Source organism: Micromonospora sp. WMMB235 (genome assembly GCF_001855515.1).
Lineage (GTDB): Bacteria > Actinomycetota > Actinomycetes > Mycobacteriales > Micromonosporaceae > Micromonospora > Micromonospora aurantiaca.
Map to the genome: position 1 here is coordinate 3,627,646 of NZ_MDRX01000001.1, position 113,171 is coordinate 3,740,816.

General features: G+C 72.8%; 112 protein-coding genes, 2 tRNA genes and 1 pseudogene (2 of these 115 only partly in view). 42 read left to right on the forward strand and 73 right to left on the reverse strand.

From position 1 onward, the window contains the following. From BFV98_RS15385 to BFV98_RS15405, 5 genes are all read left to right on the forward strand, one after another. A protein-coding gene (locus tag BFV98_RS15385) for a cytochrome ubiquinol oxidase subunit I (RefSeq protein ID WP_071096840.1) crosses the window boundary here: on the forward strand, nt 1–1,221 show its 3' portion. It extends 27 nt beyond the left edge of the window; only the last 1,221 of its 1,248 coding nucleotides appear in the window; the start codon falls outside the window, past its left edge; it ends in the stop codon at nt 1,219–1,221. A gap of 11 nt (nt 1,222–1,232) precedes the next feature. Continuing rightward, nucleotides 1,233–2,240 carry a cytochrome d ubiquinol oxidase subunit II gene (locus BFV98_RS15390; RefSeq protein WP_071096842.1) on the forward strand — a complete coding sequence of 336 codons (1,008 nt, stop codon included), beginning with the start codon at nt 1,233–1,235 and terminating at the stop codon, nt 2,238–2,240. Continuing rightward, nucleotides 2,237–3,916 carry a thiol reductant ABC exporter subunit CydD gene (gene cydD, locus BFV98_RS15395; protein ID WP_030270541.1) on the forward strand — a complete coding sequence of 560 codons (1,680 nt, stop codon included), beginning with the start codon at nt 2,237–2,239 and terminating at the stop codon, nt 3,914–3,916. Before BFV98_RS15390 ends, cydD begins: the two co-directional genes overlap by 4 nt. A gap of 34 nt (nt 3,917–3,950) precedes the next feature. After that, nucleotides 3,951–5,789 carry a thiol reductant ABC exporter subunit CydC gene (gene cydC, locus BFV98_RS15400; protein ID WP_071096844.1) on the forward strand — a complete coding sequence of 613 codons (1,839 nt, stop codon included), beginning with the start codon at nt 3,951–3,953 and terminating at the stop codon, nt 5,787–5,789. 63 nt (nt 5,790–5,852) lie between these two features. Continuing rightward, on the forward strand, nt 5,853–6,536 hold the full coding sequence (locus BFV98_RS15405) for a permease prefix domain 1-containing protein (protein WP_071096846.1): 684 nt from the start codon (nt 5,853–5,855) through the stop codon (nt 6,534–6,536). A 69-nt stretch (nt 6,537–6,605) separates the two neighbouring features. Here the strand turns inward: BFV98_RS15405 and BFV98_RS15410 are convergent, their stop codons facing one another. After that, nucleotides 6,606–6,947 carry a PadR family transcriptional regulator gene (locus tag BFV98_RS15410; protein ID WP_013473973.1) on the reverse strand — a complete coding sequence of 114 codons (342 nt, stop codon included), beginning with the start codon at nt 6,945–6,947 and terminating at the stop codon, nt 6,606–6,608. Between the two features lie 145 nt (nt 6,948–7,092). Between BFV98_RS15410 and BFV98_RS15415 the strand changes: the two genes are divergently transcribed. The 3 genes from BFV98_RS15415 (at nt 7,093) to BFV98_RS15425 (ending at nt 11,837) form a co-directional block, all read left to right on the forward strand. Continuing rightward, nucleotides 7,093–8,043 carry a DNA primase gene (locus tag BFV98_RS15415; RefSeq protein ID WP_071096848.1) on the forward strand — a complete coding sequence of 317 codons (951 nt, stop codon included), beginning with the start codon at nt 7,093–7,095 and terminating at the stop codon, nt 8,041–8,043. 40 nt (nt 8,044–8,083) lie between these two features. After that, nucleotides 8,084–10,495, forward strand: a complete 2,412-nt coding sequence (locus tag BFV98_RS15420) for a transposase (RefSeq protein WP_071096849.1) — start codon at nt 8,084–8,086, stop codon at nt 10,493–10,495. A 121-nt stretch (nt 10,496–10,616) separates the two neighbouring features. Next, complete coding sequence (locus BFV98_RS15425) at nt 10,617–11,837, forward strand: ABC transporter substrate-binding protein (protein ID WP_013283995.1); 1,221 nt, start codon at nt 10,617–10,619, stop codon at nt 11,835–11,837. Nucleotides 11,838–11,961: 124 nt separating this feature from the next. Here the strand turns inward: BFV98_RS15425 and BFV98_RS15430 are convergent, their stop codons facing one another. From BFV98_RS15430 to BFV98_RS15445, 4 genes are all read right to left on the reverse strand, one after another. After that, on the reverse strand, nt 11,962–12,555 hold the full coding sequence (locus BFV98_RS15430; RefSeq protein ID WP_013283994.1) for an ATP/GTP-binding protein: 594 nt from the start codon (nt 12,553–12,555) through the stop codon (nt 11,962–11,964). Between the two features lies 1 nt (nt 12,556). Then, nucleotides 12,557–12,937 (reverse strand): DUF742 domain-containing protein, encoded by a 381-nt coding sequence (locus BFV98_RS15435; RefSeq protein ID WP_013473970.1) that lies wholly within the window; start codon nt 12,935–12,937, stop codon nt 12,557–12,559. Between the two features lie 100 nt (nt 12,938–13,037). Next, complete coding sequence (locus BFV98_RS15440; protein WP_013283992.1) at nt 13,038–13,442, reverse strand: roadblock/LC7 domain-containing protein; 405 nt, start codon at nt 13,440–13,442, stop codon at nt 13,038–13,040. Beyond that, entirely contained in the window at nt 13,439–17,083 is a 3,645-nt protein-coding gene (locus BFV98_RS15445) for a nitrate- and nitrite sensing domain-containing protein (protein ID WP_071096850.1), read from the reverse strand. Before BFV98_RS15445 ends, BFV98_RS15440 begins: the two co-directional genes overlap by 4 nt. 427 nt (nt 17,084–17,510) lie before the next feature. Between BFV98_RS15445 and BFV98_RS32690 the strand changes: the two genes are divergently transcribed. Further along, entirely contained in the window at nt 17,511–17,882 is a 372-nt protein-coding gene (locus BFV98_RS32690) for a hypothetical protein (protein ID WP_232236649.1), read from the forward strand. Here the strand turns inward: BFV98_RS32690 and BFV98_RS15455 are convergent, their stop codons facing one another. The 4 genes from BFV98_RS15455 to BFV98_RS15470 are packed head-to-tail and all read right to left on the reverse strand — an operon-like array spanning nt 17,883 to nt 20,612. Next, nucleotides 17,883–18,959 carry an adenosine deaminase gene (locus tag BFV98_RS15455; RefSeq protein ID WP_013473969.1) on the reverse strand — a complete coding sequence of 359 codons (1,077 nt, stop codon included), beginning with the start codon at nt 18,957–18,959 and terminating at the stop codon, nt 17,883–17,885. Between the two features lie 50 nt (nt 18,960–19,009). Next, entirely contained in the window at nt 19,010–19,432 is a 423-nt protein-coding gene (locus BFV98_RS15460) for a PPOX class F420-dependent oxidoreductase (protein ID WP_047892650.1), read from the reverse strand. Beyond that, nucleotides 19,429–20,004, reverse strand: a complete 576-nt coding sequence (locus BFV98_RS15465) for an NADPH-dependent FMN reductase (protein WP_071096851.1) — start codon at nt 20,002–20,004, stop codon at nt 19,429–19,431. The genes BFV98_RS15460 and BFV98_RS15465 overlap by 4 nt, the downstream gene beginning before the upstream one ends. Further along, a complete protein-coding gene (locus BFV98_RS15470; protein ID WP_071096852.1) occupies nt 19,992–20,612 on the reverse strand; it encodes a YitT family protein in 621 nt (206 codons plus the stop codon). The genes BFV98_RS15465 and BFV98_RS15470 overlap by 13 nt, the downstream gene beginning before the upstream one ends. 57 nt (nt 20,613–20,669) lie before the next feature. Here BFV98_RS15470 and BFV98_RS15475 point away from each other — a divergent pair, with 57 nt between their 5' ends. Beyond that, nucleotides 20,670–21,155, forward strand: coding sequence for a MarR family winged helix-turn-helix transcriptional regulator (locus tag BFV98_RS15475; protein WP_047892652.1), 486 nt, complete (start codon nt 20,670–20,672; stop codon nt 21,153–21,155). Between the two features lie 3 nt (nt 21,156–21,158). Beyond that, complete coding sequence (locus BFV98_RS15480; protein ID WP_013283984.1) at nt 21,159–22,010, forward strand: putative RNA methyltransferase; 852 nt, start codon at nt 21,159–21,161, stop codon at nt 22,008–22,010. 6 nt (nt 22,011–22,016) lie between these two features. Here the strand turns inward: BFV98_RS15480 and BFV98_RS15485 are convergent, their stop codons facing one another. The 12 genes from BFV98_RS15485 to BFV98_RS15540 form a co-directional block, all read right to left on the reverse strand. Continuing rightward, complete coding sequence (locus tag BFV98_RS15485) at nt 22,017–22,697, reverse strand: DUF4272 domain-containing protein (RefSeq protein WP_071096853.1); 681 nt, start codon at nt 22,695–22,697, stop codon at nt 22,017–22,019. 101 nt (nt 22,698–22,798) lie between these two features. Beyond that, nucleotides 22,799–24,079 carry a thymidine phosphorylase gene (locus BFV98_RS15490; RefSeq protein ID WP_013283982.1) on the reverse strand — a complete coding sequence of 427 codons (1,281 nt, stop codon included), beginning with the start codon at nt 24,077–24,079 and terminating at the stop codon, nt 22,799–22,801. Nucleotides 24,080–24,220: 141 nt separating this feature from the next. Continuing rightward, a complete protein-coding gene (locus BFV98_RS15495) occupies nt 24,221–24,922 on the reverse strand; it encodes a cytidine deaminase (protein ID WP_013283981.1) in 702 nt (233 codons plus the stop codon). Nucleotides 24,923–25,026: 104 nt separating this feature from the next. Then, nucleotides 25,027–26,307: an ABC transporter permease gene (locus BFV98_RS15500; protein ID WP_013283980.1), complete on the reverse strand. Its 1,281-nt coding sequence runs from the start codon at nt 26,305–26,307 to the stop codon at nt 25,027–25,029. 2 nt (nt 26,308–26,309) lie between these two features. Continuing rightward, the gene (locus BFV98_RS15505) at nt 26,310–27,497 is read right to left on the reverse strand and encodes an ABC transporter permease (RefSeq protein WP_369752228.1); all 1,188 of its coding nucleotides are present in this window, start codon (nt 27,495–27,497) and stop codon (nt 26,310–26,312) included. A gap of 173 nt (nt 27,498–27,670) precedes the next feature. Beyond that, nucleotides 27,671–29,326 (reverse strand): ABC transporter ATP-binding protein, encoded by a 1,656-nt coding sequence (locus tag BFV98_RS15510; protein ID WP_013283978.1) that lies wholly within the window; start codon nt 29,324–29,326, stop codon nt 27,671–27,673. Nucleotides 29,327–29,447: 121 nt separating this feature from the next. Next, complete coding sequence (locus BFV98_RS15515; RefSeq protein ID WP_030270517.1) at nt 29,448–30,518, reverse strand: BMP family protein; 1,071 nt, start codon at nt 30,516–30,518, stop codon at nt 29,448–29,450. A 276-nt stretch (nt 30,519–30,794) separates the two neighbouring features. Further along, nucleotides 30,795–31,136 (reverse strand): hypothetical protein, encoded by a 342-nt coding sequence (locus BFV98_RS15520; protein ID WP_013283976.1) that lies wholly within the window; start codon nt 31,134–31,136, stop codon nt 30,795–30,797. Between the two features lie 200 nt (nt 31,137–31,336). Further along, nucleotides 31,337–33,148, reverse strand: coding sequence for a glycoside hydrolase family 13 protein (locus tag BFV98_RS15525; protein WP_071096855.1), 1,812 nt, complete (start codon nt 33,146–33,148; stop codon nt 31,337–31,339). Between the two features lie 142 nt (nt 33,149–33,290). Then, complete coding sequence (locus BFV98_RS15530; protein ID WP_013283974.1) at nt 33,291–34,190, reverse strand: sugar ABC transporter permease; 900 nt, start codon at nt 34,188–34,190, stop codon at nt 33,291–33,293. Further along, the gene (locus BFV98_RS15535) at nt 34,187–35,830 is read right to left on the reverse strand and encodes an ABC transporter permease subunit (protein ID WP_013283973.1); all 1,644 of its coding nucleotides are present in this window, start codon (nt 35,828–35,830) and stop codon (nt 34,187–34,189) included. The genes BFV98_RS15530 and BFV98_RS15535 overlap by 4 nt, the downstream gene beginning before the upstream one ends. After that, nucleotides 35,830–37,083, reverse strand: a complete 1,254-nt coding sequence (locus tag BFV98_RS15540) for a maltose ABC transporter substrate-binding protein (RefSeq protein WP_013283972.1) — start codon at nt 37,081–37,083, stop codon at nt 35,830–35,832. Before BFV98_RS15540 ends, BFV98_RS15535 begins: the two co-directional genes overlap by 1 nt. Nucleotides 37,084–37,282: 199 nt before the next feature. On the opposite strand from BFV98_RS15540, the gene BFV98_RS15545 reads away from it, so the two are divergent. Together BFV98_RS15545 and BFV98_RS15550 are read left to right on the forward strand one after the other, a co-directional pair. Further along, entirely contained in the window at nt 37,283–38,353 is a 1,071-nt protein-coding gene (locus tag BFV98_RS15545) for a LacI family DNA-binding transcriptional regulator (protein ID WP_013283971.1), read from the forward strand. Between the two features lie 266 nt (nt 38,354–38,619). Then, nucleotides 38,620–40,254, forward strand: a complete 1,635-nt coding sequence (locus BFV98_RS15550) for a glycoside hydrolase family 13 protein (RefSeq protein WP_013283970.1) — start codon at nt 38,620–38,622, stop codon at nt 40,252–40,254. Nucleotides 40,255–40,407: 153 nt separating this feature from the next. Here BFV98_RS15550 and BFV98_RS15555 read toward each other — a convergent pair whose 3' ends face one another. The 6 genes from BFV98_RS15555 to BFV98_RS15580 form a co-directional block, all read right to left on the reverse strand. Continuing rightward, nucleotides 40,408–40,851, reverse strand: a complete 444-nt coding sequence (locus BFV98_RS15555; RefSeq protein WP_030274101.1) for a hypothetical protein — start codon at nt 40,849–40,851, stop codon at nt 40,408–40,410. A 73-nt stretch (nt 40,852–40,924) separates the two neighbouring features. Next, nucleotides 40,925–41,299: a GntR family transcriptional regulator gene (locus BFV98_RS15560; protein ID WP_013283968.1), complete on the reverse strand. Its 375-nt coding sequence runs from the start codon at nt 41,297–41,299 to the stop codon at nt 40,925–40,927. Next, nucleotides 41,296–42,237 (reverse strand): YhjD/YihY/BrkB family envelope integrity protein, encoded by a 942-nt coding sequence (locus BFV98_RS15565; RefSeq protein WP_013283967.1) that lies wholly within the window; start codon nt 42,235–42,237, stop codon nt 41,296–41,298. The genes BFV98_RS15560 and BFV98_RS15565 overlap by 4 nt, the downstream gene beginning before the upstream one ends. Nucleotides 42,238–42,293: 56 nt before the next feature. After that, entirely contained in the window at nt 42,294–42,881 is a 588-nt protein-coding gene (locus tag BFV98_RS15570; RefSeq protein ID WP_013283966.1) for a 2'-5' RNA ligase family protein, read from the reverse strand. Nucleotides 42,882–42,903: 22 nt separating this feature from the next. Then, entirely contained in the window at nt 42,904–43,929 is a 1,026-nt protein-coding gene (gene trpS, locus BFV98_RS15575) for a tryptophan--tRNA ligase (protein ID WP_030274098.1), read from the reverse strand. Nucleotides 43,930–43,962: 33 nt separating this feature from the next. Next, nucleotides 43,963–44,979: a hemolysin family protein gene (locus tag BFV98_RS15580; protein ID WP_176921702.1), complete on the reverse strand. Its 1,017-nt coding sequence runs from the start codon at nt 44,977–44,979 to the stop codon at nt 43,963–43,965. 177 nt (nt 44,980–45,156) lie between these two features. Between BFV98_RS15580 and galE the strand changes: the two genes are divergently transcribed. Then, nucleotides 45,157–46,143, forward strand: a complete 987-nt coding sequence (gene galE / locus BFV98_RS15585) for a UDP-glucose 4-epimerase GalE (protein WP_071096859.1) — start codon at nt 45,157–45,159, stop codon at nt 46,141–46,143. After that, nucleotides 46,140–47,291, forward strand: coding sequence for a galactokinase (galK, locus tag BFV98_RS15590; RefSeq protein ID WP_071096861.1), 1,152 nt, complete (start codon nt 46,140–46,142; stop codon nt 47,289–47,291). The genes galE and galK overlap by 4 nt, the downstream gene beginning before the upstream one ends. A 90-nt stretch (nt 47,292–47,381) precedes the next feature. Here galK and BFV98_RS15595 read toward each other — a convergent pair whose 3' ends face one another. The 9 genes and pseudogenes from BFV98_RS15595 to BFV98_RS32275 all read right to left on the reverse strand — a co-directional run bounded on the left by BFV98_RS15595 (nt 47,382) and on the right by BFV98_RS32275 (nt 55,736). Continuing rightward, nucleotides 47,382–48,683: a sulfate adenylyltransferase subunit 1 gene (locus BFV98_RS15595; protein ID WP_013283961.1), complete on the reverse strand. Its 1,302-nt coding sequence runs from the start codon at nt 48,681–48,683 to the stop codon at nt 47,382–47,384. Continuing rightward, nucleotides 48,683–49,594, reverse strand: a complete 912-nt coding sequence (gene cysD, locus BFV98_RS15600) for a sulfate adenylyltransferase subunit CysD (protein WP_013283960.1) — start codon at nt 49,592–49,594, stop codon at nt 48,683–48,685. The genes BFV98_RS15595 and cysD overlap by 1 nt, the downstream gene beginning before the upstream one ends. A gap of 79 nt (nt 49,595–49,673) precedes the next feature. Then, a complete protein-coding gene (locus BFV98_RS15605) occupies nt 49,674–50,507 on the reverse strand; it encodes an inositol monophosphatase family protein (RefSeq protein WP_071096863.1) in 834 nt (277 codons plus the stop codon). A gap of 65 nt (nt 50,508–50,572) precedes the next feature. Continuing rightward, a complete protein-coding gene (pth, locus tag BFV98_RS15610) occupies nt 50,573–51,163 on the reverse strand; it encodes an aminoacyl-tRNA hydrolase (RefSeq protein ID WP_013473953.1) in 591 nt (196 codons plus the stop codon). Nucleotides 51,164–51,263: 100 nt separating this feature from the next. Continuing rightward, entirely contained in the window at nt 51,264–51,959 is a 696-nt protein-coding gene (locus tag BFV98_RS15615; RefSeq protein WP_013283957.1) for a 50S ribosomal protein L25/general stress protein Ctc, read from the reverse strand. Nucleotides 51,960–52,243: 284 nt separating this feature from the next. Continuing rightward, nucleotides 52,244–53,224, reverse strand: a complete 981-nt coding sequence (locus BFV98_RS15620) for a ribose-phosphate diphosphokinase (RefSeq protein ID WP_013283956.1) — start codon at nt 53,222–53,224, stop codon at nt 52,244–52,246. A gap of 56 nt (nt 53,225–53,280) precedes the next feature. After that, nucleotides 53,281–54,804, reverse strand: a pseudogene (glmU, locus tag BFV98_RS15625) (bifunctional UDP-N-acetylglucosamine diphosphorylase/glucosamine-1-phosphate N-acetyltransferase GlmU); the annotation flags it as partial. 73 nt (nt 54,805–54,877) lie between these two features. Beyond that, nucleotides 54,878–54,948: transfer RNA gene (locus BFV98_RS15630), tRNA-Gln, on the reverse strand. Nucleotides 54,949–54,995: 47 nt separating this feature from the next. Continuing rightward, a complete protein-coding gene (locus BFV98_RS32275; protein WP_071096865.1) occupies nt 54,996–55,736 on the reverse strand; it encodes a helix-turn-helix domain-containing protein in 741 nt (246 codons plus the stop codon). 72 nt (nt 55,737–55,808) lie between these two features. Here BFV98_RS32275 and BFV98_RS15640 point away from each other — a divergent pair, with 72 nt between their 5' ends. Beyond that, entirely contained in the window at nt 55,809–56,477 is a 669-nt protein-coding gene (locus BFV98_RS15640) for a TetR family transcriptional regulator (RefSeq protein ID WP_013283952.1), read from the forward strand. Nucleotides 56,478–56,535: 58 nt separating this feature from the next. Here BFV98_RS15640 and BFV98_RS15645 read toward each other — a convergent pair whose 3' ends face one another. The 6 genes from BFV98_RS15645 to BFV98_RS15670 all read right to left on the reverse strand — a co-directional run bounded on the left by BFV98_RS15645 (nt 56,536) and on the right by BFV98_RS15670 (nt 62,453). Continuing rightward, entirely contained in the window at nt 56,536–57,003 is a 468-nt protein-coding gene (locus tag BFV98_RS15645) for a DUF4383 domain-containing protein (RefSeq protein ID WP_013283951.1), read from the reverse strand. 115 nt (nt 57,004–57,118) lie between these two features. Next, complete coding sequence (locus BFV98_RS15650; RefSeq protein WP_013283950.1) at nt 57,119–57,574, reverse strand: DUF4383 domain-containing protein; 456 nt, start codon at nt 57,572–57,574, stop codon at nt 57,119–57,121. A gap of 97 nt (nt 57,575–57,671) precedes the next feature. Beyond that, nucleotides 57,672–59,471: an ABC-F family ATP-binding cassette domain-containing protein gene (locus tag BFV98_RS15655; RefSeq protein WP_071096867.1), complete on the reverse strand. Its 1,800-nt coding sequence runs from the start codon at nt 59,469–59,471 to the stop codon at nt 57,672–57,674. Between the two features lie 65 nt (nt 59,472–59,536). After that, nucleotides 59,537–60,490, reverse strand: a complete 954-nt coding sequence (locus tag BFV98_RS15660; protein WP_071096869.1) for a 4-(cytidine 5'-diphospho)-2-C-methyl-D-erythritol kinase — start codon at nt 60,488–60,490, stop codon at nt 59,537–59,539. 86 nt (nt 60,491–60,576) lie between these two features. Continuing rightward, entirely contained in the window at nt 60,577–61,446 is an 870-nt protein-coding gene (gene rsmA / locus BFV98_RS15665) for a 16S rRNA (adenine(1518)-N(6)/adenine(1519)-N(6))-dimethyltransferase RsmA (protein WP_013283947.1), read from the reverse strand. A gap of 101 nt (nt 61,447–61,547) precedes the next feature. Continuing rightward, nucleotides 61,548–62,453, reverse strand: a complete 906-nt coding sequence (locus tag BFV98_RS15670) for a TatD family hydrolase (protein WP_071098892.1) — start codon at nt 62,451–62,453, stop codon at nt 61,548–61,550. Nucleotides 62,454–62,534: 81 nt separating this feature from the next. Between BFV98_RS15670 and BFV98_RS15675 the strand changes: the two genes are divergently transcribed. After that, on the forward strand, nt 62,535–63,779 hold the full coding sequence (locus tag BFV98_RS15675) for a hypothetical protein (protein ID WP_071096871.1): 1,245 nt from the start codon (nt 62,535–62,537) through the stop codon (nt 63,777–63,779). A 61-nt stretch (nt 63,780–63,840) separates the two neighbouring features. Continuing rightward, nucleotides 63,841–64,692, forward strand: coding sequence for an alpha/beta fold hydrolase (locus tag BFV98_RS15680; RefSeq protein ID WP_071096872.1), 852 nt, complete (start codon nt 63,841–63,843; stop codon nt 64,690–64,692). Between the two features lie 55 nt (nt 64,693–64,747). Here the strand turns inward: BFV98_RS15680 and metG are convergent, their stop codons facing one another. Continuing rightward, on the reverse strand, nt 64,748–66,550 hold the full coding sequence (gene metG, locus BFV98_RS15685; RefSeq protein WP_071098894.1) for a methionine--tRNA ligase: 1,803 nt from the start codon (nt 66,548–66,550) through the stop codon (nt 64,748–64,750). Between the two features lie 127 nt (nt 66,551–66,677). On the opposite strand from metG, the gene BFV98_RS15690 reads away from it, so the two are divergent. Beyond that, nucleotides 66,678–67,508 carry a hypothetical protein gene (locus BFV98_RS15690; RefSeq protein ID WP_232236769.1) on the forward strand — a complete coding sequence of 277 codons (831 nt, stop codon included), beginning with the start codon at nt 66,678–66,680 and terminating at the stop codon, nt 67,506–67,508. Nucleotides 67,509–67,568: 60 nt separating this feature from the next. Here the strand turns inward: BFV98_RS15690 and rsmI are convergent, their stop codons facing one another. Beyond that, nucleotides 67,569–68,408, reverse strand: a complete 840-nt coding sequence (gene rsmI, locus BFV98_RS15695; RefSeq protein WP_071096874.1) for a 16S rRNA (cytidine(1402)-2'-O)-methyltransferase — start codon at nt 68,406–68,408, stop codon at nt 67,569–67,571. A gap of 92 nt (nt 68,409–68,500) precedes the next feature. Between rsmI and BFV98_RS15700 the strand changes: the two genes are divergently transcribed. The 3 genes from BFV98_RS15700 to BFV98_RS15710 all read left to right on the forward strand — a co-directional run bounded on the left by BFV98_RS15700 (nt 68,501) and on the right by BFV98_RS15710 (nt 72,547). Beyond that, entirely contained in the window at nt 68,501–70,171 is a 1,671-nt protein-coding gene (locus tag BFV98_RS15700) for a dolichyl-phosphate-mannose--protein mannosyltransferase (RefSeq protein WP_071096876.1), read from the forward strand. Nucleotides 70,172–70,478: 307 nt separating this feature from the next. Further along, nucleotides 70,479–71,771: a VWA domain-containing protein gene (locus tag BFV98_RS15705; RefSeq protein WP_071096878.1), complete on the forward strand. Its 1,293-nt coding sequence runs from the start codon at nt 70,479–70,481 to the stop codon at nt 71,769–71,771. 2 nt (nt 71,772–71,773) lie between these two features. After that, entirely contained in the window at nt 71,774–72,547 is a 774-nt protein-coding gene (locus BFV98_RS15710) for a hypothetical protein (RefSeq protein ID WP_013283938.1), read from the forward strand. A gap of 52 nt (nt 72,548–72,599) precedes the next feature. Here the strand turns inward: BFV98_RS15710 and BFV98_RS15715 are convergent, their stop codons facing one another. Then, nucleotides 72,600–72,875 (reverse strand): hypothetical protein, encoded by a 276-nt coding sequence (locus BFV98_RS15715; RefSeq protein WP_013283937.1) that lies wholly within the window; start codon nt 72,873–72,875, stop codon nt 72,600–72,602. A gap of 126 nt (nt 72,876–73,001) precedes the next feature. Here BFV98_RS15715 and BFV98_RS15720 point away from each other — a divergent pair, with 126 nt between their 5' ends. The 5 genes from BFV98_RS15720 (at nt 73,002) to BFV98_RS15740 (ending at nt 76,468) form a co-directional block, all read left to right on the forward strand. Next, complete coding sequence (locus BFV98_RS15720) at nt 73,002–73,658, forward strand: 4'-phosphopantetheinyl transferase (protein WP_071096880.1); 657 nt, start codon at nt 73,002–73,004, stop codon at nt 73,656–73,658. Between the two features lie 75 nt (nt 73,659–73,733). Then, nucleotides 73,734–74,774 (forward strand): hypothetical protein, encoded by a 1,041-nt coding sequence (locus BFV98_RS15725; RefSeq protein WP_071096882.1) that lies wholly within the window; start codon nt 73,734–73,736, stop codon nt 74,772–74,774. 127 nt (nt 74,775–74,901) lie between these two features. Beyond that, nucleotides 74,902–75,618, forward strand: coding sequence for a hypothetical protein (locus BFV98_RS15730; protein WP_071096884.1), 717 nt, complete (start codon nt 74,902–74,904; stop codon nt 75,616–75,618). A 111-nt stretch (nt 75,619–75,729) separates the two neighbouring features. Next, nucleotides 75,730–75,921 (forward strand): hypothetical protein, encoded by a 192-nt coding sequence (locus tag BFV98_RS15735; protein WP_013473934.1) that lies wholly within the window; start codon nt 75,730–75,732, stop codon nt 75,919–75,921. An 85-nt stretch (nt 75,922–76,006) separates the two neighbouring features. Further along, complete coding sequence (locus BFV98_RS15740) at nt 76,007–76,468, forward strand: hypothetical protein (protein ID WP_030274065.1); 462 nt, start codon at nt 76,007–76,009, stop codon at nt 76,466–76,468. Nucleotides 76,469–76,503: 35 nt separating this feature from the next. Here the strand turns inward: BFV98_RS15740 and BFV98_RS15745 are convergent, their stop codons facing one another. The 3 genes from BFV98_RS15745 to BFV98_RS15755 form a co-directional block, all read right to left on the reverse strand. Beyond that, complete coding sequence (locus BFV98_RS15745) at nt 76,504–77,367, reverse strand: alpha/beta fold hydrolase (protein WP_071096886.1); 864 nt, start codon at nt 77,365–77,367, stop codon at nt 76,504–76,506. A 110-nt stretch (nt 77,368–77,477) separates the two neighbouring features. Then, complete coding sequence (locus tag BFV98_RS15750; RefSeq protein ID WP_071096887.1) at nt 77,478–79,598, reverse strand: cellulase family glycosylhydrolase; 2,121 nt, start codon at nt 79,596–79,598, stop codon at nt 77,478–77,480. A gap of 131 nt (nt 79,599–79,729) precedes the next feature. Then, nucleotides 79,730–80,740, reverse strand: coding sequence for a saccharopine dehydrogenase NADP-binding domain-containing protein (locus BFV98_RS15755; protein ID WP_071096890.1), 1,011 nt, complete (start codon nt 80,738–80,740; stop codon nt 79,730–79,732). Nucleotides 80,741–80,834: 94 nt separating this feature from the next. Between BFV98_RS15755 and BFV98_RS15760 the strand changes: the two genes are divergently transcribed. From BFV98_RS15760 to rox, 3 genes are read left to right on the forward strand one after another with little or no spacing between them, the layout of a single operon-like run. Then, complete coding sequence (locus BFV98_RS15760; RefSeq protein WP_030274057.1) at nt 80,835–81,773, forward strand: helix-turn-helix domain-containing protein; 939 nt, start codon at nt 80,835–80,837, stop codon at nt 81,771–81,773. A 53-nt stretch (nt 81,774–81,826) separates the two neighbouring features. Continuing rightward, nucleotides 81,827–82,006 carry a hypothetical protein gene (locus BFV98_RS15765; RefSeq protein WP_030274055.1) on the forward strand — a complete coding sequence of 60 codons (180 nt, stop codon included), beginning with the start codon at nt 81,827–81,829 and terminating at the stop codon, nt 82,004–82,006. A gap of 20 nt (nt 82,007–82,026) precedes the next feature. Further along, a complete protein-coding gene (gene rox, locus BFV98_RS15770) occupies nt 82,027–83,454 on the forward strand; it encodes a rifampin monooxygenase (RefSeq protein ID WP_013283926.1) in 1,428 nt (475 codons plus the stop codon). Nucleotides 83,455–83,479: 25 nt separating this feature from the next. On the opposite strand, the gene BFV98_RS15775 is transcribed toward rox, so the two are convergent. Beyond that, complete coding sequence (locus tag BFV98_RS15775; RefSeq protein WP_041798784.1) at nt 83,480–84,238, reverse strand: hypothetical protein; 759 nt, start codon at nt 84,236–84,238, stop codon at nt 83,480–83,482. Nucleotides 84,239–84,384: 146 nt separating this feature from the next. Here BFV98_RS15775 and BFV98_RS15780 point away from each other — a divergent pair, with 146 nt between their 5' ends. After that, on the forward strand, nt 84,385–85,011 hold the full coding sequence (locus BFV98_RS15780) for a DUF1963 domain-containing protein (protein WP_030274049.1): 627 nt from the start codon (nt 84,385–84,387) through the stop codon (nt 85,009–85,011). Nucleotides 85,012–85,241: 230 nt separating this feature from the next. Continuing rightward, nucleotides 85,242–85,937 carry a 20S proteasome subunit A/B gene (locus tag BFV98_RS15785; RefSeq protein ID WP_013283920.1) on the forward strand — a complete coding sequence of 232 codons (696 nt, stop codon included), beginning with the start codon at nt 85,242–85,244 and terminating at the stop codon, nt 85,935–85,937. 36 nt (nt 85,938–85,973) lie between these two features. Here the strand turns inward: BFV98_RS15785 and BFV98_RS15790 are convergent, their stop codons facing one another. The 7 genes from BFV98_RS15790 to BFV98_RS15820 all read right to left on the reverse strand — a co-directional run bounded on the left by BFV98_RS15790 (nt 85,974) and on the right by BFV98_RS15820 (nt 93,134). Then, nucleotides 85,974–86,561, reverse strand: a complete 588-nt coding sequence (locus BFV98_RS15790) for a nucleoside monophosphate kinase (RefSeq protein ID WP_071096891.1) — start codon at nt 86,559–86,561, stop codon at nt 85,974–85,976. 119 nt (nt 86,562–86,680) lie between these two features. Further along, nucleotides 86,681–86,754, reverse strand: a tRNA-Ala gene (locus BFV98_RS15795). Between the two features lie 180 nt (nt 86,755–86,934). Continuing rightward, a complete protein-coding gene (locus tag BFV98_RS15800; RefSeq protein WP_176739738.1) occupies nt 86,935–87,717 on the reverse strand; it encodes a hypothetical protein in 783 nt (260 codons plus the stop codon). Nucleotides 87,718–87,885: 168 nt separating this feature from the next. Then, nucleotides 87,886–88,527 carry a GNAT family N-acetyltransferase gene (locus BFV98_RS15805; protein ID WP_071096893.1) on the reverse strand — a complete coding sequence of 214 codons (642 nt, stop codon included), beginning with the start codon at nt 88,525–88,527 and terminating at the stop codon, nt 87,886–87,888. A 108-nt stretch (nt 88,528–88,635) separates the two neighbouring features. After that, nucleotides 88,636–89,949, reverse strand: coding sequence for a gephyrin-like molybdotransferase Glp (glp, locus tag BFV98_RS15810; protein WP_013473918.1), 1,314 nt, complete (start codon nt 89,947–89,949; stop codon nt 88,636–88,638). Then, nucleotides 89,946–90,935, reverse strand: a complete 990-nt coding sequence (locus BFV98_RS15815; RefSeq protein WP_013283914.1) for a UTP--glucose-1-phosphate uridylyltransferase — start codon at nt 90,933–90,935, stop codon at nt 89,946–89,948. The genes glp and BFV98_RS15815 overlap by 4 nt, the downstream gene beginning before the upstream one ends. Before the next feature lie 9 nt (nt 90,936–90,944). Continuing rightward, nucleotides 90,945–93,134: a diguanylate cyclase gene (locus BFV98_RS15820; protein WP_049794804.1), complete on the reverse strand. Its 2,190-nt coding sequence runs from the start codon at nt 93,132–93,134 to the stop codon at nt 90,945–90,947. 82 nt (nt 93,135–93,216) lie between these two features. Here BFV98_RS15820 and BFV98_RS15825 point away from each other — a divergent pair, with 82 nt between their 5' ends. Beyond that, nucleotides 93,217–93,864: a 5-formyltetrahydrofolate cyclo-ligase gene (locus BFV98_RS15825; protein WP_013283912.1), complete on the forward strand. Its 648-nt coding sequence runs from the start codon at nt 93,217–93,219 to the stop codon at nt 93,862–93,864. Nucleotides 93,865–94,082: 218 nt separating this feature from the next. On the opposite strand, the gene BFV98_RS32700 is transcribed toward BFV98_RS15825, so the two are convergent. Beyond that, nucleotides 94,083–94,301 (reverse strand): hypothetical protein, encoded by a 219-nt coding sequence (locus BFV98_RS32700; RefSeq protein ID WP_071096895.1) that lies wholly within the window; start codon nt 94,299–94,301, stop codon nt 94,083–94,085. A gap of 408 nt (nt 94,302–94,709) precedes the next feature. Here BFV98_RS32700 and BFV98_RS15835 point away from each other — a divergent pair, with 408 nt between their 5' ends. Further along, nucleotides 94,710–95,186 (forward strand): hypothetical protein, encoded by a 477-nt coding sequence (locus BFV98_RS15835; RefSeq protein ID WP_013283910.1) that lies wholly within the window; start codon nt 94,710–94,712, stop codon nt 95,184–95,186. 5 nt (nt 95,187–95,191) lie between these two features. Here BFV98_RS15835 and BFV98_RS32280 read toward each other — a convergent pair whose 3' ends face one another. Then, nucleotides 95,192–95,368 carry a hypothetical protein gene (locus BFV98_RS32280; RefSeq protein WP_174361685.1) on the reverse strand — a complete coding sequence of 59 codons (177 nt, stop codon included), beginning with the start codon at nt 95,366–95,368 and terminating at the stop codon, nt 95,192–95,194. 187 nt (nt 95,369–95,555) lie between these two features. On the opposite strand from BFV98_RS32280, the gene BFV98_RS15845 reads away from it, so the two are divergent. Further along, nucleotides 95,556–96,110 (forward strand): hypothetical protein, encoded by a 555-nt coding sequence (locus BFV98_RS15845; protein WP_176921703.1) that lies wholly within the window; start codon nt 95,556–95,558, stop codon nt 96,108–96,110. Nucleotides 96,111–96,120: 10 nt separating this feature from the next. Here the strand turns inward: BFV98_RS15845 and BFV98_RS15850 are convergent, their stop codons facing one another. Then, a complete protein-coding gene (locus BFV98_RS15850) occupies nt 96,121–96,603 on the reverse strand; it encodes a DUF2231 domain-containing protein (protein ID WP_030273618.1) in 483 nt (160 codons plus the stop codon). Between the two features lie 161 nt (nt 96,604–96,764). Between BFV98_RS15850 and BFV98_RS15855 the strand changes: the two genes are divergently transcribed. Further along, entirely contained in the window at nt 96,765–97,193 is a 429-nt protein-coding gene (locus BFV98_RS15855; RefSeq protein WP_013473912.1) for a Fur family transcriptional regulator, read from the forward strand. Nucleotides 97,194–97,273: 80 nt separating this feature from the next. Further along, nucleotides 97,274–98,125 carry an oxygenase MpaB family protein gene (locus BFV98_RS15860; RefSeq protein WP_071096899.1) on the forward strand — a complete coding sequence of 284 codons (852 nt, stop codon included), beginning with the start codon at nt 97,274–97,276 and terminating at the stop codon, nt 98,123–98,125. Nucleotides 98,126–98,138: 13 nt separating this feature from the next. Here the strand turns inward: BFV98_RS15860 and BFV98_RS15865 are convergent, their stop codons facing one another. From BFV98_RS15865 to BFV98_RS15910, 11 genes are all read right to left on the reverse strand, one after another. Further along, on the reverse strand, nt 98,139–98,972 hold the full coding sequence (locus BFV98_RS15865) for a PD-(D/E)XK nuclease family protein (protein WP_255368351.1): 834 nt from the start codon (nt 98,970–98,972) through the stop codon (nt 98,139–98,141). A 124-nt stretch (nt 98,973–99,096) separates the two neighbouring features. Further along, complete coding sequence (locus tag BFV98_RS15870; protein ID WP_013283903.1) at nt 99,097–99,711, reverse strand: MarC family protein; 615 nt, start codon at nt 99,709–99,711, stop codon at nt 99,097–99,099. Nucleotides 99,712–99,742: 31 nt separating this feature from the next. Then, complete coding sequence (locus tag BFV98_RS15875) at nt 99,743–100,609, reverse strand: PHP domain-containing protein (RefSeq protein ID WP_071096902.1); 867 nt, start codon at nt 100,607–100,609, stop codon at nt 99,743–99,745. A gap of 10 nt (nt 100,610–100,619) precedes the next feature. Then, a complete protein-coding gene (locus BFV98_RS15880) occupies nt 100,620–101,837 on the reverse strand; it encodes a hypothetical protein (protein ID WP_244879718.1) in 1,218 nt (405 codons plus the stop codon). Nucleotides 101,838–101,893: 56 nt separating this feature from the next. Then, entirely contained in the window at nt 101,894–102,589 is a 696-nt protein-coding gene (locus tag BFV98_RS15885; RefSeq protein ID WP_240638327.1) for a SigE family RNA polymerase sigma factor, read from the reverse strand. Between the two features lie 105 nt (nt 102,590–102,694). Further along, the gene (locus BFV98_RS15890) at nt 102,695–103,546 is read right to left on the reverse strand and encodes a PH domain-containing protein (RefSeq protein ID WP_013283899.1); all 852 of its coding nucleotides are present in this window, start codon (nt 103,544–103,546) and stop codon (nt 102,695–102,697) included. Nucleotides 103,547–103,552: 6 nt separating this feature from the next. After that, complete coding sequence (locus BFV98_RS32285) at nt 103,553–103,711, reverse strand: hypothetical protein (RefSeq protein ID WP_013283898.1); 159 nt, start codon at nt 103,709–103,711, stop codon at nt 103,553–103,555. A 118-nt stretch (nt 103,712–103,829) separates the two neighbouring features. Then, a complete protein-coding gene (locus BFV98_RS15895) occupies nt 103,830–104,528 on the reverse strand; it encodes a DUF6758 family protein (RefSeq protein ID WP_316250298.1) in 699 nt (232 codons plus the stop codon). Nucleotides 104,529–104,618: 90 nt separating this feature from the next. Beyond that, nucleotides 104,619–105,242, reverse strand: coding sequence for an RNA methyltransferase (locus tag BFV98_RS15900; RefSeq protein ID WP_013283896.1), 624 nt, complete (start codon nt 105,240–105,242; stop codon nt 104,619–104,621). A 34-nt stretch (nt 105,243–105,276) separates the two neighbouring features. Then, complete coding sequence (locus BFV98_RS15905; protein WP_013473904.1) at nt 105,277–105,768, reverse strand: hypothetical protein; 492 nt, start codon at nt 105,766–105,768, stop codon at nt 105,277–105,279. Nucleotides 105,769–105,863: 95 nt separating this feature from the next. Then, nucleotides 105,864–106,379, reverse strand: a complete 516-nt coding sequence (locus BFV98_RS15910; protein ID WP_013283894.1) for a MaoC family dehydratase — start codon at nt 106,377–106,379, stop codon at nt 105,864–105,866. Between the two features lie 547 nt (nt 106,380–106,926). On the opposite strand from BFV98_RS15910, the gene trxA reads away from it, so the two are divergent. The 3 genes from trxA to BFV98_RS15925 all read left to right on the forward strand — a co-directional run bounded on the left by trxA (nt 106,927) and on the right by BFV98_RS15925 (nt 109,894). Continuing rightward, entirely contained in the window at nt 106,927–107,289 is a 363-nt protein-coding gene (gene trxA, locus BFV98_RS15915; protein WP_013283893.1) for a thioredoxin, read from the forward strand. Between the two features lie 110 nt (nt 107,290–107,399). Further along, the gene (locus tag BFV98_RS15920) at nt 107,400–109,445 is read left to right on the forward strand and encodes an intein-containing Rv2578c family radical SAM protein (protein WP_071096904.1); all 2,046 of its coding nucleotides are present in this window, start codon (nt 107,400–107,402) and stop codon (nt 109,443–109,445) included. A gap of 41 nt (nt 109,446–109,486) precedes the next feature. Then, nucleotides 109,487–109,894: a CoA-binding protein gene (locus BFV98_RS15925; protein WP_047890763.1), complete on the forward strand. Its 408-nt coding sequence runs from the start codon at nt 109,487–109,489 to the stop codon at nt 109,892–109,894. Here the strand turns inward: BFV98_RS15925 and BFV98_RS15930 are convergent. After that, nucleotides 109,851–110,507, reverse strand: coding sequence for a TetR/AcrR family transcriptional regulator (locus BFV98_RS15930; protein ID WP_030273638.1), 657 nt, complete (start codon nt 110,505–110,507; stop codon nt 109,851–109,853). The genes BFV98_RS15925 and BFV98_RS15930 overlap by 44 nt on opposite strands. A gap of 89 nt (nt 110,508–110,596) precedes the next feature. Between BFV98_RS15930 and BFV98_RS15935 the strand changes: the two genes are divergently transcribed. After that, the gene (locus BFV98_RS15935; RefSeq protein WP_071096905.1) at nt 110,597–111,250 is read left to right on the forward strand and encodes a hypothetical protein; all 654 of its coding nucleotides are present in this window, start codon (nt 110,597–110,599) and stop codon (nt 111,248–111,250) included. 9 nt (nt 111,251–111,259) lie between these two features. Here the strand turns inward: BFV98_RS15935 and BFV98_RS15940 are convergent, their stop codons facing one another. Continuing rightward, nucleotides 111,260–112,456 carry an acyl-CoA dehydrogenase family protein gene (locus tag BFV98_RS15940; protein WP_013283885.1) on the reverse strand — a complete coding sequence of 399 codons (1,197 nt, stop codon included), beginning with the start codon at nt 112,454–112,456 and terminating at the stop codon, nt 111,260–111,262. Between the two features lie 172 nt (nt 112,457–112,628). Between BFV98_RS15940 and BFV98_RS15945 the strand changes: the two genes are divergently transcribed. Then, entirely contained in the window at nt 112,629–113,036 is a 408-nt protein-coding gene (locus BFV98_RS15945; RefSeq protein ID WP_013283884.1) for a DUF4190 domain-containing protein, read from the forward strand. A gap of 3 nt (nt 113,037–113,039) precedes the next feature. On the opposite strand, the gene BFV98_RS15950 is transcribed toward BFV98_RS15945, so the two are convergent. Further along, nucleotides 113,040–113,171, reverse strand: partial view of an SDR family NAD(P)-dependent oxidoreductase gene (locus BFV98_RS15950; protein WP_013283883.1) — the final stretch only. The gene runs 759 nt beyond the window's last position; 132 of the gene's 891 nt are visible here — the last part of the coding sequence; its start codon lies beyond the right edge, outside the window — the gene reads right to left on this strand; it ends in the stop codon at nt 113,040–113,042.

Below are 113,171 nucleotides of genomic sequence, written 5' to 3' on the forward strand. Positions count from 1 at the left end.
CAGTTCGCCACCACCACCTCGATCCATTTCCTGTTCGTGGCGGTCACACTCGGCCTGGTCACGCTCCTGGTCGGGTTGCAGACGGCCGGCTACCTGACCGGCAAGCCGGTGTACGAGCGGCTGACCCGGTTCTGGGGCCAGCTCTACGTGATCAACTACGTGCTCGGCATCGCCACCGGCATCGTCATGGAGTTCCAGTTCGGCCTGAACTGGAGCGGGCTGTCGCGCTACGTCGGGAACGTCTTCGGCGCGCCGCTGGCCATCGAGACGCTGGTGGCGTTCTTCCTGGAGTCCACGTTCCTCGGCATGTGGATCTTCGGGTGGCACCGGCTGCGGCGCGGCGTGCACCTGGCGCTGCTCTGGGGCGTGGCGATCACCGCGTACGCCTCGGCCTTCTGGATCATGGTCGCGAACGCCTGGCTGCAGAACCCGGTCGGGTACGAGGTCCGCGACGGCGTCGCCCACCTCACCGACTTCGGCGCGCTGCTCACCAACCCGACGTTCGGCATGGCGTTCGGTCACGTGATCTCGGCGAGCCTGGTCACCGGCGGGCTGCTGATGGCCGCGGTGAGCGCCTGGCACCTGCTGCGGCGTACTCCCGACTACGCGCTGTTCCGCACCTCGCTGCGGCTCGGCCTGGTCACCGCGGCCCTGGCGGTCAGCATGCTCCAGGGCTTCGGCTTCGCCCAGTTCGGGCCGGTCGGGCAGCTCCAGCCGACCAAGTTCGGCGGCGGGCCGGAGCGGGACGCGCTCGTCGCCGACTGGACCGCGCGCTTCGGCCCCGGCGACTGGGAACCGCCGGTGCTCTCCAACGTCGGCCTCGGCTTCATGATCCTGATCGGCTTCACGCTCGGCGCGCTCTGGCTCCTGCTGCCGCTGCTCTGGCGCGACTGGATCATCAGGTTGAAGGCGCCGCTCTGGCTGATCCTGCTCGGCCTGCCGCTGCCCTTCGTGGCGATGCTGCTCGGCTGGATCGCCCGCGAGGTCGGCCGCCAGCCCTGGGCCGCGTACGGGCTGCTGCCCACCGCGCAGGCCGTCTCGCCGGTCTCACCGGGGCTGATGCTCACCTCGCTGATCGGGTTCAGTCTGCTGCTCGGCGCGCTCGCGGTGACCAACTGGACGCTGATGGCCCGGCACGCCGCCCGTGGAGCGCAGGACCCCGCGCTCGGCCGCCCGCCCACGCCCGACAGCGACGCCCACCACCAGCCCGTGTTCGTCTGAGGGAGCCCGACGTGGAACTCGCCTGGTACGCCCTGCTCGGCCTCTTCTTCGCCACCTACCTCGTGCTCGGCGGCTACGACTACGGCGTCGGCCTGCTGCTGGCCCGACGTGGCCCGGCACCGGGCAACCGGGCCACGCTCACCGCGCTCGGGCCGTTCTTCCTCGGCAACGAGGTCTGGCTGGTCGCCGCCGTCGGCATCCTGTTCGGCGCGTTCCCCAGGCTGGAGGGCGAACTGCTCTCCGGCTTCTACCCGGCCGTGCTCGCCGCGCTGGCGGGTGTGGTGCTGGTGACCGCCGGGGTGCAGTTGCGCAGCCGCCCGGCCTCCGCCGCCGCCCGCGCCCGCTGGGACCGGGTGGTGGTGGTCGGCTGCCTGCTCGCCGCGCTGGGCTGGGGCGCGGTGCTCGCCGGGCTGCTCCAGGGCGTGCCGTTGAGCGCCGACGGCCACGTGGTCGGTGTCGGTCATCTCGCCACCCCGTTCGCCGCCGCCGCCGGGCTGGCGCTGCTCGCGCTGGTGGCGGTGCACGGTGCGACGTTCCTCACGCTCCGGCTGCCCGCCGCCGAGGCCCCGGCGCTCGCCCGGCTGGCGAGCGGCCTGGTGCCCGCCGCACTCGTCGCGGTCGGCGCGGCCACCGTCCTGGGTGTGCTCTCCGATCGGGTACGCGCCGCTGTGGCGCGCCCGGCTGTCGCCGTACTCCTGCCGTTGGCGCTCGTGGCGGCGCTGCTGGCGGCCCGCGCGGCGCTGCGGCGGGGCCGGGCCGGGGTGGCCTTCGCGGCGACCGCGACGGCGCTGGCGCTTCCGGCGCCGCTGATCGGGGCCGCGCTCTGGCCCCGGATCCTGGTCTCCATCACCGACCCGGCGGCGTCGCTGACGGTGGCCGAGGCGGCCGCCGCCCGCCCGACGCTGGCGCTGTTGGGATGGCTCGCGTTACCGCTCCTGCCGGCCCTACTAGGCTTTCAGGCGATGTGCTGGTGGGTTTTCCGGGGACGGATCGACGGCAGGGCACCGGTGTACTGGTGAACCGCCGCCCGTTCGACCCGCGTCTGCTGCGTCGGGTCCCCGCGGCCCGGCGCGACCTCGCCGTGCTCGCGGTGCTGGGCGGGCTCACCGCACTGCTGGTGATCGCCCAGGCCACCGCGCTGGCGACGCTGCTGGCGACGGCGTTCGACGGGCGGCTGCACCGGCCGGCGCTGGCCGGTCTCGTGGCCGCTGTCGCCGGGCGGGCGCTGGTGAGCTGGGCGCAGGGCACCGTGGCGGCGCGGGCCGCCGCCACAGTGAAGGCGGCGCTGCGCGCCGACCTGCTCGGCGCGGTCGGCCGGCACGGCCCCACCTGGGTCGCCGGACAGCGGGCCGGGCAGCTCGCCACGCTGGCCGGGCGCGGCCTGGACGCGCTCGACCCTTACTTCACCGGCTACCTGCCACAGCTCGTGCTGAGCGTCACGGTGCCGGTGGCGGTGCTGGCCCGGATCGTGTTCGCCGACTGGAGCTCGGCGCTGATCATCGCGCTCACCATCCCGCTCATCCCGATCTTCGGCGCGCTGCTCGGCTGGCAGGCGCAGGCCGCCACCGAACGGCAGTGGCGGCGGCTGTCGCTGCTCGGCGGGCACTTCCTCGACATGGTGGCCGGGCTGCCCACGCTGCGCGCGTTCGGCCGGTCCCGGGGGCAGGTCGACGTGGTACGCCGGATGGCCGACGGCCACCGCCAGGCCACCATGAAGACGCTGCGGATCGCGTTCCTGTCCGCGCTGGTGCTGGAGCTGGTCGCCACGCTCTCCGTCGCGCTGGTCGCGGTGCCGGTCGGCATCCGGCTGCTCGGCGGCGGCCTCACGCTCTCCACCGCGCTGCTGGTGCTGCTGCTCACCCCGGAGGCGTACCTGCCGCTGCGGGCCGCGGGCAGCCGGTTCCACGCCAGCATGGAAGGACTCACCGCGCTGGACGAGGCGCTCACACTCTCCGCCACCGACGCGCCCGCCACCGCCGAACCGCGCCGTCCGGCGCCGCGCGGCCGGGGTGAGATCCGCTTCGAGGGCGTAACGGTCGCGTACGACCGGACCACAGCGCTGCGCGACGTCACGCTGACCGTCCGGCCCGGCGACCGGGTGGCGATCATCGGGCCCAGCGGCGCGGGCAAGAGCACGCTGCTCAACCTGCTGCTCGGCTTCGTCGCACCGACCTCGGGCCGGGTCACGGTCGACGGGGTGGACCTGGCCGGCGTCGACCTCGACGCCTGGCGGCGCGAACTGGCCTGGGTGCCGCAGCGGGCGCACCTGTTCGCCGGGTCGCTCGCCGACAACATCCGCCTGGGCGCACCGGAGACCCCTGACGCCGCGCTCGCCGCGGCGGTCACCGGCGCCGCGCTCGACGAGGTGGTAGGCGCCCTGCCCGACGGGCTGGACACCCGCCTGGGCGAGCGCGGTCACGGCCTGTCCAGCGGTCAGCGGCAGCGTGTCGCCCTGGCTCGTGCGTTCCTGCGGGACGCGCCGATCGTGCTGCTCGACGAGCCGACAGCGCGGCTGGACAGCGCCAGCGAGGCGGTCGTGCTGGACGCGACCCGGCGGCTGGTCGCCGGACGTACCGCGCTGCTCGTCGCGCACCGGCCCGCGCTGCTCGCCGACGCCGACCGGATCCTGCGCGTCGAGGACGGCCGGGTCACCGAACTGCACCCGACCGCCACCGGACCGGCGGTGCCGCGATGATCCCCGTCTCCCCCACCCGCCCGGTGGTGACCCGGTGACCGCCGCCGACGGCGTGACGCCTGTGGGCCGCGAGCCGGCCGGGCCGACGGGGGTTCCGGTGCCGCCCTCCGGCTCGCCGGAACCGCCCGCGCCCGCCCGGCCCGGCGCGGAACGTGCGGTGCTGCGCCTGGCCCGGCCCTACCTGAGCCGGCTGCTCGGCGCCGGGCTGCTCGCCGCCGCCACCGAGTTCGCCGGCTTGGCGCTGATGGCCACCGCCACCTGGCTGCTGATGAGCGCCGCCGGCCGTCCGCCGCTGGACCGGCTGACGGTGGCGATCGTCGCGGTCCGGGCACTGGCGGTCAGCCGGGGCGTGTTCCGGTACACCGAACGGCTCGCCGGGCACGACGCCGTCCTCCGCATGATCACCGACGTGCGGGCGCGCGTCTTCGCCACGCTCGCCGCCCGCCGGGAGACCGGCCGCCGTACCGGGGACGCGCTGAGCCGGCTGGTGTCGGACGTGGAGGCGGCCCAGGATCTGCTCCTGCGCGTCCTCGTACCGGGTGCGGCGGCAGCGCTGGTCAGCGTGCTCGCGGTCGGCGTCGCCGCGCTGATCTCGCCACCGGCCGCCGGTGTGCTCGCGCTCGGCCTGCTCGTGGCGGGCGTGGCGCTCCCCGCGCTCGCCGCCCGGATCACCCGCCGCGCCGCCGACGAGGTGGCCCCGCTGCGGGGCGCGCTCGCCGTCGACGCGGTCGACCTCACCCACGGCGCCGCCGACCTGGCCGCGTTCGGCGCGACAGGCGCCGCGCTCGCCGCCGCCGACGAGCGGGCCGGACGACTGGCCCGGCTGGAACGAAGGCTCGCCGCGACCGGCTTCGCGGTGGACGCGCTCGGCGTCCTCGTGGCTGCTCTCACCGCCGCCGCCGTGGTGGTCGTGGCGCTGCGCGCCGAGGTCGGCGGCGTGCTCGTCGGCGTCCTCGCGGTCGGCTCGCTCGCCGCCGTGGAGGTGGCGCTCGCGCTCGTCGCGGCGGCCCGCCAGCGCACCCAGCTGCGGGCCGGGCTGGCCCGGGTCGCCGACCTGCTCACCGAGCCTGGCCCGGCGACCCCACCGGACGCGCCGGAGCCCACTGTCGACGGCCACGACGTGCGGTTCGCCGACGTGACGGTCCGCTACCGGGCCGGCGCCGCCCCCGCCCTGGCCGGGTTCGGCCTCGACCTGCCGGCCGGCCGGCGGGTGGCGGTGGTCGGGCCGAGCGGCGCCGGCAAGAGCACGCTCGCCGCGGTGCTCACCGGCGCGGTACGCCCCGACACCGGCCGCGTCACCGCCGGCGGCGTGCCGGTGTCCGAGATCCCGGCCGAGCACCTGCCCCGGGTGGTCGGCGGCCTGCTCGCCGAGGCGTACGTCTTCCACGCCACGGTCAAGGAGAACCTGCTCCTCGGCCGGCCGGACGCCACCGAGGCGGACCTGGTCGCCGCGACCCGGGCGGCCGGACTGCTCGACTGGGTACGCGAACAGCCAGACGGCTGGGACACGGTGGTCGGCGAGCAGGGCGGGCAGCTCTCCGGCGGGCAGCGGCAGCGGCTCGCGCTGGCCCGCGCGCTGCTGGCCGCCCCACCGGTGCTGGTGCTCGACGAGCCGACCGAGGGGCTCGACCCGGCGGCCGCCGACGCGGTGCTGGACTCCACGCTCGCCGCCACCCCGGCCGGGCACTCGGTGCTGCTGATCAGCCACCGGCTCAGCGGCCTCGCCGGGTTCGACGAGATCGTGGTGCTCGAAGGCGGCCGGATGGTGCAGCGCGGCCGGCACGACGAGCTGGTGGCGCGCCCCGGCTGGTACCGGGAGCAGTGGCTGCGCCAGGAGGCGGCCGAGCGCGGCTACCTGGCGATCACGCCCTGACGTCCGGCCGATCGGGGTTTTCCCTGACGCGGGTTGTCGCCCGCCGGTGGCAGGCTTACCCGCATGCGGGTGCATGAGGAGGCAGTGGTCGACCGCCGGCTGCACGAGTTGTCCACGCGGTTGCACGGACCGAACCGGCTCAAGGCCGACCTGCTGACCGAGGCGCGGCACGCGCTGGAGGACGCCGTCGAGGCGTACCGGGAAGGGGGCCTGCCGCGCGCGGAGGCGCAGCGGCGGGCGGTCGCCGAGTTCGGCAGCGACGCCCAGCTCGTGCCGGGTTTCCAGGCCGAGCTGGCGGTCGGCGCGCTGCGCGGGCTGGCGCTGCGCACGCTCGTGGTGGCGGTGGTGCTCATCGCCGCCGGTGACCTGACCTGGCAGGGGTCGAGCTGGAGCGACGGTCCGCCCCCGCCACAGAGCTACCTGCTGCTCTCCGCCGCGCTGAACGGCATCTGGGGCGTGGTCGCCGCGCTGGCGCTGGTCGCGCTGCTGGTCGGTCCGCTGGTCGCCCGGTGGGGTTCACCGCGGCTCGTCCGCCCGGCGCGGCTGATCGGTTTCGGTCTGACCGGCAGCCTGCTGCTCGGCGCGGTCGCCGGGGGCGCGCTGTTCGGCTGGTCGATCGGGCTGTGGGACGCCGCGCTCACCTGGCCGCCCCTGGTCATCGGGATGATGGTGGTCTCGGCGGCCTGGTTCGCGCTGGCCCGGGCGGCCCGCTGCTGGGTGCTCGCCGACCGCCGGCTGGCCGGCTGAGCGGCCGCCCCTCGGGCTTGCTGCTCGGGCGTCCGGCTGCCCGCTCGGCGGGCCGGGCTGCCGCCGCGGTCAGGCCGGTGCGGTGGGTGGCTCGTCCGCGCCGAGGAACCGTCCGACGGTGGCGCTGAACTCGCGCCAGCCGGCCCGCTCCCCCGCCAGCGCCCGGCCGCCGGCATCGGTCAGCTCGTAGGTGCGGCGCTCCCGGCCGTTCACAGTGCTCCAGGTGCTCGCCACCAGCCCGGCCCGCTCCAGCCGGCGCAAAGCCGGATAGATGGTCCCGGTGGGCAGATCCAGCGTGCCGCCGCTGCGGGCACGCAACGCCTCGATGATCGCGTAGCCGTGCAGCGCGCCCCGTTCCAGCACGGCGAGCAGCAGCGCGTCCAGGTGTCCGTGCAGCGCCTGCGCCTTCATGCGTAGCAACGCTACTTGTCGCGCCGCCGCGACGCCAAGGGGTGCGACTCCCGGTCGGAACCGTCGCCCACTAGGGTATGTGCGCAGAGTCACTCGGCGGCGCGACGCCGTCGGGTGGGCAACCCGAACGCACACGGAGGTCAGCGTGGCCCGCCAGTCGCCCCAACGGCCCGACGCCGACGAGCCCGAGCTCGACGACACCGACGCCGCCGCCGCGGCCGACGAGGTCGAGGAGGACCGCCCGCCGGCCGACCGCGCGCTCTGGGACGAGGTGCGGATCGACCCGGTGGAGATCGCCCTGCCCGCCGGCACCGGCTTCACGCTGCGGGCGTACCGGCAGGCGCGCGAGCTGACCCCGACCGACGTCGCCGAGCGCGACCAGGACGACCCGTTCCTGGCCCGCCGTCAGGTCGTCGAGACCGAGGAGGACGAGGAGGTGGTGATCCTCGACGAGGAGTTCGCCGCCCTCTCCGCCGAGGAGGACGACGAGGACGAGGAGAAGGACGCCAAGTCCCGCCGCAAGGGCAAGGCCGACGCCTCGGACGACGAGAAGGCCGAGGCCGGCGAGGACGACGCCGAGGACGACGAGGACGAGGACGAGGCGGGCGACGAGGAGGTGCCGGTCTTCCTCACCCACAAGGGCCGGCTCCTGCTGTTCAAGACGCCGGAGTCATTGGTCACTTTCATCCGTTCCGGTGCGCCCAACGACCTGTCCCAGCTGGACAGTTGGAATGAACTGTCCGAACGGCTGGAGCCGGCCGACATCGCCCCGCTGGACGAGGACACGTACGAGCTCGACCTGGTGGTGGAGAACCTGCGCGGCGGCCACGACGCGTGGGACCACGAGCTGCTCATCGAAGCCGGTGAGATCGCCCGTGACCTGGCGTACGCCCTGCGGCTACCCGCCGTGCTGGACATGCTCTCGGCGGGCTCCAGCCTGGACGACCTGGACGAGGCGCTGCGCGCTTCCGTCAACGGTGGCGTCGGTGGTTTCCTGGGTCGTCGGCGGCTGAAGAAAATCGGGGCACAAACCGCAAGTTTGGGTTGGCGCACCATTGTCGGCAAGATCTCTGCGGTTGTGGACTGGCGCGACTGACCCGGAGCGGGGAGCATCAGTCTCTGGCAGAGCAAGACCTGTGTCCCGGGAGGAGGACGACGCCGTGGCGCTCGTGCGCGTGTACTGCGGTCTGGCCTCGGCAGATCCGGCCGACCGAACGGCTTCGGCCGGAACGACGCTGACGTCCGCTGTGGTCGACGACGCAGGCCGTCTGCTGCACGTCTGCGAGATCGGTGACGATCCCGCCGGTTACGCCCGGCTGGTCGCGCTGCTGGTGGAACGGTCCGGCGGTCCGAGCGGCGCGGCCATCGCCGCGGACAGCGACGACCACATCGTCACCTCGCTGCTGAGCGCCGCCGGCCGCCCGCTGGCGATCGCGGACGACGACTCGGTCGACGACTTCGCCGAGCGCTTCGCCGACGACGACTCCCTGGAGGAGATGCAGTCCCCGCCCGCCGAGCGCCGGGCGGTCGGGCTGGCCCGTGCGCTTCAGGCCGGCGCGCTCTCCGCGGTGACCCTCCCGGCGCCGCGCGAACTCGCCGGATACACGCAGGTCCTGGCCGCGCACGCGGCGCTGGCGAGTGGCCGTCACTCCGCCGCCGTGACACTGCGCGAGGTGCTCCGCGAGCTCTACCCGGCCGCGCTGCGGGCCTACCCGGATCCTGCCGACCGGGTCGCCCTGGCGGTCCTCGACGCGCTGCCCGAGCCGGGGATGCTCACCGGCCCCGCGGGCCGTGGTGGCCGGGACGGCGCGCTGGCCGCCGACGCGGTCGTCGCGCAGCTGGCCAGCGAGGGCGTGGCCGACGCCGACGCCGTCTCCGACGCGGTGACCGCGCTGCGTGTCGCCATCTCCGAGACGCCCCGGCGGGCCACCGTCAACCGCACGCTCACCGCGGCCGTCGCCGAGACCGTACGCCAGGCCGTCGCCTCCGTCCGGACCTGTGACGCCGGCTGCGACGCGCTCGTCGGCGCGCTCGCCGAACGCACCGCTCCCACTCCCGCGACCGGCCGCCGGGCCGCCGCCCGACGGGGCGAGCAGGTCGACGAGCTGGCCTCGACGCCCGCGGCCGACCTGCGTCCGGTGCGCTCCATCCAGCCGGACCCGATCGCCGAGCCCCACCGCGGTCGTCCCGAGCCGGCCGGGGCACCCGAGCCGGCCGGTCGTCGCGGTCGTCCCGAGCCGCTCCCCGGCGGGCGGCGCAGCCGTCCGGAGCCGGTGTCCGGTCCGGCCGCCACGACGACGCCCCGGCCGCTCGGCCCGCCACCTGTCGCGCCCGCGCCCGTCACGCCGCCGCCGGTCGCCCCGGCGCCGGTCACGCCCGTCGCTCCGGCAGCAGCACTGGGCCGGCCGTCCTCGGCTCCCCCGGCGCGGCCCGAGCCGACCGGCGCGCCGCTGCCGTCGCGGGTGGACGGCCCCACCAACCGGCCGGTCTCCGCGCCGCCTCCGCCGCCACCCGGGATCACGCCGATCGCCCCGTCCCCGCGCGGCGCCGTGCCGCCGGCCGAGGCCGGCGAGCCGTTCCGCCCGACGCTCACCACCGCGGCGATCAACAAGGCGCGGGCCGAGCGGCAGCGCACAGTCATCCCGCCCCGGCCGAAGACCAACCAGAACCCGCACCAGGAACCGCCCACCGGTGGATTCAGCGCCACCGACCTGAGCATCCCGGTGCCGGCCCCGCGTCCGCCCGCGCCGGAGGCGCCGCCGGGCTCCCGGGCGAACTGGCCGCTGGTGAACACCGAGGACGACACCGCCCGGGAGCGGGAGGGCACCACCTACCCGTACGGGCGGGGCGTGGACGCGCCGAGCGACCCGGGCCGGGTCACGCCGCCGTGGCTCGCCGACGACCTGCCGCAGGAGCCGCCGATGCTGCGGCTGGTGGAGCCGCCGCCGCTCGCCGACCGCGCGCTGCGCGACGAGATGGGCCGGCCGGCCGACCCCGGCCTGGAGACGCCCCCGCTGCGTCTCGTCGACCAGGGCGACCCGGGCCGCGTACCGCTGCCCGCCGCGCCCGAGCGGCGTCCCGCCCCGAAGGAGCACCGGCCGCCGCCGGTCTCCGACGAGGGTGACGGCGACCTGCTGATCTTCGCGCAGGCCAAGTCCGCCTGGTTCGTCGGCCACGGCGACGAGGCCGACCTGGAGTGGTCGACCACCGCCGACACCGGCTGGCAGGCGGCCGAGCAGGCGGCCCGCCCGGCCGTCGGCGCGGAGACCAAGGCCGGGCTGCCGAAGCGCGTGCCGCAGGCCAACCTGGTCCCGGGCTCCCCGCTGCGCGAGGAGCGTCCTCTGCGGATCGTCCGGAACGCGGCGAGCCTCGCCGAGAACACCACCGGATACTTCCGGGGCTGGCGGCGCGGCCAGGAGATCGGCGGCTTCGCCGTGGGCGGCCGTCCGGGCCGTGAGGCGGCCGGCGGCTGGGACTTCACCCGCGACACCGGCGACCGCGACGACGACCGGGAGTACGAGTACCGCTCGGCGGGCTACCGCTCCTGACCGGGCCCGCCGGGGTGTTCCATCCCACACCGGGACGATTTGACGCTGGGCTGGACCGGCCGGGAACATACCCGGCGGACCAGCGGCGGCGCCTGTTCGCCGGGGTGGGAAGGCGATTCCATTGGCGACACCGGCGTTCGACTCCACTGTGCTCACCCGGCGGGGCGTCCTCGCCGCCGCTGCCGGGAGCCTGCTGCTCGCCGGGTGCGCGCCGCAGGGCCAGCGGCCGGACGACGGCCCGTCCAGCAGCGCGCCGAGCGACCAGGACCTGATCGTCGGCGCGAGCCTGGAACTGACCGGCGCCGGGTCGCTGCTCGGCGTCGCCCAGCGGCAGGCCCTTCAGCTCACCGCCGACTCGCTCAACCGCACCGGCCTGCCGGTCGGGAACCTGGTCCGGTCGGTCCGGCTCCAGATCCTGGACAACGGCAGCAATCCCGAGGTCGCCGCCCGCCACGCCGCCGAGTTCACCCGGGCCGGCGCCCAGGCGCTGATCGGCGGCGTGCTCGGCGAGACCTCGGTGGCCCTCGCGGCGGCCGCCCAGCGGGTCAAGACGCCCTTCCTGTCGCTCGGCTACGGTGACCGCATCGCGCTGCCGCTGGACGAGCGCACGTTCACCTACAAGCTCACCCCGGACGCCGTCGACATGGCACGTCGCCTGGTGGAGCTGTTCGAGTCCAAGAAGATCCGGCGGGTGTCGGTGCTCGCCGCCGACGGGATGCACGGCGACTCGGGTGTGCGGGCGATGCGGGAGGCGCTCGCCGACAGCAGCACCGACCTGGCCCGCACGGTACGCCTTCCGGCGACCGGCCGGCGCTTCCGTACCGCCGCCGAGCGCGTCGCCGGGGGCCAGCGGGACGGCGTGGTGGTCTGGGCTACCGCACCCGACTCCGGTGTCGCGGCACGGGAGCTGCGCGCCGCCGGTCACCGCGGCCCGATCTTCTTCGACGCCGGCGCGGTCGCCGACGACACCGTCCAGGGGGCGAACGCCGCCGCCGTGGAGGGCGCGTACGCGGTGCACCCGGCCTGCCTGGACGTCTCCGCTGCGACCGCCACCACGACGGCGCAGCTGGCCCGCCGGGACTTCGTCAACCGCTACACGCAGCGGCACGGCGTCAGCCCGGACTTCGCCCCGTACGCCTCGGACGCGCTCCAGCTCCTCGCCACGTCGGCGCGGATGGCGACGAGCCTGGACCGGGGCCGGCTGCGGGCGCTCCTCCAGGCGCAGACCGTCGAGGGCATCGCCGGCGGATACGCGTTCCGCGCCGACCGGCACGGCGGCATGGAGCCCGACTCGCTCGCCGTTTACCAGGTGTTCCGGGGCAACTGGACCCGGTACGCCTGACCTCACCCGTCGCCCGGTGACCGTCCCGCCTGGAGGGTCACCGGGCGATCGCGTACCGTGTCCGCCCCCAGACGGCAGGAAGCGCCCGGTGGCCCTGAGGCCGCCGGGCGCTTCCGCGCGTCGGTCAGGCGGGCGCGACGGCCCGCGAGCGCCGCATGGTGAGCACGTACTCGACCAGCGAGATCAGCACGTGCTTCGTGGACTCCCGGTTCCGGGCGTCGCACGGCACCACCGGCACGTCGCGGGAGATCGCCAGCGCGTCCCGGACGTCCTGCGGATCGTGGTACTGCATGCCGTCGAAGCAGTTGATGGCGATCAGGTACGGCAACCGCCGGTGCTCGAAGAAGTCGATCGCGGCGAAGCAGTCGGCGAGCCGGCGGGTGTCGACCAGCACCACCGCGCCGATCGCACCCCGGACCAACTCGTCCCACATGAACCAGAACCGCGTCTGACCCGGAGTACCGAACAGGTACAGGATCAGATCCCGGTCGATCGAGATACGACCGAAGTCCATCGCCACCGTGGTCGTCGTCTTACCCGGCACCTGCCGGGTGTCGTCGACGCCGACACCGGCGGAGGTCATGATCGCCTCGGTGGTCAGCGGCGTGATCTCGGAGACCGAGCCGACCAGCGTCGTCTTGCCGACGCCGAACCCACCGGCGATAACGATCTTCGCCGACGTCACTCGGCCGCTCGGGGCCGGCGGCCGGTGCGACATGTCAGAGCCTGCGAAGTCCACTCAGCACCCTCTCCAGCAGTTCAGTGCCCACCGCGTCGTCGGAGTCGTCCAAGATGGTCGGCTCGTGGACCGCGACCAGGCCGTCCGTCGCCATGTCGGCGATGAGCACCCGGGCCACGCCGAGCGGAAGCTGCATCCGCGCCGCGATCTCGGCGAGCGACTGCACACGTCCGTCACACAACGCGGCGATGTACTGGTGTTCACGACCGTGGCCGCCACCATTGCCAGTGGCAACCGCTCGGCCGCGCACCGTCGTCTCGACGAGTGCCTCCAGGGCGATGTCGAGCCGGGGACGGGTACGGCCGCGGGTAACGGCGTACGGCCGGACCAACGCTCCGGTCGGCTCGTCACGATCCGCCATTTCGCCGCTCACCTCCCTCGTACCCGGCACCGGCTCGCCCCGGTGGCATCCGTCGCTGTCGTAGTTGTTCCCGCACCTGACCCACCGGCCAGCGCGTCATTCAGCCCATCATCCCCACAGCCGTGCGCGGCTGCGGCGTCAGGGCATCGCCCACCCGGTCCACGAGCAGGGCCATCTCGTACCCGACCTGACCCACGTCGCAGCTCCGCGCCGCCAGCACAGCGAACGACGAGCCGTCGGAGATGGACATCAGGAACAGGAAACCGTTGTCCATCTCGACGACTGTCTGCAACACCGCTCCGCCCTCGAAGCAGCGGGCCGCGCCCTGGGTCAGGCTGACCAGACCGGACGCGATCGCGGCGAGCTGGTCGGCGCGGTCCCGCGGAAGGTCACGGGACGAGGCGAGAAGCAGGCCGTCGGCCGAGACCGCGACCGCGTGCGCCACACCGGGCACCCGGTCGGCGAAGTTGGCGAGCAGCCATCCGAGATCCTGCGTAGTAGTCATCCTTGTTGCTCCTTCTGCCCGCTCCCGGCCACCGGGCCTGAGCCAGACTGCGAGGACTGCTGCCCGCCCGGAGTGCCCTCCGGGCCGGTCGTGTTGCTGTCGGTGTTACGCCCGCGCTGTACGCCCCGATGGTAGGCCGAGAGCAGGCCCCGAACACCCTCCGGAGTACGCCGCTGCACCGACGCGGAAGGCTTCTCGATGCTGCCGGGCACGAGCTGCGCCATCGGCGTCCGCTTCGGCAGGCCCTTCTGGGTGGTCTCCGCAACCGGGACCTCGGTGGCCGCCGACGCGGCACGCCAGCCGTCGTCGGCCGCCGTCTGCCACGGGGAGGAGGACTGCGGCGACGCGGTCGGCTGCCGGGTGGGCAACCCGCCGGTGTGCGCGGGACGGGTGTTCCCGTTCGCCGCGCCGTTGTCACGCGGTGCTCCGCCGGCCGTCGGAGTGTGTGCCATCGGCGTGTTACCTGTCGTTGCGGGTGTCTTCTGCGGCACGGGCCGGCCGGCCGTGTCCACCTTGGCGAACTGCTGGGTGGCGGCGCCGCCGTTCGTCGTCGCGGCCGGTGCCGCCGACTCCTCGTTGGGTCCGGGCCGGCGGGTGCGGAACCACGCCGACTCCAGCTCCCGGAAGATCGGCAGCTCCATCGTCTCGTCCGCGTACCGCTGACGGTTGCCCTGCTGCTGCGGCGCGGCCGGGCGTGCCACCGGTGCCGCCGGGCGGTTCGCCGCCGGGGCCTCGGCCGGCCGGCTCGCGGCCGGAGCGGCGGACGGCTGGCCGGCCGCCTGCTGCGGGGTGGCCGGAATCTCCGTGCGCGGCACCCGGGGCAGCTCGGTGGTCATGTCCATGCCACTGGTGGGCCGTTCCGGCGCCGCCGGAGCCGGGGTCGGCGCGACCGGCGGCCAGACCGGCGGGGCGCTGACACCCGGTGCGGGCATCGGACGTGCCTGCGGCTGGTTCGCCGGCGGCGCGGAGGCCGGGTACCCGGCGGCGGGCTGCCCGGACACCGGCGCGGGGTGCCCGGAGACCGGCGCGGCCGAGACCGGACGGTACGGCAGCGGGTCGCCGGAGACCGGCGCCGCGGAGACCGGGCGGCCCGAGAACGGGTCGCCGGAGACCGGCGCGGCCGAGACCGGGCGGTACGGCAGCGGGTTGCCGGAGACCGGCGCGCCGGAGACCGGGGGCAGCGGCGGGGCCGACACCGGCGGGACCGGCGGCGCGGAGACCGGCGGCGGGCTGTAGGGCCGCGCCTCCGGGCTGCTCGGCAGCTGGCGCGGGATCGCCGGCTGCTGGCCGGTGCTGCCCGGGTCGCCGTCGGCCGGGTTGCGCCGCTGCGGCAGCGGGTCCGTCGACTGGCCGTTGGGCCGGCCGCCGAATCCGCCGTCGCCGCCGGACGGGCTGGCGCCGGTCAGGTCGGACCAGGCCGGCATGGCACGGCCGCCACCGGCGTTCGCCGGGGTGCCCGAGCCGTTGCGCGGCGCCGGGTCGAAGGCGCGTCCGCCGAGCGTGACCTGGTTGCCCGAGGAGCCCGGGTGGGGCGCCGGCGGCAGGCTCGGCGGGTTGTTGTTGCCGAAGGCGGCCAGGGCGCCGAAGGCCGGTGCCGGGCCGTTCTGCTGCGGGCCCGCGGCCGGCAGGGCCGGTCCGGGCAGGCCACGGCCGGCCAGGGCGCGCGGCACCAGGACCGAGGTCGGCAGCGTCACGTCGGCGACGGTGCCCCGGTCGGCACCCGGCCGCAGCTCGACCCGGACGCCGTGCCGGGCGGCCAGCCGCGCGACCACGACCAGGCCCATCATCCGGGAGACCGCGACGTCCACCTGCGGCGGCGTGGCCAGCCGCTCGTTGAGGTCGCGGAGCTGGTCCGGGCTGATGCCGATGCCGCGGTCCTCCACGTAGAGGGAGGCGCGGTCGCCGACCCGCCGGGCCTCCACCATGACCTGCGAGTCCGGCGGGGAGAAGGCGGTGGCGTTGTCGAACAGCTCGGCGACCAGGTGCACCAGGTCGTTGACCGCGTGGGCGGCGACCTCGATGTCCCGGTCGATCACGCCGAACTCGATCCGGGTGTAGTGCTCGACCTCGGACTGGGCGGCGCGCAGCACGTCGATCAGTGCGGCGGGCTCGCGCTGCACACGGGTGGAGTCCGCACCGGCGAGGACCAGCAGGTTCTCGTCGTTGCGGCGCATCCGGGTGGCCAGGTGGTCGAGCTGGAACAGCTCGGCCAGCCGGTCCGGGTCCTCCTCGCCGCGCTCCAGGCGGTCGAGGTGGCCGATCAGCCGGTCGACCAGGATCTGCGAGCGGCGGGCCAGGTTGACGAACATGGTCGCAACCGAGGCCCGCAGGGCGGCCTGCTCGGCGGCGGTCCGGACGGCCTCCAGGTGGACGGCGTTGAACGCCTCGGTCACCTGGCCGAACTCGTCCTTGCTGCGCACCGGCAGCGGCTCGGCGATCTGGTTTGCCAGTTGCACAGGGGAGAGCTGGCCGGTCACCTGCGGGTCGCGCAGACGGGCGACCGCCTGTGGCAGCCCGTACTGGGCCACCGCCAGGGCGCCCTGGCGCAGGTCGCGCAGCGACCGGGCCATCGAGCGGGCCACCAGGTACGCGAACAGGATGGCCAGCAGCAGCATGGTGAGCAGCAGGCCGGTCTCCAGGAACACCTGGCGCTGGGTGTCCGAGCGCAGCGCGTCGGCCTGCCGGACCACGTTGCCGTCGAGCCGGGCCTCCACGGTCCGGATCAGCTTGGCGTTGGCGACCATGGTCTGGTCCCACTGGTCCGCCCCGAACGGGGCGTTCTCCATCGAGCCGTTGTTGTTGCCCGAGACGAAACTCGTGAAGCGGTCGGCCTTGCGCAGGTCGGGCCCGGAGACGGTCTGCTCGTAGAACAGCTTGTCGGGCTCGGTGGCGACCGACTGGAAGGTCGCCAGCGACTGCGACTGGCCGGTGCCGCTGGCGATGAACTGCTCGCGCAGCGCGGCGGTGTACTGGTTCTGGGTCAGCGCCTGGTGGACGACGACCCGGCGCTGGGTCAGGTATTCCTTCTGCCGGGCGACGGCGGCCGCCGCGCGCATCCGGTCGCTCAGGTCGTTGTTGCCGGCGAGCTGGGTGGCCGAGTCGCGGATCGCGAGCAGGTCCTCGATCAGCTGCCGGTACGCCTGGTCGGCGTCGTTGATCTTCAGCTTGCCGTTCAGCACCTGGCTGCGGGTCGCCGGAAGGTCCTTCAGCTGGGTGTCGATCGTGTCGAGCAGCCCGACGAAGTTGCGGGGCAGGTCGTCGATCTCGCCACGCTGCCGCAGGTACGGCGACTTCGCCTGGTCCACCCGCTGGTTGGCGCGGTTGTAACCCTCCTGGTACTGCGCCCGGGTCTGGAACTCCTTCGCGCCGAGGAAGAGCACGGCGCCGACCCGCTCGTCCTGCACGGTGTCGACCAGGTCACCCGAGTAGCCGATCAGGTTGGCCAGATCCCCCGCCCGGTTGGCATTGTTGAGCGTCTCCAGGTGGTCGACCAGACCACTGGTGCCCACCACGACCGTGGCGATGGTCGGCACGATCATGATCAGACCGAGCTTGGACCAGATCGGCATGTCGCGCAGCCGACTCATCGGCCGGCGCAGCCGCGACAGGAAGGAGCCCGCCGTCGTTGGCCGTTTGCTCACGTCACCGCCCTCGCATTACCGCACCCCGCGCCACCCTGAGGGCAACGCCGAGCGACCGACCCGGCGGGTCGGACCTCCGAGATTCCATCACGCCGCTCCGCAAAGAGAAAGCCCAGGTTGTCCCTCACCGGAGGTGTGATGAGATGTTGATGCAATTTGATAGCAATCCGTCTGGCCGGAGTCACTGAAGGTAATGGAACACCCGCACCGCGTCGTCCTGCTCGCCGGCCCCTCCGGGTCCGGAAAGTCATACATAGCCCAGCGAACCGGACTTCCGGTGCTCTGCCTGGACGACTTCTACAAGGACGGCGATGACCCTACGTGTCCGCGTCGAAACGGACAGGTGGACTGGGAGTCCCCCTTGTCCTGGGATTCGGACACGGCGGTGCAAACAATCGCCCGACTGGCTCGTGAGGGCAAGGCCGAAGTGCCGGTTTATGCGATCGGCGCAGACCGTCGAGTAGCCACCCGGCCATTCGATGTCGACGGATCGCCAATCTTCGTCGCCGAGGGGATCTTCGCGGCCGAGATCGTGGCCGAGTGCCGGCGACTGGGCCTGCTCGCCGGTGCGTACGCGCTGCGCCGCCCGCGCGGCGCGACGTTCCTGCGCCGCCTCGCCCGGGATCTCGCCGAGCAGCGCAAGGCGCCCCGGGTGCTGCTCCGGCGCGGGGTCGCGCTGCTGCGCGCCGAGCCGGCCGTGCTGCGCCGGCAGACCGGGCTGGGCGCCGAGGCGGCCCGGGCCGGGCAGGTGCTGCGCGGGGTGGCCGCACTGCTCTCCGGCCACCCCCGCCAGTCGTGATCAGCCGATCAGCTCGGCGTACGCCGGCTTGATCACCTCGTCGATGATCCGCAGCCGCTCGTCGAACGGGATGAACGCGCTCTTCATCGCGTTGATGGTGAACCACTGGAGTTCCTTCCAGCCGTAGCCGAAGGCCTCCACCAGCAACGCCATCTCCCGCGACATCGAGGTGCCGCTCATCAGCCGGTTGTCGGTGTTCACAGTCACCCGGAACCGCAGGTCACGCAGCAGCCCGATCGGGTGGTCGGCGATCGAGGCCGCGGCGCCGGTCTGCACGTTCGACGACGGGCACAGCTCCAGCGGGATGCGCTTGTCCCGCACGTACGCGGCCAGCCGGCCCAGCACCGGCGGGTTGCCCGGGGTGATGTCGTCGACGATGCGGACGCCGTGGCCGAGCCGGTCGGCGCCGCACCACTGGATCGCCTGCCAGATGGACGGCAAGCCGAACGCCTCACCCGCGTGGATGGTGAAGTGGAAGTTCTCCCGCTGGAGGTACTCGAACGCGTCCAGGTGCCGGGTGGGCGGGAAGCCCGCCTCGGCGCCGGCGATGTCGAACCCGACCACCCCGGTGTCGCGGTGCCGCACGGCCAGCTCGGCGATCTCCTGCGAGCGGGCCGCGTGCCGCATCGCGGTGAGCAGCGTGCCGATCCGGATCGGGGTGCCCGCCTCGGCGGCCAGCGCGCTGCCCTCCCGGAACCCGGTGACCACCGCGTCGACCACCTCGTCCAGGGTCAGGTTCTGCTCCAGGTGCTGCTCCGGCGCGAACCGCACCTCGGCGTAGACCACGCCGTCAGCGGCCAGGTCCAGCGCGCACTCGCGGGCGACCCGGCGCAGCGCGGCAGGGGTCTGCATGACCGCCACCGTGTGCGCGAACGTCTCCAGGTAGCGCTCCAGCGAGCCGGAGTTCGCCGCCTCGGTGAACCAGACGCCGAGCGCCGCCGGGTCGGTGGTGGGCAGTTCGTGGCCGACCTCGGCGGCCAGCTCGACGATCGTCGCGGGCCGCAGGCCGCCGTCGAGGTGATCGTGCAGCAGCGCCTTCGGGACCTTGACGATGTCCTCGTACGAGATTGCGACCATGCTCAGACCCTAGTCACCCCCGATACGGGCCGGGCGGTGGACCGGTCCGGTCAGGGCCGCCAGCCGTACACCCGCTCCACCGCGAGCCGCAGGACCACCCGCCCGTCGGCCACCATGGCGGCCCGGTAGTCGGCCCAGTCCGGGTGCTCGCCGCGGATCCGCCGGTACACCTCGACCAGTTCGTCAACCGTCGCGTCGTCGGTGGCCGCAGCGGGCGGGGTGAGCGTCACGGTGCCCTCGGCGACCGCGTACGCCCCGCCGTCGGCGGTGGTCACGTGGAAGCTCGCCCGGGGGTCGCGGCGCAGGTTGCGCACCTTGGCCCGGTCGCCGGTGGTGGAGCAGCGGATCAGGCCCGGCTCGGCCAGGTAGTCGAGGTTGGACAGCTGGGGGCGGCCGTCCCGGCGCAGCGTGACGAGCACTCCGCGCCCCCGCTCACCGAACAGTTCCCAGAGCCGGGCGCTCACCGCGCTCACCGCGCCACCTCGGTTCGCAGCGGCGCGAGCGCGGCGGCCAGCCGGGCGAGCTGATCCAGCATGAGCGCGGCGGCCTCCTCCCGGCCGGGGTCGGGTCGCAGCTCGCCCGCCTCGTCCAGCGCCTGCCGCAGGAAGACGACCACCTGGTCGTTGACCGGGGTCATGTTCAGCGTGGTCACCACCTGCTTGATCATCTGCACCGCGCGCAGGCCCCCGGAGGTCATGCCGTAGCTGACGAAGCCCACCGGCTTGTGCTGCCACTCGTGGTAGAGGTAGTCGATCGCGTTCTTGAGCGGCGCGCTGAAGCCGTAGTTGTACTCCGGCATGACCAGGACGAAGGCGTCCGCGGCGTCGATCTCGGCGCTCCAGGCCCGGGTGTGCTCGTGCAGGTAGACCCGCTCGGACGGGTGGTGCGGCTCGTCGTGGAAGGGCAGGTCGACCTCGGCCAGGTCGAGGAGGCGTACCTCGTCGAAGCCGGCGTGGCGGACGGCGGCCGCGGTGAACCAGTCACCGATGCGGCGGCCGACCCGGCCGGGGCGGGTGCTGGCGACGACGACGGTCAGGCGGGGCATGGCGAGGTCACTCCTGTCGGGACGGGGGCCGGGGCGGTGAGCCGGGGAACGAACCAGGCGACGATCGGCCCGATGCCGATCGCGTAGAGCAGCGTGCCGGGGCCGACGGCGCCGCCGAGCAGCCAGCCGACGGCCAGCACCGTCACCTCGATCGCGGTGCGGGCCGGGCCGAGCGGCAGGCCGCGGGCGGCCAGGCCGGTCATCAGCCCGTCCCGCGGGCCGGGGCCGAGGCGGGCGCCGAGGTAGAGCGCGGTGGCGAGGCCGTTGAGCAGGACGCCCGCGACCAGCAGGCCGATCCGGCCGGCAAGCGGGGCGACCGGCGGCAGGAGCGCCAGCGTCGCGTCGAGGGCCAGGCCGACGAGCGCCACGTTCGCCACGGTGCCGACGCCCGGCCGCTGCCGCAGCGGGATCCACAGCAGCAGCACCAGCAGCGCCACGCCGTTGACCAGCAGGCCCATCGGCAGGCCGGTGCGGTCGGCGAGGCCCTGGTGCAGCACGTCCCAGGACGCGAGCCCGAGGTCGGCGCGGACCATCAGCGCGACGCTGACGCCGAACAGGGCCAGGCCGGTGAACAGCCGCACCAGCCGGGACGGCAGTTTGGTTGACATGTCATCAACCTAGGCCGCAACTTGGTGACATGTCAACAACACCGGTACGATCGGCGCATGGACGAACCGCGCTGGCTGGACGAGCAGGAGGACCGCGCCTGGCGCGGCTACCGCCGCATGCGCCGCCTGCTCGACCTGGAACTGGCCCGGGAGCTGATGCAGGACGCCGGCCTCTCCGAGCCCGACTACGACGTCCTGAGCGACCTGTCCGAGACCCCGGAGCAGCGGCTGCGGCTCAGCGAACTCGCCGACCGGATGCTCTGGTCCCGCAGCCGCCTGTCCCACCACATCTCCCGCATGCAGCAACGCGGCCTGGTCACCCGGGAGGAGTGCGCCACCGACGGCCGCGGCTCGGTCGTCGTGCTCACCCCGGCCGGACGCCGGGCCGTCGAGGCCGCCGCACCCGGGCACGTGGCGGCCGTCCGCCGGCACCTGATCGACCGGCTCACCCCGGCCGAGGTGGCCGCGCTCGGCACGCTCAGCCAGCGGGTGATCGACCACCTCACCGGCCGCCTCCCCGGCCGACCCGAGACGGAGCACTGAGCCGTGGACGATCGCATCCTCGCCCGGCTGCGCTGCCCGGTCTGCGCCGAGCCGCTCACCGAGACCACCGCCGGCACCGCACGCGCGCTGCGCTGCCCGCGCGGGCACAGCTTCGACATCGCCCGGCAGGGATACGTGAACCTGCTCGCCGGCCGCGCCCCGCACACCGGGGACAGCGCCGAGATGGTCGCCGCCCGCGCCGGCTTCCTCGCCGCCGGCCACTACGACGCCGTCGCCGCCGCGCTTGCGACCACAGCGGTACGCGTCGCGGGCTCCGACGCGTACCCCCTGGTCGTGGATGCCGGCGCCGGGACCGGGCATTACCTCGCGGCGGTGCTGGCGGCGCTGCCTGAGGCCGCCGGCCTGGCCCTGGACGTCTCCAAGCCGGCGCTGCGCCGCGCGGCCCGGGCGCATTCGCGGGCCGCCGCCGCGCTCGCCGACACCTGGCAGCGGCTGCCCCTGGCCGACCGGTCCACCTCAGTGCTGCTGAACGTGTTCGCGCCGCGCAACGGCCCGGAGTTCCACCGGGTGCTCGACCCGGGCGGCGCGCTGCTTGTGGTCACCCCGGCCGCCGACCACCTGACCGAACTCGTCGACGCGCTGGACCTGCTGCGGGTCGACCCGGACAAGGCCGACCGGGTCGCCGGCAGCCTCGGCGCCCACTTCGCCGAGGAGTCCGCGACCGGGCACCGGGCCCGGCTCGCGCTGACCCGCGCCGAGGTCACCACGCTCGTCGGGATGGGACCGAGCGCCTGGCACGCCGACCCGCGACGGCTCGCCGCGCGCATCGCCGCGCTGCCCGAGCCGGTGCCGGTCACGCTCTCGGTCCGGCTCGGCGTGCACCGCCCGCGCTGACGCGGCTCAGGTGGAGAGGTCGACCTCTTCCCAGCCCGGCGGCTCGTCGTGGTACGGCCCGCGCAGCACCACCGCCCACTCCAGCGCCCACCGGCGCTGCCCGATCGCGTTGGCGTCCACCAGCCCCGGCAGCGCGCCACCCGCCTTCTCGGTCTCCAGGTACGCCCAGTCGAGGCAGTAGTGCAGGTCCAACAGTGCCGCGGCGTCACCGGGATGCTGCGGCGCGGCCAGGATCCGGGCCCGCCACTGGCCGAACGTCTCCCCCGCGACCAGGTTCGGCATCCGCTCGACCAGCCGCTCGTCCACCGGCACCGTCGGGTCCAGCTCCTTGGCCAGCCCGAGCACCCAGGCCAGCGAGAACAGGGCGTCGTGGTGCAGCACGAACGACCTGTGGTCGCCCCGGCCGCCCATCACGAACTGCCACTCCGGCGGCGTCACCGAGTCGACCAGGTGCGACTCCAGCAGCCAGCCCATCGCCGCCTGGGCGGGCATCCCGAAGCAACGGGCCAGGATCACGTGCAGCACCGCGATCCGGGCCTCGATCTCCGGGGTCGGACGCAGCTCGATCTCGTCGCCCGGCTCCCACACCAGCGGGAACTGCGGCGGCGGCAGCGGAAGACCCAGCCGGGACAACTCGTCCAGGCTCGCCTCCCGGACGGCCCGGGGATCGGGAGCGGGTACGCGCACGGTCAAGCCCCTGTCTGCTCACCTCGGCTCGTCGCCGGCCGATCCCCCCTGGCCTGGGAGGATAGCGGCTCCGGCCGGGCCGGCACCATGGCCGGTCCCGGTCAGCCGATCCGCTCGACGACCAGAGGCGTCGCGTCCGGCGCGTCCGGCGCCACCCGCACCGCGCGGCGCGCCTCGTCCAGCGCGGCGGGCATCCGCTCGGCGTGCTCGGCCCGCAGCTCGAACAGCGGGTCGCCGACGCGCACCCGGTCACCGCGGCGCTTGTGCAGCACCACGCCGGCCGGGATGCTCACCGGGTCCTCCTTGCGGGCCCGGCCCGCGCCGAGGCGCCACGCGGCCACCCCGATCGCGTACGCGTCGACGTCGGCGACCCAGCCGTCCTCGGTGGCGGTGACCAGCTCGACCTCGTTCGCGGTGGGCATCGGTGCGTCCGGGTCACCGCCCTGCGCCCGGATCATCGTGCGCCAGGAGTCCATCGCCCGGCCGTCCCGCAGTGCCGCCTCCGGGTCGGCGTCCGGCAGCCCGGCCGCGTCGAGCATCTCCCGGGCCAGTGCCAGCGTCAGCTCCACCACGTCGGCCGGACCGCCACCGGCGAGCACCTCCACCGACTCGGTCACCTCGACCGCGTTGCCCACTGCGAGGCCGAGCGGGGTGGACATGTCGGTGAGCAGGGCGACCGTCCGTACGCCGTGCGCGCCGCCCAGCTCGACCATGGTGCGGGCCAGCTCGCGGGCGTCGTCGACGTTCTTCATGAACGCGCCGGAGCCGACCTTCACGTCGAGCACCAGCGCGCCGGTCCCCTCGGCGATCTTCTTGCTCATGATCGAGCTGGCGATCAGCGGGATCGCCTCGACGGTGCCGGTGACGTCGCGCAACGCGTACAGCTTGCGGTCGGCCGGGGCGAGCCCGTCGCCGGCCGCGCAGATAACCGCCCCCACGTCGCGGAGCTGGGCGATGAACTCGTCGTTGGTGAGCGCCGCCCGCCAGCCCGGGATCGACTCCAGCTTGTCCAGCGTGCCGCCGGTGTGGCCCAGGCCCCGGCCGGACAGCTGCGGCACCGCCGCGCCGCACGCGGCCACCAGCGGGGTCAGCGGCAGGGTGATCTTGTCACCGACGCCGCCGGTCGAGTGCTTGTCCACCGTCGGCCGGGACACCGGCGACAGGTCGAGCCGCTCGCCGCTGGCGATCATGGCGGCGGTCCACCGGGCGATCTCCGGGGCGGTCATGCCGCGCAGCAGGATCGCCATGGCCAGCGCCGACATCTGCTCGTCGGCGACCAGACCCTTGGTGTACGCGTCGACCACCCAGTCGATCTGCCCGTCGCTCAGCACACCCCCGTCCCGCTTCGCCCGGATGACGTCAACCGCCGTAAAAGCACTCACTTCTCAAGATCCAATCAGTTGATCGCGCGTGGCCGCACCGACCCGCGAACGGTGACCAGGTCGGGCCGGGGCCGACCGTGCCCGGCGGAGGGATCAAGCCTGACCGCCCGGAGCCGGGCACGGTCGGCCCCGGCCCCAACCTCAGCCCCAGCGGACCGGAATCTCCGTAGGAGGCTCACCCTCACCAGCCCAGAAGATCGTCCCCGAGGCGTCCACCACGACCACGCGCGGCGTTCGCGCCAGTCCCCACGCGATCGCCTCGGCCGGGTCGTCCCAGGTCGACCCCTCCTCCAGCACGCCGGTCTCGGCGTCCTCGGTCTCACCGGACGACCGCTCCCAGTACGTCGTCCAGACCTGCTGCCCGGCCGACAGGTCGGGGTGCACGAACACGGTGCCCCGGCCCCGCCAGGCGGCCAGCCGGTCCGGCACCACGGGCACCGGGTGCTCGCCGGTCACCGCCTCGATGTCGGCCACGTCGAAGGCGTGCGGCAGCAGCTCCGCCATCCGCAGCGGTCCGCCCTTCGCCTCGACCAGGCACTCCGGCCCGCCCTGCTCCCAGAGCAGCTGCCGGCACCTGCCGCACGGCATCAGCGGCTCACCGGTGGCGTCGACGCAGGACAGCGCCACGATCCGGCCTCCGCCGGTCGCGTGCAGTTGCGAGACCACGCCGCACTCGGCGCAGAGCGTGACGCCGTAGCCGGCGTTCTCCACGTTGCAGCCGACCACGACCCGGCCGTCGTCGACGAGCGCGGCGGCACCCACCGGGAACTTCGAGTACGGCACGTAGGCGTGCCGCATGACCTCGGTGGCGGCGGTACGCAGCCGCTCCCAGTCGATCTCCATCACAACCCCCATTCTGCCCAATCAACGCCGATCGGTCGCGGGTGCGGCCGGAGACGACGATGCCCGGCGGGTCGCCCCGCCGGGCACGGTGTCGCGGCGGGCGGTCAGCCCTTGATGTACGGCTTGCCGTCGGCGGCCGGCGCCCGGACCTTGCCGACCAGCCCGGCCACGGCCAGGATCGTCGCCAGGTACGGCAGCATCGCCAGGAACTGGCTCGGGATGCTGCTGCCGATCGCGCCCAGGTAGGTGGCGAGCTGGTCGGCGAAGCCGAAGAACAGCGCCGCCAGCAGCGCGCCGGTCGGGCTCCACCGGCCGAAGATCAGCGCGGCCAGGGCGATGAAGCCCTTACCGCCGATCATGTTCTTGGTGAACGAGTAGAGCGCCAGCGTGTACGAGGCGCCGCCGACGCCTGCCACCAGACCGGCCAGGATCACGTTGCGGTAGCGCAGCCGCAGCACCTTCACGCCCAGCGTGTCCGCGGCGGTCGGGTGCTCGCCGACCGAGCGGGTCCGCAGGCCCCACCGGGTACGGAACAGCGCCAGGTGAATGACGAGCACCAGCAGCAGGCCGACGTAGAGGAAGATGTTGCCCCGGAACAGCGCCGGGCCGAGCAGCGGGATGTCGGACAGCAGCGGGATCTCCCAGTTGCCGAACCGGGGCGCGCTGTTGTACTTCGCCGCGTCGGTCTGCATCAGCCGCTCGTACAGGAAGCCGGTGATGCCGACCGCGAGCAGGTTGAGCACGATGCCCATGACCACCTGGTCGACCAGGTAGCGGATGGAGAACACGGCCAGCAGGAACGAGATGAACGCGCCACCGATGGCGGCGGCCACCAGGCCCACCCAGACGCTGCCGGACATGCTGCCGAACAGCGCACCGGAGAAGGCGCCCATCAGGAGCTGGCCCTCGATCGCCACGTTCACCACGCCGGAACGCTCGCAGAGCACACCGGCGAGCGCGCCGAAGATCAGCGGCAGGGCCAGGATGAACGTGCCGCGGACGACGTTCACCAGCGGCATGAAGTTGCGGCCCTCGGGCGCGGCCGAGACCTGCCAGCACAGGAAGCTCAGCACGAAGGCGACCAGCCCGGCGCCGAGCAGCAGCGTGAACCAGCGCTTCGGCACACCGGCCAGCAGCGCGCCCCCGGCCGCGGCGGTGATCAGCCCGAACAGGATCGCGCCGACCGTACCGTTGATCTCCAGGGCGGCCCCGCCCTCGGTCTCGCTGAGCGTGAACCGCGCGTGCTGGTCGGTCGCGAGCGCGCCGAACAGCACCGCCGCGAGCACACCGAGCGCCAGCAGGACCGCGCCGATCTTCCGGTTGCGGGTCCAGAAACCCTCGTCGACCGCGGTAACGGCGACCTCGGGGACAGCGGTGGTGGACATGCTCACCAGCCCTTCGCGAGGCTCGTCTGCAACCGGGCGGCGCGGGCCGCCCGGAGCTGGAAGATCGTCTTCACCAGGGCAGGCGCGGCGATGAAGATGACGATGAGCGCCTGGAGCACGGTGACCAGTTCCAGCGAGATGCCGGAGTACGACTGCATCCGGTTGCCGCCGGCCTGGAGCGCGCCGAACAGCAGCGCGGCCAGCAGCACGCCCCACGGCTTCACGCGGCCGAGCAGCGCGACCAGGATGCCGTCGAAGCCGATCTGCGCGATCACCAGCGGGGTCAGCGCGGTGGCGGTGGTGCCGAGCACCATGGTCGAGCCGCCGAGACCGGCCAGCATGCCCGCGAACACCATCACCAGCACGTACGTCTTCGTGACGCTGATGCCGGCGGTCCGGGCCGCGTCCGGGTTCGCGCCCACGGCCCGCAGCTCGAAGCCGAGCGTGGAGCGGTTGAGCAGCCAGGCGATGAACCAGGTGGCCGCCACCGCGAGCAGGATGCCGGCGTGCACCCGCAGGTCTTCGCCGAGCAGCCGGGGCAGCTGCGCGGTGGAGTCGACCGGCTTGCTGATCGCGTCCGCCCGGTTCGGGTTCTGCACCCCGTTCTGGACGATGATCCAGGACAGGAAGTAGACCGCCACGTAGTTGAGCATGATCGTGTTGATCACCTCGTGCGCGCCGGCCCGTGCCTTGAGGATGCCGGGGATGAAGCCCCAGAGCGCGCCGCCGAGCGCGCCCGCGATCAGCGCCACCAGCAGGTGCACGACGGGCGGCAGCGGCAGCGCGAAGCCGGCCACGGCGGCCAGGATGACGGCGATGGTCGCCTGGCCCTGGGCGCCGATGTTGAACAGGCCGCCGCGGAAGGCCAGCGCCACCGACAGGCCGGTGAAGACGAGCGGCGCGGCGTAGGTGAGCGTCTCCGAGATCGGGCTCATGGCGGCGGTGAAGCCGACCGCGTCCGGGTCGAAGATCGCGCCCTTGAACAGGTTCGCGTACGCCTCGCTGACCACAGTCCAGCTGGCGTTCAGCGCGTCGGTGGGACGGGCGGTGATGTAGCTGTAGGTGGCGAGCACCTCGGGGTCGGACACGATGATCAGCACCGCGCCGACCACCATCGCCAGCAGCACCGCGAGCACTGTCACGGTGAGCGTGTTGGCCGCCCAGAGGTTGTCCAGGAACATCCGGCCCATGCTGGGACGGGACTCCCCGGCCGGGTCCGGCTTCTTCGCGGTCGCGGTGGCGGGGACCGTCTGCTCGGTGTCACCGGCCGGCTGCGTCGGCGTCGCCCGGGCCTCGCTCAGCGACTCCTGCGCCTCGGTCGCCGGTTCCTTGTCCGGCGAGCCCGAGACGGGGTTCGGGTTGGTCATGCCTCGTCCTCGTTGCCAGGGCCGTCCTCGGTCGCGGTGGCGGCGTCCGGGGTGGCGGCGTCCGGGGTGATGCCGGCCATCAGCAGGCCGATCTCCTCACGCGGGGTGTCCGGGCCGACGATGCCGATGATCCGCCCGCGGTACATGACCGCGATCCGGTCGGCCAGGCCGATCACCTCGTCCAGTTCGCTGGAGACCACCATGACCGCGGTGCCGATGTCCCGTTCGCGGATGACCCGGCTGTGGATGAACTCGATCGAGCCGACGTCAACGCCCCGGGTGGGCTGGGCGGCGATGAAGAGCTTCAGCGGCCGGGACAGCTCCCGGGCCACGATCACCTTCTGCTGGTTGCCGCCGGAGAGCGTGCCGACCGCCGCGTCGGCCGAGGAGGTACGGACGTCGAACTGCTCGATCCGCTCCCGCGCCGACTTCGCGATGGCCTCGGGCTTGAGCGACAGGCCCTTGCCGAACGGCGGCCGGTCGTAGATGTCCAGCACCAGGTTCTCCGCCACGGAGAACTCCTTGACCAGGCCGTCCACGCTGCGGTCCTCCGGCACGTAGCCGACGCCGGCGCGAAGCACCTTCTTGGTCGACCAGCCGTGCGTCGGCTCGCCGTCGAGGCTGATCGTGCCGGCGAGCACCGGGCGCAGGCCCATGATCGCCTCGATCAGCTCGGTCTGGCCGTTGCCCTGCACGCCCGCGACGCCGAGCACCTCGCCGGCGTGCACCGTGAGGTCGACGCCGTCGACCGCGCGTACCTGCCGGTCGTCGTCCACGACCAGGCCGGCGACCTCCAGGATCGGCTTGCCGGGGGTGCCCGGCTTCTTGTCCACCGTCAGCCGGACGCTACGTCCCACCATCAGCGCGGCCAGCTCGTCCCGGCTGGCGCTCGGCTCGGCGGTGCCGACGGTCTTCCCGCGCCGGATCACCGTGATCCGGTCGGCGATCGCCTTCACCTCGCCCAGCTTGTGGGTGATGAACACGATCGACTTGCCGGCGGCCTTGAGCGACCGCATGACGGTGAGCAGTTCCTCGGTCTCCTGCGGCGTGAGCACGGCCGTGGGCTCGTCGAGGATCAGCAGGTCGACGTCGCGGGTGAGGGCCTTGACGATCTCCACCCGCTGCTGGATGCCGACCGGCAGGTCCTCGATCACCGCGTCCGGGTCGACGCGCAGGTTGTACCGCTCGGAGACCTCGGCGACCTCGCGCCGGGCACGCCGGCGGTCGAGGATGCCGGCGAAGGGCCCCCTGACCTGCTCGGCGCCGAGCATCACGTTCTCGGCCACGGTGAAGACCGGCACCAGCATGAAGTGCTGGTGCACCATCCCGATCCCGGCGGCGATCGCGTCCGACGGGCCCTTGAGCTTCAGCGGCTTGCCGTCGACCAGGATCTCGCCCTCGTCCGGCTGGTAGAGGCCGTAGAGCACGTTCATCAGGGTCGACTTGCCGGCGCCGTTCTCGCCGAGCAGGGCGTGGATCTCTCCAGGCTCCACCGTCAGGTCGATGTGGTCGTTGGCGACCAGATCACCGAACCGTTTGGTGATGCCGCGCAGTTCGAGTCTCAGCGCAACCTCCTGGAGTGCGAGCGATGGTGCAGCGTAGCGACCTGCCGCGCCGCCACCACGCCGGGTGGGGATGTTCGGGGGATTCAAGGTGATCGGCCGCCCCGGCGCCGGGGTACCTTCCCCGTTGCGCCGGGACGGCCGGATCGTCAAACCTGGTGCCCGCCGGCCCCCGCTGCCGATGATCGCACCGCGGCGGCCGGCGGGACGGTCACTTGGTCGGCTGGGCCTTCGAGGTGACGGTGATGGTGCCGGCGGCGATGTCCGCCTTGATCTTGTCGACCTCGGCCTTCAGGTCCGCGGGGACCTTGCTCTCGAAGTCGTGGTACGGGGCGATCGAGACGCCGGTGTTGGCCAGCGTGCCGACGAAGCCCGGGGTGGACTGGAGCTTCTCGCCACCGGCGGCCTTCACCACGGCCTCCTTGACGGCCTCGGGGATGTTCTTGACGACGGTGGTCAGGATCACCCCGCAGTCCGGGGTGCTCTCGCAGCCGTCGATGTCCACCCAGACGACCGAGTACTTGCCGCCCGCGGCCTTGGCCGCGGAGGTGGTGCCGAGACCGGCGCCACCGGCGACCGGCATCACGACGTCGGCGCCCTGGGCGACCAGCGCGTCGGAGACCTTCTTGCCCTCGTCCTGCTTCTCGAACGAGTTCGCGAAGGAGCCCTTCTGGGCGGCCTTGTCCCAGCCCAGAACCTGGACGTTCTTGCTCTTGGCCTTGTTGTAGTACGCCACGCCGTCGGCGAAGCCGTCCATGAAGATGGTGACCGGCGGGATCGGCAGGCCACCGTAGGTGCCGACCTTGCCGGACTTGCTCATCCCGGCGGCCAGGTAACCGGCCTGGAACGCGGCCTGCGCGGTGTCGAACTGCATCGGGTAGACGTTCGACACACCCGGGTTGGCGTCGACGATGCCGAACTGCTGGTTCGGGTTCTTCTCAGCCGCCGCCTTGGTGGCGTCCGACATCAGGCCACCGACGGCCAGGATGAAGTCGCACTTCTGGTTGACGAACCCGGTCAGGTTGACCTCGTAGTCCGCCTCGGCCTTCGACTGGACGTTCTTGATCTCGATCTTGTCGTTCTCCTTCTGCGCCTCCTGAAGGCCCTTCCAGGCCGAGGCGTTGAAGGACTTGTCGTCGATGCCGCCGACGTCGGTCACCATGCAGGCGCTGAACTTCTTGCCACCGTCGCCGCCGGCGTTCTTGTCGTCGTCCGGAGCCTCACCACACGCGGCAGCGCCCAGCACGAGTCCACCCGCCACGATGGCGGAGGCGATCCGCATCCCACGCACAGAGCGCAAGACGTCTCCTTCCCCTTGCACACCGCGTCGTGCGCGGTGCACAGCCCTTCGCCGGCCTGCGGTGTGCCGCCGGCGTCCCACGTTACGGACGGGAGCGTACGCCCGCGCCCACCCACCGGCCGACAATCGTGCACGACTGTTGAGCGTCTGTTACCCCGGTGTAACCCTTGGGTGGGGCACGTCACTTCTCATGCCGGTAGGCGCGCGCGGTGGTGTCGCGAACGTCCGTTTTCCCGAGCTTCCCCGACTCCTGGCGAACTAACGCCAGAACACCGCGACGGCAGCGTTGACCAGCGTCAACCCGACGATCGCGAGGAAGTGGCCACGGTTGACGGTCTCCCGCTTACGGGAGAAGAAGACCATGACGAAGATGAGCAGCGCGAGCACCAACTTGGTAACAAGTTTCGCCGGGGCCGGCTCGTCCCCGTCCCGCAGCGGAGCGGACAGCCCGATGCCGGTGAGGATCTGGATGATCGCGCCCCAGAGCATGGCGGCGTTGATCCGCAGCCGGCCGGTGACGTACTGGGCGATCGCGCCACCGAGCAGCAGCGCGAAGCCGATCAGATGGACGTAGAGAAGAATCAGTCGAAGAGCTTCCACGCGGCCCATCCTCCCTCATCAACGACGCTTCGTAGTAGTCACCCCGCCGACCTGCCGTCATACCGTGACCCGCCCTCCCGCCCCTCCCGCCCCCCTCCCCCGCGATCTTGCAGTTACCGCCCCGGCATCCGGGACGAATGCCGCGCGCCACGGGCCGGAACCGCAAGATCGCGGGGGCGGGAGAGTGGGTGGGGGGAGGGCTAGCGCAGGCGCCAGACCTGGAACGTGGGGCCGTCCGCGGGGAGGGTCACCGTGTTGTCGGCGTCGGGATGGAGGGCGGGGGCGTCGCCGTAGACGTTGTCTCCGGCTCCCACGCCGGTCAGGCGGACCGGGGTGCCGGGGGCGCGGCGGGCCAGCACCAGCACCGTCGACGAGGGCGCCTCGCGCAGGAAGACCAGCGTGTCCGCGTCCGCGTGCACCCACCGCAGGCCGCCGTGCCGCAGCGCCGGCTCGTCGCGGCGCAGCGTCAGCAACGACCGGTACGCGTCGAACGTGCGCCGGTCCCAGCTCTGGCGCCGGTGCCACGGCATCGGGGTACGCGAGCCCTCCCCGTTCGTGCCGGTCAGGCCCAGCTCGTCCCCGGCGAAGACCACAGGCGTGCCGGGCATGGTGGCGAGCAGTCCGGCCGCCACCTCCTGCCGGGCGGCGTCGCCGACCACGGTGCGGATCCGGGCCGAGTCGTGCGAGCCGAGCAGCTGCCACGAGTGCGTGTAAGACCGCCAGGACACCAGCGACCGGTAGGTGTTCATGGTGGCGAGCACCGCGCTCGCGTCGCGCCGCCGTACCCCGCCCGGGGTGCCGAGGAAGTTCGGCACCGGCTCGTCGCCGTGGCGCAGCCAGGACCAGACCGGGTCGGTGAAGCCGACGTAGTTCATCGTCCCGTGCCAGCCGTCGCGGTCCAGGTCACCGGTGTGGTCGTGGCCGTGCTCGGCGAGCAGCAGCCCGCCCGGCCGGGTGTCGGCGACCACCTCGCGCAGCAGCCGCGCCACCTCGTGGGTGTACGCGTCCGCACCCCGCCGCCCGGTCATGTTCGCCACGTCCACCCGCCAGCCGTCCAGCCCGTACGGCGGGCGCAGCCAGCGGCGCAGCAGCGAGTCCTCGGCGGTGGCGAACCGGCGGCGCAGTTCGGCGCTGCCCCAGTTCAGCTTCGGCAGCGACTTCACCCCGTTCCACGACTCGTAGTCCGAGCCGGGCAGGTCGAAGTAGTACAGCTCCCGTTCGGGCGCGTTCACGTCGGAGACGGCGGCGGTGAACCAGTCGTGGGCGTCGCCGGTGTGGTTGCTGGTGATGTCGCCCAGCAGCCGCCAGCCCCGGGCGTGCACCGCGTCGGCGAGCCGGGCCAGCGCCGCGTCGCCGCCGAGCAGCGGGTCGACGGTGTCGAAGCTCGACGCGTCGTACCTGTGGTTGGACCGCGCCGGGAAGACCGGCGTGAGGTAGACGGTGTTGACGCCGAGCCGGTCCAGGTGGTCCAGGTGCTCGGTGACGCCGTCGAGGTCGCCGCCGTAGAACTGGCGGGGCGTCTCCGGGCCGCGGCCGACGACCGGGGTGTCCCAGTCGCATGGAATTGCCCAGTCCGGCGTGGTCCGGCCGTCGGCGGCGGCCGAGCGGGCGAACCGGTCCGGGAAGATCTGGTAGATCACCGCGTCGCGGGCCCAGGCCGGCGGCGGGGCGTAGCTGACCAGCTTGAAGTCGCCGTTGTCCGGCACGTCGTGTCCGGCCAGGCCGGCGGCGTTGAGCCAGCGGGTGCCGCGTTCGCCGTCGAGCAGGAAGCGGTAGTTGCTGACCGGGTTGCGGACCTCGACGTCGGCCCGCCACCACACGTCGCCGTTCTCGGTGCGGTCAATCCGCGCCTCGGCGAAGCGCGGCTCGCCGTCGCCGGTGGTGCGCACGTGTACCTGGGAGACGCCGGTTCCGGCCGGTACCCGGACGAAGACCGGCACGGTCTGCCCGAGCGCGGGCTCCTGCTCCGGGACGTAGGTTGCGGAGCCGTCGTGGTGCGGCTGAAGGGACATGGTGCTGCCTTTCGCGTCGTACCGACAGGGAGAGGGGGCGGGCACCCGCCGCGGTCGGTTCACCCGACCGCGGCGGTCCGCCCGAGAACCGCTCCGGTGTACGCCGACACGACGCCCTTGCCGCAGCGTGAGCCGAGGAGGCTCAGCCCTTGACCGCTCCGGAGGTGAGTCCGGAGACGATGTAGCGCTGGAGCAGTTGGAACACCAGCACCGTCGGGATCGCGGTGAGCAGCGTGCCCGCCGCGAACATCCCGAAGTTGTTGTTGCGCTCGCCCGCGACCAGGCCGAACATGCCGACCGCGAGGGTCTTCGACTCGGGTTCGGTGAGGAACACGTTGGCGATGATGAACTCGTTGATCGACCCGATGAACGCGAGCAGGCCGGTCACCGCCAGGATCGGCGCCACCAGCGGCAGCATGATCCGGAAGAAGACCTGCACGTGCGACGCGCCGTCCATGGTCGCCGACTCGTCCAGCTCCTTCGGCAGCGTGTCGAAGAAGCCCTTCATCAGCCAGGTGTTCGCGCCGAGCGCCCCACCCATGTAGAGCAGGAACAGGCCCCACGGGGTGTTGAACCCGATCACCGGGTAGAGGTCGGTGAGCGTGGTGAAGATCAGGAAGATCGCCACGATCGCCAGGAACTGCGGAAACATCTGGATCAGCAGCAGCGCGAGCAGGCCGACCCGGCGCCCGGCGAAGCGCATCCGGGAGAACGCGTACGCCGCTAGCGACGACAGGAAGATCGACGCGAAGCTGGCCACGCCCGCGAGCAGCAGCGAGTTGAGGAACCAGTGGCCGAACGCGGTCTTGTCGAACAGGTTCGTGAAGTTCTCCAGCGACGCCCCGGTCGGCAGCAGCTCGGTGGAGGAGAGCGTGCCGAGCGGGTTGAACGCCGCCGAGATCACGAACAGGATCGGGAAGAGGCTGAACGCCACCGCCAGCACTCCGACCAGGTGCCGCCAGCCCACCTGCGCGAACCAGCGGCCGCGCGAGCGGCGGGCCGGCCGGCGGGTGGTCGTGGGCGTCTCCGCGATGGTGGTCACGAGTACACCTCCTCCTGCTTGCGGGTCCGCCGGAAGCTGATCGCCGACACCGTCGCCACGATCGCGAAGATGAAGATCGAGACGGTGGCGGCCAGGCCGAACTCGGCGCCCTGTGCGCCGAACGCGAGCCGGTACGTGTAGGTGATCAGCAGGTCGGTGGCGCCGTTGGTCGGGTTGTCCGGCGCGAACGGGCCGCCCTCGGTGGTGAACAGGATCGCGTTGACGTTGTTGAAGTTGTACGCGAACGACGCGATCAGCAGCGGCGACAGCGCCACCAGCAGCAGCGGCAGGGTGACCGCCCGGAACGACTGCCAGGGCGACGCGCCGTCGACCGAGGTCGCCTCGGTCAGCTCCCGCGGAATGGCCTGCAAGGCGCCGGTGGCGACCAGGAACATGTACGGGTAGCCGAGCCAGAGCTGCACCAGCAGCACCGCGATCCGGGCCGACCAGTTGCCGCCGAACCAGTCGACGTCCAGCCCGAACAGGTTGTTGAGCAGGCCGAAGTCGGTGTTGAACATGTCCCGCCAGATCAGCAGCATGGCGAACGACGGCATGGCGTACGGCAGGATCAGCACCATCCGGTACAGGTTGGTGCCGCGCATCCGGGGTGAGTGCAGCGCGAGCGCGATGGCCATGCCGAGCAGGAACGTCAGCCCGGTGGAGCCGATCGCGAACGCGAAGTTCCAGGCGAGCGTGCCGAAGAACGGGCCGGAGATGTTCGGGTTGGTGAGCACGGTGCTGAAGTTCTTCAGCCCGACGTCGACCTTCCAGCCCTGGGCGAGGCGCTCGCCGTCGGCGGCGACGAAGGAGCCGGACTTCTCGTCGGCGGTCCACGTCCTGCCGGTCTCGCTGTCCTTGACGCAGTCGCATCCGGCGTCGTACGCCCGGATGGCCTTGCCCTCGTACGCCCGGGTCAGGCCGTTGGAGCGGATGGCGCCCTCGTCGGTGGGCACGATGAGCGCGGTGACGGCGTCGCTGCGGTTGCTGGCCTGCCCGATGTTCAGCAGGGTGTAGCCGTCCGCCGCGGTGATCTTGCCGCTGAGGCTGCTCACCTCGACGTCGGCGGCGTCGAGCTTGCGCAGCCCGTCCGCGTCGCCGGCGAAGACGTCCTTGGTCTTCGGGTCGCTGAGCAGGAAGGTCAGGGCGCCGGTCGCCGGGTCGCCCTTGGTGGCGATGGTGAGGTTGTACTCGGTCGAGCCGGGCACCTGCTTCACCGAGGCGGTCTGCACGGCGACGATCGCGTCGTCCTTGCTGCCGCGGTGGCCGTCGCCGAAGTTCGTGAACGCGGTGCTCGCGGTGTAGAGCACCGGGAAGACCTGGAACGCGATCAGGAAGAGCGTGCCGGGGACCAGGTACTTGGCCGGGATGTGCCGGCGGCTCAGGTAGAGGTAGAACAGGCCGGCGGTGGTGACCGCCAGGACGCCCAGCGCGAGCCAGTGCTCGGCCTCGATGAGCGGGAAGGCCGCCCAGATCGCGATCCCGGCCACCAGGCCGAGCAGGACCACCTTGACGACGAGGCCGGTCGCGGTGATCGGCGCGTGTTGCCGCGCGGTACGGGACGTGCGCGGGAGCCCACGGCGTACGGGCTCCCGGCCCGGGGCCTGCGGTGCAGACCCCGGGCCGGACAGCGGCGCGCTCATTACTTGATCTGACCCTGGATGGTCTTGCCGGCGGCCGTGATCGTCTTGGCCGGGTCGGCGCCACCGATGATGGCGGCCTCCGCCTTGCCGAACGGATCCCAGATCGCGGCCATGGCCGGGATCGCCGGGAGCACCTGGCCGTTCTTGCCGGCCTCGGAGAACTTGGCCAGGTCCGGGTCCTCGCCCTTGACCTGGTCGAAGGCGGCGGTCAGCGCCGGCGGGCGCGGCTCGGCCTTGTACAGCGCGACGGCCAGCTCGGGCTTGGTCACGTAGTTGGTGACGAACTCCTGGGCCAGGGCCTTGTTCTTGCCCTTGGCGGCCACGTAGAACGCCTGGACACCCACGAACGGCTGGGCCTCCTTGCCACCGGCGAAGCCGGGGACCGGGGAGATGTCGTAGGAGATGTTGGCCTTCTTGGCGTCGGCCACGGCCCACGGGCCGGAGACCAGGAACGCGCACTTCTTGCCGGTGAAGGTGGCGATGGAGTTCTCGCCGGTGATGGAGCGCTTCAGCGCACCCTCGCCCTTCTCACCCAGCTTGGCGATCTTCTGGAAGGCAGCGATCGACTCCGGCTTGCCCACGCCCAGGTCCTTCGGGTCGTAGTCGCCGTTCGCCGCGGTGCCGAACAGGTAGCCGCCGCCCGAGGTGTAGAGCGGGTAGATGTGGTAGGCGTCGCCGTTCTGGCCGGACTGCAGGCACAGGATCTCGCTGGCCTTCTTCTCAGCCTTGAGCTTCTTGCCGGCGGCGACCAGGTCCTCGATCGTCTTCGGCGCCTCGGGGGCCAGCTCGGTGTTGCGGATCAGCGCGACGTTCTCGGTGGCGTAGGGCACGCCGTAGAGCTGGCCGTTGAACGTGACGGCCTTGATGGCGGTCTCGTTGAAGCCGGACTTCTGCTCGGCCGGGAGCTGCACCGGGTCGATGGCGCCGTTCTGGACCAGGTTGCCGATCCAGTCGTGCGCGCCGACCACGACGTCCGGGCCGCTGCCCTGCTGCGAGGCGGTGACGAAGTTGGTCTGCAGGTCCTTGGAGACGGCCTGGACCTCGACGGTCACGCCGTTCTCCTTGCCGAACTCCTCGGCGAACGGCTTGAGGGCGGCCGTGCGCTTGTCGTCGGCCCAGATGACCAGCTTGCCGCCGGTCGCCTTGGCGGACTCGCCGGCGGCCGGCTTGTCGTCGCTGCCGCTGTCACCACAGCCGGAGGCGGCGAGCGCCAGGCCGAGGACGGCGACCACACCCGCGGTACGGATGCGCATCGGTACTCCTGTCGTCATGGCGGCCCGCCGGGGGAAGGGCGGCCCGCCAGTGGAAACCTCTGAAAGTTCTTGCTGACCGGCGCCGAGATGCTGCGCCGCTGCTCTCGCATGTTGCGGGGACGTTAGCAAGAGGTTGCAGAGAATGGAAGGGCTTGCAGAAGTGTACGCAAGACTTTGCCGTTGGGCTAAAGTGCCGCACATGCGCGCTCGACTGTCCGACATCGCCCAACAGGCTGAAGTCAGCGAGGCCACGGTGTCGCGGGTGCTCAACGACCGCCCCGGTGTGGCCCCCGAGACCCGGCAGGCCGTCCTCACCGCCCTCGATGTGCTCGGCTACGAACGACCGGCCCGGCTGCGCAAGCGCAGCGCCGGGCTGGTCGGCCTGGTCGTGCCGGAGCTGGACAACCCGATCTTCCCGGCGTTCGCCCAGATCATCGAGTCCGCGCTCGCCCCCACCGGCTACACGCCGGTGCTCTGCACGCAGACGCCTGGTGGCGTCCGCGAGGACGAGTACGTGGAGATGCTGCTCGACCGGCAGGTCTCCGGCATCGTCTTCGTCTCCGGCCTGCACGCCGACACCGCCGCGGACCACGACCGCTACCGCACGCTGCTGGCCCGGCCGCTGCCGATCGTCATGATCAACGGGTACGCCCCCGGCATCCCCGCGCCGTTCGTCTCCTGCGACGACCGCGAGTCGGCGGAACTCGCCGTCGCCCACCTGGTCGCGCTCGGGCACCGCCGGATCGGCCTGATCACCGGCCCGGACCGGTTCGTGCCGGTGCAGCGCAAGGTCGCCGGCTACAAGGCCGCGATGGGGCGCCTGACCGACATCAGCGAGGACGAGCTGGCCGAGCTGACGGAGCTGTCCCTGTTCGGCGTGGAGGGCGGCGAGGCGGCCGCGGGCCGGCTCATCGAGCGCGGCGCGACCGGGCTGGTCTGCGGCTCGGACCTGATGGCGCTCGGCGCGATCCGGGCCGCCCGCCAGCGCGGGCTGTCGGTGCCGGGCGACATCTCCGTGGTCGGGTACGACGACTCCCCGCTGATGGCGTTCACCGACCCGCCGCTGACCACCGTGCGCCAGCCGGTCGCCGCCATGGCCGTGGCCGCGGTGCGGGCCCTGGTCGACGAGATCAACGGCCACCCCTCCCCGAACTCCGAGTACCTGTTCCGGCCCGAGCTGGTGGTACGCGGCTCCACAGCGGTGGCCCGCCCCGCCGACCCCCCGAAGCGCCAGCGCTCCGCCACCCCGTCCCTCCCCATCCCCGCCTGACCCCACCCGCCCTTGAGCGGGGGCGATCATGAGGTTGGCGGGGACAAATCGGGCGACGAAGGCCGTCAACCTCATGATCGACGGGAGTCGGCGGGTGGTGAGGGTGGGTTGGTGTCCCGGGATTCGGGAGAGGGTGCCGGAGCAGCGGCGGGTGATGGCCGTCATTTCTTGCGCAAGGAATGCTTGACTCTTGCAGTGCGATGGCGGCATTCTGCTCAGACACCCTGCGCCGCACCAGAAGCCGCCACAGAACGGGATCGACACCGATGACCTCCGTCCCCAGCACCACCCCACGCACCGCCGACGACGACTGGTGGCGGTCCGCGGTCGTCTACCAGGTGTACGTCCGCAGCTTCGCTGATGCGAACGCCGACGGTGTGGGTGACCTCCAGGGCATCCGGCAGCGCCTGCCGTACCTGCGCGACCTCGGCGTGGACGCGCTCTGGCTGACGCCGTTCTACACGTCGCCGCAGGTCGACGCCGGCTACGACGTGGCCGACTACCGCGACGTCGACCCGCTGTTCGGCAACCTGACCGACTTCGACGAGATGATCACCGACGCGCACGCGCTCGGCCTGCGGATCATCGTGGACATGGTGCCGAACCACACCTCCAGCGCGCACCCGTGGTTCGCCGCCGCGCTGGCCGCCGGACCGGGTTCGCCGGAGCGTGAGCGCTACCTGTTCGCCGACGGCAAGGGCGAGCAGGGCGAGCTGCCGCCGAACGACTGGGAGAGCATCTTCGGCGGTCCGGCGTGGACGCGCGTGGTCGACGGCCAGTGGTACCTGCACCTGTTCGACCCGGCCCAGCCCGACCTGAACTGGCGCCACCCGGAGGTGCGGGCCGAGTTCGAGGACGTGCTGCGCTTCTGGCTGGACCGTGGCGTGGACGGCTTCCGGATCGACGTGGCGCACGGAATGATCAAGGCCGAGGGCCTGCCGGACGTGGGCTTCAACTCGATGACCACCGGCCAGCGCCAGTCCGAGCTGCTGGGCAAGGGCCGGCTGCCGTACTTCGACCAGGACGAGGTGCACGACATCTACCGCGCCTGGCGGCCGATCCTGGACAGCTACCCGGGTGGCCGGATGGCGGTCGCCGAGGCGTGGGCCGAGACGCCGCAGCGGCTGGCCCGCTACATCGGCCCGGACGAGCTGCACCAGGCGTTCAGCTTCGACTTCCTCGACGCCACCTGGTCGGCCGACTCGTTCCGCAAGGTGATCGACACGGCGCTGGCCGAGTCCACGATCGTGGGCGCGCCGACCACCTGGGTGCTCTCCAACCACGACCGGCAGCGGCACGTCACCCGGTACGGCGACGGCGAGGTCGGCCTGCGCCGTGCCCGTGCCGCCGCGCTGCTGATGTTCGCGCTGCCCGGCTGCGCGTACGTCTACCAGGGCGAGGAACTGGGCCTGCCGGAGGTGCTCGACCTTCCCGACGAGCTGCGTCAGGACCCGGCGTTCCGGCGCACCGGGGAGAGCCGGGACGGCTGCCGCGTGCCGATCCCGTGGGGCGGCGAGCTGCCCCCGTACGGCTTCGGGCCGGACGGCAGCGAGCTGAGCTGGCTGCCGGCGCCGGCGACCTGGCGGTCGCTGTCGGTGGCCGCCCAGACCGGGGTGCCCGGCTCGACACTGGAGCTGTACCGGACCGCGCTGCGCACCCGGCACGAGCACCCGGCGCTGGCCGGCCTGGACGCCATCACCTGGCTGGAGACCGAGCCCGGCGTCCTGGCGTTCCGCCGCACCGCCGGGGACGCCGAGGTGACCTGCGTGGTGAACATCAGCGGCGCCGAGGTGACTGTGAGCGGCTACGGCCGCCCGCTCGTCGCCAGCGCCGAACTCACCGAGCGGGGCGACGGACACGTCCTGCCGGTGGACGCGGCTGCGTGGTTCGAACGGCGCTGAGCCGGGTAACCCGCCAACGACCTGGCCGTCCGTTGTGCCCCGCGCCGACGGGCGGCTGGGCTGCCGACCCCTTGTGGTGGGGGGTGAGGTGGCCCCGGCCCCTCGGGAGTCCGCTCCCGGGGGGCCGGCGTCCATCGGGGAGCGCGCGCGTCCTCAGCCGCCCTTGGCGGTGAGCAGCGCGGCGATCCGGGCGAACCCGGCCCGGATCTCCTCCCGGTCGGGCGCCTCCACCGGCTCGGGCTCCGGCTCGCGTTCGGCGGCCCGTTCCAGTTCCTCGTCGATGACGTCCTCGAAGTCGCCGTAGAGGTCCGCCTGGTCGATCTCGGCCGCCTCGTCCTCGGCGGCGATCTGCGCGGCCGCGATCTCGCCGCGGATCTCCTCCGGTGTGAGCGCCGGCAGCAGCGGCTCCACCACCGCCATCAACTGCTCGTCGGCCACCACCGCCTCGGCCAGCGCCAGCGCGTGCGGTCGCTCGTACGGGCCGCAGACCACCGGCTCCCAGTCGTCCTCGGCACCGAGCGGGCCGAACGTGATGATCCACGGCAGACTCCGGATCGGGGAGTCGTCCGGCAGGTCCAGTGTCACGAGTGCGCCCACCGGCCCATCATGGTCGCCGCACATCGGCCCGGGGAACGCATTCATCGGACTCTCCCCGCTTCGGGGACCACGCTCAGCCACGCGTACCGGCGTCCAGCGCCGCACGGACCAGCGCGACAGCCCGCTCCGGCGCGACACCCAGGCGCCGCGCCTCGGCGGCGTACTCGGCGGCGGCCCGGTGCAGCCGGTCGGTGGCGTCGTCCCGGCCGGGGGCCACCACCGTGCCGTGCCGGCCGCGCGTCTCCACCAGGCCGGCGCCCTCCAGTTCCCGGTACGCCCGCGCCACGGTGTTCACCGCCAGCCCCAGGTCGGCGGCGAGCTGCCGCACGGCCGGGAGCCGGGTGCCCACCGGCAGCCGCCCGTCGCCGATGCGCGCGGCGAACTGCGCCCGCACCTGCTCGTACGGCGGCACCGCCGACTCGGCGTCGATCCGGATCCGCGCGCTCATCCCGCTCCCCCCGGTGTGCCCGGTTCCGTCTCCTCGTCAAGCACGTCCGCCTCCACGTCCACCTCCCGGGCACCGCCCTCGGCCAGGTCCACCACCCGGCCGTACCGGCTGGTGGCGGCGAGCGCGGCGCCGAAGAGCACCAGTTGGTTGAGCAGGTAGAGGTAGAGCAGCAGGCCCACGGCGGTGGCGACCACTGTGTACGCGGGGTTCCGCTCGGTGCGTACCACGTAGTAACGCCCCACGGTGTTCAGCAGGGTGATACCGACGGCGATGGTCAGGATCGCCGGGCGCAGCCGGCGCCGGCTCATCCGCAGCCGCGGCACTGCGAGCAGCAGCGCGGCGGCGAGCACGGCGTTGACGAGCACGCTCAGCAGCGCGCTGATCGTGGTCAGGCCCACCGAGCCGGTGCTGCGGAGCAGGAAGCGCAGCAGCGACTCCAGCGCGTCCACGGCGGCGACCGAGACGAACAGCAGCACGAAGACCGCGACCAGCACGCCCAGGTCGACAAGCCGCCGCACCACGAGGTTGCCGGGCTGCTGGTTGAAGCCGTACATCAGCCGCTGCGAGGAGCGGATCGCCTCCACCCAGCCGATGCCGGTGAAGACCAGGATGACCAGGCCGACCACGCCGACGGTGCTGCTGCTCTCGGCGATCTGCACCGGGTCGAGGAAGGGCAGGTTCTCCTCCAGGAAGTGGGCCGCGCCGCGGCTGACCTCCTCGTTGTCGCGCAGCACCGCGCCGAAGATCCAGTACGCGACGAGCGCGAGCGCGAACACGGCGAAGAAGCCGTAGTACGCGATGGCGGCGGCGAGCCGCCCGGCGAGCAGGTCGGCGTAGAGCGTCCCGGCCCGCCAGACGTGGTCGAAGACCGACGAGCGGCCCCGGGCCGCGTCGATGCGGCGCCCCACCGCCGCCTCGATCCGGCCGAAGACGTTCACCCCGTCATCCTCGCCGATCTCCGCCCGTGGCGGAGGGGCCCCGGCCGGTCGGATGTTCAGCTCCGGCCGCCGAGCCGGAAGTCGCGGCGGGGCTGCCACCGGGTCGCCCCGCTGTGCGAGAACAGCGTGAACGCGTCCACCTGGAACAACGCGGAGAAGTCGGCCAGGTCCTCGTACGCCCTGTCGAGCACCTCGGGCGGCACGTCCTGCGCCACAGTGACGTGCGGGTGGTACGGGAAGCGCAGCTCGCGCCGCAGCTCGGGGGCCGAGTTGATCGCGGCGGCCAGCAGTTCGCACTCGCTGATCCCGGCCGCCACCGCCACGAACACCACCTGGGTGACCGGGCGGAACGTGCCGGTGCCGCGCAGGTGCAGCGTGAACGGCAGGTGCGCGGCGGCGACCCGGTCCAGGTGCTCCTCGACGGCGGGCAGCGCGCGTACCGGGATCTCGGTGGGCCCGAGGAGGGTGACGTGCGCGGGGACGGCGAGCGGGTCACCGGCCTCGACCCGGCGGCGGGTGAGCAGCCCGCCCCAGGGCTCGGGGACGTCGACCGCGATCCCGATCTGGATCGTGTCCGCGCCGCCCGGCGCCGTGTCACTACCCGCCACGTCGCGCGCCACCCCTCCGGCCACCGGCTGCGTCACCCGTTCCCGCCCGTCCGGGCCGTTACTCGAACCGCACCGGCGGGAAGAAGCCGACCCGCTCGTACGCGTCCCGCAGCGTCCCGGCGGCCACCGACCGGGCCTTCTCCGCGCCCCGCGCCAGCAGCTTGTCGAGCTGGGCCGGGTCGTTCAGGTAGGCGTTCGTGCGTTCCTGGATCGGCGTGACGAACTCCCGCACCACCTCGGCGAGGTCCTTCTTCAGGTCGCCGTAGCCCTTGCCGTCGTACGCGGCGACCAGGTCGTCGACGGACCGGCCGGACAGCGCGGAGTAGATCGTCAGCAGGTTGGTGATGCCCGGCTTGCCCTCGGCGTCGAAGACGATCTCGCGGCCGGTGTCGGTGACCGCCGAGCGGATCTTCTTGGCCGACCGGGCCGGGTCCTCCAGCAGGTCGATGATGCCGGCCGGCGAGGACGACGACTTCGACATCTTGGCCGTCGGATCCTGCAGGTCGGTGATCTTCGCGGTGTCCTTCACGATGTGTGGGGAGGGCACTGTGAAGGTGCTGCCGAACAGCGAGTTGAACCGCTGCGCCAGGTCGCGGGAGAGCTCCAGGTGCTGCCGCTGGTCCTCGCCGACCGGCACCGCGTTCGCCTGGTAGAGCAGGATGTCCGCGGCCTGGAGGATCGGGTACGTGAACAGGCCGACGCTGGCCCGCTCGCTGCCCTGCTTCTGCGACTTGTCCTTGAACTGGGTCATCCGGCCGGCCTCGCCGAAGCCGGTGATGCAGCCGAGCACCCAGGCCAGCTGCGAGTGCTCGGGCACCTGCGACTGCACGAACAGCGTGCTGCGCTCCGGGTCCAGGCCGAGCGCGAACAGCTGCGCGGCGGCGAGCCGGCTGCGGCGCTTGAGCACCAACGGGTCGTGCCCCGCGGTGATCGCGTGCAGGTCGACGACGCAGTAGTAGGCGTCGTGGCTGTCCTGCAACGCCACCCAGTGCCGCAGCGCGCCCAGGTAGTTGCCGAGGTGGAACGAGTCGGCCGTCGGCTGGATGCCGGAGAAGACGCGCGGGCGGGCGGGTACGTCGGACATGGCGGCAATTCTGTCAGCAAGCCCCGGCGTCCGTCATGACGGGCCGGTGGATCGGGCGGGTACGGGCGGAAGCGGACCGTTCACCTCACGCCGGGGCTCGGGCAGCCGCGCGGCGGAGACCGCCAGGCGGGACACCCGCCGGCCGTCGAGCGTGAGCACCCGCAGCAGCCAGCCCGCCGGATCGGCGGGGACCGATCCGGTGGCCGGGTCGACAGCCACCGGCACCTCGTCGCCCGCCACGGGCAGCCGGCCCAGGGCGGCCATCACGTACCCGCCCACCGTCTCGTACGGCCCGGCGGGCAGCGGCACCCCGGTGCGCTCGGCGAAGTCGGTCAGGTTGAGCCGGCCGTCGACGACCGCGGGCAGGCCGGCGGGTTCCGGTTCGAGCGGGCCGTGCTCGTCGTCGCGGATCTCCCCGACCAGTTCCTCGACCAGGTCCTCGCAGGTGACGATGCCGGCCGTGCCGCCGTACTCGTCGACGACGACGGCCAGGTGGTGGCCCTCCCGGCGCATCTCGGTGAGCGCCGCCAGCACGCGCTTGCTGTCCGGCAGGCGCTTCACCTCCCGGATCAGGTCGCCGACCAGGAGCAGCCGGTCCGCGTCCGGGCGCAGCAGCACGTCCCGCAGGTGCACCAGGCCGACCACGTCGTCGTGGGTGCCGTCGACCACCGGGTAGCGGGTGTGCGGGTCGGCCCGGACCAGCCGCTGGGCCTGCGCCAGCGGGAGCGCCGCGCTGAGGAAGACCACCTCGGTGCGGGGCACCATCACCTCGCGGACGAGCCGGGCGCCGGCCACCAGCACCTCGTCGATGATCCGCCGCTCGTCCGGGTCGAGCAGCGTGTTCGCCGCGACCAGGTCACGCAGCTCGGCCTCGCTGATCCGTTCCCGCCCGGCGGTGGGGCTGGCCCCGAGCAGGGCGGTGACCAGGCGGGTGGCGCCGTCGGCGCCGCGCACCACGAGACGGGCCACGGTGCGGGCCAGCGGGCCGGGTTCGCGTCGGGGCCGCCCCGACGGTCGCCGCCGGGGCCCGGGACCACCACCCTCCCGCATGAGAAGGATGGTAGACAGCGGCCACCGTACGCTCGGCCCAATGTGCGGATCTGTTCAATCATGAAGGATTATGATGGAATAGAGGCGGACTCAACTCGACAGCCGCGACACAGCCCTCGGCCGTAGGGTGATCGCGGGACGGCCGCCGCGGGACGCGGCCCAGGCAGGAGGACCGACGTGAAACTGCTCGTCACCGGCGGCGCCGGCTACATCGGCAGCGTGGTGACCCGGATGCTGCTCGACCACGGCCACCAGGTGACCGTGCTGGACGACCTGCGCACCGGTCACCGGGAGGCCCTCGCCCCCGACGCCACCCACGTCGAGCTGCCGGTGCACGAGGCCGCCCGGGTGCTCACCCCCGGCGCCGGGTTCGACGGCGTGCTGCACTTCGCCGCCCTCATCGCCGCCGGCGAGTCGATGATCCGCCCCGAGCTGTACTGGCACACCAACACGGTCGGCTCGATCGCGCTCATCGACGCGGTCCGCGCCGCCCGGGTGCCCCGGATGGTCTTCTCCTCCACCGCCGCCGTCTACGGCAACCCCACCGAGCTGCCCATCCCGGAGACCGCCGTCAAGGCGCCCACCAGCACCTACGGCGCCACCAAGCTGGCCGTCGACATGGCGCTCACCTCCGAGGCGATCGCGCACGACCTGGCCGCCGTCTCGCTGCGCTACTTCAACGTCGCCGGGGCGTACCTGCGCGACGGGCTGGCCATCGGCGAGCGGCACGACCCGGAGACGCACCTCATCCCGATCGCGCTCGACGTGGCCGCCGGACGGCGGGAGAAGCTCCAGCTCTTCGGCGACGACTACCCCACAGTCGACGGCACCTGCGTCCGCGACTACATCCACGTCGAAGACCTGGCCCGCGCCCACCTGCTCGCGCTGGACGCGGCCACCCCGGGCCGGCACCGCATCTACAACCTCGGCAACGGCAACGGCTTCACCAACCGGCAGGTGGTCGACGTGGTCCGCGAGGTCACCGGGCACCCGGTGCCGGTCGAGGTGGCCCCCCGCCGCGAGGGCGACCCGGCCGAGCTGGTCGCGTCCTCCGCGCTGGCCCGCGACGAGCTGGGCTGGACGCCGGCCAAGCCGACCCTGCACGACATGGTCGGCGATGCCTGGGCGTTCTACCGGGCGCACGTCGCGGGACAGCCCTCATGACTGTCGCCGACCGCGCCACCGCCGGCTTCCGGCAGCGGTACGGCGCCGAGCCGGCGGGCCGCTGGGTAGCTCCCGGCCGGGTCAACCTGATCGGCGAGCACACCGACTACAACGACGGCTTCGTGCTGCCCTTCGCGCTGCCGCTGCGTACCGTGGTCGCCGCCGCGCCCGCCCCCGACGGGCGCTGGACCGTCTGGTCGGAGCTGGACGACGAACCGGTCGAGTTCGGCGCGGCGGAGGCCGACGAGCCCGGCCGGGTCGACGGCTGGGCCGCCTACGTGGCCGGGGTGGTGTGGGCGCTGCGCGCCGACGGCCACAACGTCCCGGGCGCGCGGCTCGCCGTCGCCTCCGACGTGCCGGTCGGCTCCGGGCTCTCCTCGTCGGCGGCGATCGAGTCGGCGGTGCTGGCCGCCCTGGTCGACCTCGGCGGGCTCGACCTGCCCGCCGGCCGGTGGCCGCGGCTCGCCCAGCGGGCCGAGAACGACTACGTCGGCGCGCCCACCGGGATCATGGACCAGTCCGCGGTGATCCGCGGCCGGGCCGGGCACGCGCTGTTCCTCGACTGCCGCACCGAGGAGGTCGAGCAGATCCCGTTCGACCTGGACGGCGCCGGGCTGGCCGTGCTGGTGATCGACAGCCGGGCGCCGCACCGGCACGCGGACGGCGAGTACGCCGCTCGGCGCAAGAGCTGCGAGCAGGCCGCCTCGACGCTCGGGGTGACAGCGCTGCGCGACGTCGACGTGACCGGCCTCGACGCCGCGCTCGCACGCCTCGACGACGACGAGACCCGCCGCCGGGTCCGGCACGTGGTGACCGAGAACCAGCGGGTGCTCGACACCGTCGCGCTGCTGCGCGCCGGCCGGGTCCGCGACACCGGTCCGCTGCTGACCGCCTCGCACGCCTCCATGCGCGACGACTTCGAGATCACCGTGCCGGAGATCGACACCGCGGTCGAGGCGGCGCTGGCCGCCGGCGCGTACGGCGCGCGGATGACCGGCGGCGGCTTCGGCGGCTGCGTGCTCGCCCTGGTCGACGCCGACGCCGCCGACGCGGTGGCGGCCGCCGTGACCGAGGCGTACGCCGAGCGCGGCTTCACCGCCCCCGGCACGCTCACCGTCCTGCCCGCCGGTGGCGTCACCCGGCTGTAAGGAAGGGCCCCTTATTAACGCCTGCGGTAGAGGAAGGGCCCCTTGTTAACAGCGCACTGTTAACAAGGGGCCCTTCCTTACAACCCAGGGTCAGCCGGCCTCGACGATCATGCCGGCGCCGACCGTACGGTTCGTCGACTCGTCGATGATCACGAAGCCGCCGGTGGTGCGGTTACGGCGGTACTCGTCGGCCAGCAGCGGAACCGTGGTGCGCAGCCGGACCCGGCCGATCTCGTTGAGCTTCAGCTCACCGGCCGTCTCGTCGCGGTGCAGCGAGTTGATGTCCAGCCGGTAGTGCAGCCCGCGCACGATCGCCCGCGCCGAACGGGTCGTGTGCTTGATCGCGTACTTGCCGCCGACCTGCAACGGCCGCGTCTCGTCCATCCAGCAGATCATCGCCTCGATGTCCTGCACGGCCATCGGGGCGTTGTTCGGCCGGCAGATCATGTCGCCGCGGGAGATGTCCAGCTCGTCGGTCAGCCGGACCGTCACCGACATCGGCGGGAACGCCTCGTCCACCGGGCCGTCCGCGGTCTCCACCGCGGCGATCCGGCTGGTGAAGCCCGACGGCAGCACCATCACCTCGTCGCCCGGCTTGAGCACGCCGGAGGCCACCTGACCGGCGTAACCCCGGTAGTCGGTGACGGTGGTGGACTGCGGCCGGATCACGTACTGCACCGGGAACCGCACGTCGACCAGGTTGCGGTCCGAGGCGATGTGCACCCGCTCCAGGTGGTGCAGCAGCGACGGGCCCTCGTACCAGGGCATGTTCTCCGAGCGGGTGACGATGTTGTCGCCCTGCAGCGCGGACACCGGCACCACCGTCAGGTCCGGCACGTCGAGCTTCGCGGCGAACGCGGTGAACTCGTCCGCGATCCGCTCGTAGACCTCCTGCGACCAGTCCACCAGGTCCATCTTGTTCACGCACAGGACCAGGTGCGGCACCCGCAGCAGCGAGCAGAGGAATGCGTGCCGGCGGGACTGCTCCACCAGGCCCTTACGCGCGTCCACCAGGATCAGCGCCAGGTCGGCGGTGGAGGCACCGGTGACCATGTTCCGGGTGTACTGGATGTGCCCCGGGGTGTCGGCGATGATGAACTTCCGCCGCGGCGTGGCGAAGTAGCGGTACGCCACGTCGATGGTGATGCCCTGCTCCCGCTCGGCGCGCAGGCCGTCGGTGAGCAGCGCCAGGTTCGTGTACTCGTCGCCCCGGGCCGCGCTGACCGCCTCGACGGCGGCGAGCTGGTCACTGAACAGCGACTTGGTGTCGTAGAGCAGACGGCCGATCAGCGTCGACTTGCCGTCGTCGACGCTGCCCGCGGTGGCGAACCGCAGCAGGTCCATCGGCCGCGCGGTCTCGCTCTCGGCCGGGGCCAGGGTCTCGACGCTCATCAGAAGTAGCCCTCTCGCTTGCGGTCCTCCATGGCGGCCTCGCTGACCCGGTCGTCGCCGCGGGTCGCGCCGCGCTCGGTGATCCGCGTGGCGGCCACCTCCTCGATCACCTTCTCCACCGTGTCGGCGTCCGAGCGGACCGCCGCGGTGCAGGAGGCGTCACCCACGGTCCGGTACCGCACCTGGGCCTTGAACGGCTGCTCACCGGCGCGCGCCCGGAAGAACTCGTTCACCGCGTAGAGCATGCCGTCGCGCTCGATCACCTCGCGCTCGTGCGCGTAGTAGATCGACGGCAGCGGGATCCGCTCCCGCTCGATGTAGTGCCAGACGTCCAGCTCGGTCCAGTTCGACAGCGGGAACACCCGGATCGACTCGCCCGGGTGGTGCCGGCCGTTGTAGAGCGCCCACAGCTCCGGACGCTGGTTCTTCGGATCCCACTGGCCGAACTCGTCGCGGAAGCTGAACACCCGCTCCTTGGCCCGCGCCTTCTCCTCGTCGCGCCGGGCGCCGCCGAACAGCGCGTCGAAGCGGTGCTTCTCCACCGCCTCCAGCAGCACCGGCGTCTGGATCCGGTTGCGCATGCCGTCGGCCGACTCGCGGACCAGGCCCTTGTTCAGCGCCTCCGGCACGCTCGCCACGATGAGCTGCAGGCCCAGCTCGGCCACCCGCTGATCGCGGTAGTCGAGCACCTCGGGGAAGTTGTGCCCGGTGTCCACGTGCATCACCGGGAAGGGGATGTTGGCCGGCGCGAACGCCTTCTGGGCCAACCGGAGCATCACGATCGAGTCCTTGCCGCCGGAGAACAGCAGCACCGGCCGTTCCATCTCGGCGACGACCTCGCGCATCACGAAGATGCTCTCCGCCTCGAGCGCGTCGAGGTGCGACACCTGGTACGCGGCGGGGGACGTCATGACACGAACTCGATTCGCACGGATCCGTACATCGGATTCCAGACCTTTCAGGTCGGACTCGTGAAGAAGAACGCTCAGGTTACCCGGAATGCCGCTGCAACGCTGCAAGCAACCGACTCGCGAGATCCTTGCGGCAGACCAGCAGATCCGGTAGGCGCGGGTCGGCCCCGTTGTATTTCAGCGCAGAACCGTCGATCCGGGAAGCATGCAGACCGGTGGCCGTCGCCACAGCGACCGGAGCGGCCGAATCCCACTCGTACTGACCGCCCGCGTGGATGTACGCGTCGACCTCACCCGTGACCACGGCGGCGATCTTCGCGCCCGCCGAGCCCATCGGAACCAGATGAGCGCCGACGTCCTCTGCCAGGTCGGTCAGGAAAACCGGCGGACGGCTACGGCTGGCCGCCAAGCGGATGACCCGCGCGCCGCCCCCGGTGGCCGCCTCCACTGTCATCGGCGGGTACGCCGGCGGGTGGTCCGTGCCGAGCACCCGGTGCTGGGCCGGCAGCGCCACCGCGCCCGCCACCAGACCGTGCGGCCGCGACGCGTAGCGCGACCAGAGCGCCACGTGCACCGCCCAGTCCGCGCGCCCCTCCTCCGCGTACTCCCGGGTGCCGTCCAGCGGGTCGATGATCCAGACCCGGTCCGCGGTCAGGCGCGACAGCGCCGCGTCTGTCACCTCCGCCGTCCAGGCCAGCCGCGAGCCCTCGTCCTCCTCCGACAGCACCGCGTCCGCAGGCCGCCACTTCGCCAGCTCGGTGCGGATCAGATCGTGCGAGACCTTGCCGCCGGCCGACCGGAGCGCGCCCGCGTCGGCGAAGCCCATCTCCGCGCGCAGGGCCGTCAGCGCCTGACCGGCCCGGGACGCCAGCCACCGGGCGAACCCGCCGTCGATCATCGGAGGACTGCCCATGCTGCTCCCGTCACCCGCCTTCGCTCCCGTCGCCCGAGGCTACCGGCCGGGCTCCGCCCCGCCGCTCAACCCCCGTGGTACAGGTTCTGCGTCGGCTCCACGCCCTTCAGAACCACGGACTCCACCACGTCCGCCGCGCGGTCCACCAGGAACTCCAGCTCCTTGCGCTCCGACGAAGAGAAATCCGAGAGTACGTAGTCAGCCGGGTCCTGCCGGCCCGGCGGCCGGCCGATGCCGAACCGCACCCGCACGTAGTCCTTGGTGCCGAGCGACTTCGACATCGAGCGCAGGCCGTTGTGCCCGCCCTCGCCGCCGCCGCACTTCACCCGCACCTGCCCGTACGGGATGTCCAGCTCGTCGTGCACCGCGATCACGTGCGCCGGCGGGATCTTGTGGAACTGCGCCAGCCCGGCCACCGGACCGCCGGAGAGGTTCATGTACGTCAACGGCTTCAGCAGCACCAGCTTCGGGCCGCCGAACCCCAGCCGCCCCTCCGCGGCCTCGGCCATCGCACGCTTGTGCCGCCCGAACTTCGCGCCCACCCGGGCCGCCAGCAGGTCGGCCACCATGAACCCGACGTTGTGCCGGTTGCCCGCGTACTCCCGGCCGGGGTTGCCCAGGCCGACCACCAGCCACGGTCCCGCCTCGTCCGTCACCCGACGCCCCTTCCCGCTCGCTCGCCCGACCAGCCGTCCCGATACGCCGACAGGCGCCCCCGGGAACCGGGGACGCCTGTCGCACAGCCTTGCGGACCGGTCAGGCCTCGGTCTTCGCCTCGGCCGGGGCCTCCTCGCCCTCGGCGGCCGGAGCGCCCTCGGCACCCTCGGCGGTCTCCTCGCCGACCTCGGCCTCGGCCTCCTCGGTGGCCTCCTCGACCTCGGGGAGGGTGGCCTCGAGCTGCTCGGCGGTCGGAGCGGCGGTCACCGAGGCGACAGCGGTCTCCTCGTCGGTGGCCAGCTCGACGCCGGCCGGCAGCTCGACGTCGGCGGCGGTGATCGTGGTGCCCGGCTCGGCGCCCTCGATCGACGCCTCCAGGTGGTCCGGCACCTTGGTCGCGTCGGCGGTCACCGACAGCGTGTCGTGGTCGTGCACGATCAGGGTGTCCTTCGCGGCCTCACCGGTCAGCTGGACCGGGACCTCGACGGTGACCTTCTCGCCACGGCGGACCAGCAGCAGGTCCACGTGCTCGAAGGTGTCCTTGATCGGGTCACGCTGGATCGCCTTCGGCAGCGCCAGCACCTGGGTGCCGTCGCTGACCTCGATCGCGAAGAGCTGGTTCGCGCCGCCCTTACGGATCGCGGCGGCGAACTCCCGCGCCGGAAGCGCGATGTGCTTGGGCTTCTCGCCGTGGCCGTACAGCACGGCGGGCACCTTGCCGGCCCGGCGGGTACGACGGGCACCACCCTTGCCGAACTCGGTACGGGGCTCGGCGCTGATCTTTACCTCGGACACGGGGAAACTCCTGATGCTTCGCTGCGGCGGCTTGTCGTCTGGCGGTGCTGGGGCGAGGGGCTCGCTGGGGCTAGGGTCATGAACGACCGCCCGGAGCACCGCGTCGATGACGGCGCCTCCGTGCGGTGCTTGTCAGCAGCCCGCCGGGCACCCTCGCCGTGGCAACCGCACCAGTCTACCCGAGGGAATTCCCGGCTCTCCGGCAGTCCCCCATATCACCGCCCCGCCGGTTCCGCAGGGCATCGGCCCGGCCGCCGGGAACTCCCGGCGACCGGACCGCACGCTCAGCTCAGGCCACCGAACAGGGTGGTCACCGAGCCGTCGTCGAAGACCTCCCGGATCGCCCGCGCCAGCAGCGGGGCGATCGACAGTACGGTCAGCTTGTCCAGCTGCTTCTCCGACGGCAGCGGCAGCGTGTTCGTCACCACGACCTCGCTGATCGGGCTGTTCTTCAGCCGCTCCGTCGCCGGGTCGGACAGCAGCGCGTGGGTCGAGGCGACCACGATCTCCGCCGCGCCCTGCTCCTTGAGGATGTCCGCCGCCTTGGTGATCGTGCCACCAGTGTCGATCATGTCGTCCACGATCAGGCACACCCGGCCCTCGACCTCACCGACCACCCGGTTCGCCACCACCTGGTTCGGCTTGAGCGGATCGCGGGTCTTGTGGATGAACGCCAGCGGGCAGCCGCCCAGCCGGTCGGTCCAGCGCTCGGCCACGCGTACCCGGCCCGAGTCCGGCGCGACCACCGTCATCGGCCGGCCCGCGTACTTGTGCTCCACGTACTCGGCCAGCACGTCCATCGCGAACAGGTGGTCCACCGGGCCGTCGAAGAAGCCCTGGATCTGCGCGGTGTGCAGGTCCACGGTCAGGATCCGGTTCGCGCCCGCCGTCTTCAGCAGATCCGCGATCAGCCGCGCCGAGATCGGCTCCCGGCCGCGGTGCTTCTTGTCCTGCCGCGAGTACGGGTAGAACGGCAGTACCACGGTGATCCGCTTGGCCGAGCCGCGCTTCAGCGCGTCGACCATGATCAGGGTCTCCATGACCCAGGTGTTCACGCCGTGCGTCACGGACTGCACCACGAAGGCGTCCGAACCACGGACCGAGTCCTTGTACCGTACGAAGATCTCGCCGTTGGCGAAGTCGTACGCGTCGGCCGGCGTCGGCGCGACGCCGAGCACCTCACCGATCTCCTTGGCCAGCTCCGGAAAACCCCTCCCGGAGAAGAGCATCAGGCTCTTGCGGTTTTCGGCGACGATGCTGCCCATGGGCCCGTCTGCTCCCGTATGTCGGTGGTGCCCGGCGGCGGTGGGGCCGGGGACTGTTCGGTTGCAGTATGCCCCCGGTTCAGCGATCCACCCACGGCCCGCCGATCCCCGTGGATTCAGTCACCTTCGCTTGCGGCGCCGCCCGTGTCCGGCGCACCCTCACCGGCCCGCCGCGCCGCCTCCGCGGCGTCAGTACCGGCCCGCTTGCGCAGTACCCAGCCCTCCACGTTGCGCTGCTGACCACGCGCCACCGCCATCGCGCCCGGCGGCACGTCTCCGGTGATCACCGAACCCGCAGCGGTGTACGCGCCGTCGCCCACCCGCACCGGCGCCACGAACATGTTGTCCGCTCCGGTACGGGCGTGACTGCCGATGGTGGTGTGGTGCTTGCGTACCCCGTCGTAGTTGACGAAGACGGTGGCCGCGCCGATGTTGCTGTGGTCGCCGATCGTCGCGTCGCCCACGTACGACAGGTGCGGCACCTTCGACCCGTCACCGATCGACGCCTTCTTGGTCTCCACGAATGTGCCGACCTTCGCCTTGCGGCCCAGCCGCGACTCCGGCCGCAGGTACGCGTACGGGCCGACGCTCGCCTGCGGGCCCACCTCGGCGCCGAGCGCGTGGCTGCGCACGATGCTCGCGCCCGCGCCCACAACCGTGTCCACGAGCGTGGTGTCCGGGCCGACGAGCGCGCCCTCGCCGACCACTGTCGCGCCCTGGAGCTGCGTGTTCTGGTCGATCACCGCGTCCCGCTCGACGGTCACGGTCACGTCGATCCAGGTGGTGTGCGGGTCGAGGATGCTGACCCCGGTACGCATCCAGCCCTCGTTGATCCGGTCGCGCAGCAGGCGGCGCAGCGCGGCCAGCTCGACCCGGTCGTTGCAGCCGAGCGTCTCCACGTGGTCGGCGGCGCAGTGCACGGCCACCGGCTCACCGGCGTCGCGCAGCAGCGCGAAGACGTCGGTCAGGTACTCCTCGCCCTGGTCGTTGTCCGTGGAGAGCTTGCCCAGCGCCTCCCGCAGGCGAGCCGCGTCGAACGCGTAGATGCCCGCGTTGATCTCCCGCAGCGCGCGCTGCTGGGGGGTGGCGTCGCGCTCCTCGACGATCTGCTCCAGGTGCCCCTGCACGTCCCGCACGATCCGGCCCAGACCGGTCGGGTCCGGCACCTCGGCGGCCAGCACTGTCGCCGCCGCGGCGGCCTCCTCGTGCGCCTCGACGAGCGCCTGGACCGTCTCCGGCCGCAGCAGCGGCACGTCCCCGTTGATCACCACGACGGTGCCGGTCGCGTCCGGCACCGCGTCCAGCGCGATGCGGACCGCGTGCCCGGTGCCGAGCTGGCGCTCCTGGAGCACCGGCGTGGCACCCGGGGCGACCTCGGTCAGGTGCTCCCGGACCTGGTCGGCGCCGTGGCCGACCACGACCACCGAGCGGTCCGCGCCCAGCGGACCGGCTGCGGCCAGGACGTGACCGAGCAGGGTACGGCCGAGCAGCGGGTGCAGCACCTTGGGCAGGGACGACTTCATCCGCTTGCCCTCACCGGCGGCGAGCACGACAACGGTGCGGAGGTGGGGCTGGGACACGACGTGGCTCCCGTCGGGACGGCGACAGTCTCGCGGTCATGCTAACCACGCGACGGAGGGCAAACAGCAGAAGCTCCCGGGAGAGGATTCGAACCCCTATAATCAGGACCAAAACCTGACGTCCTGCCATTAGACGACCCGGGATGGTCGAAAACGGGCAAATAGTATTACGCCCGTCGGCTGCCTACACCTTACCGGTCACGAGGTGGATCTTCATTGCTCATTCCTTTCATGATCCCTTCGATCCTCCAATAGAGACGGGTTCCACCCACGACGTGCACGGTCAGGCAGCCGTGGTAGTCAGCTCCGACATTCTTGCGCCTGGTCAGCGGCCGGTGCCTCTTGATCGTGGTGGGCTGGAAGCTCTCCGCCGGCACGCCTACCCGAGCCGCCCACCACCGCACCGCAGCCGCGTCGTCCGCCGTCTCGTGGATGCTCACCCGGAACCTCCGGTCCTCGATCGGCACCTCGACGGCGTTCAGGAAGCGAAGGAAGAGCATCACCAGCAACGGATCGCTGTTGACGAATTTGATCCGGCAGTCGTTCGGACGCCAGGGCTTCGCCTTACCACCCTCACACCAGTAGATCGCCGCGCCGATCAGCAACAACTCGCGCCGGTCGAGGCGCCGCACCCAGTCCGCCGACGCGGCCACCGCCTCGGCCCGGGCCGCGTCCCGCGCCGCCCGGTGCGCGCTCCACTGCGCGTCGGCACGCGCCTGCTGGGCGACCCGCCGGCGCCGGCGCACCAGCTCCGGATCCAGCGGCACATGCCGGGTCCACAGGTATGCCGTGGACTTCGAGACGTCGAGCACCCTCGCGATCTCCCCCACCGGCGAGCCGGCTCGCCGCAGAGCCAGCGCCCGCGCATGCAGCTCCGGCTTCCACCCCCGGTAAGAGGGCGGACGACTACCGGACTCATCATCGACGGCCACCGGCGCAGATTAGGACGTACGTACGACAGTGGCCGGTCTGACCAAGAGCGTCGCGCCTGGCAGGATGGACGGGTGACCGACGTATCCGGCAGCGACCGCACCCGTCGGCGGCCCGTGCCGGCGGCGAAGCCCTCCCGGGTGCGGATGTCCGCGACGCAGCGGCGCGAGCAGTTGATCTCGATCGCCCGGCAGATCTTCGCCGAGCGCGGCTTCGACGCGACCTCGATCGAGGAGGTGGCGGCGCGTGCCAAGGTCTCCAAGCCGGTGGTCTACGAGCACTTCGGCGGCAAGGAGGGGCTCTACGCGGTGGTGGTGGACCGGGAGGTCCGCGCGCTGCTTGACCGGATCACCACGGCGCTGACCGCGGGCAACCCGCGGGAGCTGCTGGAGCAGGCCGCGCTGACGCTGCTGACCTACATCGAGGAGGAGACCAGCGGGTTCCGGGTGCTGGTCCGGGAGTCGCCGCTGATGTCGGCGACGGGCAACTTCAGCAGCGTGATGAACGACGTGGCGCACCAGGTGGAGCACATCCTGGCGGGCGAGTTCTCCATCCGGGGGTACGACCCGAAGCTGGCGGAGCTCTACTCCCAGGCGCTGGTGGGCATGGTGGCGCTGACCGGCCGCTGGTGGCTGGAGGTGCGCAAGCCGCGCAAGGAGACGGTGGCGGCGCACCTGGTGAACCTGGCCTGGAACGGGTTGTCGCACCTGGAGTCGAAACCCGGGCCGATCCCCCGGGGCTGACGCCGCGTCAGCGCAACAGCCGCGTCAGCGCAACAGCCGCTTCAGCGCAACAGCCGCTTCAGCGCTCACCGATGGGGTGGTAGCGGCGCTGCCGCTCCTCCTCGGCGTGCTCGGCGGTGCCGACCTTGTCGTAGAGGCCGGTGGCGAGCAGGACCAGCCCGAACAGCAGCGACACGATGACTGTCGACATCGAGAAGTTCAGGAAGTTCGCCGGGGTCTGGAGCACCGACATCATCAGGATGCCGGTGACCAGGAAGACCACGCCGGCGGTGAGGTTCATGTAGTGGCCGAGGTTGTCGCGGCGGGACGCCCCGATCAGCAGGACCGCGCCGAAGACCACGGAGACCAGCGAGAAGGCCAGGTTGGTACGCAGGCCGAGCGCCCAGTCGCTGTCCCGGCCGAACAGTCCTTCGCCCCAGGTCTGGAAGACGCCGAAGACGCCGAAGACCAGGATGTAGAGGCCGATGAGCCCGGACAGCACCCGGTAGAGCGGCCGCGCGGGGTGGTTCACCGGGAAGTGCGCCATGATGCCCTCCAGCCGTGTGACTGATTCGGGGCAATTGTCACCTGCGTTGTCCGGTCGCGTCCGGAAAACACCGAAGGCCCGGCGCAGCGCGCCGGGCCTTCGGTGAGAGACGGGATCAGAGCACCAGGCGGGCCTTCTGCCAGGCCTCGTGCTCGTCGTCGGAGCCGACCTTGCCGTACATGCCGACCATCAGGAGCACCAGCGCCAGGGTCAGGACCACGACGTCGGTCATGATCGAGAAGTTGAAGATGTTGGCGTCGGTCTGCAGGAACGCCAGCGCGGCCAGGCCGATCACCATCAGCGTGTAGGCCAGCCACTGGTTGATCGCCACGTCGAGGTTGCGGCCGATCGCGGTGCCGACCAGGATCACGACGCCGACCAGCACCGACAGCAGCGAGAACGCCATGTTGGTGCCCTGGCCGAGGACCTTGGTGTCGTCCTGGGCGAGGAAGTCGTTGCCGGCGCTGGCGATGATGCCGAGGCCGCCGAAGACGACGAAGTACAGACCAACGAGCCCGCCGATCGCCCGGTAGATCGGCCGCGCGGGGTGGTTGACGGGGGTGTGGGCCATCTCTGCGTCTCCAAAAGACCGTTCGGACGAGGGTTCCACCGGTGATTGTCCCGTACGCCGGTCAGTGACGCCGCACACCCCCCACCCCGGCGGCAGGTCAGCCGCCCGGCAGCTCCTCGGCGAGGGACAGCCAGGTCTCCTCGGTGCGGTCCCGCTCGGCCCGTACCTCCTTGAGCTGGGCGTCCAGCTCGGCGACCCGGGCGTAGTCGGTGGCGTTCGCGGCGAGCTGCTCGTGCAGGCCCGCCTCCTTCTGTTCGAGCTTGGCGATCTGCCGTTCCAGCCGGTTGAGTTCCTTCTTCGCGACGCGTACCTCGGCCGCTGACATGCCCTCGCGCGCCGACGCCGCCGTGGCCGGGGTGAGGTCGGCGGGTGCCGGGCCGCCGGCCGCGGCGGCGCGCGCGAGGTACTCGTCGACGCCGCCGGGCAGGTGCACCAGCCGGCCGTCGCCGAACATGCCGTACGCGACGTCGGTGACCCGCTCGATCAGGTAGCGGTCGTGGCTGGCCACCACGATGCTGCCGGGCCACGAGTCGAGCAGGTCCTCCAGCGCGGCGAGCGTGTCGGTGTCCAGGTCGTTGGTGGGCTCGTCGAGCAGGAGCACGTTCGGCTCCCCGGCAAGCAGCCGCAGCATCTGGAGGCGGCGGCGCTCGCCGCCGGACAGGTCGCTCACCGGGGTCCAGAGCCGCTTGTCGTCGAAGCCGAAGATCTCGGCGAGCTGGGCGGCGCTGATCTCCCGGTCGCCGAACTGCACACGCCGGGCCACCTCCTCGACGGCTTCCAGCACGCGCAGGTGGCCGGGGAGTTCGGCGAGTTCCTGGGACAGGAACGCGGGCCGGACGGTCTGCCCGGCGGCGAAGCGCCCGCCGTCGGGGCCGGTCACCCCGGCGAGCATCCGCAGCAGGGTGGTCTTGCCGGCGCCGTTGCGGCCGAGGATCGCGACCCGGTCGCCGGGCCCGACCTGCCAGGTGGTGTCGTGCAGGATCTCCTTCGGGCCGGCGTGCAGCCGGACGTGTTCGAGGTCGTACACCTGCTTGCCGAGCCGGGCGGTGGCGAGCCGCTGCAGCGACATGGTGTCGCGGGGTTCCGGCACGTCGGCGATGAGTGCGTTCGCCGCGTCGATGCGGAACTTGGGCTTCGAGGTGCGTGCGGGGGCGCCCCGGCGCAGCCAGGCGATCTCCTTGCGGAGCAGATTCTGGCGGCGGGCCTCGGTGGCGGCGGCGACGCGTTGCCGCTCGACGCGGGCCAGCGTCCATGCGGCGAAGCCGCCCTCGTACGCCCGGACGGTCTGGTCGGCAACCTCCCAGGTGGTGGTGCAGACGGCGTCGAGGAACCAGCGGTCGTGGGTGACCACGACGAGCGCGCCCTTGCGGGTGACGAGGTGCCGGGCCAGCCAGTCGACGCCGCCGACGTCGAGGTGGTTGGTGGGCTCGTCGAGGACGAGCAGGTCGGCGTCGCGGACCAGCAGCGCGGCGAGTGCGACGCGGCGGCGTTCCCCGCCGGACATCGGGCCGACCGGCGTGTCCAGGCCGAGGTGGGGCATGCCGAGGCCGTCGAGGATGGCGCGCACGCCCGCGTCGCCGGCCCACTCGTGCTCGGCGCCCATGCTCTCGCCGAGCCAGGCGGTGCCGAGCACCACGTCCCGCACGGTCAGTTCGGGGGCGAGGTCCAGGCGCTGCGGCAGCCAGGCCACCCGCAGGTCGCGGCGGTGGGTGACGCGGCCGTCGTCGGGTTCCTCGGTGCGGGTGAGCAGGCGCAGCAGCGTCGACTTGCCGGCGCCGTTGAGGCCGACCACACCGACCCGGTCGGCGTCGTCGAGGCCGAGCGAGACGTCGGTGAGCAGCGGCCCCGCGGCGCCGTACCCCTTGGACACCCGGTCCAGGTTGACGATGTTGGCCACTGACCCACCCTTCACGACTCAGGCGTCCCGGGGGCCCGGGACGCCTGAGTCAAGGGTACGGGGCGTCAGACCACGCGGGCGCCGGCGACCGGACCGTGCGCGACGCGGGCCTCCCGGCACACCCCGGCGGCGGTGATCTCGGCGGCGATCCGGACGGCGTCGGCCTCGCCGGTGGCGAGGAAGACGCAGGTGGGTCCGGAGCCGGAGACGATGCCGGCGAGCGCCCCCGCGGCCTCGCCGGCCTTGAGCGTCTCGGCCAGCGAGGAGCGCATGGTCAGCGCGGCGTCCTGGAGGTCGTTGCCGAGCGTGGCGGCGAGCACCCGCGGGTCGCGCTGGCGCAGCGCGGCGAGCAGCGCGTCGGTGCTGCCCAGCGGCGTGCCGGCGGCTCCGGCGTCACGCAGCCGGTCCAGTTCCCGGTACGCGGCCGGGGTGGACAGGCCGGCGTCGGCGATCGCCACCACCCAGTGCCAGGAGGTGGGGCGGGCCAGCACCGGGCTGACCGCCTCGCCGCGGCCGGTGCCGAGCGCGGTGCCGCCGTGGATGAGGAACGGGACGTCCGAGCCGAGGTCGGCGGCGATGCCGGCGAGTTCGTCGCGGGACAGCCCGGTGCCCCAGAGCGTGTCGCAGGCGACGAGCGCGGCGGCGGCGTCGGCGCTGCCACCGGCCAGCCCGCCGGCGAGCGGGATCTGCTTGCGCAGGTGCAGCCGGGCGTGCGGGGCGACGCCCGCGTAACCGGCCAGCGCGTGCGCGGCGCGCAGCGCCAGGTTGGTGTCGTCCAGCGCCAGCTCGCCGGCGCCCTCGCCCTCCATGGTGAGGGTGAGCGTGTCGCCGCGACGGGCGGTCAGCTCGTCGTAGATCGAGATCGCGTGGTAGACGGTGTTCAGCTCGTGGTAGCCGTCACGCCGCAGCGGTCCGACCCCGAGATGCAGGTTGACCTTGGCGGGCACCCGCACCTTGACCGGGCCGCTGGCCCCGCGCCGCTGCCCGTCCTCGTCCCCCGGTCGCCATGCCTCGGTCACCGGGTGGACTCCACCGGACGTGGGCGGATGTCGAACGGCTTCGGCACTGTCAGCTCCTCGGCGAGGGGTCGGGCAACGGCGCCAGCCTACTGCTCGCCGCCGGGGGCGTCCGGGGCCGACGCGGCGATGGCGGCGAACTGCTCGACGGTGAGCGATTCGCCCCGCGCGGACGGGTCCACGCCGGCGGCGGTGAGAGCGGCGGCGGCCCGGTCCGCGCCACCGGCCCAGCCGGCCAGGGCGGCGCGCAGCGTCTTGCGGCGCTGGGCGAACGCGGCGTCGACGACGGCGAAGACGGCCTTCCGGGGTACGTCCGGCCGGGGCGGCTCGCGCCGGGTGAACGCGACCAGGCCGGAGTCGACGTTCGGCACCGGCCAGAACACGTTCGGCGGGACCTTGCCGGCGGCGCGGGAGCGGGCGTACCAGGCGAGTTTGACCGACGGGATGCCGTACACCTTGGAGCCGGGACCGGCGACGAGCCGGTCGGCGACCTCCTTCTGCACCATCACCAGGCCGTGGCGCAGCGTGGGCAGCTCGGCGAGCAGGTGCAGCACGACCGGCACGGCGACGTTGTAGGGCAGGTTCGCCACCAGCGCTGTGGGCGCCGGGCCGGCCAGGTCGTCGGCGGTGACCCGCAGCGCGTCGGCCGGATGGACGGTGAGCCGCTCGGCGGCCGTCCCGGCGAAGCGGGCGGCGGTCTCCGGCAGCGCGGCGGCGAGCGCCGGGTCGAGTTCCACAGCGTGCACGTGCGCGGCGACCGGGAGCAGGGCGAGCGTGAGCGAGCCGAGCCCGGGGCCGACCTCCAGCGCCACGTCGTCGGGGGTCAGCCCGGCGGTGGTGACGATCCGGCGCACGGTGTTGGGGTCGTGCACGAAGTTCTGGCCGAGTTTCTTGGTCGGCGTGACGCCGAGGCGCGCGGCGAGTTCCCGGATCTCCGCCGGGCCGAGGAGTCCGGTCACGCCCCGTAGCGTAAGCGCCCCCGCCCGCGGGGAAGGAAGGGCCCCTTCTTAACGCCTCGCGATATGGCGGGGCCCTTCTTAACGCCGCGGACCGAACGCGCTCAACGCCACGGGCCGAACGCTTGCTCACCGTTCGTGGAGAGGGCGGCGCAGAGTGCGTCCACGTCGGTGCCGGTGGTCTCGGCGAGGAAACGGACCGTGAGCGGGATCAGGTACGACGCGTTGGGCCGTCCCCGGTACGGCATCGGGGTCAGGTAGGGCGCGTCAGTCTCCACGAGCATCTGCTCCGGCGGGGTGACGGCTGCGGCCTCGCGCAGCGCGGCGGCGCTGCCGAACGTGACGGTGCCGGCGAAGCTGAGCAGGAAGCCGCGCCGGACGCACTCGCGGGCGAAGTCGGCGTCGCCGGAGAAGCAGTGCATGACCACGGTTTCCGGGGCGCCCTCGTCGTCGACGATGCGCAGCACGTCGGCGTGCGCGTCCCGGTCGTGGATGACGAGCGCCTTGCCGTGCCGCTTGGCGATGGCGATGTGCGCCCGGAAGCTCTCCTCCTGCGCAGCCCGCCCCTCCTCGCCGGTACGGAAGAAGTCCATCCCGGTCTCGCCGACGCCCCGGACCCGGTCCCGGCCGGCGAGCGTCTCGATCTCGCGCAGTGCCTCGTCCAGGTCGGCCAGCCGGGGCGCCTCGTTCGGGTGCAGCGCGACGGTGGCGAGCACCGGGGCGTACCGGTCGGCGACGTCGGCGCTCCACCGGGACGAGTCGACGTCCACCCCGACCTGGACGAGCCGGTCCACGCCGGCCCGGGCGGCGACGTCGATCGCGGCGGCCACCGGGTCGTCGCCGGTGGTGCTGCCGGGAGGCGTGCCGAACTCGCCGACGGTGATGTCGAGGTGGGTGTGGCTGTCCGGCACGGGTACGGGCAGCGGCTCGGGGGCGGGCGGGAACTCCCCGGCCCGGCGGGCGGCGCGCTGCTTGCGGGTCTCGGTCTGCTCGGTCATCGCGGCCAGCATCACACACCCGCCCGGGGCGGCGTTCCCGGACCGCCACCGGCTGTTCACGTGCCTCACATCTGGCGGGCTTAGCGTCCTGGAGTGACCGTCACCGACCAGGCCGGCGGGCCCGCCTCCGACCGGGCCGGGTTGCGCGTGACGTACGGCGGCCGGGTGCATCCGGCGGAGGAGATCGCCCGGGGCGCGGCGTACGAGTTGTTCAGCGCCGACGAGGCGCCCGGGTTCGAGTGGTGTCCCCGGCCCGGGGGCGGCTATCCGTGGCGCCGGTTCGTGCACGCGACCGAGGTGGACGCGGTGCACGGCGCCGACGGTCCGGCCGACGAGACGGACGCGCCGCTGCTGATGCCGGTGCACCGCGACCGGGGCTGGGAGTACGTACACCGGCTCAGCCAGCAGCCGGGCGCGGCGGGTGATCCGACGCTCGCCGCCGTGCGGGCGTCGGCGGTGATCCGGCCGGGTACCCGCATGGTGAAGGTGCTCTCCGCCCGGCAGCTCGCCGGGTACGTGCGGGGCGTGCTGCCGCACGGCTTCTGCTACCGGGAGCACGACGTCGCGCACCTGCGGACACCGGCCGGGATGGCGGTGCTGCGGGGCGACTCCGAGGGCGGCGACGTGGCGTACGCGGTGCGCTGGCGGGCCGCCGACCCGGCCGACTACGACGTGCCCGTGGGCCCGGCGCACCGGGGGCTCATGGCGTTGCCGCCCCGGGACCGGCTCGGGCCGCCGGTGCTCGGTACCGGGTTCGTGCCGAGCAGCGCGCAGCTCGTACCGGAGTTCGTCACCCGGGAGTTCGCCGACCTGCCGATGCCGGCGAACGCCACCCTGCTCGCCTACCCGGCCGACGGGGTGGAGGTGGTCCTCTACACCTACCAGGCGGAGCAGCGGGGCTGGCTGCGCCTGGCCGGCCCGCAGTGGCGGCACCTGCTCGCCGCGGTGCCGGGTCTCTCCGCCGACCAGGAGTACGTGCCGACCGGCGAGGCGCCGCGCTCCACCCGGCTCGTCGGCGCGTACGCGGGTTCGGAGTACGAGGCGGTGGCCGACCAGCCGGGCGGGTTCCGGGTGCTGGCGATGACCCGGGCGGCCCGGTACCCGGTGGACGCGCCGGCCCGGCGGGTGCGCACGGCGGCCTGGCGCGGGGTGCCCTGCCTGGTGCTGCGGGAGGAGGGCGGCTGGCTGCGGTTGCGGCTGCGCCGCCCGGATCCGGACGGGGTGGCCGCGACCGGCGCGCAGTGTCTGGAACGCGGCGTGTACGAGGTCTGGGCGCCCGGCGCCGAGCTGGCCGACGACCGGGTGGTGGACCTGCCCTATCCGGCCCGGCACGAATAGACGAGGGCAGGTCGGGAAGGCGTGGGGTGTCCGAGAAACCCGCGCGAGGGGGAATCCCGACATGCCTTTCGTCACCGTCGGTACGGAGAACTCCGCACCCATCGACCTGTACTACGAGGATCACGGTTCCGGTCAGCCGATCGTGCTGATCCACGGTTTCCCGTTCAACGGGGCGACCTGGGAGAAGGTGAGCGGTCCGCTGCTGGACGCCGGATACCGGGTGATCACGTACGACAGGCGTGGATTCGGCAACTCCGCGCAGCCGGCCATGGGCTACGACTACGACACGTTCTCCGCCGACCTCGACGTGCTGATGACCGAACTGGACCTGCGGAACGCGATCCTGGTCGGGCACTCCATGGGCACCGGTGAGGTGACCCGCTATCTGGGCGCGTACGGGTCGGACCGGGTGGACCGGGCGATCCTGATGGCCCCGTTGGCGCCGTACCTGCTCAAGGCGCCCGACGACCCGGAGGGCGTCGACAAGAGCATGTTCGACGGGTTCCAGAAGGCGATCACCCAGGACCGGTTCGCCTACCTGACCCAGTTCTGCGACGCGTTCTTCAACGCCAGCGAAAACCGGGGGACGCTGGTCAGCGACGAGGCGTACCACGCGCACTGGCAGATCGGCGCGCAGGCGTCGGCCAAGGGCACCCACGACTCGGTGGACGCCTGGCAGACCGACTTCCGCGGTGACCTGCCGAACATCAACGTGCCGGTGCTGATCATCCAGGGCGACAAGGACAACGTGCTGCCGTACCCGGTGACGGGCCAGCGGCTGGTGAACATGCTGTCCGACGCCAAGCTGGTCACGCTGAAGGGTGCGCCGCACGGCACGCCGTGGACCCATCCCACCGAGGTCAACAAGGCCATCATGGAGTTCATCGGCAAGCCGAGCATGGCCCGCGCCTGACCGGCGCGCACGACCGCGGCCCGGGGATCTCCCGGGCCGCGGTTCGCGCGCGTGTTCAGCCGGCCAGGCGGGCCAGCTCCTCCTCGACGATGGACGGGTCGAGCTTGCGGAACACCGGCTTCGGCGCCGCGAGCGGCCGGCCCACTTCCAGGGGTACGGACTCCCAGCGCGCACCGACCGTGTAGTCACCGGTCAGCACCGGGTACGACGGCCCGCCGTCGAGGTCGTCGACCTCCTCGATGACGGGCATCGGCGCGTGCACGCCGGTGCCGCCGAGCAGCTCGTGGATCTTCTGGGCGGAGTGCGGCAGGAACGGGGTGAGCAGCGTGTTGGCGTCGCTGACCACCTGGAGCGCGACGTGCAGGACGGTGCCCATGCGGGGCTTCTCGTCCTCGCCCTTGAGCTTCCAGGGCGCCTGCTCGGAGAGGTACTTGTTGGCCTCGGCGACGACCTTCATGGCCTCGCCGATGGCCTGCTTCTGCCGGTGCCGGGCGATCAGGTCGCCGACGGTGGCGAAGCCGGCCTTCGCGATGTCCAGCAGCGCCTGGTCGGCCTCGGTGAGCCCGGCCGGGTCGACCGGCGGGATCGCGCCGAAGTTCTTCGCCGCCATCGACACGGACCGGTTGACCAGGTTGCCCCAGCCGGCGACCAGCTCGTCGTTGTTGCGGCGCAGGAACTCGGCCCAGGTGAAGTCGGTGTCGTTGCTCTCCGGGCCGGCCACCGCGATGAAGTACCGCAGCGCGTCGGCGTCGTAGCGCTCCAGGAAGTCCCGGACGTAGATGACCACCTTGCGGGAGGAGGAGAACTTCCGTCCCTCCATGGTCAGGTACTCGCTGGAGACGACCTCGGTGGGCAGGTTGAGCCGGCCCAGCTCGCCCGGTTCGCCGTCGCGGGCGCCCTCACCGGAGTAGCCGCCGAGCAGCGCCGGCCAGATCACCGAGTGGAAGACGATGTTGTCCTTGCCCATGAAGTAGTAGGAGCGGGCGTCCTTCCCCTCCCCGTCCGCCGACCACCACTTGCGCCAGGCCTCCGGGTCGCCGGTGCGCCGGGCCCACTCGATGGACGCGGACAGGTAGCCGATGACCGCGTCGAACCAGACGTAGATCCGCTTGTCCGGGCGGTCGCGCCAGTCGTCGAGCGGGATCGGCACGCCCCACTCCAGGTCGCGGGTGATGGCCCGGGGCTGGAGGTCGTCGAGCAGGTTGCGGGAGAACCGCAGTACGTTCGGGCGCCAGCCGTCGCGGGTGTCCAGCCACTGCCGCAGCGCGTCGGCCAGGGCGGGCAGGTCGAGGAAGAAGTGCTCGGTCTCGACGAACTCCGGGGTCTCCCCGTTGATCTTCGACTTGGGGTCGATCAGGTCGATCGGGTCGAGCTGGTTGCCGCAGTTGTCGCACTGGTCGCCGCGCGCGCTGTCGTAGCCGCAGATCGGGCAGGTGCCCTCGATGTAGCGGTCGGGCAGCGTCCGGCCGGTGGACGGGGAGATCGCCCCGGTGGTGACCTTCGGGACGATGTAGCCGTTGCGGTGCAGCCCGGTGAACAGCTCCTGCACCACCGCGTAGTGGTTGCGCGTGGTGGTGCGGGTGAACAGGTCGTACGACAGGCCCAGCGCCCGCAGGTCCTCGGCGATCACCCGGTTGTAGCGGTCGGCCAGCTCGCGCGGGGTGACCCCCTCGGCGTCGGCCTGCACCTGGATCGGGGTGCCGTGTTCGTCGGTGCCGGAGACCATGAGCACGTCGTGACCGGCCATCCGCATGTACCGGGAGAAGACGTCGGAGGGAACGCCGAATCCGGATACGTGGCCGATGTGGCGCGGGCCGTTGGCGTAGGGCCAGGCGACCGCGGCGAGAACGTGACTCATGAGCAGCAAGCCTAGTGATTGCCGTGGGCGTGCCGCGAACCAATGGGGTGCGCGCTCCGACCGTACGTCCGATTTGTCGCCGACACGCGGCGTGAGCTGCCCGACAAGCCAGACGTACCGGTGTGAAATGAACATCGTGACCAGCAGACCAGCGGCGCCCGAGCCGTCGGCGGCCGCCACGCGGCGGGCGGCGCGGCCCACGCCGCCCGGCGGGCCCGTCGCTCCCCAGCCACGGCTCGACCCGGCGGACCCGCCGGTGGAGGTGGAGCCGACCACCGGAGCGCCGGTGGACGCGGTGCCGAGCCGGGTGCCGGTACGCCAGCCGCGCTGGCAGCGCGAGGCCGCCCCGTCCGGCGGCTGGGCACCGATCGAGGAGGTGCACTGGGACGGCACGCCGCTGCGCGACGAGCCGCGCCCACGTCCGGGCCGCCCCTCGGCGCGACGGGAACGCGCCCGCCCGGCCGCGCCGCCGAGCCCGCCCGCCGGGCTGGCCGTGCTGCTGACGCTGAGCCTGCTCGCCGCGTTCTTCGCCTGGGTGAGCGCCGGGCCGTTCTGGCTGGCGGTGGGGCACTCGACCGGCGGCACCGTGATGATCACCGAGTGCGCGGGCGGCGGGCTCACCCAGCGCTGCCGGGGCATCTTCTCCGCCGACGGCGACCGGTTCCAGGCCCACGGGGTACGGGTCAGCGGCGTACCGGCCGGGCGCACCGACACCGGCAGCTCGCTGCGGGCGCGGATGACCGGGCCGGACGGGTCCACCGCCTACGCGGACACCGGGGTGGGACGGCACCTGCGCTGGCTGCTGGGGCTGGCCCTGGTGGCCGGCTGCGCCGCCGGGATCGCCAGGTGGACCGGGGCGACCCGGCTCGCGGACGAACGGCAGCGGCACTGGGCGGTCGGCCTGGCGCTGGCCGGGCCGGCGTTGATCACCGTCGGCTTCCTGGCCGCCGCCTGGTGAGGTGAGGCGTTAAGAGGGGGCCCTTCCTCTACCGCAGGCGTTAAGAAGGGGCCCTTCCTTTCAGCTGTGCACGACGGCGTACACCTCGCGCCGCCGCAGCCCGTACGCGGTGGCGACCTCGGTGATCGCGTCCCGGCGGGACAGCCCGGCCGCCTCGCGCTCGGCCACCGCGGCGCGCAGCGTCTCGTCGTCCGGCCGGACCGCGGGCGTGGCCGGTGCGCCCGCAACGACGAGCGTGATCTCGCCCCGCGGATCGCCCTCGGCGGCCCACTCGGCCAGTTCGCCGAGCGGCCGGCGGACGACCTCCTCGTAGGTCTTGGTCAACTCGCGGCAGAGCGCGGCGGGCCGGTCCCTGCCGAACGCCTCGGCCAGGTCGGCGAGCGCACCGGTGATGCGGTGCGGCGCCTCGAAGAACACCAGCGTGCGGTCCTCGGCGGCGAGCGCGCGCAGCCGGGAGCGGCGGGCGCCGGGGGTACGCGGCAGGAAGCCCTCGAAGCAGAACCTGTCGCAGGGCAGCCCGGACAGTGCCAGCGCGGTGGTCACCGCGCTCGGCCCGGGCGCGGCGGTGACCGGCACACCGGCGTCCAGTGCGGCCCGGACCAGCCGGTAGCCGGGGTCGGAGACGCTCGGCATGCCGCCGTCGGTGACCAGCGCGACCGTGTAGCCGGCGGTGAGCACCTCGGCCAGCTCGGGGGTACGCCGCTCCTCGTTGCCCTCGAAGTACGAGACGATCCGGCCGGGCACAGTCACGTCCAGGTCGCGGGCCAGCCGGGTGAGCCGCCGGGTGTCCTCGGCGGCGACCACGTCGGCGGCGGCCAGCACCTCGCGGAACCGGGCGGACGCGTCGGCCGGGTTGCCGAGCGGCGCGCCGAGCAACACGAGCCGCCCTACCTCGGACATTTCCCCCACGGCGTGCGCTCCCTCATCGACGGTCGTACCAATTTCGGAGACGAGAGACGCCACCGGGCACCCTCGCAGCCTACGATCGCCGGGTGACGAGTGCGTCGACAGCACAGAGCGCGAACCCGGACCCTTCCACCACCGACCGGGGCGACGGCGCCGGGCGCGGGCTTCCCGCCGCCGTGCGGCGCCGGCTCGCCATCGTCGATGATCGCATCGGTCGAGGTCAGGCGTGGCTGGCGACAGCGGTGGTGGTGGGCGTCGCGGCGATCCTGCGCTTCGTGGGGCTCAGTTTCCCGCCCGGGAAGATCTTCGACGAGACCTACTACGCCAAGGACGCGTACGGGCTGATCGACCGCGGCTTCGAGTGGAACTACAAGGACAACGGCCCCTCGTACGTGGTGCATCCACCGCTGGGCAAGTGGATGATCGGCATCGGCGAGTGGGCCTTCGGCTACCAGGACGCGGACAGCGGCGTCTCGGTGCCGGGCCACCTGATCACCACCTCGCCGGAGTTCGGCTGGCGGTTCGGAGCGGCGGTGGCGGGCACGCTGTCGGTGCTGCTGCTGGTCCGTATCGGGCGGCGGATGTTCCGCTCCACGGTGCTCGGCTGCGCGGCCGGCCTGCTGCTCGCGCTCGACGGCTACCACCTGGTGCTGTCCCGCACGGCCATCCTCGACATCTTCCTGCTGCTGTTCGTGCTCGCCGCGTTCGGCGCGCTGGTGCTCGACCGGGACGCCCGGAGGCGGCGCTGGGCGCGGGCGCTGGAGGGCGGGCTCGACCCGACACAGCCGGGCCGGGCCGGCCGTCCGTCGTCGGGCTGGCGGGACTGGCCGTGGTGGCGGCTGGCAGCAGGTGTGCTGCTCGGCTGCGCCTGCTCGGTGAAGTGGAGCGCGCTCTACTTCGTACCGGCGTTCGCGTTGCTGGTGCTGCTCTGGGAGGTGGGCGTCCGCCGCTCGTCCGGGGTACGCCGGCCGTGGCGCGACGCCGTGCTCGACGAGCTGCCGTGGCTGCTCGCCGCGGGCGTGCTGATGCTCGTGACCTACGTGGCGACCTGGTCGGGCTGGCTGCTCGGCCAGGACGGCTACTACCGCCTGGCGGAGCGCTACCCGAACAACCCGGAGCTGAGCGACACCCCGATCATCGGCGCGCTGATCAACCTGTGGGAGTACCACAAGGCGGCGTACGGCTTCCACACCCAGCTCGACGACCCGCACAAGTACCAGTCCTGGCCCTGGCAGTGGCTGCTGCTCGGCCGCCCGGTGGCGTTCCACTGGTCCGGCGACGGCAGTTGCGGCGCACCGAGCTGCGCCTCGGAGGTGCTGCTGCTGGGTACGCCGCTGCTGTGGTGGTCGTTCCTGCCGGCGCTGGCCGCGACCGCCTGGCTCGGGCTGGCCCGGCGTGACTGGCGGGCGGGCGCGATCCTGCTCAGCGCCGCCGCCGGCCTGCTGCCCTGGTTCTGGTTCGCCCTCGACGGCCGGACGATGTTCTCCTTCTACGCCGCGCCGGCGGTGCCGTTCCTGGTGCTCGCGGTGGTCTACGTGCTCGGCGCGATCGCCACCCCCGCGCCGGTGTCGAACACGGCCGCGCCACCGGACCCGCAACAGGTCCACGACCGCCGGCTGGTGGGCGGGATCATCGCGGGCGCGTACGTGTTGCTCGTGGCGCTCTGTTTCGCGTACTTCTACCCGATCTTCGTGGGCCGGGTGCTGCCGTACGCGGACTGGTCGGCGCGGATGTGGCTGGACGGCCGCTGGATCTGACGCGGGGCGCCGGGCACTGCGCGGCGCCGGGGCACCAAAAAAGCGCGCCCCGATCGCCTGCCACGGGGGAAGCGGGCGATTGGGGCGCGCAAGACAGAGCTTAACCACACTCCGGCAACGGCACAACGGGTGCGGGCCGGTCAGATTTCCGACGAGTGCACCACCGGCCGAAAGGTTTACATGGTGCAGCTAACGGTGGGTGGCCGAGCGCGACCGTGACGGCCCCGGCGGGCGCCGGGAGCGGGCCTCCGGCGGGCACCTCCGACCCGGATGATCTTCCAAAGTGGATCTCACTACACTTCGCCCGGTGATCAACAAGAGACGATCGACGGCCGTCCTCATCGGACTGCTGGCGGCGGCCGCGCTGATCGGGCCGAGCCCCGCCGGGGCCGACGACGAGACCACCGAGCCCGTCGCCGAACCACCCAAGGTCGAGCTGGTCCTCGACGTCAGCGGATCGATGCGGGCCCGCGACATCGACGGGCGCAGCCGGATCTCCGTCGCCCAGCAGGCGTTCAACGAGGTGGTCGACGCCCTGCCGGACGAGACACAGCTCGGCATCCGGGTGCTCGGCGCCACCTACCGGGGCAAGGACAAGAAGCAGGGCTGCCTGGACACCCAGCAGATCGTGCCCGTCGGCCCGGTGGACCGTACCCAGGCCAAGGCCGCCGTGGCCGGGCTGCGGCCGACCGGTTTCACACCGGTCGGGCTGGCCCTGCGCTCCGCCGCGCAGGACCTGGGAACCGGCAGCACCGCCCGCCGGATCGTGCTGATCACCGACGGTGAGGACACCTGCGCGCCGCCCGACCCGTGCGAGGTGGCCCGCGAGCTGGCCGCCCAGGGCACCCGCCTGGTGGTCGACACGCTCGGCCTGGCGCCGGACGAGAAGGTACGCAAGCAGCTGCTCTGCATCGCCGGCGCGACCGGGGGCACCTACACCGCCGCGCAGAGCGCCGACGAGCTGACCGGCCGGATCAAGCAACTGGTCGACCGCGCCCGGGACACGTACACCGCCGCTCCGGCTGTGGTCGGCGGCGGCACGGCGTGCGAGGGCGCGCCACTGCTCGCCCCCGGCGTCTACAGCGACCGGGAGGCGTTCTCCGAGCACCGCTGGTACCGGGTGCCGGTGCGTCCCGGGCAGGAACTGCGCGCCTCGGTGAGCGTCGCGCTGGACCGGCCGGTCAACCCGGACTACGGCGTGCTGCTGCGCGCCACCGCGCCGGACGGGCGGGAACTGGTCCGGGGCGTCGACGCCGGCAGCGGGCGTACCGACGTGGTCTCCGCCGGGCTGCGCTGGTCGGCCGCCGAAGAGGAGGAGGACGGTCCGAGCCCGCAGCCGAGCGCCGGCGCGGAGCAGTCCGTACGGACCGTCTGCCTGGTGGTCAGCAACTCGTTCGCGGCCAAGCCCGGCACCCAGGCCCGGCCCGGCATGCCGGTGGAGCTGACAGTCGACGTGGTGGCCGCCTCCCCCGCGCCGGACGGGCCGGATCTGGGCCGCGGCTGGGTGCTGCTGCTCCTGCTCGCGCTCGCCGGACTGCTCACCGGGCTGGTCGCCGGACTGCTCACCCGCTGGTGGGTGCACACGTGGAGGGTGAACTGAGCATGCGTACGCTGATCCGCTCCGCGGCGGCGATCACCGCCGCCGGACTCGCCCTCACCCCGGCGGCGGCCCTGGCCGCGCCCAGCCCGTCACCGGGTGCGACCACGGTGACCAAGGCCGGCACCTCGTTCCTCACCGCCACCACAGTCACCGCCGGCCAGCCGGTGCAGGTGGGCGCGTCGACCGGCGACCACCTGTACTGGTCGTTCCGCGCCGACGCCGGGCAGGTGCACGAGGTCACCGCCACCGTCACGTTCCCGAAGCCACGCAGCGGCGCGTCCACCTGGACCGTCGACGTCTTCGACGGGCTGCGCCGCCGGCAGGCGTGCACCGCTGGCGCGCAGACCCCCACCGCCGGCGCGTCGGCGACGAGCGTCGCGCTGGGCTGCACGCTGCGCCGGGTACGGCCGTGGGCCGAACCCTGGTCGGGCGACCCGCTGCCCGGCACCTACTACATCCGGCTCTCCGTCACCGATCTGCCGGAACCCGACCTCGGTCTGCCGATCGACGTGGAGATGCTCGTCGGCGCGACCGACGAGGGCGGCGCGTCCGGCGACGACGGCGAACTGGCCGCGCCGCTGGTGCCGAACACCAGGGCCGGCACCGTGCTCAGCGCCGAGCCGACGCCCGAGCCGGTGGCCGACGAGGAGACCGACCTGACCGGGTGGCTCCCCGAGGCCGGATCGCGCTGGGTGTGGACCACAGTGGGCGGCGTGCTCGCCGCCGTGGCCGGCGTGGTCGGCTTCGGGCTCACCCGGCGGCCGCGCCGCCCCTGAGGACCGCAGCCGGTGGCCGCCGCGAACCCGACGCGGCGGCCACCGGACGCGCTCATGCCTCGGCGATACGCGGGCCGCGCGGCACCCAGCCGATGAACCGGTCCTGGAGCGCGGTGACCGGCACGGAGCGCAGATCCTGCGTCGCCGCGGCGAGGCAGGACCCGAGATAGACGCTCAACGACGCCCGGTCCACCTGGTACTCGCGCAGCAGGTGATGACGTTTCGTGGCGCAGGGCCAGTCGTCACCGCACGAGCCGCAGGTCCAGTCGGGGGTCACCGGCACGTGCTCGCCGCCGGTACTTCCCGAAACCTCCGCGCCAGGCGTCATCGGCCGCTCCTTCCGAGTCAGGAATGGTGGTGATGGACCGGTTGCCTCCCCGCAACATTCCTTCAGCGCAGCGGCACGCCCAAGCGTTACGGTACGTTCACCGCGTGTCCCCGTCATCCACCTCTCGTGCGTGATCTGCTCCCGGCCGAGGTCGCCGTGGCGGTGGCCGACGCGGCCGACTGGGCCGGTGAGCTGCTCCCGGCCGAGCTGGCCGCCCTGGGTGAGCGCGCGGTACCCGGCCGGCGCCGAGACTTCACCGCCGGGCGGGTCTGCGCCCGCCGGGCACTCGGCGCGCTCGGCCTGCCCGCGACGCCGGTACCGGCCGGCGCCGACCGGGCCCCGATCTGGCCGCCCGGCGTGGTCGGCGCCATCACCCACACCCGCGACTACTGCGCCGCGGCCGCCGCCCGCGCCACCGACGTGCGCGCCGTCGGTATCGACGCCGAGCGCTACCGGCCGCTCTCCCCGGGGGTACGCCGGAAGGTGTGCCGCCCCGACGAGGAGGCGGACCTGGCCCGGCTGCCGCCCGGCACGCCCTGGCCGACCGTGCTGTTCAGCGCGAAGGAGACCGTCTACAAGGTCTGGCACCCGCTCGTCGGCACGTGGCTGGGCTTCGCCGACGCGCGCGTCACGCTGGAGCCGGAGACGGGCACCTTCCACGCCGCCATCGCCCCGGCCCGGCTCTCCGCCGCACCGGTGCCCGATCCACCGTCAGCGGTGACCGGACGGTTCGCCGTGGACGACGACCTGGTCCGCACCGCGGCCGTCCTGCTTCGTCGATGAGGCGCTGCCGGGCAGGTTGTGCCCGGCTTGTACCGTCGTTCCGACTGAAAATTCCGAAGGCGCCCAAGGAGTACGGTGAGCCACCCTCAGCCTCCGTCCGGGTCACCGGACCCGAACCAGCAGCCGCAGGAACCGCCGACGCAGGCGTTCCCCACCGCCCCGATGCCGCCGGTGCCGGGCAACCCGTACGCGCCACCACCCGCTCCGACCTCGGGCTCGCCCTACCCGCCGCCCTCGGACGCGCCGCAGCCGCCCGTCTCGGGCGCGCCGTACCCGCCGCCGGGCAGCGAGTACCAGCCGCCGGGTGCCGCGTACCCGCCGCCGGGCGGTGCGTACCCGCCGCCGGGGTCCGAGTACCAGCCGCCGGGTGCGGCGTACCCGCCCCCGGGCGGCGAGTACCAGCAGCCGGGTGGCTACCCGCCCCCGGGTGGTTACCCGCCGCCGGGTGGTGGCGCGTACCCGCCGCCGCCCGGAGCGCCCTTCGGACCGCCGGCGAAGAAGTCGAACAAGAACGTCTGGATCACTGTCGGCATCATCGCGGTGATCCTGCTGCTGCTGTGCTGCGGTGGCGGCATCTTCGCCATCTACAGCGGCGCGAAGAAGACCCAGGAGGCGATCGACTCGCTGCCCACCCCGGGCGTCACCTACGGCCAGCCCACAGGTGACATCCCGACGGGCGCTCCCACCGGCACGCCGCAGCCGGGCAACACCGACGACAAGACGTTCAACATGCCGGCCGGCGACAAGCTGGTCGTCAACGACGACCGGGGCACCATCGAGATCACCGTCGGCAACTTCCGGACCAGGAACGCCGCCTGCAGCGAGGTCATGCCCGGCCCGAAGAACGGCATGTTCCTGATCGCCGACGTGACCGCCGAGATCACCAAGGGCACCGGCTCGATCAACCCGTTCTACTTCACCTGGGTCGCTGCGGACGGCACCGAGGAGAGCGGCATCGGCGGCGCCTTCTCGGGTTGCGGCAAGCTGATGACCTCGGGCAACAACCTGCCCGAGGGTTCCAAGCGCAGCGGCCAGCTCATCTTCGACGTCAAGGACCAGAACGGCGTCGTGGAATACAAGCACCGCTTCCGTTCCGCCGGGTCCTGGAAGCCCTGACCCGAACGAAACCCCGCACGGGGGCCGGTCCACTACGGACCGGCCCCCGTGTCCGTTCGGACGGCGCCAGAAGCCGAACGGACATTTCCATGTGCACGAGCCGGCCCTCGGTCGCCAGGCTCGGAGCATGGCTAACGAGACGACGATCCCGCTGCTGCCGTGCCGCTCCCTGGACGATGTGGCGCCCTTCTACCAGGCCCTCGGCTTCGAGATCACGTACCGGCAGGAGCGCCCGAACCCGTACCTGACACTGCGGCGGGAGGATCTCCATCTGCACTTCTTCGGGATGCCGCAGTTCGATCCCGCCGACTCGTACGGCTCCTGCCTGGTGGTGGTGGACGACCTGGTCGACATCCACCGGGCCTTCACCGACGGCCTGCGTGCCACGTACGGCAAGGTGCTCGTCTCCGGCGTGCCCCGGATGACCCGGCCCCGGCCCCGCCGCAACCAGGAGGGCCACTTCGGGTTCAGCATCGTCGACCCCGGCGGCAACTGGATCCGGTTCGTCGGCCGGAGCGATACCGCGGAGACCGACGACAGGGGCGGGCTGGCCCGTACGCTGCAGAACGCGGTGGTGCAGGCGGACTCTCGCGGCAATCCCCAGCAGGCCGCGCGGATCCTCGACGGCGCGCTTGCCCGCCCGGATGCCGCCGACGACCCGGCCGTCCAGGTGGAGGCGCTGGTCTACCGGGCGGAGCTGGCGCTGCAACTCGACGAGCCGGAGTCCGCGCGGGAGCTGGTGCGGCAGGCCCGCTCGATCCCGCTGGACGACGGATCGCGCGACGCGCTGGCCGACACGCTGCGGCACGCCGAGGACCTGATCACCGCACTGCCGCCCGCATGACCGCACGGCGGGCGGGCGCCCGGCCGGTGGCGGCGGTTTGCCGGCCGGGCCAGCGGGGACGCGCCTCGGCAGGCGGCGAGGGCCGCCACGCGACGATCCGGGGAGGCGGCAATGAGCGTCGAGCGCGCGAAGAACGACCTGGAGGACCTGGCCGGTCCGGCCCGGGCGCGGCTCGGTGACCTGAACCAGGACGAACACGCCGAAGCGGGCCGGGTACGCGAACAGGATGAGATCCGGGGCAAGCGCCCCGGCGAGCACATCCAGGCGGACGCCCGCGACGCCGACGACGACTTCTCCGCCTGACCCCGTCCTGCCGGAGATCCGAGGTCGGGCCGCGCCGCACGCGCGGCGGGCGTGCGCTGTCGGGGTTGGCTCCTATCCTGGGACGATGGTTCTCACCGACGTCACCGGGTCCTGGGCAGGCACCAACGGCTTCCGGCTGATGCCCGCCGATCCGCTCGCCGAGTCGCCGGCCGCGCTCACAGTCGCCACCGCGGCCGGCGGGCACCTGACCACCGTGTCGTACTCGTGGGAACATCCCGACGACGGCCCGCAGGACGGCCTGCTGGTGGTCGGCGCCGGCGACCGGCCGGGCTCGCTCGTCGCCTGGTGGGGCGACTCGTGGCACCAGCAGCCGACCCCGATGACGCTCACCGGCGCGGCGGGCGGGGCGGCGGTCGAGCTGACCGCCGAGTACGGCGGCGGCTGGGGGTGGCGGATCGTCCTCGACACCGCCGACCCGGTCACGCTGCGGCTGCGGATGGAGAACGTCGTCCCCGCGGACCAGGCCGGGCCCGGCACACCGGCCGGGCCCTACCCGGCGATGGTCACCGACGTGCGCCGGGCCTGACCGTCGCGGGCATCCGCGACGCGGCGCTGCCGCGGTCAGGCGTCGAGGATCTCCCGCAGCCGGCGCGCGAACGCCTCCGGCTGCCCGGCGTGGCCCATCCCCTCGCCGAGGAACCCACCGTGGTGGCTCGGGAAGACCGCGGCCTGTCCGCCGAGCAGCTCGGCGGTGGCCACCGACGTCCGCGCGGTGAGGGTGTCCGCCGACTCCTCGCCCACCGCCACCACGACCCGGGTGGGCGCGGCGCGCAGCGCGTCGGCGTCCGGCCGGAAGACGGTGACCGCCGCGGACCGGTCGGAGAGCAGCGGGTCGTCGCGGCTGCCGTCGTCCTCGGCCGGCATTCCGAACGCGGCGGGATCGGGCGCGGGCTGCGCGAAGTAGTCGGCTGTGAACTCGCCGCGCCACGACGTCATGACGATGAACGCCGCCATGCCGGCACCCCAGCCGTTCTTCCGGTACGCCTCCTGGCAGGCGGCCATGGCCCGTCCGGCCGCCTCGGCGTCGGGGAGCAGCGTGACCAGCGGCGGCTCGTGCGCCACGAGCGTGGTCACCACGTCCGGGTGGGCGGCCACCAGCGCGAGCGCGGTCACCGCGCCGCCGCTGCTGGCGAACATGTCGACCGGGCCCACGCCGAGGGCGTCGACGATGTCGCGGACGTCCCGGGCCTGCACCTCGGGCAGCGAGTCGTTCCGGCCGTCCTTGCGGACGCTGCGGCCGAGTCCGCGCGGGTCGTACGTGATGACTGTGCGGTCCGGGAAGTACGACGCGAGCGTGGTGAAGCCGTCGGCGCACATCGGCTGGCCGATCATGAACAAGGGGCGGTGCCCGGCCTCGGCCGCCTCGGGGGCGTGGACGTCGTAGACCAGGTCGACCTCGGGCGTCTGGAGAGTGAGCGTCTTCATGCCTCTGTCGACCGGCGCCGACCTCGGAAATCATCGGTCCGGCGGAAACTCGTGCCGGGCACGGCTCGCGGCGGTGTCGACGCCCACCGCCGCGAGCCGTGCCGTCGCGGTCAGCTCACCGTGCCGGTGACGGTGCTGCCGGACTTGGTCACGTAGTAGGTCAGCTTCGTGCCGCTCCAGAAGTGGAACGTCAGCGTGACCCGCTGGCCGTCGTTGACCTCGGCGAAGAACTCCGGCTTCAACGCGATCGTGTTGCCGGTGTAGTTCGGCGCGAACGTCACGTCGAACTCCTTGTACGAGGTCCAGTTGTGCGGCCCGGCGTTGCTGCCGTCGGCGTACTTCGCCTCCATCGTGGCCAGCTGGTCACCGCGGAACTGCGCCGGGAGCGTGAACGCCGCCGTGGTGCCCGTGGCGTTCGACAGCACCGGCGGGTCGTACGTGATGATGCTGATCCGCCACGGCACGCCCGCGGAGAAGCGGGCCTGGAGGTTGGCGTTCACCCCGTACGCACGGGAGCCGACCAGCCGGGTCAGCGCCGACGCGGTGAGCGTCAGGGTGCCGCCGGAGACCGTGTAGTCGGTGCCGTTCACCAGGTCGGTGGTGCCCTGGCGCAGCCCCTGGAACGTGGTGCCGTTCAGGTTGAGCGTCAGGCTCTTGGCGGTGATCGTGCCGGTACGCGGCACGTACACCTGGTCGCTGGACGCGGTGCCGGAGCGGGTCGTCCAGCTCGACTTGATCTGCGCGAACAGCTCGGGGTCCTTCCACACGAACGACGTGCGGTCGAAGTGCTGGCCGTTGTCCCAGAGCTGGGTGGTCAGCTTGCGGCTACGCGCGTAGTGGCCGAGGAACTCGAAGAACTTGAGCTTCTCGCCCTGCTCGATGGTGCCGGTGTGGCGGTCGAAGCCGAGCAGCCCGTACTCGCCGATGATCACCGGGATGTTGCGGGTGACGAAGGCGTTGTAGACCCGGTCGAACTGGTCGGTCAGGTCCTGCTGGACCGTCGCGTCGAACCGGGTGCCCCCGGCGACGTTCACGCTGAACGGCCAGTACCCGTAGAAGTGCACGGTGGCGATCAGGTTCGGGTCGTTGAGCGTGTTGAACGTGCTGACCAGCTCGTTCACCCGGGCCTGCTCGGCGGAGGTGTGCAGGGTCGGCAGGACCAGCAGCCGGGTGGCGTTGCCCCCGCCGGACTGACGGACGATGCGGTGGAACGAGGTGTTCAGCTCGTTGAGGAGCGTGGCGTTCTGCGCGTCGCCGGAGCTTCCGGTGAACTGCGGCTCGTTGACGCTCTCGAAGGTCAGCTTCGGCGAGGAGTCCTTGAACGCGGCGGCGATCTGGGTCCAGAGCGCGTTGTAGCGGTTCAGAACGTTGGTGCGGTCGGTGGGCATCGTGTTGATCCACTGCCACGAGTCGTGGTGGATGTTGAGCACCACGTAGAAGCCGTCGGCGAGCGCCCAGCCGACCACCTCGCGTACCCGGTTCAGCCAGGCCGCGTCGATCGTGTAGTTCGGCGCGGCGCCGTGGTGGTTGCTCCAGGTCACCGGGATGCGGATGCTGTTGAAGCCCTGCGCCCGGACGTTGTCGAGCAGCGCCTCGGTGACCCGCGGGTTGCCCCACGCGGTCTCGTCCGCGCCGACAGCGTCGAAGGAGTTGCCGAGGTTCCAGCCGGGCTGCATGGCGGCGACGGCGGCCATGGCGTTGCCGGCGGGCGGCGGGGTCGTGGGCGGTGGCGTGGTGGGCGGCGGGGTGGTCGGGGGCGGAGTGGTCGGCGGTGGCGTGGTGGGCGGCGGCGGGGTGGTCCCGCCGACGCCGCCGGTGCAGGCCACACCGTTGAGGGAGAACGCGGTGGGCGCGGTGTTCGCGCCGGACCAGGAGCCGTTGAAGCCGAACGAGACGCTGCCGTTGGTGGCGATGGAGCCGTTGTAGCCGACGTTCGTCGCGGTGACGTCGGCGCCGGAGGAGGTGACTGTGGCGCTCCAGGCCTGGGTGACCCGCTGGCCGGACGGGAACGTCCAGCGCAGGTTCCAGCCGTTGATCGGGTCACCGAGGTTGGTCACGTCGACGTTCGCGGTGAAGCCGCCGGGCCACTGGCTGGCGGTCGTGTAGGTGACGCGGCAGCCGGCCGCCGCCTGGGCGTTCGTCGCCATCACGGCGGTGCCTGTCACGAGTGCCGCGGCGGTCGCGGCGACCAGGCCGACCCGCAATCGGGCGGTACGGGGAGAGCGGAACATGGTGGTTCCTTCGTGGTGGGGTGGGGCGCGTGGACGGGGAAGGCGGGGCGCGCACCCGCCCAGCGCGAGAGTAAGTTTGGATTCCAAACATTGTCAATCGGTAGCCGTGGATGCGGGAGGCCGACGGGGCATCAGGCGGCCGGCGACGTCTCGACGGTGAGGTGCGCCGACAGCGCGCCCAGGAAGTCCGTCGCGTCGAAGATCCGGCCGGCCGACGCGACACCGGTCGCCCGCGTCTGCCCGGTCAGGATCCGGTGGACCGCCTCGACCGCCAGCGGCGCGCTGATCGCGTAGATGTCCTGCCCGTGGGCCACCACCCGCCGGCGGACGTCGCCCGAACTCACCACCACGTCGACGGTGAACGTCTGCGCGGACCGGCCACGCTCGTCCACAGCGGCCGGCGCCTCCCCGGCGGCGAGGTCCCCTGCCGCGTTCGCGGTCATGTACGTGCACACCTCCGGGATGTCCAGGTGGCTCGGCACCGTCACCACGTCGGCCATGGTGAACTCGCCGAGCACCGGCCGGACACCGAGCGGCGCCGGGAACTCCCAGTCCCGCCGGGGCAGGTCGCCGTCGGCGTACACCAGGCGCCCGTCGGTGAAGCGGACCCGCCGGCCGTCGCGGCGCTCGCGCGAGACGACGCCGGAGGCGACCGTCCCGGCCGTCGGGTGCCAGCTGCTCAGCCCGTACGCGACGTGCGCCTCGTCGGCCGCCGCCCAGTCCCCCATCGCGACGGTGACCAGCAGGTCGCCGAGCCCGCCGAAGAACGCCATGGCGGGCACCACCGCGACTCCCGCGGCCTCGGCACGCTCGGCGTAGTGCGCGAACGTGTCCCGGTTCGCCTCGATCTCGGCCGCTACGTCGACGTAGGGGATCCCGGCCCGCAACGCGGCCTCGATCAGCGGGCCGGCGGTCGAGGCGAACGGCCCGGCGCAGTTGACCACCGCCGCCGCCCCGGCCAGCGCCCGGTCCAGCGAGGCCGGGTCGTCGACCGACGCCACCCGCTGCTCCACCCCCGGGAACGCGGCCGACAGCCTCCCGGCGTCGCGTCCCACCGGCAGCGGCTCGTATCCCCGCTCCCGCAGCTCCGCCACCACGAACCGTCCGGTGTGCCCGTACGCCCCGAACACCGCTACCTGCATGACATTCCCCCTCGAAGATCGACTGGAATGATCCTCGCCGGAATTCGAGAGCCGGGACAGTGGCGCAAACGCCAATGCCCGTACAGTTTCGGACATGACTCTGATCGCGCTCGCCGCCACCGACGGGATGCTGCACTTCGAGCTGGCGGCGGCCTGCGAGATCTTCGTGCGCGACCCGACCGGCCTGGCCGACCCCTGGTACGACCTGGTGGTCTGCGGTCCCGGCCCGGTCGGCGTCGGCCGGTTCGCGGTCACGCCCGACCACGGGCTGGACCACCTGGCCCGCGCCCACACGGTGATCGTCCCGGCGATCGAGGACACCGACGCCGAGCCGCCGTCCGACCTGGTCGACGCGGTCCGCGCCGCGCACGAGGCGGGCGCCCGGATGGTCTCGTTCTGCACCGGCGCGTTCGTCCTCGCCGCCGCCGGCATCCTCGACGGGCTGCGCGCCACCACCCACTGGGCGCACACCGACGCGCTCGCCGCCCGCTACCCACGCGTCCAGGTCGACCCGGACGTGCTCTACGTGGACAACGGTGACGTGCTCGCCTCCGCCGGCAAGGCCGCCGCGATCGACCTGTGCCTGCACCTGATCCGCCGCGACCACGGCTCCACAGTCGCCAACGCCGTCGCCCGCCGCCTGGTGGTGCCGCCGCACCGCGCGGGCGGCCAGGCCCAGTACGTCACCACACCGGTCCCGGCCCGCGAGGACCACCCGCTCGCCGCGCTGCTCCCCTGGGCGATGGCGCGGCTGGACCGCCCGCTGACGGTCGCCGACCTCGCCCGCCAGGCCACCATGAGCACCCGCAACCTGGTCCGGCACTTCACCGCCGCGACCGGCGCCACGCCGTCGCAGTGGCTGGCCACGCAGCGCATCCGGCGGGCGCAGGAGCTGCTGGAGAACACTGACGACGGCATCGACGCCGTCGCCGAGGCATCCGGCATGGGTACGGCGACGACGCTGCGCCGCCACTTCCAGCGCACCGTCGGCGTACCCCCGGACACCTACCGCCGGACGTTCCGCCGCGGCTGACCGGGGTTGCCCGGCGGTTGTAGCGTCGGCCACCCGACCACCGGGAGCAGACCATGGCTGAGCAGGTACGGGTGCCCGACGACGGCGCCGGCGGCAGCGAGTTCATCGAGGCCCGCGCGTTCCGGCACGGCGGCTATGGTCGATTCGACCACCAGCCGATCGTCGCTGCGCTCGTGGCACGCATCCGCGCCCTCTCCGGCGGCTTCGTGCCGCCGAAGGGGACGGTCGCCTGACACTCGGCACGGGGGAAGATGTGTTCGACGTGATCGTGGTCGGCGGTGGGCCGACCGGCATGATGCTGGCGAGCGAGTTGCGCCTTCAGGGCGTCGGCGTGCTCGTCCTGGAACGCGACGCCGAGCCGCCGCCGTACGTGCGCTCGCTCGGCCTGCACGTCCGCAGCATCGAGGTGATGGACCAGCGCGGGCTGCTGGAGCGGTTCCTCGAACACGGCGGCACCCATCCGATCCGGGGGTTCTTCGCCAGCATCGACAAACCCGCGCCCGCCGACCTGGACACCGCACACCCGTACGTCCTCGGCATCCCGCAGACGCTCACCGACCGGCTGCTCGCCGACCACGCCGCCGAGGTCGGCGCTGAGATCCGGCGCGGCAGTGCGGTGACCGGGCTGGAGCAGGACGACGACGGCGTGACAGTCCACCTCGACGACGAGAGCGCGTCACCGCTGCGGGCGCGGTTCGCCGTCGGCTGCGACGGCGGGCGCAGCACCGTCCGCAAGCTGCTCGGCGTCGGCTTTCCCGGCGAGCCGTCGACGATCGACACGCTGCTCGGCGAGATGGAGGTGACCGCGTCCGCGGACGAGATCACCGCGATCATGACCGAGGTACGCCGCACCGAGAAACGGTTCGGGCTCGGGCCGTCCGGCAGGCCCGGCGTGTTCCGGGTGGTCGTACCGGCGGCCGACGTGGCCTCGGCGCCGCCGACGCTCGATGACGTCAAGCGGCAACTTCACGCGTACGCGGGCACCGACTTCGGCGTGCACTCCCCCCGCTGGCTGTCGAGGTTCGGCGACGCGACCCGCCTGGCCGAGCACTACCGGGTCGGGCGGGTGTTCCTGGCCGGCGACGCCGCGCACGTCCACCCGCCGCTGGGCGGGCAGGGGCTCAACCTGGGCATCCAGGACGCGTTCAACCTGGGCTGGAAGCTGGCGGCGACGGTGAACGGCTGGGCGCCGGACGGCCTGCTGGACACCTACGAGACCGAGCGACGCCCGGTCGCCGCCGACGTGCTGACGAACACCCGCGCGCAGATGCTGCTGACCACGAACGAGCCCGGACCGCAGGCCGTGCGTCAGATGCTGGCGCAGCTCATGGACTTCGACGAGGTCAACCGCTTCCTGATCGAGAAGGTCACAGCGATCAGCGTCCGGTACGACGTCGGCGAGGGGCATGCGCTGCTCGGGCGGCGGCTGCGCGACGTACCGCTGCGGGAGGGACGCCTGTACGAGCTGATGCGTACCGGCGGCGGGTTGTTGCTGGACGGGACCGGGAAGCTGTCGGTGGACGGCTGGGCCGACCGGGTCGGGCACGTCGCCGGCACCGGCGACGAGCTGGACGTGCCGGCGGTGTTGCTGCGGCCGGACGGGCACGTGGCCTGGGTGGGTGACGATCAGCAGACGCTGGAGGATGCGCTGACCAGGTGGTTGGGTGGCGCGACGAGGTGAGCTGCCGCCGACCGCCCGAGGGCGTTCAGGGTCCGGTTGTCTGGTAGCTGCGGAGCGCGGCTTCGGCGAGTCGGGTGAGGTGATCGTCGCCGCCGGGCTCGTTGCCCTGCTCATGAACGACCACCAGGGTGGTGCCGATCCGGACGAGGATGCTGTCCCATTCCAGGGTGATCGATCCGGAAGTCGTGCTGGCGTCGACGCGCATGCTCTCGTCGCCCAGTCGCGGCCCCGGTACCACCGCGAAACGGTAGCTGCCTCCGTCCTGGCCCGGTGACGCGACGGCAGGGCACCGGCCGATGAACGTCCGCAGGTCCGCCATCGCCTCTCGGGCGCCGTCGTCGGCGTACGTCCTGAGCACTTCGCTTGCCACCCACGGGTAATCGGAGCCCTCGCCAGAGCTGACGGTGGCGGCGGCCATCGCCGACGGAGCACCGGTCAGCCGGTTGGCCGACAACAGCGGAATCATGTCCGCACAGGGCACCTCGGGGCCGGGGCGCTGCCGGCCCGCATCCGGAGCCATGACCGTCGCGATGTCCACAGTGAAACCTCGTGGTAGCGCGTCCGTGGTCACCAGCCGCGCCGACAGTGCCGCGGAGTAGCCGGCGCCGCCGGTCGCCGGAATCGCGGACGCTTTCCCGGTGGTGGGCGTGCCGGTCGCCTGGGCCGTGGAGGGGGCAGCTTCGCCCGCCGAACGATCCGCTGGATCAGCAGTCGAGGGTCCGCACGCAGCCACCAGGCAGACCGCGCCCGCCGCGCCCAGCCTCCGCAGCACCATCCTGAGCACCGGGCAGACTCCATCTGTCGTACGGACGCGTCAGGCTACCAACGGACGTGACTCCGATCGGCCGCCCGGCTGCGGGCCGGGTGCCGGACGGACCCGGGCACATCTGAGCGCTGCGAGAGATCGTCAACTCCCCTACGCTGCGCCGCGTGACGATTCTGATGATCTACAACGGTGACACGGCGCCAGATGCGCCCGGCACGCGTACCGGCGGTGTTCCGCTCGTGCCTGCGGGCTTCGACTGGCCGGTGTGCGACGAGTGCGACGGACCGATGCAGTTCCTGGCCCAGGTCCGACTCGACGACATCGACGCGGACGACGCCGCGCTCTTGTCGATCTTCATGTGCCAGAACGATCCGGGCCTGTGCGACGAGTGGGATGCGACAGCCGGCGGCAACCGCGCGTTCGTCTTCCCTTCCGGGGCGCTGGCTCCGTCTGCCGTGCCCCCGGGCGACACCGTCCTGGCGGCCGAGACGTCCGCCGTCACGTACGTGCCGATGCACGACTCCGACGGCTACGACGAGGCGCGCGAGCGCTGGCGCGGTGAGTCCGGCCGACCGCTGCGAGACGTCCTCGGGCAACTCGGCGGACTGCCGGCGTGGCTCCAGTTCGACCAGACGCCCACCTGTCCCGCCTGCGCCCTGCCCATGTCGTTCGTCGTCCAGTTCGAGGAAGGCCACGATCACCGCACCGGCTTCAACTTCGGTGGCGGTGGCTGCGGGTACGGATTCCGCTGCCGGCCGTGCTCGACGGCGGCGTTCCTGTGGCAGCAGTGACCTGCTTTTCAGAGCGAGATCACTGCCGACGGTGACTGGTGGTCGGCCACCGTCTACTTCCACGAGCCGTCGCCGTAACGCATCCGGCCGGCCGCTCGACCGCGTCGCCGCCGACGGGCGGCAGCCTTCCCGTAGTCCGGCCACGAGTGGGCCAACACTCGTCGGGGTGTAGGCAGGCGGGATGGCGGGTACGTCGCGCCCTACCCCTTACCCCTGCTCAGGAGGACGCTATGACCGTCGTACTCGCCGTTGTCTGCAAAGACGGGGTGGTGATCGGCGCCGACTCCCAGATCACCGAGAGCGACCGCGGTCTGAGCTTCCCCGCCCAGAAGCTGCACCCGCTGGGCGACTGCGCCGCCTGGGGCGGCAGCGGTGCGCGGGGGGTACTCAACGACCTGCGCCCCCTCCTCCAGGACTCGGCCACCGCCATCCTCGAAGCACCCGACATCGGCGACGAGTTGCAGGAGCGCGTCCTGCCCGTCTTCAAGAAGCACTACGAGAACTACATCCCGGACGTACCAGGCGAGGGCGCCGGCGGCGGGGTGTCGGCGTACCTGCTCGCGGCCGGCTTCAGCCAGGGCGGCCCGTGGATCGTGGAGATCAACCCCAACGGGCTGATCGGCCGCTACGAGGACGTGGGCTTCCACGCCATCGGCTCCGGCGCGCCCATGGCCCAGCAGGCCGGCGCGCTGCTGTCCCACTTCCGGATGACCACGCGCACCGTCGAGTACGGCGTGGTGGGCGTGGTACGGGTGCTGGAGGCGCTGGAGCGGACCTCGCCGTCGGTCGGCGGGCCGTTCAGCGTCGCGTGCATCCGCGAGGAGGGCGCCCACCACCTCGACGAGAAGGAGATCGCCAAGGCGCTGAAGGACGCCGAGCGCTGGCGCGATCTCGAACAGAAGGCGCTCGACGGCCTGTTCGACTGACGCCGGGCGTCCGTCGCCCGGCCCACCTGCTCGATCTCACGGACGGCGTTGGCCTTGGGAGGCAATAGGGATCATTCTCGCTGCTACGTCTTGGAGGTCGCCGAAGCCACTCACGGTTTGCAGCAGGCCACGGGCTCGGCAGTAGGCGCGCAACGGCTCCATCTGCGCCTGGTGGTTCTCCTGTGCGTGCGCGTACGTGAGCAGGAGTTCCTGGCGCCGCACGGCGACCTGGGGATCGAGTTCCATCCGTCGTTCCACCCGGCGCTGAACGGCGAGGTGGAGTTGGTCCTCAGGCAGGACGAGTTCGATCACCGTGTCGGGAACATGGCCGCTCCGCGTCAGCAACTCGGCCTGACGGATCGTGCGAGGGAAGCCGTACAGCGCCCAGCCACCGTCGACGCCGGTTAGTGCGCCGGCGACGGCTCTGGCCATCAGTTCATCGGTGACGAGCTGTCCGGCCTGCATGTAACCGTTCGCCTCTTCGCCCAGCGGAGTCTGCTGCTGTACATGCTCGCGGAAGACATTGCCTGCGCTGACGACCTGCAGGCCGAGGGCGTCTGCCAGCGCCGACGCAGCGGAGGCCAGGTCGATGACCGGCCCGGCGATGAGGGCCACGTCGGGCATCTGTGCTCCCCTGTTGTGCGCGGAGAGAGCAAGCTAGCAGTGCACGTGGTTCCGGTGGGCTGCCCCGTACGAGATCGAAAAGGCCGTCTCCGACTGGCGGAAACGGCCTTTGAACTGGGTGGAGCTGAGGGGATTTGAACCCCTGACCCCCTCGATGCGAACGAGGTGCGCTACCGGTCTGCGCCACAGCCCCTCCGCCGGCGAACCAGCGTCGGTCCCACCCGGCTTTCACCGGGCGGGCCGACGACAAGGCTAACAGGTCGCGCCCCCACGACGCGAACCGCCCCGCCGCCCCGTAGATCTTGGAAGGAAAAGGCCCCCGGAGGGGCCGAGACCTTCCAAGATCGCCACCAGCAAGGCGCCGACACGGCGGTCAGGCGCCTCGGCCGGACTGGTAGGGGCGTCCGCGCAGGCCGCCCGCCCGCCGGTAGGACACCGAGCCGCCGCTCGCCGCCGGTGGCAGGTCCGCGGGACGGTCCAGCCCCATCGCCGTACGCCGGACCGCCTCGCGCTGGGCGGCCAGCCGGCGCTGCGCCTCCCGTCGGGCCGCCGCGCGCCGGGCCTGCTCGCGGCGCACCTCGGCCTGGCGGGCGGCCAGCCAGGCCGCCTCCCGGGCGTCCGCGCGCCGCCGTCGGCGTTCGGCCAGGGCACGCTGCCGCAGGTGTACGACGTACGCGACGAGCAGCGCGCCGGTGACCGAGACACTGATCCAGAACCCGGGTCCGACGAGCACCACGCCGCCCAATTCGACCAGGTTGAGCAGCAGCAGCGCGGCCAGCACCCGGCGCCGGCGATAGATCGCCGGGGTGTGCCGTCGCCGGGGCGGGTGCCGTCGGCGGGACTGGGCCGGCACCGCGGAGACGGGCCGGAGTCGCCCGGAGCGTCGGCGCAGTGGCGGTGCGGAGACCGGACGGGCAAGACTGCCCGTGTCGGAGTCTTCACTGAGGGTCACGACGAGGGAGCGCGGCGGGTGCAGCGGTCGCCGCCCGGGCACGGTGCGCCGTCGACGCCGGCGCTGGAGCACCCGCGCCGTCGACTGCGCCCGCTCCGCCACCAGCCGCTCGGTGGCGTCGTACCGGCGGACCAGCGCCGGAGCGAGGGCGAGCAGACCGGCGGCGGCGAGGACGGCGAGGAGCACCGACGTGGGCACCCTCACCCCTCCCGTCACCAAAGTTCTCCGGCGAGCGCCGCCGCCGCAACTTCTTCCGTCTACCGTCGTTTACGGCGCACTTCGTGCGGGCGGGCAGCGCTTGCCACAGCTTGCAGTTACTTGAGGTTACGGGCCGCCGACCCGGTTCACAGTGCGCCGCGCCGGGCGTTCGCCTCAGCGGCGGTTGTCACGTACGCGGTGCCACCGCGCCAGCAAGCCGCCCTCGGCTACTACTTCCTCGCCCGTCATCGCGTATCCGATGTGGTCCCGCCACGCGCCGTCGATGTGCATGTAGCGCACGTGATAGGCCTCCTCGCGGAAGCCGAGTTTCTCCACCACCCGCCGGGAGGGCATGTTCTCCGGCCGGATGTTCACCTCGATCCGGTGCAGACCGCCCGGTCCGAACGCGTGGTCCACGGCGAGCGCCACAGCGGTCGGGATCACGCCGCGACCGGCCACCCTGGAGTCCACCCAGTAGCCCACGTACCCGGAGCAGAACGCCCGTCGCACGATGCTGCCCACGTTCAGGTGGCCGACCAGCCGCTCCTGCCCGTTCTCGCGGAGGCAGACGGCGAATGGCATGCCCTCACCGGTACGCGCGGACTTGCGCTGGTCGGCGTGCACCAGGCGGAACGCGGCGGGCGAGTTCGTCTCGTACCAGCCGCCGGGCACATGGGACTCCCACGGCGCCAGCCACTCGCGGTTCGCGCGCCGGATCTCCGACCAGGCGGCGGCGTCCGAACGCCGGTACGGCCGCAGTACCACCGGACCGTCCACCAGCACCGCCGGCCACCCCGGCGCCCGCCGGAACCTCACCGAGCTTGCCTTCCGCTCGCGACTGCGGGGCTCGCAAGCTCACTCCTCGCGCTCACCGAGCTTGCCTTTCGCTCGCGACTGCGGGGCTCGCAAGCTCACTCCTCGCGCTCACCGGCGCCGGTCCAGCAGGAGCACGTCCACCGTAGACCCGGCAGCCGCAGTGGTGACCCGCTCGCCGAGCACCAGCAGGCCGTTGGCCTCGGCCAGGCCGGAGAGCGTGTACGGGCCACCGGCGAGCGGCTGCACGGTGTACCCGCCGCCGCGCCGCTCGGCCACGTGCGCGGGCCGGAACTCGCGCAGCCCCACCGGGGACGAGACCGTCTCCAGCAGGTGCGCGCGGACGCTCGGCCGGAACACCGGCTCGGCCCCGGCCAGCAGCTGGATGGCCGGGCGGGCCAGCACCTCGAAGCCGATCAGCGCCGCGCCGGGCTCACCGGGAAGACACACCACCGGCACCTCCTCGGCGCCGACCGTACCGAACCCGAGAGCCGTTCCGGGATAGAGGGCCACCTCTGTGAAGGCGACCGGCCCGGCGCGCCCGCCGTCGCGGCGGGACAGGATGCGGCGGACCATGTCGCCGGGACCGGTGCCGGTGCCGCCGGTGGTGATGATCAGGTCGGCGCGCAGCGTCTGGTCCTCCAGCAGGCCGCGCAGCGCCTCCGGGTCGTCGTCGCAGATCCCCACCCGGTACGCGAGCGCGCCCGCCTCCGCCGCCGCCGCGGTCAGCGCGTGCGAGTTGGTGTCCACCACCTGGCCGGGCTGGCTGCCCCGGCCCACGTCCACCAGCTCGTCGCCGGTGGCCACGATGACCACGCGCGGGCTCGGCCGCACCACCACGTGCCCGATGCCGGTGGCGGCGAACACCGCGACCAGGGCCGGTGAGACGTACGCCCCGGCGCGGGCGAGCAGCGTGCCGGCGACGAGTTCATCCCCGGCGCGGCGCAGGCCGTACCCCCGTTTGGGGGCGCGGAAGATCTCGACGGCGGCCATGCCCTGGTCGGTCCACTCCACCGGGACGACCACGTCCGCGCCGATCGGCAGCGGCGCGCCCGCCGCGACCGAGAAGCAGGCGCCGGGGGTGAGCCGCACCGGTCGCCAGCTCGCCGCGCCCAGGTCACCCACCACGTTGAGGCGGATGCTGCGGCCGCCGGGCATACCGGAGGGGGCCGGGACGTAGCCCGGCCCCCGACTCCCACCGGAGATGTCCTCCCAGCGCGCGGCGTACCCGTCCACCGCCGCCTGGTCGAAGGCGGGGTACGAGTGCGGGGCGACCACGTCCTCGGCGAGCACGTTGCCGTACGCCTGGGTCAGGTCGAGGTCGAGTGGAGGCAGCGCGCGTAACCTGCGCAGCACACTGCCCAGGTAGTCAGCGAGCGGCGTCAACTCGTTCGCGGCCGCCTCGGCGTCGGCCGTCGCTGTCATGTATCGGCACCGCCGGACGCGTCGCGGATGCCGTTGAGGACCGCGGCGGTGACCGTCTCGTCGCCGTTGTTGACGAACTCGGTGAGCCACTTGCGGAACTCGGCGCCCAGGTCCTCCCGCTCGGCGGCGATCTGCACCACGGTCTGGAGGTAGCCGAGCGGCATGCCGGTGTCGTAGCGGGTGCCCCGGTAGACGATGGCGTGCACCGGCACCCCCTCGGTACGCAGCAGCTCCATCGCGTCGGTCAGCTGGATCTCGCCGCCGCTGCCCGGTCGGGTACGCCGGATCGCGTCGAAGATCTTCCCGGGGAGCACGTACCGGCCGAGGACGGCGAGGTTGCTGGGGGCGTCCTCCGGGCTGGGCTTCTCCACCATGCCGGTGACCTTGACGACCTCGGCGATGTCGGAGTATTCCGACTCGGCCGGCTCGACCGACGCGATGCCGTAGCGGCTGGTCTCGGCCGGGTCGACCTCGAAGAACGCGAGCACCACGCCGCCGGTGCGGGCCTGGAGTTCCAGCATGGCCGGCAGCAGCGGCTCGGAGGGCTTGACGAACTCGTCGCCGAGCAGCACCGCGAAGGGCGCGTCGCCGACGTGCGACTCGGCGTACCCGACAGCGTGACCGAGGCCGAGCTGTTCCGGCTGGCGGACCGTGTAGATCGCGGCGAGTTCCTCGGTGCGCTTGACCTCGGCCAGCAGCTCGGGCTTCTTGGCGAGCCGTTCCTCCAGGTCCGGCCGGCGGTCGAAGTGGTCCACCATCGAGGTCTTGCCGCGACCGGTGATCAGCAGGATGTCGTCGATGCCGGCCTGGGCGGCCTCCTCGACGATGTACTGCAGCACCGGCCGGTCGACGACCGGCAGCAGTTCCTTGGGAACCGCCTTGGTGGCCGGCAGGAACCGGGTGGCCAGGCCGGCGGCCGGGATCACGGCCTTGACCGCGCGGGAGCGACCGGGGGCCGCTGAGGGGTTCGCTGAGTGCTCCGACATGTCGCGAGACTATCGGCCACGGCTCTGCCGCGGCGGGTGAGGACCGGAAGACGCGCCGCCCTGGACGGTGCCCGCCGGGTCCGCCGCGCCGGCCCGGGGCAGCCCGTCCGGCGGGCTGACGCCGGCGGCCACCACCGGGATCTCCTGGGTGGGGACCGGATCGGGCGCCGGGGCGAGCCGGTAGCCGTCGCGTCCGGCGGCCTTCGCCGCGTACAACGCGTCGTCGGCGGCGTCGAGCACCTGCTGGCCGCCGGCCGCGTGGTCCGGGTAGACGGCGATGCCGATGGAGACGGTCACCGGCACCCGCACCGGCTCGTCGCCGTTCCCGTCGACCGCCACCGGCTGGTCGCGTACCACAGCGCCGAGCCGCTCGGCGACGATCGTGGCGCCCCGGGCGTCGGTCTCCGGCAGCAGCACCACGAACTCCTCGCCGCCCTGCCGGAACGCCAGGTCCACCTCGCGGATCACGCCGCGTACCCGGCGGGCGAACTCGACCAGCACGGCGTCCCCGGCGGCGTGCCCCCAGGTGTCGTTGACGTTCTTGAAGCGGTCCAGGTCGAGCGCGAGGACGCTGAGCATCCGGCCGAACCGGTTCGCCCGCTCCACCTCGCGGCGGATCGACTCGCGCAGGTAGCGGTAGTTCCACAGCCCGGTCAGCGGGTCGGTGAGGGAGAGCCGTTGCGCCTCCTCGTGCACCCGGACGTTCTCCACGGCGACCGCGGCGTGCCCGGCGAACGTCCGCAGCGTCACCACGTCGTCGTCGTGGAACTCGTGCCCGCCGAGCCGGTCGTAGAGCACGAGCACGCCGAGCGCCGCGCAGGCCGAGCCGGGCGGGTCGCCGTCGGCGGGCGGATGGCCGGGCCGGTCCGGGCCGCGCGGTTCGGCGCCGCCGGGGGTGGCGAACGGCACCGCCACGTACGTCTCGCAGGACGGCTCCCCGGTCGGCGTGTCCGGCGGCGCCCACCGTCCGCGCAGCGGTTCGCCGGTGGCGGCCACCGCGCCGAGCACCCCGGCGCCGACCGGCACCCGCAGCGTCGCCGGGTCGGCCGGATCGCCCGTCGGCCGGCGTCCGGTCAGACCTTCCACGCACCGGCCGACGAGTACGCCGTCGCCGTCGACCAGCAGCACCGCGCCGGCCCGGGCGCCGGTGGCGGCGATCGCGCTGTCCAGGATCACCCGCAGGATGCGTTGCAGGTCGTGCGTGCTGGCGAGCGTGTCGCCGAGCACTGCGAGGTGGTTGCGGAGCTGGTCGCGGCTGCTGGTCAGCGCCGTCACGTAGGTGCCGGTCTCCCGGGTCATCCGGTTGAACGCGCTGGCCAGCCGTCCGATCTCGTCGCGGCTGCGCACCGGCACCCGGGCGCTCAGGTCGCCGCGCGCCACTCGGTCCACCGCGCCGGCCAGCTCACCGAGCGGCCGGGTGGTCACCCGGGCCAGTCGCCAGGCCGCGAGCACTGCGAGCAGGGCGGCGAGCGCGACCGCGGCGATCAGCGCCCCGTACAGGCCGGGCGCACGTTCCCCCGGCACCGACAGCACCAGCGGCAGCGGCTGACCGGGAGACGGGCCGACCCGGCGCACGTACCGGCCGTCGCCGGTCCCGGTCACCCGGTTCCCGTCCGCCTTGCCGGCGGCGGCCAGCACCGCTGCGCGTACCCCCTGGTCCTCGGTCGTGTGGGTGATGCCGCCGGGGTCGTCGAGGAGGGTGATCCCGACGCCGGTCACGGCGGCGAGCCGCGCCACGAAGGCCCGGTCGACGGGCTGGGCGGCGGCGACCGCGCCCAGGTCGGTGCCGGCCGGGTCGCGGAGCCGGACCTGGGCGGCCAGCGCGGCGACACCGGTGGCGGGCGCGCCGGCGCAGTCCTGCCAGCGCCCGGCCGGCCCGCCGGGCGTGGTGTAGGTGGTGCGGCCGGCGGCGTCGGCGATCAGCACGGCGGCGGCCAGGCCCCGGGCGACCACCTGGTCGGCGGCGCGCGACCGGACGACCGGGTCGCCGACCAGCGCGACCGCGTCGGCCGCCGCGCGGAGTTGCTGGCAGAGTGCGTCGATCGAGGTACGGACACCGGCCGCGGCCAGGCCCAGCCGCTCGGTGGCGCGGCTGTGGTCGACGGCGCTGAGCGTGGCCCCGACGAAGAACGCGCCGAGCAGGACGGGGCCGAGGACCACCGCGAGGAAAGCCGCCGTCAACCGCCCGCGTAGCGTCAATCTTCCCCCCGGAAGTTCCGCTCCCTTGGTGCGATGCTGACACAGAGCGACCATTAGGCAAGCGTTGCGTCAGGAGTGTTGCGTGCCGGAATTTTCGGATGAAGCGCACGATGCGAAGCGGGAGATGCGCATCGCGCTACTCGCCGCGCGCCGGTCGCTGTCCGCGGCCGACCGCGCGGTGGCGGCGGCCGCCGTCCAGGCCGAGCTGGTGACGTTGGTACGCCGGCTGCGCCCGGCCAGGATGAGCGCGTACGTGCCGGTTGCCTCGGAGCCCGGCGGGGACGACCTGCCGGACGTGCTGCGGGCCGCGCTGCCGCCCGACGCCGAGCTGCTGCTGCCGGTGCTGCGCGGGGACCTGGACCTGGACTGGGCCCCGTACACCGGCCCGGAGTCGTTGCGCGCCGCCGGCCGGGGCCTGCGCGAGCCGACCGCACCGCCCCGGGGGCGTGCCGCGGTGGCCGGAGCCGCCCTGGTCGTGGTGCCGGCGGTCGCGGTGGACCGCCGCGGCATCCGGCTGGGCCGGGGCGGCGGCTCGTACGACCGCGCGCTGGCCCGGGTGCCCGCCACAGTGCCGACAGTGGCGCTGCTGCACGACGGCGAGCTGGTCGCGGCGGTGCCCGCCCTGCCGCACGACCGCCCGGTGCACTGTGTGATCACTCCGGCGGACGGGCTGGTGGCGGTCCCGGGTGTGGGCCCGGGCGCTTCCGCTGGACGAACCCGGGGGTCATGACGCACCATTGGCACTCGAAGTCCACGAGTGCCAGAAGGCCGTGCCGAAGATCCGGAGGAGAACGTGCCCACGTACCAGTACGCCTGCACCGCGTGCGGCCACCAGCTCGAGGCGGTGCAGTCCTTCTCGGACGAGCCGCTGACCGAGTGCCCGGCGTGTGAGGGGCGGCTGCGAAAGCTCTTCAACTCGGTAGGCATCGTGTTCAAGGGCTCCGGCTTCTACCGCACGGACTCCCGTCCGTCCGGCTCCGACAACGGCGCCTCGACGACGAGCAAGCCGGCCAAGTCCGAGTCGTCCTCGTCGTCGGACTCCTCGTCCTCGTCGTCCTCCTCGTCCGGTTCGTCTTCCTCGTCCGGGTCGTCCTCTTCGTCCGGTTCCGGGTCGACGGCGAGCAAGGCACCGGCGGCGTCCAGCTCGTCCTGACCCGCCGCTCGCACGCGACACGTGGCCGTTCCCGCTCGGGGGCGGCCACGTTCCGTTCGCGGCGGATGCTCGCCGGCTCGGCGAGGCTGCTGCTCGGCCGGTGGCGGATGCTCGCCACCTCGGGAGGCTGCTGCTCGGCCGCCGGCGGATGCTCGCCAGCTCGGCGAGGCTGCTGCTCGGCCGGCGGCGGATGCTCGCCACCTCGGCGAGGTTGCTGCATCCGCCGGTCCGGAAGCAGCAACCTCCCCGAGCTGGCGGTTCCGGCCGCACCGGACCTCCGCGCTGGTGACGGCGGGCCTCCCCGGGGCACGGTTTTCCACAAGCCGGCGGGTTATCCACAGGGGCGGGCGGTGGGGCGGCGGGAGCCGGGAGGCCGGGCCTAGCCTGCGGGTCGGACGGTTGACCGGCGGCGGGAGGCAGCGGTGGCGGATGGCGAGGCGACGTTGCGTCCGGTCCGCTGGCGCGGGCTGCCCCGGCGCCGGACGCTGCTGCGGGTGACGCTCGTCGCGGTGCTGCTCGGCCTGGCCGCTGCGGTGCTCCGGACGCCGCCGTCCTGCCCACCACCCCGCGTCCTGCCGGCCGCCTCGGCGACGGCGTCGCCGTCCGGCGGCACCCCCGCCCTGCCGGCCGGTGCGGTCGGCGTGCCGATCCGGCTGGCCGAGCCGGCCGCGCTCGCGGTGCTGCGCCCGGGTGCCCGCGTCGACCTGCTCGTCGTGCCGGCCGGCGGTTCGCCCGACCCGACGCTGCTAGCTCCGCGCGCGCTGGTGCTCGACGTGGTCGGCGCCACCGGCGCGGTCGACGGCTCCTCTGCGCTCTACCTGGCGCTGCCGCCGGAGCAGGCCAGGCGGGCGGTCGGGTTGCCGGAGGGCAGTCGATTCGCCGTGGTGGTACGCGGCTGACGCGATCAGCCCCAGTGCGGGGGGCGTTCGGCGAGCAGCCAGTCGTCGTTGCCGCCGGGGCGCTCGCCCCAGCCGCGGTCGGTGTCGTCGCTGGTCTGCTCGGGCAGCACCACGAAGTCGTCGCTGAGGTCGACCACGCGGTCGTCGTCGTCGCGCGGTGTCCGGATGGCGGGGTCGGTCACGAGCAGCAACGATACCGCCGAACGGGGCACCGGCTCGATCCCCGGGACCGGCCGGATCGTCCCGAGCCCGGCCGTACCGTGCCCGGGAGCCGTCGGAACGCCACACACCGGGCGCGACGGGCCGGGGTGGCGGTGATCGACGCGTCGGGCGGCCGACCGGCCCGGGGCGTTGGTAGCGTCGGACGGCGTGACGACGCCGAGCGGTGGCAGCCCCGACGACGAGACCTGGCGACGCCCGGACCAACCGGCGCCCGCCGCGGAGAACGCCCCCGGGGCGGTCCCCCGGGACGGCGCGGACAACGCGGACGCCCACCCGGCCGGTCCCGGATCTCGGCCGGGTGACGCCAATAACGCCGACGGCGCCCATGAACCGGACCGCACCGCCGAACCGGCCGGGACCGCCAGCCCGTGGTCACGCGAGGCGGCCACCGACAGCCCGTGGGCCCGGCCGGAGGCGGCGGGCGGCTGGACGGTGGCCGGCGGCGCGTGGCCGGGGTCGCCCGCTGGTGGCCCACCGCCCTCGGGGTACGCGGGACCGCCGCCGAGCACGCCTCCGCCGCCCGGCTGGCGGCCACCGGTACACGTGCAGCCGTCACCGCCCCGACGGCTCCCGCCGCAGGACATGGCCGCGATGGACCAGGCGGAGCAGCGCGCGCAGCGGCTCACCTACGGCATCGGGGCAGCCGTCGCAGTGGTGCTGGTGCTGCTCACCTGCCTGCTCTGCTCGCGGGTGCTGTTCTGAGCCGTACCGGTCAGACGACGCCGTCCCAGACCATCTTGGCGCCGCTGTCCCCGGTCAGGTAGACGTACACGATCGCGAAGACCGCGAGCACCGCCACCACGACGGTGAGCACGATCGGGAGCCAGCGGGGCAGGTTCCGGCCCGCGACGAGGCGGCTCGTCGACAGCACGAGCAGCAGCGCCACGACGCCGAGCCCGAGCGCGAACCAGAACAGCGTGTCGCCGTACTCGGCGTGCTCGTGGATCTGCTGGAGCCGGTCCGGCGGATAGCCCTTCGCGCGCAGGGCCTCCTCCAGTTCCTCGCCGGACTCGGTCGCCACCCAGGCGACGATCGGGGTGACCACGGCGAGCGCCGCGACCGCCCAGCCGAGGCGGGGCCGCCAGCGGGGCAGCACCCCGTACGCGACGGCGAGCAGTGCCAGCAGCGGCACCAGCACCACCGCCGCATGGATGACGAGCACGTGGACGGGCAGACCGTTGATTTCCCTGAACACCGACACCTCCGGCGAGTGGGTGGTTTGGCGCGCTCAGCGTACGGCGTGACGCCGTCTTCTTCGATACACGCGGGCGCGGCGGTGCCGGTTCACCTGTGGCCCCGGCCACGGGTGAACAACGCTCGCTTGTCGGCCCGCCTGAGCCGTGCTGTCATGGATCCATGTCCACAGGTGAGGAGCTGCTCCGGTCGAGGGGCCTACGGGTCACCCGGCCGCGTCTCGCCGTGCTGGACGTGCTCTCCGCCGGCGGTCACCTGGAGGTCGACGAGATCACCCGGCGGGTCCGCCGGCGGATCGACTCGGTCTCCACCCAGGCCGTCTACGACGTCCTCGGCGCCCTGTCCCGGGCCGGGCTGTCCCGCCGGATCGAGCCGGCCGGCAGTCCCGCGCGGTACGAGGCCCGGGTCGGCGACAACCACCACCACGTGGTGTGCCGGGGCTGCGGGGAGATCGCCGACGTGGACTGCGCGGTCGGCAGCGCCCCCTGCCTGGACCCGAACGTGGCGCACGGCTTCGAGCTGGACGAGGCGGAAGTGACCTTCTGGGGCCTCTGCCCTACCTGCCAGTCCCGCCGCTCCGCCGACGACTGACCGCCGCACCGACGACCGCCGCACGTCGACTGGCCGCCGCACCGAGGACGGCCGACGACGGCGCGTGGCACTCTTGATCGGTGGACACCGAAGACCTCGGCCTCTTCGGTCCGGGATCGGTCACGTGGAAGGTGCACGAGGAACCGATCCTGATCGTCGCCGGCCTGCGCTCGCTCTACCTCCAGGCGCTGCACCCCCGCGCGATGGCCGGCGTCGCCCAGAACAGCAACTACCGCACCGACGCCTGGGGGCGGCTCGTCCGCACGGCGACGTACGTGGGAACGACGATCTACGGCACCACCGCCGAGGCGGAGGCGGCCGGGCGACGGCTGCGTACGCGGCACGCCCGGATGCGCGCCACCGACCCGTTCACCGGTGAGGAGTTCCGCGTCGACGATCCGGAGCTGCTGCGCTGGGTGCACGTCACCGAGGTCGAGTCGTTCGTGAGCACCGCCCGGCGGTCCGGGCTGGCGCTCACCGACGACGAGGTGGACGGCTACTACACCGAGCAGCGCCGGTCGGCGGCCCTGGTCGGGCTGGACCCGGACGACGTGCCGGGTACCGCCGCCGAGGTGGCCGACTACTACCGGGACGTACGCCCGCAGTTGCGGATGACCCGGGAGGCGGCCGAGACCGCGGTGTTCCTGACCGCGCCGCCGATCCCGTGGAAGCTCAGCCTGCCGGCGCGGGTCGGCCTGAACCTGGGTCCGCCGCGCTGGGCGTACTTCGGGATCGCCGCCACCGCGCTGGGGATGCTGCCGCCGTGGGCGTTGCGGCTCTACGGCGGGCTGGGCCTGCCCACCACCGCCCTGTCGGCGGACCTGAGCGCGCGGGCGCTGCGGCTGGCGCTGGCCGCGGTGCCCCGGCGCTACCGGGAGGGCCCGTTGCAGCAGGCCGCCAAGGAACGCGCCGCCCGCCTGGCCGCGGCCTGACGGCGACCCGCGTTCACTCCGGGTCGGCGAACCGCTCGACGGCGGACCAGGGCTCCTTGCCGGGGGTCTGCGCGCCGGTCGGGCACGTACGCCGGTAGTCGCACCAGCCGCACCGCGGGCCCGGCTCGGTGGGGAACGCCGCGTCGGGGTCGGCGCCGTCGGCCACCGCGCGCTCGGCGGCCATGATGTCGCGGGCGGTGTCCTCGGCGCGGGTGAGCTGCCGGTTCAGGGACTCCGGCGTGTGCTCGTGCGCGGCGACGGTGCCGGTCGGCAGGTGGTGCAGCTCGACCCGGCGGCACGGCTTGCGGAACACCCGCTCGGCCGCGTACGCGTAGAGCGCGAGCGCCTGCGAGCCGCGCGCGTCGTCGGCGTCGAGCCCGGTGCGGCCGGTCTTGTAGTCGACGATGACCAGCTCGGGCCGCCCGTCCGGGCCGGGACGCGAGTCGATCCGGTCGGTGCGGCCGTTGAACGCGAGCACCGCGGTCTTGACCGCGACCACCCGTTCCACGCCGAGCGGCTCGTCGGCCGGGTCGAGGCCCGCCACGTAGCTCTCCAGCCAGGTCAGCGCCCGCCGGAAGGCGTCGCGCTCCTGCTCGTCGTCGCGATAGCCCTCGCGGACCCAGGTGCCCTTGAGTAGCGTGCCGAGCACCTCGGGGCGGCGGCGGTCGGGGGCCAGCACGTACCAGTTCTTCAGCGCGGTGTGGACGCTCGCGCCGAGCGAGTTGTGCGCCCACGGCGGGCCCTTGGGCGGCGCGGGCCGGTCCACGTAGGCGTAGCGGTAGCGGCGGGGACAGTCCGCGTACGCGCCGAGCTTGCTCGGTGTGCAGACGAACAGGCGTTCCGGCATGCCCTCGAAGCCGAGCTGCTCGGACTGCTCGGCGCGGGGTCGGGGAGCCTTGGAGCCGCTGGCTGCTGACTGTCGTCGCACCCGGAGAATCCTGCCATCCGGGTACGACAGCGGACGGACCCGCTCAGGCGTTGTTGAGGTACTGGGTCACGAACGCGGCGATCGCGTCGGCGATGAGCTGCACCGCGATGGCGGCCAGCAGCAGACCGGCGATCCGGGTCAGCACCTCGATGCCGCCGGGGCGCAGCACCTTGACGATCCCCCCGGAGAAGCGCAGCACCACCCAGACGGTGACCATCACCGCGACGATGGCGAGCCCGATGGCGAGGTAGTCGACGGCGCCGCCGGCCTGCTGCACGAACAGCATGGTCGCCACGATGGCGCCCGGCCCGGCCAGCAGCGGGGTGCCGAGCGGCACCAGCGCGATGTTGGAGGTGACCTGGTTGCTCGGGTCGTCCGCCTTGCCGGTCAGCAACTCCAGCGCGACCAGGATCAGCAGCAGGCCGCCCGCCGCCTGGAGGGCGGGCAGGTCGACGTGCAGGTACGCCAGGATCGTCTGCCCCGCCACCGCGAAGATCACGATGACCCCGAGCGCCAGCGCCACGGCCTGCCAGGCGGCCCGGTTGCGGTCGCGCGCGGGCAGCGGCCCGGTCAGCGCGAGGAAGATGGGCATCATTCCGGGCGGGTCAACGATCACCAGCAGGGTCACGAAGACCTCGCCGAAGAGCTTGAGATCCACGCGGACACGGTAGCCGTGCCGTCGGATCGCTTCAGCTCGAAGCGACAGGGGTCACCCCGCGGGCCTGCGCGACGATCCGCTCGTACGCCTCGGGGTCGGTGGTGTGCGCGCCGAGCCGGACCGTCTTGTGCGTGCCGTGGAAGTCGGACGAGCCGGTGACCAGCAGTCCCAGGTCGGCGGCGAGCCCGCGGACGTGCGCGCGCTCGGCCGGGTCGTGGTCCTCGTGGTCGGCCTCCAGCCCGGCCAGGCCGGCCGCCGCCAGGTCCGCGATCAGCTCGTCCGGCACGATCCGGCCGCGCCTGCTGGCCCTCGGGTGGGCGAAGACGGGCACGCCACCGGCCGCCCGCACCAGCGCCACCGCCTGGAACACCTCGATGTCGTCCTTCGGCAGCCGGTACCGCTCGCCGAGCCAGTCCGGCCCGAACGCCTCGGTGGTGGTGGTGACCAGACCGGCCCGGATCAGCGCCTGCGCGATGTGCGGGCGGCCGACGGTGCCGCCGCCCGCGCCGGCCAGGATCTCCGTCCAGCTCACCGGGATGCCGTCGGCCTGGAGCAGCCGGACGATGCGCTCGCCGCGTTCCTCGCGGGCCCGGCGGACCCGGGCCAGTTCCGCGGCCAGGTGCGGCTCGGCCGGGTCGAACAGGTACGCGAGCAGGTGCAGCGGGATCGCCGGTTCGGCGCCGAACCACCGGCAGGAGATCTCCGCGCCGCGGATCAGGGTGAGGCCGGGCGGCAGGGCGGCGACGGCGGGCGCCCAGCCCGCGGTGGTGTCGTGGTCGGTGAGTGCCACCACGTCGAGCCCGGCCTCGGCGGCGGCCCGGACCAGTTCGGCGGGCGTCAGGGTGCCGTCGCTGGCGGTGGAGTGGGTATGCAGGTCGATGCGGGCGGGGACGCTCACCCGCCCGACGCTACGCCCCGTCCGGCACCGTGGGGACGTCGGCCACCACCACCGGGCGGTCCTCCGGCGCCAGCCCTTCGACCTTCGAGGCCGTGGGCCGGTCACCGGCCAGCACCCGCTCGGGCTTGACCCGGACCAGCCCGCCGCTCGCGTCCACGTGCAGCGCCACGCCGCCCCGGGTCCAGGCCACGCCGCCGGCCAGCACCGGGCCGGCCGGGTGGGTGACCGGGCTGGCCGGGTCGGCCAGGTCCACCAGGAGGGCGGTGCGCGACGTGCCGTTCGCGAGCAGCCACCGGCCGTCGAAGGAGACGGCGCCGAGTCCGTCGGTAGCCAGCTTCAGGCCGCATCCGGTACGCACCGGGGCGAGGTCCCGGGCCGGGTCGAGCAGGGCCAGGCAGAGCTGCTGATCCCGGCCGGCGGCGACCAGGCCGACCACCCGGCCGTCGGGCCGGGTGCCGTAGACGGTGCGGACGGCCGGGTTCACCGGGCCCGGCTGTCCGCCCAGCGCGCGGTTCCAGACGCTCATCCCGCCGTCGCCGGGCTGCCGGATCAGCACGGTGTCGCCGGCGAAGCCGACCGGCACGGCGCCCTCCGGCGCGGCGATCCGGACCGGCGCGATGAGCTGGCCGGCGACCACACCGGCGGCGATCACGTCCGTGCCGTCCCGCCAGGCGACCTGGCGGCCGTCCGGGGAGATCGCCACCGCGTCCGCGGCTGCGAGCATGACCTGCGGCGCGGCGCCACCGACCGGCACCCACCAGAGGGTACGGCCGGCGACGGTGGCCGCCGAGGTGAGCAGCCAGCCCTCCTGCTCGTGGATCCGCTGCGCCCGTTCGACGCCGCTCACACCGGTCAGCTGCCGCCGTTCACCGCCGCTGGTGTCCAGCCGGTCACCGACGAGCAGGTCGAGTTCGGCGCGGACCGGCCCGAAGCGGGTGACCGAGGACGGCCCGGAGGGCGACGGGGACGGGAAGAGGACGGGCGGGTCGCCGAGCACCACTGTGGGCGTGCCGCCGTCGCCGCCCGGTGCGCTGAACTGGGCCACCCCGGTGGTGACGACAACGGTGGCGACCCCGGCCAGGGCCAGGCCGGTGAGCGTGCGCCGCCGGCCCGTGCGCCGCGCCCGGCGCAGGATCTCCCCGGCCGGGTCGGCGGGCAGCGGGCGGGACGTCTCGACGCGGCGGGACAGGGTCTCCCGCAGCGCCCGCTCCAGCTCGTCGTCGCTCACGGGGAATGGACGCTCCGGGCTGCCCGTCCGGTTGTCACAGTGCTGCCGGGTGCCGCTCATCGGCTCTTCGCCGCGATCGGGACGGCGGGGCGGACCGGAGTCGCGGGTGGGAGCGGTCGGGGCACCCGGGCGGCGGGCCGTCGCGCCGGGGCACGGGTCGGCTCGGCGCCCCGGGCCGGCGGGACGGACCGGCCGGCTGCGGCGGGCGAGGCAGGCGGGGTCGCGGCGGGCGCGTCGGCCGGCGTGGGCAGGCTCAGGGCCGCCTCGGAGCCGAGCCGGCGGCGCAACGTGTTCAGCGCACGGGAGGTCTGGCTCTTGACCGTGCCCGGGGAGATCTCCAGCAGCGCGGCTGTCTGCGCCTCGGACATGTCCTCGTAGAAGCGCAGCACCAGTACGGCGCGCTGCCGGGCCGGCAGCGCCTGGAGGTGCCGCCAGAGCGCGTCCCGGTCGAGTTGCTGCTCGATCTCGTCGACGCCGGCGCGCTCCGGCAGCACCTCGGTGGGGCGCTCGCCGTGCCAGCGGCGCCGCCACCAGCTGGTGGACGTGTTGACCATGACCCGGCGGGCGTACGGCTCGATGGCGTCGATCCCGCCGAGCCGCTTCCAGGCGAGGTAGGTCTTGGTCAGCGCGGTCTGGAGCAGATCCTCGGCGGTGGCCCAGTCACCGGCGAGCAGGTACGCGGTGCGCAGCAGTGCGCCGGACCGGGCCGCGACGAACTCGCGGAACTCCTCCTCCAGCGGATCTCTGCTCACCACCACACTCATCTCCCCCCGTCCTGCCTGGCAGAATGCCACGGCCTGCCCGGTCGGGTCGATGGCGGAAGGTGTGCAGTTCATCCGATGTTCGGACGAAAAGTTTCAGGCTCCGTCGTCGGCCTTGGCCTCGTCGGCTTCCTTGCCCAGCCGCGCCTCGACCGCCTGCGGCTCGTACATCTCCTCGACCACGCGCAGGTAGAGCTCGTTCGGGTTGGGCAGGTTCTTGATCACTCGGAGTGCCTGTTCCTGACCGGCGGACTCCAGCACGAACGTGCCGTAGTTGAGGGCGCGGCCGGTCGGGCTCTGCTCGTACTTCATGTCGGTGACCCGGGTGAGCGGCATCATCGCGACCTGCCGGGTGATGATCCCGTTGACCACCATCACCCGCTTGTTGGTCAGGATGAACCGGTCGTACCACCAGTCGGCGACCTTCCAGGCCACCCAGCCCATCACGGCGAACCAGAGCAGCACGGCGACGGTGGTCAACGCGCCGACGTCCCGCCCGGCGAGGAAGCCGGAGAGGTAGCCGAGCACGAACGTGGCCGCCACGCCGACGATGATCGGGGTGGTGAGGTGGATCCAGTGCCGCTTCCACTCGCCCCGGTAGCGCTCGGTGGGGAAGAGGTAACGCGCCACGAGCGAGCTGGGCTCGTCCTCCAGCGGCAGCACCCGGCGGGGTGCCATGCCGGAGGCGTCGGACCGCAGCCCGGCCAACTCGTCCTCGGAGATCGGCTGGTCCGGGAAGCCGTCCGGGTCACGCGCCCAGGCCCGGCCGGACCGCCCCTCACCGGTGTAGGCGCTGCCGTAACCGGCGTCGTCCGCGTCCGTGTACGGGCCGGGACCGTAACCGGCCGGGTCGTCCGGGTCGATCCGGGGGATCGGCTCGGTGTCGCGCTCCCGGCGTGCCCGGTCGGGGTCGTCCGGGTCGAAGGGTGGACCGGAGGGGCTTCCCATGGGCGGCTAGGCGACGAGGTTGGTGAAGAAGTCGCCGAAGCCCTGCGCGATGTCCATGATGCCGCCGCCGAGAGACTTGAAGACGTCGGCGGCGGAGTTGGGCCGGTACGCAACAAAGAAGATCAAGAATGCGATGCCGGCCCAGGTGAGGACCTTCTTGACCATAGCGGGCCATCCTCTCGCGCGGCGCCGGGTCCGTTTACCGCAGCGGCACCCAGAGTATCAGCATGGTGTCTTACCGTGAATATCTGCGTCCGCTCTCCGACTAGCCGTGGCGAGCCGGTCAGGCCCGCCCGTGCAGGTACGGAGATGGTGCGCCGTACACGAGTTCGGGCGGTGTCCACTCGGTGAGGTCGTGCAGCACGACTTCTTCCGCGAGGAGGTGACCCGCACTCGCCGGCCAGGCTATCGCATGGAGCCACATTCCCCGAGCCTCGCCGGCGTACGCGCTTCGATCCGTTTCGGAGCGAACGAGCCACAGTGGAGTCGGATGGCCGCCCACCCGGATCTTCGCGTGCGGCAGGCGCTCGGGATGACCAGGGCCGGGATCGGTGAGCGCCTCCTCCACCTGTGGGCCGGGGTCGGGTCCGGGCAGTCCCGCGAAGCGGGAACCGAGACCGACGCCGGGTTCCTCGGCGACGAAGATCAGGTCGGCCGGGCCACCGTCCAGGGGGGCCGGACCGGCGCAGGCGACGAGCGTGGCCCGTACGCCCGCGCGGTCGTCGCCCGCCCACGCCACGCCGGTGAGCGTCCAGCCCGGCGGGAGCGGCCACGGGCACCACAGCGGCATCCGGAGCCGGCCTGCCGGGTCGGGGTCGGCGGCCATCCGCTCCACCACGCTGGCCATGATCTCGGCACTGATGTGCTCCGGCACGTGCAGCGGCGCGACCGGGCCGCAGCGCACGCACCGGTGCTCGGCGTGCATCAGATCCGGCTCGCGCACCGGGCCCGCGCACTTCGGACAACTCACCGCGACAGTCACACCCTCACCGTCACTCCGGACCCGCGAGGCGTCAAGCGGGGCGGGCCGACGAACGTGGGATTTCCGTCCGGCGGTGGACCCACGCGGCGTTCAGTCCGGCGGCGGCCCGGCGTACGACCGGATCCAGGCGTGCATGGCGATGCCGCTGGCCACGCCCGCGTTGATGGACCGGGTCGAGCCGTACTGGGCGATCGAGAACAGCGCCTCGCACGCCGACCGGGCCACCGCCGACAGACCGGGCCCCTCCTGGCCGAACAGGAGCACGCAGCGGCGCGGCAGCACCGCGGTCTCCATCGGCCGGGAGCCGGGCAGGTTGTCGATCCCGACCACCGGCAACCGCTCGTCGCGCGCCCACGCGACGAACTCCTCGATCGTCGGGTGGTGCCGGACGTGCTGGTAGCGGTCGGTCACCATGGCACCCCGCCGGTTCCACCGCCGCCGCCCGACGATGTGCACCTCGGCGGCGAGGAAGGCGTTGGCGTTGCGGACCACGGTGCCGATGTTGAAGTCGTGCTGCCAGTTCTCGATCGCCACGTGGAAGTCGTGCCGGCGCCGGTCCAGGTCGGCCACCACCGCCTCGCGCCGCCAGTAGCGGTAGCGGTCCACCACGTTGCGCCGGTCCCCGGCGGTGAGCAGCTCCGGGTCGTAGCGCGGGTCGTCCGGCGGGTCACCGGGCCACGGCCCCACACCCACGTCGAGCTGGTCGTCGGTCACGGTTGCCGAGGGTACGGCCCGGCGGCGTCCCCGGTCAGCGCAGGTCGAGCGCGCCGCCCAGCCGGTCGAGGAAGCGTGTGTCGGCGGGGCTCGACGCGGTCTGCCCGGCCCGGCACACCCGGGCGGCGACCGACTCCACCCACTGCCGGTACGCCGCCGAGTCGGCCGGGTCGGCACGGCGGCGCAGCACCCGTACCGCGGCCCGGGCGGCGGCCAGCAGGTCGACCAGGTCGGTGAGGCGCTCGTCCCGCTCGGTGGTCCCGTCGTGGCGGGCGTAGATGGCGGCCACCACGGCGCGGACGAGATCGCTGTCGAAGGCCCGGCCGGCGGCCACCGCGTCCAGGCCGGCCAGACCGGCGGCGACGCCACGCGGCGGGCGCCCGGGTCCGGGTGAGGCGGCGGCGACGAGGACGCGGCCCGGCAGGTCGGTCAGCAGGTCCCACTCCGCCGCCGAGTAGGCGGCGGTGGTGAGCGGTGCGGCACGGCGACCGGCGGAAGGCGGCTCTCCGGCTACGGAGTGGCTCATGGGAACCTCCAGCCCGAGCATATGCCCCCGGACGAGGTCCGGGCCCCGTCCCCGCCGAACGGAGAACGAGGCCCGGTGGCCGGACGGACGCGAGGTCAGCGCGGCTCGGGGAAGCTGGGACGCTCCGGGTCGACGCCGTCCGGGACGGCGGCGGCCGCGTACTCCTTCTTGGGGACCATGACCTTGCGGCGGAACACACAGACGAGCGTGCCGTCCTGGTTGTAGCCGCGGGTCTCGACCGCGACCACGCCGCGGTCGGGCTTCGAGGCCGACTCCCGCTTGTCCAGCACCGTCGTCTCGCCGTAGATGGTGTCGCCGTGGAACGTCGGTGCGACGTGCCGCAGCGACTCGATCTCCAGGTTGGCGATCGCCTTGCCGCTGACGTCCGGCACGGACATGCCCAGCAGCAGCGAGTAGATGTAGTTGCCGACCACCACGTTGCGCTTGAACTGCGAGGCGGACTCGGCGTAGTGCGCGTCCATGTGCAGCGGGTGGTGGTTCATGGTGAGCAGGCAGAAGAGGTGGTCGTCGTACTCGGTGACCGTCTTGCCCGGCCAGTGCCGGTAGACCGCGCCGACCTCGAACTCCTCGTAGTAGCGGCCGAACTGCATCCTTGTCCCCTTCACGGGCGGCGATGGAGTTCGGCACAGCATGCCTTATCGCTTGTTAAGGCGAGGGGCGGGGCGCTCGCCCGGCGGAAATGTCACACCGGGGGCCACCGAGGTCCGGACGCAATGAGCGGCGGGGCCCTCCCCGGCACCCGCCGCCCACGCTCTGATGCGAAGAATTCTGCCGTACGACCACCCGTCGCCGACAGAGACGGAGGTCACATTTACCTTTTCGTAACACTACTCAAAGTAACCGACACGAGGTCGATAAGCGATCTCCGCAGGCCGGATAGATGCTCGTCAAGCCCGAAGTTACCGAGACGTAGCGGAAACTGAGAGTGATCTCCTTGGAAACGCTCCCATCACGTCCCGTCACGCAAGTGCGGCGTGCATTTGCGTTCCGCACGAACGGAGCCAACAGATGGTGTTCGATGTGCTCAGGGTCACCGTCCCGGCGCTCAGCGTTTCGTCACCCCCGCGGCGGGAATTCGGACGGACTGACCCTGGTTCCACCGGACGTACGACAATCCGCGGTGATCGGAGAGAGCAAATGGCAACGGTTGAGCTGACCACGGCCAACTTTGACGAGGTGACCGGGCGCGACGGGATCGTCCTGCTCGACTTCTGGGCGGACTGGTGCGGCCCGTGCAAGCGCTTCGCCCCGGTCTACGAGCGCTCCTCGGAGAAGCACCCGGACATCGCCTTCGGCAAGGTCGACACCGAGGCGCAGCAGGAGCTGGCGGCGAAGTTCAACATCAGCTCCATCCCGACGATCATGGCGATCCGTGACGGTGTGATCGTCTTCGCCCAGCCGGGCGCGCTGCCGGAGTCGGCGCTGGAGAACCTCATCGAGCAGGTCCAGGCGCTGGACATGGACGACGTCCGCAAGAAGCTGGCCGAGCACAACCACTGACGTTCCACACGCCGCCGGCCGGTGCCCCGCTTCGGGCGCCGGCCGGCGGCGTTTCCGTACCGCGGCGGGCTCGCTTGCGCTTTGTTCGAACACGTGTTCGAATGAACCCCATGCGCTGGGACAACCTCTCCGCTCCCCCGGACGAGGGGACTCCCGATCGGGCGGCGCCGGCGGCTCCACCCCTGCCGCTGGCGCTGCCCGGCGCCGTCGCCCGCACGTTCGACACCCCGGGCTTCGCCGGTATGACCTTCTACGAGGTCCACGCCAAGTCGATCATCAACCGGGTGCCCGGCCAGTCACGCGTGCCGTTCGAGTGGACCATCAACCCCTACCGGGGCTGCTCGCACGCCTGCGTCTACTGCCTGGGCGGCGACACTCCGATCCTGATGGCCGACGGCCGCACCAGGGCGATCAGCGAGCTGGAGCCCGGCGACCGGATCTACGGCACCCGGCGCAGCGGCGCCTACCGCCACTACGTCGTCACCACGGTGCTCGACAAGTGGTCAACGGTGAAGCGGGCCTACCGGGTCACCCTCGCCGACGGCACCACGCTCGTCGCCAGCGGCGACCACAGGTTCCTGACCGAACGCGGCTGGAAGCACGTCACCGGGACGATGCGTGGCGGCGGACGCCGTCCCCACCTGACCACCCGCAACCGCCTGCTGGGCACCGGCCGGTTCGCGGTGGCGCCGAAGCGCTCGGCCGACTACCGCCGCGGCTACCTGCACGCCCTGGTCCGCGACGACGGCCACTCCGGTCACCGGCGCGACACCCGGTTCCGGTTGGCCACCGCCGAGGCGGAGGCGCTGGACCGGGCCGAACGCTATCTGGCCGACGCGGGGGTCACCGTCGAGCGGACCACCGTCGTCCGGGTCGGCCGCCGGGCGACGACCACTGTGGTACGCACTGCCGGCCCGGCCGACGTCGTCACCGGGCTGTTCGAGCCAATCGACGAGACGACGGACGACTGGGCGCTGGGCTACCTGGCCGGCATGTTCGACGCCGCCGGCACCTGCCACCGGGGCGTGTTCCGGATCAGCGTCGCCGACGACGAGAGCCGGGACCGCGCGGCCGCGGCGCTGGAGCGTCTCGACTTCCGGTGGGCGCTCGACGTGCCGGGCGCCCCCGGTGCGGCGCGGCAGCTCCGGCTGACCGGCGGGCTGCCGGAGCGGCTGCGCTTCTTCCACCTCACCGACCCGGCCGTCACGGCCCGGCGCTCGATCGAGGGCATGGCGCTCAAGTGCGCGGCGCAGCTCCAGGTGACAGCCGTCGAGGACCTCGGCCTGGAGCTTCCCCTGTGGGACATCACCACCGGCACCGGCGACTTCATCGCCAACGGCGTGGTCAGCCACAACTGCTTCGCCCGCAACACCCACACCTACCTCGACCTGGACCCGGGCGCCGACTTCGACCGCAAGGTGATCGTCAAGGTCAACGCCGGCGAGCTGGTACGCCGCGAACTGGCCGCGCCTCGCTGGCGCGGCGCGCACGTCGCCATGGGCACCAACGTGGACTGTTACCAGCGAGCCGAGGGCCGCTACCGCCTGATGCCGCCGATCATCGAGGCGCTGCGGGACTTCGCGAACCCGTTCTCCATCCTGACCAAGGGCACACTGCTGCTGCGCGACCTGCCCCTGTTGCGCCAGGCGGCCGAGGTGACACGCGTCGGGCTGTCGTACTCGGTGGGGTTCGTCGACGAGGCGCTCTGGCGGGCGGCCGAGCCTGGTACGCCGAGCCCGCGCCGCCGCCTCGACGCGGTCCGCACCCTCACCGACGCCGGCTTCTCCGTCGGCGTGCTGATGGCGCCGATCCTGCCCGGCCTCAGCGACGACGAGGAGTCGATCGACGCCACTGTCGCAGCAGTCGCCGCCTCCGGGGCCGCGAGCGTGACGCCGCTGCCGCTGCACCTGCGGCCCGGTGCCCGGGAGTGGTACGCCCGCTGGCTGGCCCGGGAGTTCCCCCACCTGGTGCCCCGCTACCGGCAGCTCTACCAGGCCGGCTCATACGCGCCGCAGGCGTACCAGCGGGAGGTGACAGCGCGGGTGCGGATGGCGGCACGCCGACACGGGCTGAACCGCGGCGAGACCGGCGACAACAGACGGCTGCCCGAGACCCCGCCGCCCGCACCGGCCGCCGAACAGCTCTCCCTGCTCTAGCGACCGGGGGAAACCCGCACCGGCGGGGCTAGTCTCGGGGAATGCGTTCCGCTCAGCAGATCCTCGCCGACTCCGCCGTGATCGCCGTCGTGGGCGCCTCCCGTGATCCGGGCAAGGCCGCGCACCGCGTACCGCTGGAGATGCAGCGGCACGGGTGGCGGATCATCCCGGTCAACCCGACTGTGGACGAGCTGTTCGGCGAGAAGGCGTACCCGGCGCTCGCCGACATCCCGCACCCGGTCGACCTGGTCGACGTGTTCCGCCCGGCCCGCGACGCGGTCGACGTGGTGCGGCAGGCGGTGGCGATCGGCGCCCCGGCGGTGTGGTTGCAGCTCGGGATCTTCTCGGACGAGGCGCGCCGGATCGCCGAGGAGGCCGGCCTCGACTACGTCGAGGACAAGTGCCTCATCGTCGAGCGGGCCGCCGCCGGCCTGACCCGTCGCGGCTGACGGCGCCGGGCGGGGGTTCGGGCCCGAAGATCAGGTCGAGCTGGGCGTCGAGCGCGGCCAACGCGGTCTCCGGGGGGTAGTGGCCGCCGAGCACGTAGATGCCGAGACCCTCCATCACCGCGAGCAGCCCGACCGCGGCCCGTTCCGGGTCCACCCGGCCGTCCGCGACGAGCGGTGAGCCGGCGGCGATCTGCCCGGCCACGAACGCCAGCAGCGCGGCCGTCTCGTCGTGCAGCGCGGCGGCCACGGCCGGCCGGACGGCGGTGTACGCGAGGAACGCCAGGGCCACCCGTCCGTCCGCCCGCCGGTCCTCGTCCAGCGGCAGCAGCTCGGCCAGCATGGCCCGCAGCAGCGCCCGGGGCGCCGGAGTCGCGCCGAGCGGCTCGACCGCCCTCCGGACCCGGGCCTCGTTGCGCTCGCGCACCACGGCGAGCGCGAAGACCATCATCTCGTCCCGGGTGCGGAAGTAGTGCTGCACCATCCCGGGGCTGACCTCGGCGGCCGCGGCCACGTGGCGCAGGCTGACCGCCTCCAGGCCCTGTTCGGCCGCGACCCGCATCAGCGCGTCGGCGATCAGCGCGCGACGCTCCCGGTGGTCGACCCGCTTCGGCATGTCCCCATGGTTTCACAATACGACTGCATTGACACCTCGCCGACACGCGTTTTACATTGCAGTTGTATTGAAAAAGAGGGGGTGCGGTCATGGGACGGGCGATCCGGCTGGCGCGGCGTGCGGTGGCGTACGAGTGGGGCATGTGGCGCAGCCTCACCCGGTGGATCCTGCGCCGCCCGTATCCGGTCGCCCCGGGCGCGGGGACGTACGCCTACGTCGGCGGCGTGCAGCCGATCCTGCTGGCCTTCATCGCCCTGTCCACGATCGAGATCCCGATCCTCGACGTGATCCTGCGGCACACGGTCGACCAGCCGACAGTGCGGCACGCGGCGATCGCGCTCGGCGTCTGGGGTGTGCTGTGGATGATCGGGCTGCTGGCCGCCCTCCGGATCCATCCGCACGTCGTCGACGACGCCGGCCTGCGGGTGCGCAACGGCACCTCGGTCGACATCACGATCCCGTGGAGCGCGGTCGCCCGGGTGGCGGTCCGCCGCCGGTCGCTGCCGTCCAGCCGGGCCGTCCAGTACGACGCGGACGACCCGGCGGTGCTCAACCTCGGCGTCGGCAGCCAGACGGCGGTCGACGTGGTGCTGCGCGAGCCGCTGTCGGTACGGCTGCCGAAGGGGCCGAGCGAGCCGGTACGGGAGATCCGGCTGTACGCCGACGACCCGACGGCGCTGGCCGAGCACGCGCGGCGGCACCTGCCCGCCGCCGAGCAGGCAGCGCGCCGGCCCGAGCGGTGAGCCGGGCCCCTACTGCTTGTACTGCTTGAGCAGACCGCGCGAGATGATCGTCTTCTGGATCTCCGAGGTGCCCTCGCCGATCAGCAGGAACGGCGCCTCGCGCATCAGGCGCTCGATCTCGTACTCCTTGGAGTAGCCGTAGCCGCCGTGGATCCGGAACGCCTCCTGGACCACCTCGGCGCAGTACTCGGACGCGAGCAGCTTCGCCATGCCCGCCTCGACGTCGTTGCGCTGGCCGGCGTCCTTGAGCCGGGCCGCGTTGACCATGAGCGCGTGCGCGGCCTCGATCTTCGTACCCATCTCGGCGAGCTTGAACGCGACGGCCTGGTGCCTGGCGAGCGGCTGGCCGAAGGTGTGGCGCTGCTGGGCGTACGCGACCGCCAGCTCGAACGCCCGGATCGAGATGCCGCAGGCGCGGGCCGCGACGTTGACGCGGCCGACCTCGATGCCGTCCATCATCTGGTAGAAGCCGCGGCCGACCTTCTCCTCGCCGCCGAGCACGGCGGAGGCGGGCACCGTGACGCCGTCGAGCACCATCTCGGTGGTCTCGACGCCCTTGTAGCCCATCTTGTCGATTTTGCCGGGGATGGTGAGGCCGGGCGCGGTCTCGCCGAAGCCGGGCTCCTTCTCCAGCAGGAAGGTGCTCATGTTGCCGTAGACCGAGTCGGCCCCGGTGTCGGTCTTGACCAGGGTGGCCACCACCGACGAGTACGCCCCGTTGGTCAGCCACATCTTCTGGCCGTTGAGGACGTAGTTGTCGCCGTCGCGGACGGCCTTCGACTTGATCGCCGAGACGTCCGAGCCGCACTCGGGCTCCGACATCGAGAACGCGCCCCGCACCTCGCCGGTGGCCATCCGGGGCAGCAGCCGGGCCTTCTGGTCGGCCGAGCCGTGCTGCGAGATCAGGTACGCCACGATGAAGTGGGTGTTGACGATGCCGGAGATCGACATCCAGCCCCGGGACAGCTCCTCGACCACGAGCGCGTAGGTCAGCAGGGACTCGCCCAGGCCGCCGTACTCCTCGTCGATGGTGAGGCCGAACAGCCCCATCTCGCGCATCCCGTCGAGGATGTCGCTCGGGTACTCGTCGGCGTGCTCCAGCCGCTGCGCGTGCGGGATGATCTCCTTGTCGGCGAACTCCCGGACGGTTTCCAGGATCGACCGCTGCACGTCGGTCAGTCCGGGTGTCTGGGCGAGTCGGGCCATCTCAGCCTCCGGGGTCGGCGCCTTACTCATGGGTAACTGAACGCTCGGTCAGTATCGGTCCCGCGACCGGCCGCGCCAAGGTGACCAGTCCACACAACCGCTGTGAAAAGGTTCACCGCTGCGGGTAGCGTCCGCAAGAGAAAGGGCCGTCGACCTGGGGAAAGGGGCGCCCGTGACCGACGAGCAGCCACCGTCGCCGTACGAGCCGCCGTCGCACGGCCAGCCGTACGGGCAGCCGCAGTACGGCCAGCAGCACCCGCAGTGGGGCCAGCAACCCCCGTACGCACCGCAGCCGCCCTACGGCCAGTACGGTCCGCCCGGCCAGGGACCGGGACCAGGCCCCCGTGGCACGAACGTGCTCGCCATCCTGTCGCTCGTCTTCGCGTTCGTCTTCGCGCCCGCCGGCATCGTCTGCGGCCACCTGGCCAAGCGGCAGATCCGGCAGACCGGCGAGGACGGCGACCAGCTCGCCAACTGGGGACTGATCCTCAGCTACATCTTCACCGCGATCGGCCTGCTGGTCTGCTGCGGCTGGATCGGGCTGGCGATCTGGGCCAACTCCGACAACGGCACCTACTGACAGTCAGCGGAACTGCGCCTCCCGGACACTGTTGCCGCCGTCGACCACCAGCATCTGCCCGGTGATGTACGACGCGGCCGGCGAGCAGAGGAACGCGATGGCCGCGGCCACCTCGTCCGGCGTGCCGGGACGCCC

Coding starts and splice junctions, on each gene's coding strand:
- BFV98_RS15495 (WP_013283981.1), bottom strand. CDS start 24,922: ATGGAGATCGACTGGGAGCGGCTGCGTACCGCCGCCACCGAGGTCATG.
- BFV98_RS15465 (WP_071096851.1), bottom strand. CDS start 20,004: ATGCCCCGCCTGACCGTCGTCGTCGCCAGCACCCGCCCCGGCCGGGTC.
- BFV98_RS15580 (WP_176921702.1), bottom strand. CDS start 44,979: ATGCGGGAGGGTGGTGGTCCCGGGCCCCGGCGGCGACCGTCGGGGCGG.
- BFV98_RS15905 (WP_013473904.1), bottom strand. CDS start 105,768: ATGAGCCACTCCGTAGCCGGAGAGCCGCCTTCCGCCGGTCGCCGTGCC.
- BFV98_RS15930 (WP_030273638.1), bottom strand. CDS start 110,507: ATGCCGAAGCGGGTCGACCACCGGGAGCGTCGCGCGCTGATCGCCGAC.
- glp (WP_013473918.1), bottom strand. CDS start 89,949: ATGACAGCGACGGCCGACGCCGAGGCGGCCGCGAACGAGTTGACGCCG.
- BFV98_RS15455 (WP_013473969.1), bottom strand. CDS start 18,959: ATGGTCGCAATCTCGTACGAGGACATCGTCAAGGTCCCGAAGGCGCTG.
- BFV98_RS15545 (WP_013283971.1), top strand. CDS start 37,283: ATGCGCGCTCGACTGTCCGACATCGCCCAACAGGCTGAAGTCAGCGAG.
- BFV98_RS15815 (WP_013283914.1), bottom strand. CDS start 90,935: ATGTCGGAGCACTCAGCGAACCCCTCAGCGGCCCCCGGTCGCTCCCGC.
- cysD (WP_013283960.1), bottom strand. CDS start 49,594: ATGACGTCCCCCGCCGCGTACCAGGTGTCGCACCTCGACGCGCTCGAG.
- BFV98_RS15535 (WP_013283973.1), bottom strand. CDS start 35,830: ATGAGCGCGCCGCTGTCCGGCCCGGGGTCTGCACCGCAGGCCCCGGGC.
- BFV98_RS15760 (WP_030274057.1), top strand. CDS start 80,835: ATGACTCTGATCGCGCTCGCCGCCACCGACGGGATGCTGCACTTCGAG.
- BFV98_RS15645 (WP_013283951.1), bottom strand. CDS start 57,003: ATGGCGCACTTCCCGGTGAACCACCCCGCGCGGCCGCTCTACCGGGTG.
- BFV98_RS15730 (WP_071096884.1), top strand. CDS start 74,902: ATGGCTAACGAGACGACGATCCCGCTGCTGCCGTGCCGCTCCCTGGAC.
- BFV98_RS15910 (WP_013283894.1), bottom strand. CDS start 106,379: ATGCAGTTCGGCCGCTACTACGAGGAGTTCGAGGTCGGCGCGGTCTAC.
- BFV98_RS15410 (WP_013473973.1), bottom strand. CDS start 6,947: ATGAAGGCGCAGGCGCTGCACGGACACCTGGACGCGCTGCTGCTCGCC.
- BFV98_RS15765 (WP_030274055.1), top strand. CDS start 81,827: ATGGCTGAGCAGGTACGGGTGCCCGACGACGGCGCCGGCGGCAGCGAG.
- BFV98_RS15855 (WP_013473912.1), top strand. CDS start 96,765: ATGTCCACAGGTGAGGAGCTGCTCCGGTCGAGGGGCCTACGGGTCACC.
- BFV98_RS15430 (WP_013283994.1), bottom strand. CDS start 12,555: ATGTCGCACCGGCCGCCGGCCCCGAGCGGCCGAGTGACGTCGGCGAAG.
- BFV98_RS15405 (WP_071096846.1), top strand. CDS start 5,853: ATGCGGGTGCATGAGGAGGCAGTGGTCGACCGCCGGCTGCACGAGTTG.
- BFV98_RS15790 (WP_071096891.1), bottom strand. CDS start 86,561: ATGCCCGACGTGGCCCTCATCGCCGGGCCGGTCATCGACCTGGCCTCC.
- BFV98_RS15715 (WP_013283937.1), bottom strand. CDS start 72,875: ATGACGCCTGGCGCGGAGGTTTCGGGAAGTACCGGCGGCGAGCACGTG.
- BFV98_RS15540 (WP_013283972.1), bottom strand. CDS start 37,083: ATGCGCATCCGTACCGCGGGTGTGGTCGCCGTCCTCGGCCTGGCGCTC.
- BFV98_RS15680 (WP_071096872.1), top strand. CDS start 63,841: ATGCCTTTCGTCACCGTCGGTACGGAGAACTCCGCACCCATCGACCTG.
- BFV98_RS15435 (WP_013473970.1), bottom strand. CDS start 12,937: ATGGCGGATCGTGACGAGCCGACCGGAGCGTTGGTCCGGCCGTACGCC.
- BFV98_RS15740 (WP_030274065.1), top strand. CDS start 76,007: ATGGTTCTCACCGACGTCACCGGGTCCTGGGCAGGCACCAACGGCTTC.
- BFV98_RS15890 (WP_013283899.1), bottom strand. CDS start 103,546: ATGGGAAGCCCCTCCGGTCCACCCTTCGACCCGGACGACCCCGACCGG.
- BFV98_RS15470 (WP_071096852.1), bottom strand. CDS start 20,612: ATGTCAACCAAACTGCCGTCCCGGCTGGTGCGGCTGTTCACCGGCCTG.
- BFV98_RS15690 (WP_232236769.1), top strand. CDS start 66,678: ATGAACATCGTGACCAGCAGACCAGCGGCGCCCGAGCCGTCGGCGGCC.
- BFV98_RS15550 (WP_013283970.1), top strand. CDS start 38,620: ATGACCTCCGTCCCCAGCACCACCCCACGCACCGCCGACGACGACTGG.
- BFV98_RS15755 (WP_071096890.1), bottom strand. CDS start 80,740: ATGCAGGTAGCGGTGTTCGGGGCGTACGGGCACACCGGACGGTTCGTG.
- BFV98_RS15865 (WP_255368351.1), bottom strand. CDS start 98,972: ATGCCGGAACGCCTGTTCGTCTGCACACCGAGCAAGCTCGGCGCGTAC.
- BFV98_RS15440 (WP_013283992.1), bottom strand. CDS start 13,442: ATGACTACTACGCAGGATCTCGGATGGCTGCTCGCCAACTTCGCCGAC.
- BFV98_RS15920 (WP_071096904.1), top strand. CDS start 107,400: ATGCGCTGGGACAACCTCTCCGCTCCCCCGGACGAGGGGACTCCCGAT.
- BFV98_RS15620 (WP_013283956.1), bottom strand. CDS start 53,224: ATGGGCAGCATCGTCGCCGAAAACCGCAAGAGCCTGATGCTCTTCTCC.
- BFV98_RS32285 (WP_013283898.1), bottom strand. CDS start 103,711: ATGGTCAAGAAGGTCCTCACCTGGGCCGGCATCGCATTCTTGATCTTC.
- BFV98_RS15935 (WP_071096905.1), top strand. CDS start 110,597: ATGGGACGGGCGATCCGGCTGGCGCGGCGTGCGGTGGCGTACGAGTGG.
- BFV98_RS15595 (WP_013283961.1), bottom strand. CDS start 48,683: ATGAGCGTCGAGACCCTGGCCCCGGCCGAGAGCGAGACCGCGCGGCCG.
- BFV98_RS15560 (WP_013283968.1), bottom strand. CDS start 41,299: ATGAGCGCGCGGATCCGGATCGACGCCGAGTCGGCGGTGCCGCCGTAC.
- BFV98_RS15750 (WP_071096887.1), bottom strand. CDS start 79,598: ATGTTCCGCTCTCCCCGTACCGCCCGATTGCGGGTCGGCCTGGTCGCC.
- BFV98_RS15525 (WP_071096855.1), bottom strand. CDS start 33,148: ATGTCCCTTCAGCCGCACCACGACGGCTCCGCAACCTACGTCCCGGAG.
- BFV98_RS15925 (WP_047890763.1), top strand. CDS start 109,487: ATGCGTTCCGCTCAGCAGATCCTCGCCGACTCCGCCGTGATCGCCGTC.
- galK (WP_071096861.1), top strand. CDS start 46,140: ATGACTGTCGCCGACCGCGCCACCGCCGGCTTCCGGCAGCGGTACGGC.
- BFV98_RS15785 (WP_013283920.1), top strand. CDS start 85,242: ATGACCGTCGTACTCGCCGTTGTCTGCAAAGACGGGGTGGTGATCGGC.
- metG (WP_071098894.1), bottom strand. CDS start 66,550: ATGAGTCACGTTCTCGCCGCGGTCGCCTGGCCCTACGCCAACGGCCCG.
- BFV98_RS15745 (WP_071096886.1), bottom strand. CDS start 77,367: ATGAAGACGCTCACTCTCCAGACGCCCGAGGTCGACCTGGTCTACGAC.
- BFV98_RS15605 (WP_071096863.1), bottom strand. CDS start 50,507: ATGGGCAGTCCTCCGATGATCGACGGCGGGTTCGCCCGGTGGCTGGCG.
- BFV98_RS15475 (WP_047892652.1), top strand. CDS start 20,670: ATGGACGAACCGCGCTGGCTGGACGAGCAGGAGGACCGCGCCTGGCGC.
- BFV98_RS15505 (WP_369752228.1), bottom strand. CDS start 27,497: ATGGGCCGGATGTTCCTGGACAACCTCTGGGCGGCCAACACGCTCACC.
- BFV98_RS15515 (WP_030270517.1), bottom strand. CDS start 30,518: ATGCGGATCGCCTCCGCCATCGTGGCGGGTGGACTCGTGCTGGGCGCT.
- trxA (WP_013283893.1), top strand. CDS start 106,927: ATGGCAACGGTTGAGCTGACCACGGCCAACTTTGACGAGGTGACCGGG.
- BFV98_RS15670 (WP_071098892.1), bottom strand. CDS start 62,453: ATGCTGGCCGCGATGACCGAGCAGACCGAGACCCGCAAGCAGCGCGCC.
- BFV98_RS15940 (WP_013283885.1), bottom strand. CDS start 112,456: ATGGCCCGACTCGCCCAGACACCCGGACTGACCGACGTGCAGCGGTCG.
- BFV98_RS15650 (WP_013283950.1), bottom strand. CDS start 57,574: ATGGCCCACACCCCCGTCAACCACCCCGCGCGGCCGATCTACCGGGCG.
- BFV98_RS15500 (WP_013283980.1), bottom strand. CDS start 26,307: ATGTCCACCACCGCTGTCCCCGAGGTCGCCGTTACCGCGGTCGACGAG.
- trpS (WP_030274098.1), bottom strand. CDS start 43,929: ATGTCCGACGTACCCGCCCGCCCGCGCGTCTTCTCCGGCATCCAGCCG.
- BFV98_RS15710 (WP_013283938.1), top strand. CDS start 71,774: ATGCGTACGCTGATCCGCTCCGCGGCGGCGATCACCGCCGCCGGACTC.
- rsmI (WP_071096874.1), bottom strand. CDS start 68,408: ATGTCCGAGGTAGGGCGGCTCGTGTTGCTCGGCGCGCCGCTCGGCAAC.
- BFV98_RS15735 (WP_013473934.1), top strand. CDS start 75,730: ATGAGCGTCGAGCGCGCGAAGAACGACCTGGAGGACCTGGCCGGTCCG.